Origin of the sequence: Janthinobacterium sp. TND4EL3, from assembly GCF_900156175.1 — a bacterium.
Lineage (GTDB): Bacteria > Pseudomonadota > Gammaproteobacteria > Burkholderiales > Burkholderiaceae_D > Janthinobacterium.
Genome location: NZ_FTMV01000018.1, coordinates 1 through 115,343 on the forward strand (window position 1 = coordinate 1; position 115,343 = coordinate 115,343).

Below are 115,343 nucleotides of genomic sequence, written 5' to 3' on the forward strand. Positions count from 1 at the left end.
GTAAAGGCTGAATAACTTAAATTTCATTCTCAATAGGTCCCAATCCATGACAGTCACCTCGACTGTCATTCGATAAAATCGTCCGCTCTTGGCCGATAGCGGACGACCTGCATGGCTTAGTGTACGAACTTGTTGCTTTGAGAGCAAGGGGAGGTTGAATAGGCGCTTGAAACCAGCTAGATGTGAAAACGGCCGCAGAAAGCGGCCGTATCGTTGAGGCTAGGCGGTGGAATAAAAATCCCATTGCCCCAAGTTTGCCCCAAGTTCCTATTCAGACAAGATATGAAATCCTAAGTCATTGAATACAAACGAAAAATTTGGTGGGAAGTGCAAGTTTCGAACTTGCGACCCCTGCAGTGTGAATGCAGTGCTCTACCCCTGAGCTAACCTCCCGAAGCGAGGCGAATTATCGCATAGGTGTTGCGGCATCTGCAAGGGCTGGCGGGAGGAAATTTGCCATGCCCTCGCTTTTTTCTCAGGCGGCGGCCGGTGCTGCCGTGACGGCGGTCCAGATGCACTGGCCTTTGGCGGCCTTGTCGAGGCCGGCGATGGTGGCCTCGTGGGCGGCCAGCTCGTCGGCCGTGGCGCTCTGGAAGATGACTTCGGCCAAGGGCACGATTTCCAGGGCGGCGCCGTCGGCGGCCACCTCCACTTCCACTTCCATGCTGAGGCTGTTTTGCCCGCGCGTCATGGCCAGGTAGACATCGGCCAGCAATTCGGAGTCGAGCAGCGCGCCGTGCAGCTTGCGGTGGGCGTTCGAGACGCCGTAGCGGTCGCACAGGGCGTCGAGCGAGTTGCGCTTGCCGGGGTGCATTTCCTTCGCCTGCACCAGGGTGTCGATCACGCCATGCACCTGTTCGTGCACGGGCGGCAGGTTCAGGCGCTTGAATTCCGCGTTGAGGAAGCCAATATCGAAGGGGGCGTTGTGGATGATCAGTTCGGCGCCGGCGATGTAGGCGCGGAACTCATCGGCGATTTCCGCGAATTTCGGCTTGTCGCTGAGGAATTCCGTCGTCAGGCCGTGGACGGCCAGCGCGCCCTCTTCCGAATCGCGCTCGGGATTGATGTAATGGTGGAAATTGTTGCCCGTCAACATGCGGTTGTTCAGTTCGACCGCCCCGATCTCCAGGATGCGGTCGCCCGTGCGCGGGTTCAGGCCGGTGGTTTCAGTATCGAGAACAATTTGACGCATGGCGAATTCATTCGTAAAAGCAAAAAGCGAAGGGCACAGTATAGCAAACCTGTGTGCTGCAATCGCACCCGGACATATTCGAACACCCAACAAAACCGTAGCGAGCGGCCGTGATTTGTGGCCGAGAAGCGCAACCGTACTCTAGTACGGTGAGCATCACAGGCCGCAAAGCGCGACGCGCAGTAGGTTTGGTTGGGCATTCTTAGGCGCGCACGGTTTCCACGCCCAGGTTAGCCAGCTGATCCGCCCGCTCATTGCCCGGATGACCATTGTGGCCGCGCACCCAGCGCCATTCCACTTCATGCACGGCCTGGGCCGCGTCGAGTGCCTGCCACAGGTCGACGTTTTTCACGGGCGCCTTGGCCGCCGTTTTCCAGCCGCGCGCCTTCCAGCCGTGGATCCATTCGCTGATGCCTTTCTGCACGTACTGGCTATCGGTATACATCACTACCTGGCACGGACGTTTGAGCGCCGTCAAGGCTTCGATCACGGCCTTCAATTCCATGCGGTTATTCGTCGTATTGAGTTCCCCGCCGTAAATTTCTTTCTTGGCGCCATCGGCTACCATCAGCGCGCCCCAGCCGCCCGTGCCGGGATTGCCCTTGCATGCGCCATCGGCGTAAATCTCTACCTTATCCATCTTGCTGTTCCCGCCTTTTGTTCGTGACCGGTGCGCCTGCGGGCGCCGTCGCCGGTTTCTTGGTCCACGCCGGACCGATCAAACGCATCCCTTTGACGCGCTTGATCGCCTGCACTATATACACTGCGCCCAGATATGGCCACCAGCGCGCACCGGCCTTGTCCATGAAGGCATTGCGGCGCAGCCATTTTTCTGTCCTGCAGGCAGGTGCGTAGCAGCCGAAATGGCTTTGACTGACACCCATGTTCAGTAATTTTAACCAGTCTTTCATGCGCGGCATAGAGATCAGCTCGCCCGCCTGCGGCAGGTAGTGGCGCCCCGTGACGCGCCCCAGCCCCTGGCGCATGCCCCACAGGCTGGCCGGATTGAAACCGCAGACGATCACGCGCCCCTCGGGAATCAGCACGCGCTCGACTTCGCGCAAGACCTGGTGCGGCTCGGCGGCAAACTCAAGCACGTGCGGCAAGACCACGAGGTCCAGGCTTTGCGACTCAAACGGCAGCTCATCGAAGGCCGACACGAGGGTCAGTCGGCTACCCTGCGGCGATTGCGGTGGCAGGCGCGCATCGAGCAGCCATTTGTTCGGCATGCGGCTGGCGGCCAGCGCGTCGAGCTGGGGCAAGCCGATCTGCACGGCGTTGTAACCGAAGATATCGACGGTCAGGCTGTCGAGGCATTGCTGCTCCCAGGCGCGCACGTAGAGGCCGGCAGGCGTCTGCAGCCAGCCGTCAAGCGCTATAATGGATTTTTCGGATGCCACACTGTCCATTCAGTTTTCTCTTTTATACATGACACATTCCCCTGAACACGCTTTATCGGTACTTGCCGTGCCTGCCTTTGCCGACAATTACCTGTGGCTGATCCATGACGGCCACCATGCCGCCGTGGTCGACCCCGGCGACGCGACGGCCATCCTCGATGCGCTCAAAGCCCATCAACTGACCTTGTCCGCCATTTTACTCACGCACCACCACGCCGACCACACGGGTGGCGTGCCTGAATTGTTGCAGCATTTCGCCGTGCCCGTATTCGGCCCGCGCAATGAGGCTATCACAGCCATCACGGAACCGCTTGGCGAAGGCGATGTCGCCTGCATGCCGGAACTGGGCTTGCAACTGACCGTCATCGACGTGCCCGGCCACACCAAGGGCCATATCGCCTATGCGCGCCAGCGCGACGAGCGCAGCGGCGCGCCATGGCTGTTTTCCGGCGACACCCTGTTTGCGGGCGGCTGCGGCCGCCTGTTCGAAGGCACGCCGGGCCAGATGGCCGACTCGCTGGGCAAGCTGGCCGCCCTGCCCGACGATACCGAGGTATTTTGCGCGCATGAGTACACCTTGTCCAATCTGCGCTTCGCCAGCGCCGTCGAGCCGGGCAATGTGACCCTGCAGGAACGCATCGCCGTCGACACGGAAAAGCGCCAGCAGGGCCTGTCCACCGTGCCGTCGACCATTGCCATGGAGAAAGCGACGAACCCCTTCCTGCGCTATCGCGAGCCGGCGATCTTGACCCGCCTGAAGGTCGAGGGCAAACTGGCCAGCGACGCCTCGCCCGTGGAAGCATTTGCGGCCTTGCGTATGTGGAAGAATAATTTTTAAGCTTATCCTTCCGCAATAAAAAATCCCGGCAGATGCTGATGGCATCGCCGGGATTTTTTTATCGATCTATTTGATCAGGATCAGATTTCTTCGTACAGCGGCAAGGTCAGGAATTCGGCGAACGATTCCGACGTCGACATTTCCTCGAAGATTTGGCCGGCGCGCACATAGGTCGGACCGTTGCCGCCTGGCGCATCGCGCTGCACCTTGGCCAGCTCTTCCGGAATCATGGCGCGCACCATCTCGGCCGTGACCTTGCGGCCGTCTTCCAGCACGCCCTTGCTGGAACGAATCCACTGCCACACTTGCGAGCGGCTGATCTCGGCCGTGGCCGCGTCTTCCATCAGGTTGTGGATGGGCACGCAACCATTGCCGGCCAGCCAGCTGCCCAGGTAGTGGATGCCCACGTTGATGTTGTAGCGCAGGCCCGCTTCCGTGATCGGTGCTTCCGGCTGGAAGTTCAGCAGATCCGACGCCTTCACATCGATGTCGGGACGCTGCTTGTCGATCTGGTTCGGCTTGTCGCCGAGGACTTTCGTGAACTCGCCCATGGCCAGTTCCACCAAGCCAGGATGGGCCACCCAGCCGCCGTCGTAGCCGTCGGTCGCGTCGCGCGCCTTGTCGTTGCGCACGCCGCCCATCGCGATGTCGTTCTTTTCCGGATCATTCTTGATCGGGATCAAGGCCGCCATGCCGCCGATGGCCGGTGCGCCCCGCTTGTGGCAGGTTTTCAGCAGCAGCAAGGCGTAGGCGCGCATGAATGGCGCCGTCATCGTGACCTTGGCGCGGTCGGCCAGGCAGAAGTCCTTGTCCAGCTTGAATTTCTTGATGCACGAGAAGATGTAATCCCAGCGGCCCGCGTTCAGGCCCGAGCTGTGTTCCTTCAGTTCGTACAGGATTTCATCCATTTCAAACGCGGCAAGGATGGTTTCGATCAGCACGGTTGCCTTGATCGTGCCTTGTGGCAAGCCCAGCTCGTTTTGCGTCATGACGAAGATGTCGTTCCACAGGCGCGCTTCCAGGTGCGATTCCATCTTGGGCAGGTAGAAATACGGGCCAGCGCCGCGCGCCAGCTGCTCCTTGGCGTTATGGAACATGAACAGGGCGAAATCGAAGATGCCGCCGGAAATGCGCTTGCCGTCGACCAGCACGTGCTTTTCATCAAGGTGCCAGCCGCGCGGACGCACGACGAGGGTGGCGATCTTGTCGTTCAGCTTGTACGACTTGCCATTTTGCTCCAGCGAAATCGTCTTGCGCACGGCGTCGTACATATTGATCTGGCCCGTGATCTGGTTATCCCAGTTCGGCGTGTTCGAATCCTCGAAGTCCGTCATGTAGCTGTCCGCGCCCGAGTTGAAGGCGTTGATGACCATCTTGCGCTCGACGGGACCGGTGATTTCCACGCGGCGGCATTCGAGGGCCTTCGGAATCGGCGCGATCTTCCAGTCGCCGTCGCGGATGTGCGCGGTTTCTGGCAGGAAATCAGGACGCTCGCCCGCGTCGAGGCGCTTGGCCCGCTCCACGCGCACGGCCAGCAATTGCTGGCGGCGCGGCTCGAATGCACGCGTCAGCTTGGCCACCAGCGCCAATGCTGCCGGTGTCAAAATCTGTTCGTAGCCGGGGGCGATATCACCCGTGATGTGCATGCCTTCGGGAAGTGCGATCGTGTTCTGCGTCATGAAGTTCTCCGGTTTTTAGTAAATATAAGCAAAAGTGATCTGGTGATCCAAGTATAAGCCGAACGATTGCGCTGACAAGCCGGACAGAGGCGCAAAAACACTCTGCCAGGCGGCGCGTTTGTTCTATAGTATTGCACTATAAGGCATGGAAACGAGATTAAAAATCACTTCATCTATGCGTTTTTATCACAAGTGATGACAGTGTGGGAGCACGGCATGGGACAGTTCAGGCAAATATCGACCTTCGTGGAAGTGGTGGCCAAGGGCAGCCTGTCGGCCGCCGCGCGCGCCGAAGGGATCGCCCCGGCCATGATAGGCCGGCGCCTCGACGCACTGGAGCAGCGCCTGGGCGTCAAACTGCTGCAGCGCACGACGCGCAAGCTGGCGCTAACGAATGAAGGCGCCGCCTTCCTCGAAGATTGCCAGCGCATCCTCGGTGAACTGGAAGAGGCGGAAGCGGCCGTGGCCGAGCGCAGCGTGAAGGCCAGCGGCCATTTACTCATTTCCGCGCCGGCCGGCTTCGGCCGCCAGCACGTGGCGCCATTGATCCCCTCCTTTGTTGCCGAGCACCGCGACGTGACCGTGTCGCTGAACCTGAACGACCGCCTCGTCGACCTGATCGGCGAAGGCATCGACGTGGCCATCCGCATCGCCAGCCTGTCCGATTCCTCGCTCGTGAGCACCAAGCTGGCCGACAACCAGCGCGTGCTCGTCGGCTCGCCCGCCTATCTGAAACGGGCGGGCACGCCGCGCATCCCGGCCGACCTGGCGAAACATAACTGCCTGGCCATCAGCAGCGAAGGCAGCCAGCGGGGCTGGACCTTCCGCGAAAACGGCAAGAACGTGATTTTAAAAGTGGCGGGCAATATGGTGTGCAACGACGGCGAAGTGCTGCACGACTGGGCCCTGGCCGGCAAGGGCCTGGCGTGGCGTTCCATGTGGGAAGTGGGCGCGGAGATCGAATCGGGCCAGCTGGTGACGGTGCTCGACCAGTTTGCCGCACCGGGCAACGATATTTATGCCGTGTTCGCGCAGCGCCGGCACTTGCCGCTGCGCATACGGGCGTTCGTGGATTTTTTGCGGCACAGCTATTCGCAAGCGGATTACTGGCGTGAACGAGCAATCTGAAGACGTCCAATCAGGAGTTTCCGCGACCTGCCCCGAGTCAAGGCACGCAGAACAAGGGGCATGCCAGCGACAAACCACACGCATGAGGCAGGCAAAACCCGTGCCTCAAGGAAATTCAGGCGAAAAAAAATCCCCGGAGACCGAGGATTTCTTTATTTCGTTTGATCCAGCGTATTAGATTGGCTGAATGTTCGAAGCTTGCTTGCCTTTAGGGCCAGCGGTCACTTCAAAAGAAACGCGTTGGTTCTCTTGCAGGGACTTGAAGCCGTTCGACTGGATAGCCGAGAAGTGAGCGAACAGATCTTCGCCGCCTTCGTCAGGGGTAATAAAGCCGAAACCCTTCGAATCATTGAACCATTTTACGATGCCAGTTGCCATTACAATTTCCTATTTCAGTTAAGTTGGGCTTGCGCCCGTTATATCGTTTGAAGCAAGAAAGAAATGACAGACAAACTGCACTACTACCTCGAATCCAACGATGCCCAATTATACCAACAAAACTGAGAAAAACCATTCTTTCGCAAAATAAACTTGCGAACACTACTTTAATAGCCAAATCCCCGTCTTGCGGCGCCCTGTACGAGCGGCATGGACACACTATATCCTAAACTTTGACGCCAATGCTTTGCGTTGCATCAAATGAATCATCGCAACCACATGGTTTGGATGCGGTCACTCAAGCGCTGAAGTGCGAGGCGGCCGCATCGCGCTCCGCCCAGCGCAACAGCGTTTCCACCTGCCCGCTCAGCGCCGGCCACTCGGCCAGCACCCGTCCGGGCGCGTTGAGCTGCACGCGCACCAGCTGTTCGATGCGCCGGCATTCCTGCCCCAGCGCGGCAAAACCGAAGGTCGCGGCCGAGCCGGCCACCGCGTGCAGGGCGCGGTGCAGCTGCGTCAGCGCTTCCAGGCGCGGCCCTTCGCTGTCGCAGCGCGCTTGCGCCTGGGCGATCGCCTGCATCAGGGCCGGCACGCCGGCCGCATATTTGTCGTTCAGGGCGCGCAAACGGGCGCGGAAATCCGGGTCGATCAAGGTTGCCATCGCGATATTCGCCGTCTACGCGCTTACTTGGTGCCGAAGATGCGGTCGCCGGCATCGCCCAGGCCCGGCACGATGTAGGCATGGTCATCCAGGTGCGAATCGAGCGAGGCGCAGAACATCTTGACGTTCGGGTGCGCATTCTGGAACACGGTCACGCCTTCCGGTGCAGCCACCAGCGCCAGGAAAATGATCTGCTCGTCCGTCACGCCGCGTTTTTTCAGCACGTCGACGGCGTAGACGGCCGAATTACCGGTCGCCACCATCGGATCGCACAGGATGAAGGTGCGCTCGTTCAGGTCGGGCAGGCGCACCAGGTATTCCACGGGCATGTGGGTGGCCGGGTCGCGGTACACGCCGATGTGGCCAACCCTGGCCGATGGCACCAGGTTCAGCAAGCCATCGCTCATGCCGATGCCGGCGCGCAGGATGGGCACGATGGCCAGTTTCTTGCCCGCAATGACGGGCGCATCGATGGTCACCAGCGGGGTCTTGATCTGGCGCGTCGTCAGCGGCAGGTCGCGCGTGATTTCATAGCCCATCAGCAAGGTAATTTCCTTGAGCAATTCACGGAAGGTACGCGTCGACGTGTCGTGCTCGCGCATGTGGCTCAGTTTGTGCTGGATCAAAGGGTGATCAGTAATGAACAAATTCGGGAAGCGTGGATCTTGTTTCATATTGTTTTTCTTTCTCTACTGTCAGGCGCGGCGGCAGGCCTGGCCGCACGCGCCTTGCGTCGATAAAATGATGGATTGCAGCATTATCCCAGCCCGCAGCCCCCCTGTGGCCGGATTTTTGAAATAATTGCGGACGGCACCCGTCAATACTCGCGCAGCGCGCGCGCCAGGATGGCCGCGCAATCAGTGCCAGCCGGCAAGCGTCCATACGCGCCGCCCGGCGCCTGCACCAGCCGCGACTGCAGGAACGCCTGCGCAACGAACGGCGGCGCATGGCGCAGCAGCAAGCCGGCCTGCACGGCCAGCACGATGCGCTCGGAGAGCTGCCTGGCGCCAAACTCGTCCGTTTGCGGCCCGTCCAGGTCGGCCAGCAGGCGCGCGCGATAGCCGGCAAAGGCGGCATCCGCATCCCCGGCCAGCGCCAGCTCGGCCGCCAAGGCGTCGCGCGCGGCAGGCGACTTGCCGAAGGCGCGCAGGACATCGAGGCACATGACGTTGCCCGACCCCTCCCAGATCGAGTTGACGGGCAGTTCGCGGTACAGGCGCGCCAGCGGCGCGTCTTCCACGTAGCCGGTGCCGCCCAGCACTTCCATGGCCTCGGCGCCGAAGCCGGGACCGCGCTTGCAGATCCAGTATTTGCCGGCAGGCGTGAGCACGCGCGCCAGCATCGCTTGCTGCGCATCGTCCTTTGCATCGAAACAGCGGGCCAGGCGCAGGGCAAACGCCGTGGCGGCTTCCGATTCGAGCGCCAGGTCGGCCAGCACGTTCTGCATCAGGGGCTGCCCGACGAGCGGCTTGCCGAACACGGCCCGCTGGCGCGCATGGTGCAGCGCCTGCGTCAGGGCGGCGCGCATGATGCCGGCGCTGCCCAGCACGCAATCGAGGCGCGTGTGGCTGGCCATTTCCAGGATGGTGGGGATGCCCCTTCCCGGCTGCCCGACGAGCCAGCCATAGGCGTTGGCAAACTCCACTTCCGACGATGCATTCGAGCGGTTGCCCAGCTTGTCTTTCAGCCGCTGCACGCGGATGGCGTTGCGGCTGCCGTCGGGCAGGTAGCGCGGCAGGAAGAAGCACGACAATCCGCCCTCGTCAGCCTGCGCCAGGATCAGATGCGCGTCGCATTGCGGCGCGGAAAAAAACCATTTGTGGCCGACGATGCGCCAGGCGCCGCCGGCCTCGTCGCCGAACAGCGCTTGCGCCTCGGCCGGCGGCACGGGCGTGGCCCGCGTGGTATTGCTGCGCACGTCGGAACCGCCCTGCTTTTCCGTCATGCCCATGCCGACCAGGGCGCCCCGCTTCTGCTCCACGGGCAAGGAGCGGGGATCGTATTCGCGCGACAGGATCTTCGGCAGCCAACGCGCGGCGATTTGCGGCAGATCAAGGGCCTGGCGCAAGGCCGGCACCGAGGCATACGTCATCGTCACCGGACACTGCGCGCCGTTTTCCACCTGCCCCACTAATAGATAGGCGGCCGCGCGCGCCACCTGGGCGCCGGGGCCGGGCGCCGCCCACGGCGAGGCGTGCGCGCCGGCGCCCACGAGGATGGCCATCAGTTCATGCCAGGCCGGGTGAAACAGCACCTCGTCGATGCGCCGGCCGGTGCGGTCGAACTGCTGCAGTTCCGGGCCGTGCCGGTTCGCCTCGCGCGCCAATGCATACGTCCCGGCGCGGCCCAGCTTTTCGCCCAGCGCATCGAGTTCCTGCAGCGCCGCGCCGCCGCCTTCGCGCAGCAGCGCCTCGATCAGGGCCGGATCGCAGGCGAACAGATTGACGTTCTCGAATGGCGTCGCCTGGTTGAAAACTTCATGCGTGTCAAAGGCATTCATGGGTATCTCCATCGCGATTTGTTATCATGGCGCCTGGCCGCGGCGGGCACTGCCCTCATCGCCTGCCAGCCAGACTAGCGCAAACGCGCCAGCGGGGCAAGCGCGCCACAGCCGGGTATTTGCGGACAGATTGAAAGCATGCTGATTTTTTTCATGGAAGACAGGAATATTTGCAAAACCTGAAGCAATGTTGCTCTATTTCATGTATTGGCGTGCTTTTCAATGATACATTTCGTGTGGATCGCGTTCCCGTAGTCACTCTTGCCCGATACCCGGCCGCACTGCAATATGCATGATTTCCGTTGGCGCCACGCAATACGCGGGCGCCGGCACTGATAAAGGTTAAAGCCAGCACGATGTTTTCCAGTACCCCATCCGCCGCCCACCGCGAGGCCCGCCACGAGTTGGACAACCTCATGGAAGAGGCTGGCGACGTCGTGTTCCGGCTCGATGCGGACGGCCTGATCCTGTTCGCCAGCAAGCGCGCGGCCACCCTGTTCGGCGCGCCACTGGGCCTGTCCGGCCATTTGCTGCTGCCGCTGGCGACCGAAGCGTCGCGCGCAGCGCTGCAGGCGGCGCTGGAAGACGCCCTGGAAGAACCGGGCCGGCTGGAAGTGCGGCTGCAGACGCCGGACCAGGAAATCTGGTTTGAGCTGCGCCTGTCTTCTTATATGAACGCGGCCGGCGTGGCCGAATTGCTGGTGGTCGGGCGCGACACGTCGGCCCAGCACAATACGGAAGAACGGCTGCGCCACATGGCCACGCACGATGCGCTGACCGGGCTGCCGAACCGCCTGCTGCTGTCAGACCGCATCCGCATGGTGATCGCCCATGCCGCCCGCTCGGGCCAGGGCTTTTCCGTCGCCACCATCGGCCTCGATGGTTTCAAAAAGGTCAACGATGGCCTGGGCCACCCCGTCGGCGACGCCGTGCTGCGCCTGGCGGCGGCGCGCTTGCGCAAGACCCTGCGCGACAGCGACACCCTGGCCCGCGTGGGCGGCGATGAATTCGTCGCCGTGCTGCCCGGCAGCGCCACGGACGCGCAGATCAAATTGGTGACCGGGCGCCTGCTGGCCACCCTGCAGGCACCGTTCGAAGTCGATGGCCACACGATCTACGTGGGAGCGTCCGTCGGCGTATCGATCTATCCGCTGCATGCGGAAGACGAAGTGCGGCTGGTGGCGCTGGCCGATGCGGCCATGTCGCGCGCCAAGGAAACGGGCAAGGCCCGCTGCCTCGTCTACAGCCCGCGCCTGAACGGCCCGTCGGAACACGACATTTCGCTGGAAGCGGCCATGTTCCACGCCGTGCGCGAAGGCGAATTCCTGCTCTTTTACCAGCCCATCGTCGACGCGCACACGCGGCAGATCCAGGGCTTCGAAACCCTGATGCGCTGGAAGCACCCTACCCTGGGCCTGGTGCCGCCCGTGCGCTTCATCCCGATCGCCGAGGCCAATGGCCTGATCAACCTGCTGGGCGCCTGGGCGTTGAAGGCGGCCTGCGTGCAGCTCAAGCAGTTCCAGGAAGTGGCCAAACGGCCGCTGTACATTTCCGTCAACATCAGCCCGCGCCAGTTCCGCAACGATAAATTCCTCGACGTGCTCGACGACGCCATCGCCTTTTCGGGTCTGTCGGGCGAACACCTGGTGCTGGAAATTACGGAGGGCACGCTGATGATCGATCCCGTGCATGCGGAAACCATCCTGTGCAAGATGACGGAGCGCCGCGCGCGCATCGCCATCGACGATTTCGGCACCGGCTATTCCTCGCTGGCCTACCTGAAGCGCTTCCCCATTTCCGTGCTGAAGATCGACCGCACCTTCATCAAGGACTTGCCCGAATCGGGCAAGGATGCGGCCATCTGCAACACCATTCTCGACCTGGCCAAGCATTTGAATTTGTCCGTGGTGGCCGAAGGCGTGGAAACGGAGGAGCAGATGCACTTCATGGAATCGCGCGGCTGCCAGTACGTGCAAGGCTACCTGACGGGCAAGCCGATGCCGGCCCACGCCGCGCTGTCGGCCTTGAGCGAAAAAACCTATGCGGCGCTGGTACCCACGCCGCCTGCCAATGAATTGCGCGGAGGTGTGCAATGAATCCAGGCCATTTCACGGCGCCGACGCAACTCGGCAAGAACACCCTGGAACTGCTATGGGCGCGCACGCGCCAGCAGGGCGACATGCCCGGCTTCGCCAAAGCCATCAGCGCCATCCTGGGCGCCATGCGCGGCGAGGACGACCACGAGTTCGACATCACGCAAACGGTGCTGTCGGACCCCGTCCTCACGAACAAGGTGCTGCGGCTGGCCAACAGCGGCATGTATTCGGCATTCGGCCAGCGGGTCAACACGGTGTCGAAAGCCGTGCTGGTGCTCGGCATCGACGCCATCGGCCACCTGGCGCTGGGCCTGAAACTGATCGAGGAGCTGTCGCAGGCCTCGCCCGACTCCGTCAGCGCCCACGTGGAAATGGAAAAAGCCGTGCTGGCCGGGATGGTGGCGCAGCAGGTGGCCACCAGCGCCGGCAGCCTGCAGGCCGAGCAGGCCGTCGTCTGCTCCATGCTGCACACGCTGGGACGCATGATGGTGACGTTCTACATGACGGACTTCTGGGCGCGCATGCAGGCGCACGCCGGTCCCGGCAACGAGGCGGCCGCCGCGAGCGAAATCCTCGGCCTGTCCCTGCCGGAAGTGGGCTACGCCACGGCCGCCCACTGGGGCTTGCCGCAGCACCTGATCAACGGCATGCGTCCGATGGACCCGTCGCCCGACAACTCTCCCGTCAGCGGCGCCGACTGGATGGCGGGCCTGTCGACGATGGCGGCGCGCTGCGCCGACTCGCTGTGGCACGACGATGCGGCCGGTGCGGCGCAGGTGCACGCGCTGATCGACGGCTATGCGGGCACCCTGGGTGTTGCCGCCACCGACCTGGTGGTGGCCGTGGACAAGGCCAAGGCGATGGCGGCGGCCGATCTGTCGATTGCACCGCTGTCGAAACCGGCGGAACGGCGCGCGCGCCAGCTGGCGTCGACGCGCATGCGCGCCGAGGGCAACCGCATCCTGATCGGCGGCCTGGCCGACCTGCGCGGCGCCATCGGCAGCGCCAGCCCCGGGCAAATGGTGTCGATGGCGCTCGAAACGCTGCACCAGGGCTTTGATTTTTCGCGCTCGGTGGCGTTCGTGCGCAACCACAGAGACCATTTGTATTCGGCGCGCATCAGCCTGGGCGACGGCACGGCCGACCTGCAGGACCTGATGGTGTTTGGCGACGCCTATGAGCCGAACGTCTTCCACGCGGCCCTCAATAGCGACCGCGTGATCTTCATCGACAACGCGCGCGACCCGAAATTTGCCGCCAAGCTGCCGCAATGGTGGAAAGCGACGCTGTCGGAAGCGCGCAGCTTCGTCGTGCTGCCCCTGTCGGCCAACGGCCACCCCACGGGCTTCTTATACGGCGACTGGGACGACAGCTTCCCGCCGATTCAACTGAACCAGACGGAATTCAACCTGATCAACGATATCCGGGCGTTATTGGTGCAGTCGGTGGAGATGCGCCATCAACTCGAATTGGTGGCGAATAAAGTGGCATGAGAACACCCGACCAAACCGACAGCGCGTCGGTTTGGTCGGGTGTCGCAAGTGTCGTTGTTAAACGAGAAAACGACCATCCAGGTCGCAGGTCCGATCAGGGCCGCAGGCCCGTAATCCGACAACATTGAGCTTACTTCAGCTTCGGCGTATTTACCGACACATCGCCGCACTGCGCGCGGTGCATCAGCGCGTGGTCGATCAGCACCAGCGCCAGCATGGCTTCGGCGATCGGCGTGGCGCGGATGCCCACGCAGGGGTCGTGGCGGCCGAAGGTTTCCACCATCACGGCATTGCCCTCCTTGTCGATCGAGCGGCGCGGCGTGCGGATCGACGACGTCGGCTTGATGGCGATCGAGACGCTGATATCCTGCCCCGTCGAGATGCCGCCCAGTACGCCGCCCGCGTTATTGCCGATAAAACCTGCCGGCGTCAGTTCGTCGCCGTGCTCGGAACCCTTTTGCGCCACCGAATCGAAGCCGGCGCCGATTTCCACGCCCTTGACGGCATTGATGCCCATCATGGCGTAGGCGATGTCGGCGTCGAGCTTGTCGTAGATGGGCTGGCCCAGGCCGACGGGCACGTTTTGCGCGATCACATCGATGCGCGCGCCGATGGAATCACCGTCGCGGCGCAACTGGTCCATCGCTTCTTCCATGCGCGCGATCAGGTCCGCGTCAGCGCTGGCGGCAAAGAAGGGGTTCGCATGCACGTGGTCCCAGGACTGGAACGGCACGGCAATGTCGCCCAGCTGGCTCATGCAGCCCTTGAACGTGGTGCCGTACTGCTGCAGCAGCCATTTCTTGGCAATCGCCGCCGCGCCCACGACGGGCGCCGTCAAACGCGCCGACGAGCGCCCGCCGCCGCGCGGGTCGCGCACGCCGTATTTGTGCCAGTAGGTGTAGTCGGCGTGGCCGGGGCGGAAGCTTTCCGCGATATTGCCGTAATCCTTGCTGCGCTGGTCTTCATTGCGGATCAGCAACGCGATGGGCGTGCCCGTCGTCACGCCCTGGTACACGCCGGAGAGGATTTCCACCGTATCGGATTCCTGGCGCTGCGTGACGTGGCGCGAGGTACCCGGCTTGCGGCGGTCCAGCTCGGGCTGGATATCGGCTTCCGACAGGGTCAGCCCCGGCGGACAGCCGTCGATCACGCAGCCGATGGCCGGGCCATGCGATTCGCCGAAAGTGGTAACAGTAAACAGCTTGCCAAAAGAATTACCGGACATAGTAGGAAGTGTGATGGACTGGAAAACACAATTCTACCAGCCTGCAGGGCATGCCATGCCGCGAAGGCCCATATTGCCCCACCCGTCCCGCCATTTGCAGAGCGCGTGTACTTTTTCATACAAAAAAGTACCAGATATGCGTGGCAATCATGCAATACAAGAAATATTGCCCTACGGAATAGGCTTAAAAAAACATTTTGCTTATTAAATCGCTATATACTTGGATGATGGGCGAGCCTCGGCGACACTTGAGTGCTGCTTTTTCGATGCGCCCTGAGTGCATCAGAAATGGCCAGGGCCAGGCGCGCCGCCGAAGACAGTACGCAAGTACGGCGAGGCGGTGCAACAACGCCATGGACATTTCTGATGTGCTCACATCCCGTACTGAGTCATCCTGGAGAAGCTATACATGCCCGCACCGATCATCCCCCTTGACACCGACAAGGACGATCACGACGACCTGGTATTCCTCGATGAACAACCAGCGGCGCCCACGACGGCCGCACCGCGCAGCGTCTGGCGGGTGATGATCATCGATGACGATGAAGACGTCCACTCCACCACCACTTTCGCCCTGGGCAACCTGGAAATGCAGCACCGCCCGCTGGAATTCGTGCATGCGTATTCGGCCGGCCAGGCGCGCGAACTGCTCAAGCATGAAAGCGACATCGCCGTCATCCTGCTCGACGTGGTGATGGAGCAGGACGACGCGGGCCTGCACCTCGTGCGCTACATCCGCGAAACCCTGAAGATGACGGATGTGCGCATCATCCTGCGCACGGGCCAGCCCGGCTATGCGCCGGAAATCGACGCCATCCGCGATTTCGACATCAACGACTATAAAACCAAGTCGGAATTGACGCGCATCAAGCTGTTTACCACGGTGACGGCAGCCATCCGCTCCTACGAACAGATACGCTCGATCAGCAGCAGCCGGCGCGGCCTGGACCAGATCGTCCACGCCAGCACGCAGCTGATGGCGCTGCACGGCGTGCAGAACTTCTCGGCCGGCGTGCTGGCGCAGATCGCCGACCTGCTGGGCATCCGCGCCGACGGCGTGCTGTGCGTGCAGGACTTGCAGGACAGCGGCGGCAAGGAGCTGCTCGTCTCGGCCTGCACGGGCAGCTTTTCCGGCCTGCCGCACAGCGCCCTGTGCGGCCTGCAGCAACCCCGCGTGATGGCCGCCATCGAACATACGCTGGCGCAGCGGCGCAATGTGTATGCGCACGACTACGCCACGCTGTACTTCGCGGGCAAGGCCGGCCGCGACGCGGCCGCCTACCTGATCCTGCCGCGCCCCCTGTCCGCCATCGATGAAAGCCTGCTGGAAGTGTTCTGCAGCAATGTCGCCGTGGGCCTGGACAACGTCGAACTGGTGTCGCACCTGCACAACGCGGCCTTCTACGACCAGTTGTCGAAGCTGCCGAACCGCACGCGCCTCGTGGAAATCCTCGACGCCACCCTGGCCGGCCCCGCGCGCGATGACGCCACCCTGTCGCTCGTCGACCTTGACCACTTTGCCGAGACCAACGACGCGCTGGGCCACCAGTTCGGCGACATGCTGCTCGTTGCCGTCGCGGGCCGCTTGCAGACCCAGCTCGGGCCGCAACTGACCGTGGCGCGCCTGGGCGGCGACATCTTCTGCGTGCTGGGCGATTCCTCGCAAGTGAACCCGGCGAACATCCTGGCCCTGTTCCAGACCCCGTTCAGCATCGACGGCCAGGACGTGCAGCTGTCGGCCACCCTGGGCCTGGTGCGCCTGGGCGAACACACGGGCACGGGCGCCGACGCGCTGAAAGACGCCGACATCGCCCTGAAACGGGCGAAAAGCCAGCAGCGGGCCGGCCACTTCTATTTCTCGCGCAGCATGGGCATCGAAATCCGCGAGCGCGTGCGCATGATGCACGCGCTGCGCACGGCCTTCAGCCAGGGCCAGCTGTTCGTCGTCTATCAGCCGCAGATCGACCTGACCACGCGCCGCCCCGTGGGCGCCGAGGCGCTGCTGCGCTGGCAGACGCCGGACGGCAAGTTCATCTCGCCCGACCGTTTCATCCCGATTGCCGAATATTCGGGCATCATCATCGACCTGGGGGAATGGGTGCTGCGCACGGCCTGCCGCGAACTGGTGCTGCTGCGCGAACAGGGCCACCGCAACTTCGTCATGTCCGTCAACGTGTCGCAAGTGCAGTTCCGCCACCCGCTGTTTTTGGAAATGCTGCGCGCGGCGCTGGAAGAGACGCAGGCGCCGCCCGAGTTCATCGAGCTGGAAATCACGGAATCGATGGCCATGGAAGAGCCCGATTTATTGATCAAGATGTTGTGGCAGATCAAGCAAACGGGCGTGAGCATCGCCATCGACGACTTCGGCACGGGCTTCTCGTCGCTGTCCTACCTGCAGCGCCTGCAGGTCGACCGCCTGAAGATCGACCGCGCCTTCGTTACCGAGATCACCGGTTCCGCGCGCGGCAGCAGCATCGCCGAAATGGTCATCCAGCTGGGCCGCAATCTGGGCCTGGCCGTGATCGCCGAAGGCGTGGAAGACGAACGCCAGGCGCAGATCTTGCAATCGCTGGGCTGCCCGATGGCGCAGGGATTCTTGTTCGCCCGCCCCATGACGGCAGCGGCGCTGGGCAGCTGGCTGAACAACGAGGCGCTGCAGGGGGCGGCTTGAGCAGCATCAACGGCCCTGCCGCCATGTAAAACGCCGGCATGTGCCGGCGTTGTTTTTACTGCATTGTTATATTTTAATCCGTCGTTTCGGCCGGCCAGTCGCGGATGTAGGCCTTGAGCATCTGGTTTTCGAAGCTTTGCGCTTCGAGCACGGCGCGCGCCACGTCGTAGAAAGAAATGACGCCCAGCAAGGTCTTGGCGTTCATGACGGGCAGGTAGCGCGCATGCTTTTCCAGCATGATGCGGCGCACTTCATTGACTTCCGTGTCGGGCGTGACGGTGATCGGGTGGTCGTCCATGTGCTTGCGCACGGTGCCGCCGCCGATCTGGCCCGCGTTTTCATGCAAGGCGTTGAGCACCTCGCGGAAGGTCAGCATGCCGACCAGGTCGCCAAATTCCATGACCACCAGCGAACCGATGTCCTTTTCAGCCATGGTATTGGCCGCGTCAAGCAGGGGCTGGTCAGGCGTGACCGTGTAGAGGATGTTGCCCTTGACTTGGAGAATTTCAGATACTTTCATATTGGCCGTCCTGTCCGCGTGATTGGTATTTTAGTTATTCTAAGCCCTTACTGCGACTGTAGCCTATGCCTGCGGAAAAATCCAGCCTTGCGCGCAATCAAATCATGGGCGATTGTCGGGCAAGAAAAACGTAGCGAGCGCATGCGCGCGCGGCCAGGAAGCGCAGCGGCAGGCGAGTACCGTGAGCATCACCGCCCGTGCCCCGCGACACGCAGCAGTTTTTCTCATGCCCTGCGGCGGAACCAGCCAGCAATCGACAATCGTTCGCGCGCCGTCGGCAGCACCTCGTGCAGCATCTCGCCCGACAGGAACATGGCCATGCGCCCCGCCTGCGGCAAGATGTCCACCATATCGCCATCCTGCGGGTGCAGGCGCAGCGCGCCGCCGTGTGCGGGCAGCCAGTCGTCGTTCAGGTAGAGCACGACGGACACCGTGCGCTTGTCGTCATCGCGGAAACGGTCCAGATGGGCCCGGTAAAAGGCGCCTGGGGCATACAGGGCAAAATGGCTTTCGTACTCTTCCAACCCCAGGAACAGCTCGCGGTTGAGCACGAGGCGCAGCGCTTCCATGTGGCGCAGATAGCTGTCGCAGGCGCCGGAGCGGCCCGTTTCCAGCCATTCGATATGGTCGCCTCGGATGTCGGGCTGCAGCAGCGGCGCATGGCCGCTGCCCACGCCGGCGCCCTTCATCTTGCCGCTGAGCATGGCTTGCCTGCATTCGGCGGCCAGTTGGCGGCTCAGTTCGGGGGAAATGAAATGCTCCTGCATGACCCAGCCTGCGTGGCAGAGGCCGTCGGCTATGGATGGTCCGGGTACGGCAAGGGCGCCGTCGAACGATAATGCGGGCATACGAGTTTTCCTGGTGGACGTGCAATGAGAGTGCGCCTGAAGCCCAGGATTTCGCTGACGTGCCGCTGCCCGCCCCGCGGCGCACGCGCGAAGGCCGGTGCAGCGCGAAGATCGCTGACCCGATATCCTACCACCGCCGTGCCGAACCGGTCACTTTTTTTTGACTTCAGGTTACCCTGCGCGCGCCGCCAAGGCGCCATGCGCCCTGCACGGGCGCCCTTTTGTTCCTTCCTGAAAAAGGTTACGATCTTGCCACTATAAAACTTGGCGGAGACACCATGAGCGGCCCGAAATACCCCGGTTTCGACACCTTATCCCTGCATGCGGGCGCCGCGCCCGACCCGGCCACGGGCGCGCGCGCCACGCCCATCCATTTCACGTCCTCGTTCGCCTTCAAGAGTTCGGACCATGCGGCCTCGCTGTTCAACATGGAGCGGGCCGGCCACGTGTATTCGCGCATCTCGAATCCCACCAACGCCGTGCTGGAAGAGCGCATCGCCGCGCTCGAAGGCGGCGTGGCCGGCATCGCCACGGCCAGCGGCCAGGCCGCCATGCACCTGGGCCTGTCGACCATCGCCGGCGCCGGTTCGCACATCGTCGCCTCGCGCGCCCTGTACGGCGGCTCGCACAACCTGCTCGCCTACACGCTGAAACGCTTCGGCATCGAGACGACCTTCGTCGACCCGCGCGACCCGGACGCCTGGCGCAGCGCCATCCGCCCGAATACGAAAGTGCTGTTTGCCGAAACCCTGGGCAATCCCGGCCTCGACGTGCTGAACATCCCGCAGATTGCCGCCCTCGCGCACGAGCACCACTTGCCGCTGATGCTAGACTCGACCTTTACCACGCCGTATCTGCTGCGCCCCTTCGAGCATGGCGCCGACCTGGTGTTCCACTCGGCCACCAAGTTTTTATGCGGGCATGGCACGGCCATCGGCGGCTTGCTCGTCGACGGCGGCACCTTCGACTGGCAGGCTGCCTACGACAGGACGGGCCGTTTCGCCGAGCTGTGCGAGCCGTATGAAGGCTTCCACGGCATGGTCTTCGCCGAGGAATCGACGGTGGCGCCGTTCGCCCTGCGCGCGCGGCGCGAAGGCTTGCGCGATTTCGGCGCCGTCATGAGCCCGCACAACGCCTTCGCCGTGCTGCAGGGCGTCGAGACGCTGGGCCTGCGCATGGGGCGCCACGTGGCCAACGCGCGCAAGGTGGTCGACTTTCTGCTGGCCCATCCGGCCGTCGAATCCGTGTCCTACCCCGAACTGCCGTCGCATCCCGACTACGAGCTGGCGAAGACCCTGCTGCCCAAGGGCGCGGGCGCCGTCTTCACCTTCAACCTGCGCGGCGACCGCGCGGCCGGCCAGCGCTTCGCCGACAACCTCAAGATCTTCTCGCACCTGGCCAACGTGGGCGACGCCAAGTCGCTCGTCATCCACCCCGCCTCCACCACGCATTTCCGCGTGCCCAACGAACAGCTGGAACAGGCCGGCATCACGCAGGGCACCATGCGCCTGTCCGTGGGCCTGGAAGACGCGGACGATCTGATCGAAGACCTGGCCCGTGGCCTGAAACTGTCGCAGAAAGGCGCCTGACATGCTGCTCACCATCGAGAACACCACGGCCTACTGCTACACGGGCAGCAAGACTTTCAACCCACATCAGCCCACGGCCGTCTTTATTCACGGCGCGCAGAACGACCATAGCGTATGGGCGCTGCAGACGCGCTATTTCGCCCACCATGGCTGGAACGTGCTGGCCGTCGACTTGCCGGGCCACGGCCGCAGCGGCGGCGCGGCGAAAACCAGCGTCGAGGAACTGGCGCGCTGGATACTCGCCGTGCTGGACGCCGCCGGCGCGCACAAGGCCATGCTCGTCGGCCACAGCATGGGCTCCTTGATCGCGCTGGAAGCGGCATACCTGGCGCCCGGGCGTGTCAGCCACCTGGCCATGCTCGGCTCCACCTACCCGATGAAAGTCTCGCCCGCCCTGCTGGAAACGTCGCTCAACGATGAACAGGCGGCCATCGACATGGTCAATATCTGGTCGCACTCGTCGATCGCGCAAAAGCCGTCATTTCCCGGCCCCGGCTTTTACGCCATGGGCGGCGCGCGGCGCCTGAAGCAGCGCATCGCCGCCCTCAACCCCGATCACGTGTTTCACACGGATTTTTATGCCTGCAATGCCTACGCGAACGGCGAAATCGCCGCCGCTTCGGTACACTGCCCCACTTTATTCATTTTCGGCGCGCGCGACATGATGACGCCCCCAAAATCGACCCGCTTGCTGACGGCGGCCATCGCGCATGGCACGGTGGTACAGGTCGACAGCGGGCACGAATTGATGGCCGAGCAGCCGGACGCCGTTCTCGACGCGTTGTTTGCGTTTGCGCAAACAGCGGCGGCATGAGCGCTTTTTGAGGATAGATGCAAGATGTTGTTGAATACCCTGCTCGATGAATTGACCGGCCGCGGCAGCGGCACGGAAGCGGAGCGGCACGAACGCTACAACTGGCTGGAACAGCTGCGCTGCAATAACCCGCAGGCGGCCGAAAACGGCCCCATGGCCGGCATCCCCGGCCACCATTGGTACCGGCTGCCGCAGGCGCTGCAGGTGGCGGGCCAGGAGTCCGACCTGCTGGTGGGCACCCTGAACGCCCAGTACCTGGTCTTCGCGGGCCGCCACGCGGCCGCGTTTGCGGCAGAACTGGGCCTGCAGTACGACGCCAACAACCGTATCGACCGCCCCGGCGGCATCGACGAGCTGCTCGACGCCTATGAAGAACAGGACGACGGCAGCTGGGCCACCCTGCCGGATGCAGCACCGGCGCCGCCGCTGGCCGGCTGGGACGACGTGTACTTCCGCGTGCGCGACCTGAGCGACGGCAAGGCCATCCAGAGCGTGACCACCATCGCCTATGAAAGCAGCCGCTTTCCCGGCTACACCCTGCTGGGCACGACCCTGGTGGGCGCCGGCGCCATCGCCCACGACGACGAGACGGCGGCATATTTACAGCAGATCTTCGCCGACTGGGCCATCCAGCGCGATAGCGCCGCCGGCTGCGCGCCCTCGTCCGCGCCCTGGCCCCACGCGCCGCGCCAGGCGCCGCCCGCCACATTTGATTTTGCCCGCAACCTCGCTTACCTCGACGCCCTGCTGGCCGCCTATGCGCGTGCGCAGGCGCAGGCGGAAATCGATGGCGGCGATGACGCCTACTGGGCGTGCGCGGCCGCCAGCGCGGCCTACCAGGCCTTCTCGCTGCGCTACACGGCCGGCTTGCCCTTGCCGCAGGTGGAGACGGCGCTGGAAGCGGCCATCGCCGCCTGCGAAACGGCGCGCGCGGCCCTGGCCGCGGCCTACGATGACGATGCCCTGCCCGCCTTTGATTTCGAACAATTGACCGATTACGCGCGCACCCTGCAGCTGCTGGGGGCATGCCTGCTGTTCGGCCGCCACGACCTGGCTGCCCGCCTGGCCGCCCTGCAGACGGCCTTCGATGGCGAGGATGGCGTGTATGAGGCCCTGCTGGCAACCGTCGATGCGCAGCGTCCCGCCGTCGACGAATGGTATTTCGCCGAACCGTATACCGCCCTGTTCGACTGCCTGGACGCGGACGATCCCGCGCAGCAAGCCGGGCACCTGCGGCATTACCTGGCCGGCTGGCATGGCGCGCTGGTGCGCGAAGACTGGTTCAACGGTCATTTGCGCGCGCAAGGCCTGGGCGGCTACTACGGCCTGTGGGCTTTCGAGGCAGCCGCCGTGGCCCGGCACCTGGGACTGGAACGCAGCGCGCTGGCCCACTGGCTCATGCCGCCCGCGCCCTGAACCTCCCGACATGCACTTGAATAGAAATCAATGATCAACACTTCCGCGCTGTTCAGCACCGCCTTTTTGCCCGGCCAGGCCGGCTTCGACACCGACGCGATCACCGGCCTAACCGAATGGCGGCGCGATATTCCCGTGCTGTTCAAGCTGCTCATCGGCGCCGGTGCGCAAGCCGCCGCCTGGCCCATCTACGGTGCTGGCGAGGGCTGCCCCTGCGTGCTGGCCGCGCCGATGCCGCAGGCGCAAGCGAGCTGGCAGGCCCTATCCACGCTGATGGACAGGCCGCGCGACGCGGCCGCCATCGTCGCGCGCAGCGCCATCAGCGCCCTGCTGGCGGGCGGCCAGCCGTGGCTGATCCTCGATTGCGTGCAGCTGATCGCGCACGATATCGGCACGCCGGAGTACGCCGCCGCGCTCGAAGTCCTGCGCGCCGAAGCGCATGCCCTGCACGCCGCCCTGCTGCGCGGCGACCGGGACGCGCTGGCGCCGCTGCTGTCCGCCGGCGCCGCCTCGCCCGCCACCGGCCACTGGTCGGCCACGGCCGATGCGCAACTGGCCGACGTCGAAGAGCTCGACGTGGACGAACTGCCTTTCCTGCAAGGCCTGGAAGTGGCGGGATGGGAGGAAGACGCGCTGTGCTATGCAGTGAGCGCCGCCAGCGAACCGGACGTCACCGGCCTGGTCACGCCCTATGGCCGCTGGATCGTGCCGCTGTCACAGCGCTATGTCGAGCTGGGCGTTTACTACGCGGAAGATGGCTGGATCACCTTTGCCACGGCGGACGCCCCCGATGCGCACGGCGTGCTGGACCTGAACGGTACGGTGGTGCTGCCGCCCGCCCCCGGCGCCCTGTATGTGATCAGCCCGCACCTAGTGCAGCAGATCGATCCGGACGGCGCCAGCCGCCTGCTGCGCCTGCCCGACGGCGCGCTGCTGATGGACGGGGCGGACAACATCTGCCAGCGCGACGACGGCCTGATCGACATCGAACGCCAGACGGCCGATGACGACGAGCGCAATGTGCATGGCGTGATCGACAGGACGGGCAAGGTCGTGGTGCCGCCGATCTACAGCTGCGTGCAGGAGTTCGGCACGAAGAAGAGAATGGCCATCGTCAGCCAGCGCGTGGCCGGACGCTTCCTGTTTGGCCTGGTCAATAGCCAGGGCGAGCTGCTGGCGCCCTGCCAGTATGAAGCCATCGATGGCGCCACCACCTCGTCGCCGCCCAAATTGCGCAAGAACCTGATCTTCGCCATCGATGCGCAGGGCCTGGCCTGTATGCTGACACTGGATGGAAAACCGGCCTTCACGCCGCTGTACCCGCCTGCCCACCATCTGCGCGGCGTGACCGTGCAAAGCGACTTTTTATATGTGGTCAAGGAGGGCATGGCCTGGAGCATGGATTTCACGGGCCAGCTGCTGGAACAGTTCGACACCGCGGAGAACTTCAAGGCGGCCGTCACGGCGCAATTGAGCGAGTCCATGGGACTGGGAAAAAAGAAGCCCGAGAAAAAGCCCTCTACGCGCCGCAGCTATACGCCGGCGCAAATCCTGGCCAAGGCCGACCGCGCGCAGTTGCGCGGCATGGCCGCCCTGCTCTTGCAAGGCGAAGCGGCACTGGCCGCGCGCTGCGTGGACATCACCCTGGAAGAACTGGCGGAAGACGACCCGGAAGAGGAGTACGACGGCGATACGCCCGAGGCGGCGTGTTTCTTCCTGCTCTGGTCGACGGCTGCCGATGCGCTGGGCCACGGCGCCACCTTGGACTGGAAAGCCGTCGATGAAGTGCCGCGCATAGGCCAGCATATCGGCCTGCCCGCGCTGCAGGACTTCCGCTGGGCGCAGCGCGAGGATGGCGACGCCATGGCCGAAGGCCTGGCCGCCATCGCCGCCCACCTGGCGCCGCATCAGCTGCGCCTCGTCAACCTGCATGGCGGCGAAGACACGTATTATCTGGGCCTGGTGCGGGCGCCGGATGCGGCCGCGTTCAGCACCGTGGCGCTGCAGGCGGCGCTCAGGCCCGTGGTGTACTAGGCGCGACGCGCCTACTTGCGTTTTACCCGCGTGTCGAGCAGCCTTTTTGACATGGTGTCCACCGCGCCCTGGCGCGAGCAGCGCCGCAGCATCGCCGCGCTGGAGACGGCCTGTCCACCGTACTCGTCGCGCAGCTGGCTGGCGATGCGTTCAAATGAGAATTCCGTACCGGCGCCGAGCGCGACCTGCGTCGGCCCGACTGCCAGGCATTCCGCATCCTTTACCACAGCGGCATCGTAGCTGTCGCTGTCGGCCGGCCCCGTTGCCGTCACGTCCTGCACGGCATGGATGCCGCACTCGCGGTAGAAGGAAAACACGGTGTAAGCCGGGTCGCGGCCAGGAATGGAGCGTTCATTGGCGAAAATGGCGGGAACATCGTTGATGCGCACGGCCAGAAAGGAAAAGCTGTCCTGGTCGTTGACAAGAACGATGCCCACCCTGCCCCCCTTGGGCAGGTCACAGCTCAGTCTGTATTTTTCCAGCGTATAGGCATCCAGCAAGGCATGCAAGCCGCCCTTGAGCCTGGCTTGCATGGCCGTCGGCAAGCGTGTCTGCAAATGCTCGCCATAGCTTTGCGCCAACAGCGGCGCGGGGCCGGCCGCCAGGCACAGGACGAGGAAACAACACAGTGCTCGGGTGATCATCATGCCCTCCGGGTTCATCCTGCGCATTTGCCTGGATCGAACGGCCCCAGCACGATGGGCGCGATTTCGATGGAGCGGACGGCATCAAGCCGCCGGATCTTCACCTCCGGCCCCGCAGGCAGGGAAACAAAGGTGCCGGGGGCATCGTCGAGCTTGATGTTGCGAAAGCCGGCGCATGCGCGCGACAGGTCCAGGATGATACGAGGGAACTCCAGCTGATCACCATGGCGCCCCACGATGACCTTGAATTCATAGCTGCCATCGGCTTCGATGGTCAGCATTTGCGGCACGCTCTTGATGGCCATGAAATTGGCGATGTTCCGCACCTGGCTCGCCTGCACGTTGCCACGCACGGTCCACACTTCCACGTCGCGGCTCTTGAGCTGGCCCTGGATGGCGGCCCACAGCATGAAAAACACCAGCACGTAGGCGGCAAAGGCACCGCTGAATTTCCATTGCCAACCGGCAAATGCACCGCCGCCGCCACCTGTGCTATCGAGAAATCTGAACAGGATCACGGCCGGTATCATCGGCAGGAATATGAGTATGCAACTCTGCAGCAGCAAATCATTCATCGCATGGCCCATCCATCGGCAGGAAGACGGCATCCGTCTTTCCACATGATGGCAGCACGCGCCGCCCGGGCCTTAATCCGGATCAAACATGCAAGCGCCAGCTTTGCCGGCAGCGGCTTACTGGCACCTGACCTCGCCGAAATGCTGCGCCAGACTCATGCCCAGGCCCTGCTCCACGGCGTTTTCCACCTGCGCCGCCAGCGCGGCCGCTTCTTCCGCCGCCTTGATGTCGCGCTCGTTGGTGGAACCGGCCGGATAGCCGGAATTCACGCGCATGCCGCCGAAGACGAACAGCCGGTAGACATCGGCCAGCGTGATGCGGTTGACGTTGCCCAGCAAGACCCAGTGATCGGAGCTGTCGGCCACGCGCTTGCCCCACTGCACGCGCACGGCACCATCCACGTTCACCCGCCCCACCCAGCCCTGCTGCACCATCTTGTCGAGCAGGGTTTCCATCTCTTCGAAGCCCAGGCGCGTGCTGCGCCGGATCTCGGCCGCGCCCACCAGGGCCGAATCGGCGCAGTGACACGCCCGGTGCAGCACTTTCAGGATGGCGACGGCGTCGACGAATTCGCTGCCGGGCGCCGCCTCGTACCACCAGCGCTCGTATTTCACGACGGGCAAGGCGGCCACCAGCAAGGCGCCCACGAGGGTGATCATCCAGCTCAGGTATATCCATACGAGGAACAGCGGCAAGGCGGCCAGCGCGCCGTAGATGCGCGAATACGTGGGGAATTCCTGGATGAATTCGCCGAAGCCGCGCTTGGCCACCTCGAAGGCCAGCGCCGCCAGCAAGCCGCCCCAGGCCGCGTCGCGCCATTCGACGTCGCGGTTCGGCACGGCGATGTACAGCAAGGTGAACGCCAGCATGGTCAGGCCGATCGACACCAGCGTATAAAACACCGTGCCCAGGAAAGGCACGGCGCCCACCACGCCGCTGGTGGCCATGAAAAGGCGCGAGGTCACCGTCAGCGAGACGCCCACCAGCAGCGGGCCCAGGGTGACGATGGCCCAGTAGACCAGCAGGCGCTTGCTCCAGCGGCGCTCCTGGCGCACGCGCCAGATGCGGTTGAAGACGCGCTCGATCAAGCCCATCATGCCTACCGAAGTGACGATCAGCGCGCCCGCGCCGATGGCCGACAATCGCGTGGCCTTCGAAGCGAACGTCGTCAGGTAGCCGAGAATGGTGTTCGAGATGCCCTTGGGCATCACGCTTTGCACGAAATAATCTTCCAGCGCGTGGCGGAAGGTATTAAACAGGGGGAAGGTGGTGAAAATCGCCAGCGCCAGCGTCAGCAGCGGCACCAGCGCGAACACGGTGGCGAACGTCAGGCTGCCGGCCACCTGCGGCAGGCTTTCCTCGCGCACGCGGCGGCGCGCGAACTGCAGCAGGTCGCGCGTTTCCGACCAAGTCAGGCCGCGCACGGTATCGAGGCCGAGGCCCAGGGCACGCCACAGGTATTGAAAGAAGGGGAATATATATTTTGAAAACATGTGGAAAATCAGAACGGCGCCATGACAGCAGTCGTATCAGGCTGTAAAGCGCCCTATAATACCAATGATGAAGCCAACCAATCTGATTATTCTCGTATTGTTTTATTCACGCCATGGCGCCACGCGCCAGTTGGCCGAGCTGATTGCCCAGGGAGTGGAAAGCGTGCCCGGTTGCGACGCCCGCCTGCGCACCGTGCCCGCCGTCTCCACGGTGGCCGAGGCCACGGCGCCGGACGTGCCGCTGGACGGCGCGCCCTACGTGGAACTGGACGACCTGCAGGAATGCGCGGGCCTGGCCCTGGGTTCGCCCACGCGCTTCGGCAACATGGCCGCCGCCATGAAGTACTTCTGGGACGGCACGGCCAGCGACTGGCTGGCCGGCAGCCTGTCCGGCAAGCCCGCCTGCGTGTTCACGTCCACGGGCAGCCTGCACGGCGGCCAGGAATCGACCCTGCTGTCGATGATGATCCCCCTGTTCCACCACGGCATGCTGGTCATGGGCCTGCCCTACACGCATCCGGAACTGATGACGACGTCCACGGGCGGCTCGCCCTACGGCGCCACGCACTGGTCGGGCATCGCGGGCGACAAGGCCGTCAGCGACGATGAAAAGCGCCTGGCCGTGGCCCTGGGCAGGCGCCTTGCGGAAAACGCCGTGAAACTGGCAGGCGCATGATGCACGGCGTTCTGCACAAGTATTTTCACTGGGGCGCCATCGCCAGCCTCGCCACCCTGATCGTCTGGTGCCTGGCGTGGGAAACCGTCGTCGCGCCCCTGCATCCGGGCGGCTCCTGGGTGGCCCTGAAAGCGGCGCCCCTGCTCATCCCCCTGTATGGCGTCATCAAGCGCGACGTGTACACGCTGCAGTGGTCGTCGATGGTGATCCTGCTGTATTTTACGGAAGGCGTGGTGCGCGGCTACAGCGACACCAACCCCACCTCGGCCCTGATGGCCTGGGGCGAGGCGGCCATCGTCTGCCTCTATTTCGCCTGCGCCGTGCTGTATCTGCGCCCGTATAAAAAGGCGGCCAGGCGCATGGCCAAAGAGCTTCTGGAAAAAGTGAATAAAGTGAGCATCAAGAAATGAGTGTACAGCCCATGCACGACCAAGCCGACTTCCTCGCCGCCTGCCGCGACCTGCTGGGCGACAGCTACGTCCTGACCGAACATGCCGATACGGCGCCCTTCCTCACCGACTGGCGCGACCGGTTTACGGGCAAGGCCCTGGCCGTGCTGCGCCCCGCCACCGTGGAGCAGGTGGCAGGCGTGCTGCGCGCCTGCGCGCAATGGCGGGTGCCCGTCGTGCCGCAGGGCGGCAACACGGGCCTGGTACTGGGCAGCATCCCCGATGCCGCCGGCACGGCCGTCGTGCTGTCGCTGGCGCGCCTGAACAGCATCCGCACGCTCGACCCCGTCAACCGCACCATCACGGTCGATGCGGGCTGCATCCTGCAGACCATCCAGGAAGCGGCGGCCGCCGCCGGCTGCCTGTTCCCCCTGTCGCTGGCGGCCGAAGGCAGCTGCACCATCGGGGGAAATTTGGCGACGAATGCGGGCGGCACGGCCGTCTTGCGCTATGGCAACACGCGCGAGCTGTGCCTGGGCCTGGAAGTAGTCACGCCGCAGGGCGAGATCTGGAGCGGCTTGCGCGGTTTGCGCAAGGACAATACCGGCTACGACTTGCGCGACCTGTACATCGGCGCTGAAGGCACCCTGGGCGTGATCACGGGCGCGGTCATGAAACTGTATCCGCAGCCGAAGGCCTGCATCACGGCGCTGGCCGCCATGGATACGCCCGCCCACGCCCTGCGCCTGCTCTCGCTGATGCAGGACCATTGCGGCGCCAGCCTGACGGGTTTTGAGCTGATGTCGCAGTATTGTTTGCAACTGGTGGCGGAGCAGTTCCCGCAGTTGCCGCGGCCTTTCGCCGACGCGCATGGGCAGTATGTGCTGCTCGAACTGTCCAGCAGCCAGTCCGAGGCGCATGCCGTGGAATTGCTCGAAGCGAGCATCGGCGCGGCCCTGGAAGACGAGTTGATCGAAGACGCCGTCGTCGCCAGTTCCGGGGCGCAGTCCGAAGGCCTGTGGCAGCTGCGCGAACATATTCCGCTGGCGCAGGCGCAGGCGGGCAAGAACATCAAGCACGATATCTCGCTGCCGATTTCCCGCATCGCCGACTTCATCGCCGTCACGGATGCCGCGCTGGAAAGCGCCTTCCCCGGCTGCCAGCTCGTGTGCTTCGGCCACCTGGGCGACGGCAACCTGCACTACAACGTGGCGCCCCCGAGCGGCATGACGGACAGCGACTTCCTGTCCAACCAGGACGCCATCAACCGCATCGTGCACGACCAGGTGCATGGCTTTGGCGGTTCCATCTCGGCCGAACACGGCATCGGCGCCCTGAAAAAGGACGACCTGGCGCGCTACAAGTCGCCGCTGGAACTGCAGCTGATGCGCGCCGTGAAGCAGGCGCTGGACCCGCAGAACATCATGAATCCGGGGAAGATATTGTGAAGCCGCCGTATCTGCTGCTCATGGCCTTGCTGGCTGCTTCCGCCAGTGCGCAGGATGTCTACAAATGCGTGCAGGACGGCCACACCAGCTACAGCGCCAAGCCCTGCACGGGCGGGCAGCTGCAGATACTTGACGTGCCCTCGCCCCCGCCTGCCGTCGACAAGGGCGCGGCCACGCGCCAGGAGCGGGTGGCCAGCCAGCTGGAATCGGCGCGCAGGAAGCGCGAACAGCTGGAAGACCAGGCGCGCGAGCGGGCCGCCAGACAGAAGGAAATGCATGACAAGCACTGCGCCCAGCTGCGCCTCGACCAGCAGTGGGCGACGCAGGACGCCGCCGGCGCGGGCGACAGGAACCGCAATGCGGCGCAACTGAAAGCGCGGCGCGCCGGCGAACGCCTGGCCGTCGAATGCGGCAATTGAGTGCGCCGGCAGCAAATCCTGCGGGTACGCGGCTGCTGTCGCGCTGGCTGCTGCTGGGCGAATGGCGCGCGCATCCCGTGCGCGCCGTCGTCGCCATCCTCGCCATCGCCATCGGCGTGTCGCTGGGCTTTGCCATCCATTTGATCAACGCGGCCGCCTTCAACGAATTTTCCACGGCCGTGAAAAGCCTGTCCGGCCAGGCCGACGTGCAGGTGGCCGGGCGCGAAGCGCTGTTCGACGAAGCCGTCTACCCGTGGCTGGCGCAACGCGACGGCGTGGCCGTGGCCTCGCCCGTGCTGGAACTGCAGGCAGGGGTGAGCGGCATGAGCGGCAAGGACGGCGCGCCGTTGCACATCCTGGCGCTCGACGTCTTCCGCGCCGGCTTCATCTCGCCCGACCTGATCGGCGCGCCGGCCGAGGGCCAGCCCTTCGATACGCTGTCCGACGACGCCATCTTCCTGTCGCCGGCCGCCTTGCGCTGGCTCAATCTGGCGCAGGGCGACAATCTTTCGCTGCAAGCGGGTACGGGCAGCGTGTCGCTGCGCGTGGCCGGTTCGCTGCAGCGCGCGCGCGCCGGCCAGCGCATCGCCGTGATGGATATCGGCGCGGCGCAGTGGCGCTTCAACAAGCTGGGCAAGCTGTCGCGCATCGACCTGAAACTGCGCCAGGGCGTCAACCGCGACGCCTTCCAGGCCGCGTTGGCGCGGGAACTGGAAGCGCAGTACCCGGGGCGCTTCCAGGTGGGCCAGCCCAATGACGACAAGCAGAATAGCCGCAACAATAACCTCAGCCGCGCCTACCGCGTCAACCTGACGGTGCTGGCCCTCGTCGCCCTGTTTACCGGGGCATTCCTCGTATTTTCCACGCAGGCGCTGTCCGTCATCCGTCGCCGCAGCCAGTTCGCGCTGCTGCGCGTGCTGGGCATGGAGCGGGGCACCTTGCTGCGCCAGGTGCTGCTAGAAGGTGCCAGCCTGGGCGTCGTCGGCGCTGGCCTGGGCATCGCGGCAGGCTATGCCATGGCCGCCGTGGCCCTGCGCTTCTTCGGCGGCGACCTGGGCGCTGGTTATTTCGCGGGCGTGCAGCCGCAGGTGCAGTTCACGCCCGTCGCCGCCTTCGTCTACTTTGCCCTGGGCCTGGGCGTCGCCTTGCTGGGCTGCGCCGCGCCCGCGCTGGAAGCGGCGCGCGCCGCCCCCGCCATCGCCCTGAAATCGGGCAGCGAGGAAGTCGTCACGACGCGCCTGGCGAAAACCTGGCCCGCTCTGGCTTGCCTGCTGCTGGCCGGCGCATTGACCCTGCTGCCGCCCGTGTTCGAGCTGCCCCTGTTCGGCTACCTGTCCATCGCCCTGCTGCTGATCGGCGCCATCGCCCTGATGCCGCAGCTGGCGGCCGTCGTCTTCCGCGCCCTGCAAGCGGCCTGGCTGCGCACGCAAACGAGCCAGCACGCGCCCGTGCGCAGCCTGACCCTGGCGCGCCTGGCGAACGCCTCGGGCCAGGCCGGCATCGCCCTCGGCGGCGTGCTGTCGAGCTTTAGCCTGATGGTGGCCATGGCCATCATGGTGTCGAGTTTCCGCGTCTCCGTCGACGACTGGCTGCTGCAGATTTTGCCGGCCGACGTGTACGCGCGCACCTCGGCCAGCGGCACGGCGGCCCTGAACCCGCGCGAGCAGGACGCCATCCGCGCCCTGCCCGGCCTGGCCAGGGTGGATTTCCAGCGCGTGCGCAGCCTGTCGCTGGCCGCAGAACGCCCGAACGTGATCCTGCTGGCGCGCCCCATCAATCTGCGGGACCCTGGCAAGAGCATGGTGCTGGTGGGCGACACCCTGCCCGTGCCGGCTGGCCAGAGGCCCGTGTGGCTGTCCGAGGCGGCGGCCGACCTGTACAACGTCAAGCCTGGCCAGCAGATTGGCCTGCCGCTGGCGGGCGGCCTGCGCCAGTTCTTCATCGCCGGCATCTGGCGCGATTATGCGCGCTCCTCCGGCGCCATCCAGATGCCGCTGGACGACTACCGCGCGCTGACCGGCGACCATGATGTGAGCGACGCGGCGCTGTGGCTGGCCAAGGACGCCACGGGCGAGCAGCTGCAGCAGCGCCTGAAAAGCCTGCCCTTCGGCGCCAGCCTGGAAGTGTCGAACCCGTCGGCCATCCGCGCCCTGAGCCTGCAGATCTTCGACCGCAGCTTCGCCGTCACCTATCTGCTCGAAGCCATCGCCATCATGATCGGCCTGTTCGGCGTGGCCGCCACGTTCTCGGCGCAGACCCTGGCGCGCGCCCGCGAATTCGGCATGCTGCGCCACGTCGGCGTGACAAAAGGGCAAATATTATCCATCCTGGCGCTCGAGGGCGGCGCACTGACGGCGCTGGGCATCGCCACCGGCTTTGTCCTGGGCCTGTTGATCAGCTTTGTGCTGGTCTTCATCGTCAACCCGCAATCGTTCCACTGGACCATGCAGCTGCACCTGCCGTGGCCCCTGATCGCCACCGTGGCCGGCGCCCTGCTGACGGCGGCCGCCCTTACCGCCCTCATCGCGGGGCGCCAGGCGCTGTCCGCTGGCCCCATCCGCGCCGTCAGGGAGGACTGGTAATGCGCCGTTTGACTTGTTTATTATTGTTTTGCAGCGCCGCCGCCATCGGCGCGCCGCCCGCCTTCTCTCCCGTCACGCCGCTGCCGGCCGGCCAGACCCTGCGCCTGCCGCACGATTTCGGCGCCCATCCCGCGTATAAAACGGAATGGTGGTACGCCACCGGATGGGTAAAAACCGCCGGCGGCGAGCAGCTGGGCTACCAGGTGACCTTCTTTCGCAGCGCCACGGCCGCCGATGCGATGAATCCCAGCGCGTTTGCGCCCAAGCAGCTGATCATCGGCCACGCGGCCCTGTCCGACCCGACAGTGGGCAAGCTGCTGCACGACGAGAAAAGCGCGCGCGAAGGTTTCGGCCTGGCCTACGCCAAGGTGGGCGACACGGACGTCAAGCTCGACGACTGGCGCATGCAGCGCCAGACCGACGGCAGCTACAAGGTCAGCCTGGCCGCGCGCGACTTTAACCTGCAGCTGACCCTGGCGCCCACGCAGCCCGTGCTGCTGCAAGGCGTTGGCGGCTACTCGCGCAAGGGCGCCCGCCCCGCGCAATCGAGTTATTACTACAGCGAGCCGCAGCTGCTTACCACGGGCACGATCGCCCGCGCGGGCGGCAAGCCGCAAGCCGTGACGGGCACCACCTGGCTCGATCACGAGTGGTCGAGCCAGGTGCTCGATGCGGACGCCAGCGGCTGGAACTGGATAGGCGCCAACCTGGACGACGGCGGCGCCCTGATGGCCTTCCAGATCCGCAGCAAGACAGGTGCTAAACTATGGGCGCACGCGACATGGCGCGATGCGTCCGGCAAGATGACGCAGTTTGCGCCCGGCGAGGTCGATTTCACGCCCACGCAGCTGTGGCGCTCACCGCGCACGCAGGCCGAATACCCGGTCGCCACCGAAATCCGCACGGGCGCGACGCGTTGGCAGGTCAAGCCCTTGCAGGCAGACCAGGAGCTCGATTCGCGCCGCTCGACGGGGGCAGTGTACTGGGAAGGCGCCGTGACGGTGGAGCGCGACGGCCGGCCGGCAGGCCGCGCCTACCTGGAAATGACAGGCTACGTGCAGCCGATGAAGTTATAAGCAATACAAAATACAGTAAATCCTAAGCGAAAAACAATGACAACCAGCACAGAAACAGGCAATACCAGCACCGCAACCGCCGCAAGCACCGCAACCGCGCCCGACACCGGCACCAGCCGCGAACTGAAAAAAGGCAGCCTGGCTGCCTTCAAGGGCTTGCTGCCCTTCCTGACGCCGTACCGCAAGCAGTTCTTCCTGGCCGGTATCGCACTGGTGGTGGCCGCCGCCTCGACCCTGGCCATTCCCGCCGCCTTCAAGCAGATGATCGACCTCGGTTTCGGCGGCGCCGCCGGCTCGAAAAGCATCCAGCACGTCGACCTGGTCTTCCTCGCCCTGTTCGGCGTGGCATCCATCCTGGCCTTGGCCACGGCGGCGCGCTTTTATACCGTGTCGTGGCTGGGCGAGCGCGTCACGGCCGACATCCGCAGCGCCGTGTACCGCCACGTCGTCACGCAAAGCCCCCAATTCTTTGAAACGACGCAGACGGGCGAAGTGCTGTCGCGCATCACCACCGACACGACCCTGATCCAGGCCGTGGTCGGCACCAGCATCTCGATGGCGCTGCGCAATGTGCTGCTGTTCCTCGGAGGCCTGGTGATGCTGTTCGTCACCAGCGCCAAGCTGGCGGGCATCATCATCGGCCTGTTGATCCTTGTCGTCGTGCCCATCATCGTGTTTGGCCGCAAGGTGCGCAAGCTGTCGCGCGATTCGCAGGACCGCATCGCCGACGCCTCGGCCATGGCCGGCGAAATCCTCAACGCCATGCCCACCGTGCAGGCGTTTACGCACGAGAAAATCGAATCGAAACGCTTTGGCGACTCCGTCGAAGGCGCCTTCATGACGGCCATGCGCCGCATCCGCGCCCGCGCCCTGCTGACCATGATCGCGATTTTGCTGGTCTTCGGCACCATCGTGTTTGTCCTGTGGCTGGGCGCGCGCGCCGTGCTGGAAGGCGCGATGACGGGCGGCGACCTGGGCCAGTTCATCCTGTACGCCTCCATCGTGGCCGGCGCCATCGGCGCCCTGTCCGAAGTCATGGGCGAAGCGCAGCGCGCCGCCGGCGCCACCGAGCGCCTGCTGGAACTGATGGCCGTCAAATCGGAAATCGAATCGCCTGCCACGCCGCTGCCGCTGCCCGCGCGCGCCGCGAACGGCGCTTCACTGTCGCTGGACAATGTCATGTTCTCGTATCCGTCGCGCCCCGATACGCACGCGCTGGACCACGTCAGCCTCGACATCCGCGCCGGCGAAACGGTGGCCGTCGTCGGACCGTCCGGCGCCGGCAAGACCACGCTGTTCCAGCTGTTCCTGCGTTTTTACGACCCGCAAAGCGGCAGCATCCGCCTCGACGGGGTCGACATCAAGCAGCTCGACCTGCACACGCTGCGCGACGCCATCGGCATCGTGCCGCAGGATACGGTGATCTTCTCGGCCGACGCCATGGAAAACATCCGCTACGGCCGCGCCGGCGCCAGCGACGAGGAAGTCATCGCCGCGGCGAAGATGGCGGCCGCCCACGAATTCATCGAGCGCCTGCCGAACGGCTACAAATCCTTCCTCGGCGAACGGGGCGTGCGCCTGTCCGGCGGCCAGCGCCAGCGCATCGCCATCGCCCGCGCCCTGCTGAAAAACCCGCCGCTGCTGCTGCTCGACGAAGCGACGAGCGCGCTGGACGCTGAATCGGAACGCCTGGTGCAAAAGGCGCTGGAAGCGGCCATGGTGGGCCGCACCACCGTCATCATCGCTCACCGCCTGGCCACCGTGCAGCGGGCCGACCGCATCGTCGTCATGGAAGACGGCAAGATCGTCGAGACGGGCACGCATGCGTCGCTGGTCGCCCTTGGCGGCATCTATGCCAATCTTGCCGCACTGCAATTCCATCACGTACAGCTCAATCCAGCGGAATAATCATGAACGCACTTTTCCACGCCAACCTGGGCATCACCGATTTCTGGACCTTTTTACTGGGGACCATCTTCATCGTCATCCTGCCCGGCCCCAATTCCATGTACGTGCTGTCGGTCGCCGCCCAGCGCGGCGTGCGGCCCGCCTACCAGGGCGCCTTCGGCATCTTCGCCGGCGACCTGATACTGATGGTGCTGTCGGCCTGCGGCGTGGCCTCGCTGCTGAAAGCCAGCCCGGCCCTGTTCTATGTCGTGAAATACATCGGCGCGGCCTACCTGGGCTGGATCGGCCTGCAGATGCTGATAGGCTGCTGGCGCAAGCTGCGCGCGCCCGCTCCCGCCGAAGGCGAGGCGGCAGCCGTGGCTGCCCCCGCCAAGGAAAGCGACCCGTTCCGCAAGGCGCTGATCATCAGCCTGATGAATCCGAAAGCGATTTTGTTCTTCATCTCGTTTTTCATCCAGTTCGTCGATCCGGCCTTCCCGAACCCCGTGCTGTCCTTCATCGGCCTGGGCCTGATCTGCCAGGTGATCAGCTTTACCTACCTGACGGCCATCATCTTTGTCGGCGTCCGCCTGGCCGAGACCTTCCGCCGCCGTCGCCGCCTGTCGGCCGGCATGGGCGGCGGCGTGGGCGCCATGTTCATCGGCTTTGGCGCGAAACTGGCCACGGCCACACTGTAAGGAAAGCCCGTGAACGAGCTTGAACTGCGCCAGCGCTGCCATACCGTCCTGCCCGGCCACCGCCAGCCGACGCCGGCGGCCACCTTCGCCGCCATGGCCGCCTGGTGCGAGGCCAATGACGTTGCGCACGATACCTATGGCGAAGGCGCGCTGATCGAACGGTTCGAGGACAAGATCGCCAGCCTGCTCGGTTTCGAGGCGGCCGTGTTCTGCATCACGGGCACCATGACACAGGTCACGGCCCTGCGCCTGGCCTGCCAGGACCGGGGCTCGCACCTGGTGGCGCTGCATCCGACCTCGCACATCCTGCGCCACGAGCGGGGCAACCATGAATTGCTCGACCACTTCAAGGGCTTGATGCTCGGCGACCCGCACCGCCCGTGGACCGTGGGCGACTTGCGCGCCGTGCCCGACAAGCTCGGCGCCGCGCAGGTCGAACTGCCGATGCGCGAAATCGGCGGCCAGTGCCCGTCATGGGAGGAATTGAGCGAGATCAAACGGCATTGCCGCGAGCGCAATATCCATTTGCACATGGATGGCGCACGCCTGTGGGAAGCGCAGGCCGGTCTTGGCCAGTCGCTGCCCGCCATCTGCGACGGTTTTGACTCCGTCTACGTCTCCCTGTACAAGGGCATCGGCGGCCTCGGCGGCGCCATGCTGGCCGGCAGCCGCCCGTTCATCGAGCGGGCGCGCGAATGGTTCCGCCGCCAGGGCGGCAACATCGTGCACCGCACGCCCTACGTGGTGGCCGCCGCCATGCAGTTTGACGCGCGCCTGGCCGCCATGCCGCAGTATTTTGCGCGCACGCAGTGGCTGTACGCGCAGCTGCGCGACTTTCCGGCCATCGCCGTCAATCCCGCCGCCCCGCAGGCCAATATGCTGCACCTGCACCTGCCCGTGTCGCGCGAAAGGGCCATCGCCATCCGCAACCAGCTGGCCGAAGACCACGGCATCTGGCTGTTCGGCCGCGCCAGCCACGCGGCCCTGCCCGGGCACAGCGTGGTGGAATGGTATGTGGGAGACAACCTGCTGCACCTGTCGGACGACAGCGTGCGGCAGGCCTTGAGCCTGCTGGACCAGGCCATGCGCGCCAGGACATGAGCAACGCAGCTCGGCGTAGGTCGGGTTAGCGCACGGCGCGTAACCCGACAACACCATGTTTGCGACACCCCAAAAAAAAGCGCCCGAAGGCGCTTTTTTCATTTCATGGCGGCCGGGTTGGCCGCCACTACCTGCTTAGAACTTGTAGTTATAAGCGAGACCGATCAACTGCATGCGGGTCTTGAACAGGCCCTTGGTGGTTTCACCGTTGCCGGTGCAGCCCGTGGACAAAGGCGGCACTGGACCGCATTTGTTCGTGTAGTTCACCTCAGCATCCTTGAAGTCGATATAGCTGTAAGCCAGGTCGATCGACGAGTTCGCGTTCAGCTTCCAATTGGCGCCGAACGAGTACTGCATGCGGTCGCTGTCCGGCAAGGCCGGATGGCGCAATTCCGCGCTGCGCACGGGCGCCTGGTCGTGGGCGATACCGGCGCGCAGCAACAGGCTTTCGCTGTACTTGTAGTTGGCGCCCAGCGAGACGCGGTAGGTATCCTTCCAGTTCTGGCGGATGCGTTCCGGGCCTTCGGCCGTCGGCGGGAACTGGATGTCCAGGTTCTGCAGGCGCGAAGTACGGGTCCAGGTGACGTCGCCCATCAAGGCCCATTTATCGTCCATCTGGTGGAAAGCATTGATCGATACGGTTTCCGGCGTGCGCAGTTCGACCAGCGCCTTGGAGTTGACCTTGCCCGATGCGGCGCTGATGAAGCCATTCACGGCCGCATTGTTCGACACTTGCGAGAAGTCCCAGATCGTGTCGCCTTTCAGCTTGTGCGAAATCGACGAGCGGTAGGAGATACCGAAGCGCGTGCCTTCATTCATCTGGTACAGGTAGCCCAGATTGAAGCCGAAGCCCCAGTCGTCGCCATCCATCGAGGCGTGGCCATCCTTGGCTGTAAACAGGGCGGTTTTGGCGGCATTAAAGGCGTCCATGCCTTGGGTCTTGAGGATATTCGTAAGGAAAGCGGTCGATGCGGCTGGCGCATGTTCCTGCAGGAAAGAGACCGAACCTGGCACGTCCACGGCCTGGCCCAGTTCCGCCTTCATGTATTCGGCCGTGATACCGAAACCGAACGAGTGATGCTGGTCCAGCTTGAACGCCACCGAAGGATTCAGGGCGATGGCTTCAAGCTTGATGTTGGTGATCGCATAGCGGCCGCTCCAGCTGTTGCCATAGTCGAGCTTGGCGCCGTAGGGCACGAACAGGCCCATGCCGACGGTCCATTGCTCATTGATCTTCTTGCTGGCGTACACGGCTGGCGCGAAGACCGCATCCGGCGCGTAGTCCTTGGTCGTGCCACCCGTCGGGTTGTTCCTGAAATTGACGGAGCGATTGTCCTGGAACGTCGAATGCGGTACCACCAGGGTGCCGCCGCCGACGAACTGCGTGCCTTCCAGGCGCGACACGCCGGCCGGGTTGTAGAAAATGGTGGAAGCGTCGGCCGCTTCCGCGCCGCTGGCGTCCGCCGTGCCCTGGGCCGACACGCTTTGCGAGCCGAAACGGTAGCCCGAAGCCTGGGCGGTGGAAGCGATGCCGGCGCATGCGACGGCGATGAGAAGGGGCAGATATTTATGTTTCAAGATAGTCTCTCTTTATTATATGAATAGTCTTCGTCACATTGTCCCGGGCAGCTCAACCTCACCCGTCTTGCACTGTTCTTGCCGCCGTGAACTCCAATTCACTGACGGCATGAGCGAAGCATATAATATTTTTTAGAAAAAAGCGAACGTTCGCTCTTTTTATGAAACAGTGTTGTTTTCCTCACTCGGCACGAGGCTATACGGTGGCAATACGGGCGCTGGCAGCGGGATCAAAAAGCGCTTGCGCATCAGCGCCAGCATCTGTTCGGCCGGCACGGGGCGCGAGATGAAATAGCCCTGCACTTCATTGCACTGCAGGGCGCGCAGGATGTCGAGCTGCTCGCGCGTTTCCACCCCTTCGGCCACCACGCTCATGCCCAGCGCATGCGCCATCGACAAGATGGCGCGCACGAAGACCTCGCCCTGCTCCGAACGGCCCAGCTCCATGGTGAAGGCGCGGTCGATCTTCAGGCCGTCCATGGCGAACTTCTGCAGCTGCGACAGCGAGGAGTAGCCGGTGCCGAAATCGTCGACCAGCAGGCGCACGCCCAGCGCGCGGATGGCCGACAGCTGCTCCACGGCGCGGTTCTGCTCATCCATCATGGCCGATTCCGTGATTTCCACCTCGATCATGCGCGCGTCGATGCGGTGGCGCGCCAGCGCCGACGCCAGCACCTGGTGCACGTCGCCGCGGCCGAACTGGCGCGCCGAGACGTTGATGGACACGGGCACGAGCTCCTGGCCGGCCGCCTGCCAGTGCGCCATCTGCAGGCACACTTTTTCGATGACGACTTCGCCCAGCTGGGAAATGAGGCCGCTGCTCTCGGCCACGGGGATGAATTCCAGCGGCGGCACCATGCCGTGCTGCGGATGGCGCCAGCGCACCAGCGCTTCCATGCTGCACAGCTGCCCGCTCAGGGCATCGACCCGGGGCTGGTAGACGACGAGGAACTGGTCCTGCTCCAGCGCCGCCACCAGGCTTTGCTCGAGCTCGCGGCGGCTGCGTATGGTTTCGAACAATTCGGGCTGGAAGAAGCGGTGGTGCCCCTTGCCCGCCACCTTGACGGCATACATGGCGATATCGGCATTCTTCAGCAGCACGTCCGTCTCGGCGCCGTCGCGCGGATACAGGCTGATGCCGATCGAGGCGCCCATCTTGTGGCGTTCGCTGCCCAGGTAGAACGGCTCGTCGAAGGCGATGGCGATGCGCTGCGCCACCTGCTCGGCGCGGCTGTCGTCCTCCACCGGGTCGAGCACGACGACGAATTCATCGCCGCCCAGGCGCACCACGTGGTCGCCCGGGCGCAGCACGGCCTTCAGGCGCAAGGAGGCGGCGCGCAGCACCTTGTCGCCCTCGGCGTGGCCCTGCGTGTCGTTGATATCCTTGAAGCCGTCCAGGTCGATGAACAGCAACGCCAGCATGTGCTGCGCGATGGCCGCGCGCGCCAGCGCCCCGGGCAGGAAGTGCTGCAGCCAGTAGCGGTTGGGCAAGCCCGTCAAGCCATCTTCATTGGCCAGGCGGCGCAGGTCGCGCTCGTGCTCCTTGGCCGTGCTGATGTCTTGCAATGTCACGGCCAGGCGGTCGCCGCTGCGCACGAGGCGGCGGCGTATCCAGCGCAGCTTGAACGGATTGCCGTCCGGCAGCTCGATCTCTTCCTCGGAAAAGCCCGACTGCATGGCGGCCCGGTAGTTATGGATGAGATCGCGGAAATACGGTTCGTGGGCGCGCGACTGCAGGCGCATGCCCAGCAACTGCTCGCGGCGCACGCCGAAATAGCCGGCGCCCGGCTCGTTACAATCGACGATCTCGAAGTCGGCGATGACGCCATCACCGCCGCGCAGGGCCGCAATGATGTAAAAACCGTCGCTCGTGCCCTCGGTGGCCATGCGGTAGGCGTTGCGCACGCCTTCGGACTGGTGGTGGCGCCAGGCCAGGCGCAGCGACAGCACGGTGGCGACGACAGTAAAGGCCAGCAGCAGCAAGGTCACTGCCAGGGCGATGCCCGTATAGATGGTGCGCGTTTCCTCGTAGGGATGCAGCATTTCGCTGTCGGCCAGGCCCACGACGGCCGTAAACGGGTAGGCTTTCAGCGCCTGCCAGCCCACGTAGCGGTTTTGCTTGTCGGAAAAAGCGAAGCGGCCGCCCGACTCCACGGCGCCGCTGTCCGTTTCCAGGAAGCTCGTGTCGAGGAAGGGCGCGCCGCCATGCGCGCCAGGCACGGGCAGCACGCGCGAGCCCAGGCGCATGCTGAAGAGCTCGCCCTCCTCGCCCACCATGGCGGACATGCCGAGCTTGCCAAAATTGACGCTGTCGTAGAATTCGGAAAAATAGCTGGAATGAATGGAAATGAGCAGTACGCCGTCAAAATTGCCATCCTCGTCTTCCAGCCGCCGCGTGAAGTGCACGAGGGAGTCGGCGGAGCCGGGGGCGGCAGGAGCCGTACTGGCCCGTCCCAGGGCGATGCGCAGGGCGCTGGAATTGCTGCGCCAGTGGCGCAGCAGGAAATCGCTGCGCTCGTTCGTGCGCAGCCGCGTCAGGGGCGCCGTCGATGTCACGGCCTGCCCCTTGCGGTCCAGGATGGCGACGATGGCAAATTGCGGCAAGGCATACATGCCCTGCGTCTTCAACTGATCCAGGCGCAGATGGTCGTGCGAGTTTTCCCATTCATACTTGAGCTGCAAGGTCAGCTGGTCCATCTGTTCCAGGGTGCGCAGCAAGTATTGGCTGTAGGCTTTCGACTGCGAGGCTACGCTGTCGAGCGCCTGCTGCTGCGCCACCTTCTTTTCCGCCTCCAGCTGCAGCAGGGTGGCCGTCCACAGCACGGCGCACAGGGCCAGGCACAGCATGGGCCAGGCGAGGATCAGGCGCAAGTTAGCCTTGAGAAAATCGGCCCTGCTCATTTCCACCACGGCAGCGTTATTATTGTTTACAAATTGTCGCAAGAACATGGTGCCGCGTCTGCCGTTTCTGTGTATTTCTTGAAGGACACATAAATTACCACAGAGTCATGTTTGAAGGTGAAACGGCGGCGTAATTATGTGGGCGGCCCGCAGCCTGCCTGTCGCGCCTGCGTTACAATCACCATCCTTACCGTTGGAGAAATACATGCAGCAATATCAAGATTTGATCAAGACCGTCCTCGAAACTGGCAGCTGGCAAGACAACCGCACGGGCATCCGCACCCTGAGCGTACCGGGCGCCATGATGCGTTTCGACTTGGCCAATGGCAATTTCCCTGCCGTGACGACCAAGAAACTGGCTTTCAAATCCGTGATCGGCGAATTGTGCGCCTTCCTGCGCGCCTCGCGCAACGCGGCCGAATTCCGCGCGCTGGGCTGCAAGGTATGGGACCAGAACGCCAATGAAAACGCGCAATGGCTGGCCAATCCCTACCGTGAAGGCGAGGATGACCTCGGTCCCGTGTATGGCGTGCAATGGCGTCAATGGCCCGCATATAAGCTGCTCGATGCCGACCGGCCCGCGCAAATTGCCGACGCGCAAGCCAACGGTTTTACCCTGGTCGCCCCCATCGTCGAAGACGGCGTGCAAAAAGTGCTGTTGTACAAGGCCGTCGACCAGTTGCGCGAGTGCCTCGACACCATCATGAACAATCCCGGCAGCCGCCGCATCCTGTTCCACGGCTGGAATCCGGCCGTGCTGGACGCCGTCGCCCTGCCCGCCTGCCACTTGCTGTACCAGTTCATCCCGAACGCCAGCACGCGCGAAATCTCGCTGTGTCTATATGTGCGCAGCAACGATATCGGCCTGGGCACGCCGTTCAACATCGCCGAAGGCGCCGCCCTGCTGCACCTGGTGGCGCGCCTGACGGGCTACACGCCACGCTGGTTCACGTATTTCATCGGCGACGCACACATCTATGAAAATCACCTCGACATGGTGGAAGAACAATTGAAGCGCACGCCCTTCCCCGCGCCGCGTTTCGTCATTTCAGACCGCGTGCCCGACTACGCGAAGACGGGCAAGTACGAGCCGGAATGGCTGGAAAAGATCGAACCGTCGGATTTCTCGCTGGAAGGCTATGAACACCATGCGCCCATCAAGGCCGCGATGGCCGTCTGATGGCGGTGTCGCCGCTGGCCGCGCTGCACCGCAAGCTGTTTGACGAGACGGACGGGGTCAAGTTTTCCAAGCTGAAAGACCGCCTGCTGAAAAAACATGCCGGCGATGACAGGCTGGCCGTGCTCGACATCCTGATCGCCTACGCCAGGGAAGGCCAGCTGCTGCACTGGCGCGCCTTCCTGATGAGCGATATCGTGCATCTGGTGGAAGGCAGCCAGCATGCGGCCTTTTTTGCATGGGCGTTGGGACAGCCGGAACTGGCCTACCGGGCCGTCGACGGCTTGCTGAAAAGTACAGGCGTGGAGGCGTATGCGCCGCTGGTGGCGCTGGCAGCGTCGGGCGCCACGCGCCTGGACGTGCGCGCCAGGGCGATCAAGAGCCTGGCCGTGTTCAGCCGCCAGCCGTTTGACCAGGGCTTGCCGTCCGATCCCGGCCACTGGAAGGCGGAACAGCTGCGACTAAGCGCCGTGCTGGCCTGGCAAGCGGATGGCTACCCTGACGGTGCAGGCTACAAGGCGCCTGCCACGCATGAGACGCTGACGCATCCGCTGTCGCGCCTGGAAATGGCCGCCGCCTTCCTGGAGCGCAACCTGGCGCTGCGGCGCCAGCGCGAACAGGACCTGGCGCAACCGTCGAACTGGCTGACGGTCGCCAGCGCGGAAGACATGGCCGGAATCGACGCGCAATGGGTCTTGCCGGAAATCTACCGCCGCTTCCTGGAATGGTATTCGCCGCTGCGCGTGCATGTCGGCGGCAAGCGCTTCCCCCGGGGCCTGCACCTGTACGGGGCGGCCGAGCTGGTCAAGGCCCAGCATGGCTACTCCGTCCATGCCGTGAGCCTGCACACTATCGCGGCCTGGCCGCCGAAGCAGGTGGTCATTGCCGATGCGGGCGGCGACCCGTACTGCGTACACCTGGAAGAAAGAAGCATCGATGGCGATTTGCCCGTGTACCGCGCCGAACATGGCACGGGCGGATGGCGCTTCGAGCTCCATACGGACGATTTCATCGGCTTCCTGCACGAGATCGCGCTGGCGGCCTAGCCTGCTTCTCCTGCCGGTCCTCCCGGGCCGGGACCGCCCGGGCCGCCTGGACCCCGCCCGCCCGGCGGACCGAAGCGCGGTTCGCGCTCGCCCTCTTTCGCCGCCGACGCGGCGCCGCCCAGGCGGTACGACAGCCCCACATAAATCATGCGTCCATCGAAGCGCCGCGTGCTCGTCTCGCGCAGGGACGCGCTGTTGATGACGGTTTCCATCTTGTTGCTGCTGAACACATCGGTCACATTCATGACCAGGCTCAATTGCGGCGTCACCGTGTGGCGTAGACTGACGTTCAGGGTATTGTTCGGCGAACGGTAGCCCTGTCCCGACAGCGTCTTGCCTTGCATTTGCAGGGCCAGTTGCAGCTGGTTGGCCGGATCGATCTGGTAATTGAGGCGCGCGCGGCCGCTCAGGGCATTCGCCGTGCGCGTGCTGCGGTTGCCCAGGTCGTCGGAACTGGTCTGCTGGCTGCGCGCCAGGTTGCCGCTCGTGTTCAGGGTCAGCGACGGCGTGAGCTTGCCGCTGACGCTGAACTCCAGGCCGCTCGAATGGCTGCCCTCGCCGTTTTCACGCGTCGTCAGCAGTACGTTGTCGCTGATGAAATAGCGGTAATCGACGATGGCATCCGTGTCGCGCCGGTGGTAGGCGCGCAAGCTGCTTTCCAGGCCAAACAATTTCGTTTCATAGCCTACCTCGAACGAATCCGTCTGCGTGGGTTTCAGCTTCGGGTTGCCGGCCGACACATTGAACTCATCGCGGTACACGACGTACGGGTTCAGGTCGCCCGCGTTCGGGCGGCGCAGGCGGTGCGCATAGCTGAAGCGCAGATTGCTCTCGTCGCTGACCTTGTAGGTGGCGAACAGGCTGGGAATGTAGTTGACGTAATTATTGCCGGCCTCGACGCCGCTGGTGATCTGGCGCACGGTCAAGTCCGTGTATTCGGCGCGCACGCCGGCCAGCGCGCCCCAGCGCTCGCTCAGGCGCATCTGGTAGGAGCCGTACAGCGCGACGGTGCGCTCATCCATCTCGAAACGGTTGCTGCGCATGCGGTTGACGGTCTCCAGCAGGCTGCCCGGATGGATGTCCGTGTACAGGGTGTCGAAACTGCTCTTGTTGTCGGCCACCTTGTAGCCGAGCTTGGCCGTGCCGCCCGCCAGCGGACGCTCGTAGTCACCGCTGAAGTCGACGATGCGGTTGCCCGTCTCGCTGTGCTGGCGCGCGCGGCTGTCGTAGGCGTTCAAGGGCGCGACCGCGTAGGTATTGGCGTAATCGCTGTCGCTCTCGTTGGTCGACGACGACACGCGCAGGTCGATCTTGAGGGTTTCGCCCGGCAATTCTCCCTTGTGGTCGTAGCGCGCGCCCCAGCCGTAGTTGCGGCTGTCGCCATTGCGCACGGTGCTGCGCACATAGTCGGCGATGGTGCTGCCCGTGCTGTCGCCGTTGATATAGCGGTCCAGCGAGCGCTGGTCGTTGCTGCGGCCATTGTACGAAACGCTGGCGGCCAGGGTGTCGTTGGCGTTCACGTTGTAATTGACGGTGCCGTGCAAACCCAGCGAGTCGTTCAAGCCGTTGCTGGTGGAATGCTGGCTGCTGGGGGCGAAAGCGCCCGTGCCGCGCTCCAGGCGCTCGCGGCTGACCTCGGCCACGGAATTGCGGCCGTCGTGGCGCACATTGATGCCGCCCTGGTAGCCCCACGGCCCTTCGTTGTAGCTGCCGGAGACGGAGCTGTTGTAGCGCCCGGCAATGCCCGCATTCGCATTCACGGTAGCAAAGCCGCCCGGCTTGCGGTTGCGCCGCATCACCAGGTTCAGGATAGGCCCGCCACCGGCCTCGTTGCCGAACTGGGCGCCTGGATTGTTGATCACTTCCACGGATTCGATATCGTCGGCGGCCATGGCGTTCAGGGTGGCGCCGCGCGCATCGCCCTGCAGCATGGCCGACGGCTTGCCATCTATCAATATCTGCACATTGCTGCTGCCGCGCAGGGAGACGGACCCATCGGGATCGACGGCCACGGACGGCACATTGTTCAAGGCGTCGGCCGCCGTGCCGTTGCTGCTGCCCACGTCGGACTTGACGTCGTAGACTTGCCGGTCGATGCGGCCCGTGGGACGCTCGGCCGTCACATTGACGGAAGGCGGCGCATCAACGGCGGGCGCCTTGGCCGGTACTGGTGCTGGCGCGGGCTTGACGACGGTATCGCCGCTGACGGTTTGCGCCTGGACAGCGGCGCCGGCGGCCAGCAGGGTGCTGCCCGCCAGGCAATGGAAAAGGATTTTATGCATTTGGCTAAAAGTAATCGAGACGCTACGGATGAGGCACTACGCCGCAGCGTGAGAGCACATTGCAAGCATGCCATGACCCCGATACGCAAAGCAAATGCGAACCATTGTTATTTACTTCAATTTACAAATCTCTTCCGCTTGTGGCATTCCAGCCTCATGCCATGCCGTTTGCGCCACCTGCGGTATCTCCGATGCCCGGAAGCGGCGCAAGCACCGTCTTGCCATCATCGGCGCCGCATCGGGCACGCGAGCGTCGCCCTGGCGCAGATGGGCGGCAAGTCGGTGCGCTGCGTGGACAGGGTGCGGTTCACCCTCGCCTGGCAGTTCAAAGCGGCCACATGCACCTTGAAACGGCCATCGTCCCGACAGAATGCGGCTTGGCGCCGATTGCACCTCGGTGCAGGCGGTCAAATCGCCTTGCCGTCGCCGCGCCGGCCGCGCAACGAGACATTCCACGGCATGGCGACGTGGCGCCTGGTTTTCATCGATCTTAAAAACGATACGCGGCGCTAGCCAACAAGGTCGGAGTATGGTTCGACGCCTCTGTCTGCGACGCCCCGCCGCGCGTGCGCCAGGCCAGCGTAATACCTCCGGTCCATGCGGCGTCTGCGTACCGCACGCCGACACCGCTGCCGGCCAGCGTGCGCCGGTTGCTCGTACTCGCCCAGGCATCCTTGTTGATGTCAATTCGTCCCATATCGTAGAATGCGAACGGTGTCACCGCACCGCTGGTATAGCGTACCTCGCCCTGTGCCAGCCAGCCACTGTCACCGTAGGCCTCACCGTTCGGATACGCCCGCACACCGTTCACGCCCCCAATACCCAGTTTTTCTGACGGATCGAGGTTGCTCCCCGCGCGCTGCGCCGAGAGGCGGCCATAGAGGTCAATCTTGCCATTGAGGGACTGAACGCGCGCCAGATCGATGTTCAGCTTGGAAAACCCGCCGGCCGTGCGGGCGCTTGCACTGTCCATGGCCTCGCTTGCCTTGTCCAGTCCGAGGCGGCCATGCACCCACGAGACAACGCCGTAGGTGATGCCGGCGTAAATGAATTGATCGCGCACGTCAAACGAGACATTGACCGGCACGACTGTACTGCGCTTGTCACTTGACGACGCCGTCGACCCTTGATGGTCCTGCAGCGACTTGTGGTCAACGCTTGCCGAGACGATCAGATTGCGCGACTGAGAGCGGATGATCGGATAACTCATCCCGATGCTCGCCACGTCCGCCGTGCCGTGGGCACCGAGGGCCGCGAAGCTGCCTGCAAGTTCGTAGTACGAGTGCGTGTAACTGAGGCGTGCACGTAGGCCGCTGTAACCGACGGGTACCGCATACGCCACCGATCCAAACCACATTTTGGCGTCCGTATATAGCGCCTGCAGGGAGAATTGATCACCGAGCATGAATGGACTATCGGCGTCCAGGTTGGCGTGGAGACGCGTGCGGCCAGTCGCCCGCGTACCAAAATTGTCTATCCCCGCTTCCCCCTTGTAACGATGATCCCTTTGCACGTCGACGATCAGGTCGCCGGTGCCGACTTCCTTTCCAGGGCGTATCAGCGGCACCGTGATGGCGCCCGGCTGATCGTTCAATAGCAAGGTCGTGCGTTCCAGCATATGCGCCTCGATCAAGGCCCCCTTCTCCAGGGCCGACAGGAAGCCTTGCGCCCCTGGCGTCAATGCGGCATCACCCGTCGCCTGCACCAGACCATAACGACCTTCGAGGATCTCGATGCGAAGTTCGCCAGCAGAAAGATCCTGTTGCGGCAGGTAAGCACGCGCGAAGGGATAGCCGGCTTGCTGATAAACGGAGGTAATGTGGCCAGCCAGCGCGGACAGGCCAGCGAAGTCATAAGTCTTGCCAGTGACAGGGCCAAGGCCGGCAAGCAGTTCCTTGCTCGGGATCCGTGTGTTGCCGCTTATCGTCACGCGCTGTAGCGTAATTTGCATGCCACCGGGAACCTGTTCCGCCGGTTGAGGGGGAGGCAGCACGCGCAGCGTGTGTGCCGCACGACTGGTCGGTTGCGGCAGCGCACGCGCATTTTCCTGCAGCAGCGTGCCCGCGTCAGGCAATTGCTGGGCAAGCGCGGGCATGCAGGTCGTGACGAACAGCGTCATTGGCAAAAGAGTGAGTGGATGTCTCATAGCATGCTCATGGTCCGGGTGGGTCAGAGATTATTCGGCGCCGGGGCGTTGTTGTTATCGCTGCTTGCGCTGGCAGGCATGCGGATCCCGCCAGATACGACCATCACATCGAGATACTTGGCATCACGGTTGGCGCCTGCGCCTTGGGTCGACGCCAGACGGCGCTGCGTGGTGCTGACCGGTGCCGGACTAGCTCCCGCCTCCTCGCTCATGGCAGTCTGCGCCGACGCCGGCTGCGGCGCGGTCGTCCCTTCAGCCACGGCGACATAGGCCAGCCCACCGACCGTGGGAGCGGCAAACGACGACGCGATACCAACCGCCTGCGGCGTGATCGTCGCCGTTGCGGCCGTAGCAGGTGAATTTGCCTGCGCCGGTGCCGTCAGTATCCTGCCTGTGCTCGAACTTGACGCGGGGATAAGGTAATTGCCTGCATCTGCACCGGTCAAAGTGAGACCTGTGACGCTGACCGGAATGGCAATGCCGGGCGCTGACTGTGCGAATTTCGCCGAGGCCGAAGTAGCATCGAGCTTAAGGATATCGTTGGCGACGAGCCCTGCAAGCGTTCCTGGCGTCGTAATCGTTGCCGCCGTCGTGCCATCGGCCGTCTTATCGGCAACGGCGAGACCGTTGACGGTAACAAGCTTCGGCGTAATGCCCGCCGTCACGCTGGCCGGTGCGTTCACGCTGTAGTTCGCCGCCAGGCCCGTGCCGTCGCCCAGCTGGCCGCCGGTCACGGCCACCGTCTTGCCGTTGCCGGCATTCTTGTCGGCAAAGGTGCCCGTCAGCGCGCCCAGTGCCAGGGTTTCATTGCCGACCAGGCCGGACAGCGTGCCGCCGGTCAGCGTCGCCGCCGTGCCGCCGTCATAGACTTTATTAACAGCCGCCACGCCCGTGATGCTCAGCGCCTTCGGCGTAATCGCCGCCGTCACGCTGGCCGGTGCGTTCACGCTGTAGTTGGCCGCCAGGCCCGTGCCGTCGCCCAGCTGGCCGCCGCTGACGGCCACCGTCTTGCCGTTGCCGGCATTTTTGTCGGCGAAGGTGCCCGTCAATGCGCCCAGGGCCAGCGTTTCATTGCCGACAAGGCCGGACAGCGTGCCGCCGGTCAGCGTCGCCGCCGTGCCGCCGTCATAGACTTTATTAACAGCCGCCACGCCCGTGATGCTCAGCGCCTTCGGCGTAATCGCCGCCGTCACGCTGGCCGGTGCGTTCACGCTGTAGTTGGCCGCCAGGCCACTACCATCACCCAGCTGGCCGCCGGTCACGGCCACCGTCTTGCCGTTGCCGGCATTTTTGTCGGCGAAGGTGCCCGTCAATGCGCCCAGGGCCAGCGTTTCATTGCCGACGAGGCCGGACAGCGTGCCGCCGGTCAGCGTCGCCGCCGTGCCGCCGTCATAGACTTTATTAACAGCCGCCACGCCCGTGATGCTCAGCGCTTTCGGCGTAATCGCCGCCGTCACGCTGGCCGGTGCGTTCACGCTGTAGTTTGCCGCCAGGCCCGTGCCGTCACCCAGCTGGCCGCCGGTCACGGCCACCGTCTTGCCGTTGCCGGCATTCTTGTCGGCAAAGGTGCCCGTCAGCACGCCCAGTGCCAGGGTTTCGTTGCCGACGAGGCCGGACAGCGTGCCGCCAGTCAGCGTGGCCGCCGTGCCGCCGTCATAGATTTTATTAACAGCCGCCACGCCCGAGATGCTCAGCGCCTTCGGCGTAATGGCCGCCGTCACGCTGGCCGGTGCGTTCACGCTGTAGTTGGCCGCCAGGCCACTACCGTCGCCCAGCTGGCCGCCGCTGACGGCCACGGTCTTGCCGTTGCCGGCATTCTTGTCGGCAAAAGTGCCCGTCAGGGCGCCCAGGGCCAGGGTTTCATTGCCGACAAGGCCGGACAGCGTGCCGCCAGTCAGCGTCGCCGCCGTGCCGCCGTCATAGACCTTGTCCGATGCCGCCACGCCCGTGATGCTCAGCGCCTTCGGCGTAATCGCCGCCGTCACGCTGGCCGGTGCGTTCACGCTGTAGTTTGCCGCCAGGCCCGTGCCGTCACCTAGCTGGCCGCCGGTCACGGCCACCGTCTTGCCGTTGCCGGCATTTTTGTCACTGAATGCGCCCGTCAATGCGCCCAGGGCCAGGGTTTCATTGCCGACGAGGCCGGACAGCGTGCCGCCGGTCAGCGTCGCCGCCGTGCCGCCGTCATAGACTTTATTACCAGCCGCCACGCCCGTGATGCTCAGCGCCTTCGGCGTAATCGCCGCCGTCACGCTGGCCGGTGCGTTCACGCTGTAGTTTGCAGCCAGGCCACTACCATCACCCAGCTGGCCGCCGGTCACGGCCACGGTCTTGCCGTTGCCGGCATTCTTGTCGCTGAATGCGCCCGTCAATGCGCCCAATGCCAGCGTTTCATTGCCGACAAGGCCGGACAGCGTGCCGCCGGTCAGCGTCGCCGCCGTGCCGCCGTCATAGACCTTGTCCGATGCCACCACGCCCGTGATGCTCAGCGCTTTCGGCGTAATGGCCGCCGTCACGCTGGCCGGTGCGTTCACGCTGTAGTTCGCCGCCAGGCCCGTGCCGTCACCCAGCTGGCCGCCGGTCACGGCCACCGTCTTGCCGTTGCCGGCATTCTTGTCGGCGAATGCGCCCGTCAATGCGCCCAATGCAAGCGTTTCATTGCCGACGAGGCCGGACAGCGTGCCGCCGGTCAGCGTCGCCGCCGTGCCGCCGTCATAGACTTTATTAACAGCCGCCACGCCCGTGATGCTCAGCGCCTTGGGTGTGATGTCGGCCGTGACGCCTGCAGGCTGGGAGTAGGTGTAATTCGAGGCCAGGCCCGTGCCGTCCGTTAGCGATATCGTCGACAAGCTCACCGCCTTGCCCGTGCCAACGTCCTTGCTTGCAAACGCACCAGCAATACCGCCCAGGTTCAGCGTCTCGCTACCGACCATGCCTGATAAAGTCCCCCCCGACAGCGTGGCCGCCGTGCTGCCGTCGTAAACCTTGTTGCTTGCGCTGATGCCGCTGATGGTGAGCGCCTTGGGCGTAATGAACACGGCATTGCTTGCACTGGCCGCGCCGAGGCTGGGCAACTGATAATTGCTGGCCAGGCCACTCACGCCGTTGAGCAGCGACGCTGTCGTGATCCAGCGCGCTGAAGCGGCGTTAGCGCTGTTGGCGGTCGCGCCGCTCACGCCGAGGTCTTCGCCGGCGACCAGATTGCCGAGGATGAGGTTTGAGAAAGCAGCCGATCCATCGTATGTCCTGGTGCCGCCGAATGTGACCGTGCGGGCAGTGATTTGCGCCGTAGCGCTGGCTGAGTTACCTGCCAGGCTGTAGTTGCCCATGTCCGCGCCGCCGAGCGTAATGCCCGAGATGTTGACGGAGTACGTGCCGACATCCTTGGCGGAAAAAGTACCCGTGCCGCTGGCCGTGACGGCGTCACCGGCGATCACGCCGCCTAATGACACGGCAGCCGTCGTATTGCCGTCATAAACCTTGTCGGCGGCGCTAGGCGCCAGCTGTTTTTGCGTGATGGCAAAGCTGCCCGTGTTGAAATACCCAACCGCATAAGTCACGCCACCCGTCGTGTAGCTAGTGGGGTTGGTCGATGCGGCCACGAGCTTGGTGTAGGTGCCGACGTTCTTGCTACCGGTGGTAAAGGCGGGTGCGGGAAGCAGATTCGACACCGAAAAGTTGGCAATGTCGGTGGTGGCCGAATACGTCAGGCCGGTGGTCGTTGTATTGCCATCGTAGACCTTGCTACCGGAACCGGCTTGGGTAATGAACAGCGCGCGCGTGGCCATGTCGACGGCTTGATACGTTGCATAAAGATAGCTATTGTTGGAGCCCGGAACCACCATCGTCCCGCAATTGGGCAGCTGTACCGAGCAACTGGACAGCTGAGGCGCCTGCGTGTAGGCCGACAGTTGCGGTGCGCCATTGACATAGACCAGCCAGCCAGCGACCGACGGGCCCTGGAACACGACTTGCGCACGGCTTCCATATGAGACCAGGCCAATGGCCCCGGCGTTGAGGTCGGCAGACGTATAGTTGCCGGGCGTGGCGTTGACCGCGTTCAGCAGCATCGTGCCGCCAGTGGTGGACGAGGCCAGCGTGGTCACGGTGTTCGAGCCACCCTGGAATGCCAGGCCAAACGTCTTGATGCCGCCGGTGCTTTCGCCGTTAATGAGCAGATTGCCACTGCCAGACTTGATCGTCGCATTCGACTGGATATACACACCGGCCGTCGCGCCGCCGTAGCTGCCATTGTTTGAGCCGACGAGCGAGCGACCATTGATCGTGACATCCCCGCCGGCCGAATCGATGGCTTTGCCGGCGCCGATGGTAATGGCGGGGGTGCTGGAACTGGTGTTAAGCGCATACGCGATGGCGCCGTTCGCGCTGCCGTTGGCACCGCCAATGAGGATATTGCCGCCATTCGAGGACAGGTTGCCGTTAACGTTGACGCCGCCCGTCGTGGCGCCCGAAGCATTGCCTGCCGACAACATCAGGTTCAATTTCCCCGACGTCGACGCGATGTCGGCACCCACGACGATGTTGCGGTCGGCACGCAAGGTCAGGCTGGCATCGCCGCCTGTGGTCTTGGCGATCGGGCTCGAGACCGTGATGTCGCCGCTGCCGCTGCCCGTCACGCCCGTGCCGTTCGACGACTGCGTCGTTATGGTGACGTTCGTGCCCTGGTTCAGCGCGCCGGTAATGGTGCTCGCCGCAGCCAGATTGATCGTGTAATCGTAGGGATCGACAAGCCAGTCGCCCCCCTTGCCTGCCGCAGCGCCGGCATTGACGACGAGGTCTGGCGCCGTCTGCACGTGGGCGGCCGAGGTCTCGACATCGCCGCCGTTCCCGCCATGCGGCGCGCTGGCGTCGAGCAGGCCACCGGCATGCAAGGTGCCGGACTGCATGTCGCCCAGCAGCAAAATCTCGCCCCGCTTGCCCGTCGCGAGCGTGCGCGCCTGGACAATGCCCGTGTTATTGATCACGGAGCCAGTGAGTTCATCGGCAGACTTGGCCGTCATCAGCACCTTGCCGCCGTCTGCACGGATAGCGCCGCCGTTTTCAACCAGCGCATCGACTGCGCCCTTCTGCACCTGCAACTTGACGGTGCCGCCAAAATCGACCAGCACTTCGCTGCCGGCGCCGAGCAGGACGTTCCCGCGTTCGGCTCCGATCTGTCCGCTATTTTGCACGCGGGCCGCCACCAGCACGATGTTGCCGCCAGCGGTGGCATTGATGGTGCCCTGGTTCGCGACCGTGCCAGCGCTCTTGCCAGCGAGCTGGTAGCGGCCTGCCATAAAATCATCGTTGCCCATCGACAATGTGGACGCCAGCAGGCCGCCTACGTTAACTTGTGCCGTAGGACTGAACAGCACGCCGTTGGGATTGACCAAAAACACATGGCCATTCGCATTCAGCGCACCCTGGATAATCGATGGGTCGGCGCCCAGTACGCGGTTCAGCGCGACCGATGAGGCGGAAGGCTGTACGAAGTTGACTGCATGACCTTGTCCAATGGAAAAGGATGACCAGTCAAGCACGGCCTTCTGACTGGACTGGTTGACCGTCATCGTCTTTCCTGCATAGGCCACCGATGCCTGGCCTGTCACAAGCTGGCCGTGCGTGGGCAAGAGATCGGCGGCGCCGGCGATACCACTCGCAGCGCCTGCCAGTAGTGCAATTGCCGTCTGACGCCGCCGCGTGCGCGATGTAGTCGATTTTGTCCGCCCGGAAGCAAATTCCGAGACCGCCTGCCAAAAACCGGTCGTGGCATTCCAAACAACGCGATAGATATGGTTCATACAACCCTCTATTCAATGTGCTTTGTCAGCGTGCCGCCAAGCGAGGCGACACGGAAAATAGTAGGAGTTTGTCGCGGCCTTGCGCAGTTCTCTCGACGTATGTGGGCGGGAGATCCAGGCAATAGCAGACAAAACACGTACAGGCACAACTGCGGGTCTGGGCGGATGTGGAAGGCTGTCGTCTATGACAGCTTCTTTCGGATGATGCGATATGCTCAAGCATCGCATAAATTGCTGCTTTAGAGCAATCTTTTGCGATTTATATCAACTCGGATGCGGTATCTGCGCAACAGTTAAGTGGCGTCCCTGCTCTTGTCCCTGTGCGATGCGGCCTAAGCCCGCGTCACTGCCGGCGCTCGATTGCCTGCTACGACTGCCGGGCGGCTCGCCAGCCGGTGATACAGGGCGTCTGCGCGCATGTCAGCGCACCGAGTCAGGGTCAATCGGCAGCCATCATCCGAGCGAACCACTGCAGATTATTGCAACATCTTGGCTAGCGCAGCAGGCCGCTGCCCCGCGCCAGTTTCAGCCAGCCCGGATATTCCGTCATCAATAAATCATACAGTTCTGCGTCGCTGTGCTCGTCGGGCGAGCTGACGGAAAAGTAATTGGCATTATCGACCAGGCGCCCCTGCAATTCGTCGAGCTTTTCCAGGAACGGGAAGTCGGAATCGGCAAAGGCGGCGAGGAACTTGCTTTTCGACTTGCGCCCCTTGCCGATGCCCATGAATTGCCAGAAGATGGGTTCATTGCTGGCCCAGCGCAGCTGCTTTTCCGTCGTCGCCTGGTCGCTGGTGCCGCCATCGGTGACGAACATCACGTACACGGGCAGCTCGGCCGCGACGCGCCGGGTGCGCTCGCCGCCGGCCGCGTCCGGGAAGTAGAAGGCGCGGATGGCCTGCATGGCGGCGCCATAGCGCGTGTCGCCTTCCAGCGGATGGCGCTGTATGGCCTGGCCTACGTAGGTATTGCAGTTGCTCAAGGCCATCGGTGCCGGATGGTGGACGTTCTTGCCAAAGAGAAAGACGTCGATTTCGCCATCGTCGTCGAACTTGCAGCCCAGGGCCAGGATGCGCTCGGCAAAGCGCTGCACCAGCCCCTCTTTGTACAGCCGCCCCATGGAGCCGGAAATATCGAGGCACAGACAGACCTTGGCCCGATGCTCGGACAGGCCCACTTTTTGCAGCGACACGCCGGCCTGCTTGACCAGGCTGACCAGTTGCGGTGCCTCGCGTTCGACGCGCTTTTCCAGGTTGATCTTCGCCTGCATGACGGCCGAAGCCGGCGCAGGGGCGGCCTGATCGACTTCGCCACCGAAGTGGCGCACCAGCGCATCGAGTCCCCCATTGAAACCCTGGCCCACGGCCATGCAGCGCCAGCCGCCATCCTTGCGGTAAATTTCTGCCAGCATGACGGCTTTTTCTTGCGCAAAATCAAGGCCCGCGAACGCAAAGCGGGCCAGCTCGCGCCCGCCCGCCAGCACGCGCACGTGGCCTGCTTGCAGCTGCGACATCACGCCGCCGCCATCGATGGACGCCGTCACGACGAGACGGTCGATTCCGGCAGGCAGGCGCGCCAGCTGCATGGCAAACTCGGCCGTGTCGCCAGCGCTGCCGGCGCGCGCTTCCACGCCGCCGCACGGCGTGCGCGGCTGGTTGAAAAAGGTCATGTAGCGCTCGTCAGACAATTTGCCCGCCGCATCGAGGCCGAAGCAGGCCACGTCGAGCGCCAGGCCCTGCGCAGCGACGCCGATCTGCAGCACGCCGTCGGGAACGAGATTGGCCAGCGGCAGGCGCTGACCCTTGGACAAGGTTTCCATCAGTATCTCCTAGACAATATAGCGGCGCGGGTTATCGGCATTGCAATCTTCTTCGTCTTCCTTGTCCTCGCCCTTGAAGACGACGGGACCGTTGAAGGCCAGCTGCAGGTTCTCGCCCTGCCAGCTCAGCCACGGCGTCGCTTCGCTGCCCGGCTCGGACGTCTTGCCGGACGGTTCCAGGATGATGCTGTCGGGCGTGACGCGCGCCATGCCGATCACATAGGTGTAGACGGTATCGTCCCCGGCCGCCTTGGACAGGCGGAAATCGAAGTCGCACTCGACGATCTGCTGGCCATACTGCATGACCATCTTCGGCCGCATGGAGGCCACCGACACGGCGCCATTGGCCACCGCCGAATACACGCTGAAGACGAGACCCACCGTGCCGCCGTAATGCTGCGCCAGCGCGGGATTGACTTCCACCGTTTCCGTGGCCGGCTCCTTGCCCGATGCGCCCGCCACATCGCCCAGGTGGCGCACGAAAGGCAAGCTGTCGAAGTTGCCGGCCGCGTCCGGTGCCTGGATGAAGCGCATCTGGCCGTTCGGCAAGAGGATACCGACGCGCAAGTCGAGATCGTCGTTATCGTCATCGCCATCGCCGTTATCGACCCAGGTGGCCTTGACGGTCAGTTTGCTCGGCGCGCCCGCGCCCTTTTCCAGCGATACCTTGTGCGTCTGCCCCGCCTTGGTCAGCGAGATTTTCGACAGGGAAATTTTTGGCGCCGGCGCCGGTGCCGCGTCCGCCGGCGCCACTTCGCCGCCGAAATGCGCGACCAGCGCATCGAGGCCGCCATTGAAGCCCTGGCCCACGGCCATGAAGCGCCAGCCCCCGTCCTTGCGGTAGAACTCGCCCAGCATGACGGCTTTTTCTTGCGAAAAATCAGACCCGGCAAAGGCGAAGCGGGCCAGTTCGCGCCCGCCGTCGAGCAGGCGCAGGTAGCCGCTGCCCAGCTGCGCCATGGTGGCCGCGCCATCAATGGCGGCCGTGACGACGAGGCGGTCGATGGAAGCAGGCAAACGGTCCAGCTGATAGCCGAAGCCTGCCGCATCGCCGGACGGCGCCGATGTTTCCACGCCGCCGCACGGCGTGCGCGGCTGGTTAAAGAACGTCATGTAGCGGTCGTCGGACAATTTGCCAGCGGCATCGAGGCCGAAACAGGCAAAATCGAGCGCCACGCCGGCACTGGCGAGGCCCAGTTGCACGACATTGCCCGTGACGAGGCCGGACAGCGCCAGGCGCTGCCCCTTGATCAGGTTTTCCATGGGATCAGGTAGATAAAAAGGGAGAGACAAAGGAGAAGCAAAACCGGGCAGCGTGACCGCCCGGCAAAGATACGCCCTTTCAGGCGTCAACGCGCTTTTTACGCATTAATACCAAAGGAACGGGCGAGTGGACCCAGGCCGCCCTTGAAACCCTGGCCGATGGCCTTGAATTTCCATTCGCTGCCGGCGCGGTAGATTTCGCCGAAGATCATGGCCGCTTCCGTCGAGCCGTCTTCCGACAGGTCGTAGCGGGCGATTTCCGCGCCGTTGTCGCCGTTCAGGCAGCGGATATAGGCCTTGCCCACCATGCCGAAGTTCTGCTTGCGGTTTTCCGCATCGTGAATCGTGACGGCCACGGCGATCTTGTCGATGTCGGCAGGCACGTTGGCCAGGTCGACGGCGATTTTTTCGTCGTCGCCATCGCCGCCACCGGTCGTGTTGTCGCCCGCGTGGACGATGGAGCCGTCAGCCGACTTCAGGTTGTTGTAAAAAATAAAATCAGCGTCGGAACGGGCCTTGCCGTCCGTTTTCAGCAGGAAGGCGCTGCCGTCCAGGTCGAAAGCGGCGCCATCGGTGGCGCGCGGGTCCCAGCCCAGGCCAATCACGATTTTCTTCAAGCCGGGAGCTTCCTTGCTCAGGTTGACATTGCCGCCTTTTTGCAGACTGATCGCCATGGTATTTCCTTTATTTAGTAGTGTGCATTCGGTATAAAACGTACTCCGCCGGCGCGCTGGCCAAACGAGCCATGAGCCTACCATAATGTCGCAGTCTTGCCAGCCTCGCACTATTGAAAAAAGTGCCATGGCGTGCAGGCCTGCCTGCCGCTTTGCGCAAAATGACCGATAATGCCGCTCCGCCCCTCTACCACGACCGACGTGAACAGCCAGACACCGCTCCAGGAAACCCGCACGCGCCTCGATTGCATCCCCGGTACCCTGTGCGATGCACGCATGTGGTCGCGTTTGGCGCCATTATTAAGTGACAACATTGACCTGCAACACATTCCCCTGCACGAGGCCCGCACGCGCGGCCAGATGCAGCAACTGATCGCCAGCCACAGCGCCCCGCAGGCGCATCTGGTCGGCTTTTCGCTGGGCGCCTACCTGGCGCTCGAACACGCGCTGGCGCACCCGCAACGCGTGCAGTCCTTGACTCTGATCGCCAATTCCGCCAAGGGCCTGCTGCCGGAGGAAATTGCCGCGCGCCAGCGCATCGTGACCATGCTGGAGCGCAACGCCTACGCGGGCATCACGCGCCAGCGCCTGCGCGAGCTGCTGCACCCTTCCCACCTGGACGATATCGCCATCACGGGCCTGATCCGGCAAATGGGCCTGGACCTGGGCAAGGACGTGCTGCTGGCGCAATTCATCACCACCATAGACCGCCCCGACCTGATGGCGCGCCTGCCGGAACTGCCTTTTCCCGTGCTGATCGTGGGTGCCGAAGACGACAAGCTCGTCCATCCCGACGATTTGCGCGCCATGGCGGCCCGCCTGCCGCGAGCCACCCTGACATTGCTAAAAGACAACACCGGCCACATGATCCCGCTGGAAGCGCCGGGTGCGCTGGCCGACGCCATGCGTGCGCATCTGGAGGCAGCGGGCAATTTCAACGATAATGGCGGGCATCGGGCCATGCCCCCACCCTTTTCACCGAACCAATGAGCCATTTGACCATCATCGTCGCCACCGACCAGCAAGGCGGCATCGGCATCAACAATACGCTGCCGTGGAAACTGCCGGAAGACCTGGCCCACTTCAAGCGCCTGACGACGGGCCACCCCATCCTCATGGGCCGCAAGACCTTCGACTCCATCGGCCGGCCGCTGCCGAACCGGCGCAACATCGTCATCACGCGCAATGCCGACTGGCGCCATGAGGGCGTGGAAGCGGTGTCGTCGCTGGAAACGGCCATCGCCCTGCTGGACGGCGCCGAAGGCTATGTGATCGGCGGCGCGGAAATCTACCAGCAGGCATTGCCTCTGGCGCAGCGTCTGATCATCACGGAAATCGGCCAGACCTTTGACTGCGACGCGTTTTTCCCTGCAGTGGATCATGCCGTTTGGCAAGAAACAGCACGTGAAGCCCATGTTTCGGAGAAATCCGGCCTGCCTTACGCCTTTGTCACGCTGGAACGCAAAGCCTGATAAGGTAATGCAGATAGCCAGAATGTTGCTGTAATACCCCTGTCACACCCATGCGTCACGCTAGCGCAAGCTTGTGACGCTTTGGTACGATATTTTTTTCCCGCAGACGCCGCATTTCTGCGAGAATCCCGTTCTTATTTTTTTTCTGCGGCTGCCGGGTTGTACCACCGCCTGACCGTCGCGCCCTAGTCCGCCCCTTCACATCTGTCAGGGGCGGCTTGCTTTTTTGGAGACATGCATGAAATTTCGTTTCCCTATCGTCATCATTGACGAGGATTTCCGTTCTGAAAATACGTCCGGCCTGGGCATTCGCGCCCTTGCCGCCGCAATGGAAAAAGAAGGCATGGAAGTGCTGGGCGTGACCAGCTACGGCGACCTGTCGCAATTTGCCCAGCAGCAATCGCGCGCGTCGGCCTTCGTCCTGTCGATCGACGATGAGGAATTCGGCTCCGGTTCCGTCGAGGACACCGACATCGCCCTGAAGTCGCTGCGCGCCTTCGTCGAGGAAATCCGCTACAAGAACGCCGACATCCCTATTTATATGTATGGCGAAACGCGCACCTCGCGCCATATCCCCAACGATATCCTGCGCGAACTGCACGGTTTCATCCACATGTTCGAAGATACGCCGGAATTCGTCGCGCGCCACATCATCCGCGAAGCGAAATCCTACCTGGACGGCCTGTCGCCGCCCTTCTTCCGCGCCCTGGTGCATTACGCCAACGACGGCTCCTATTCGTGGCACTGCCCCGGCCACTCGGGCGGCGTGGCCTTCCTGAAGTCGCCGATCGGCCAGATGTTCCACCAGTTCTTCGGTGAAAACATGCTGCGCGCCGACGTCTGCAACGCCGTCGAGGAACTGGGCCAGCTGCTCGACCATACGGGTCCGGTCGCCGCGTCCGAGCGCAATGCGGCGCGCATCTTCAATGCCGATCATTGCTATTTTGTCACCAACGGCACCTCGACCTCGAACAAGATGGTGTGGCACTCGACCGTGGCGCCCGGCGACATCGTCGTCGTCGACCGCAATTGCCACAAGTCGATCTTGCATTCGATCATCATGTGCGGCGCGATTCCCGTGTTCCTGATGCCGACGCGCAATCACCTGGGCATCATCGGCCCCATCCCGCTGCATGAATTCACGCCGGAAAGCATTGCCCGCAAGATCGAGGCCAACCCTTTCGCGCGCGCCGCGAAGAACAAGAAGCCGCGCATCCTGACCATCACGCAATCGACCTACGACGGCGTGATCTACAACGTGGAAACCCTGCGCGAAATGCTCGACGGCAAGATCGACACCCTGCACTTCGACGAAGCGTGGCTGCCGCACGCCACCTTCCACGATTTCTACAAGGACATGCATGCCATCGGCAAGGACCGTCCGCGCGCCAAGGAATCGATGATCTTCTCGACCCAGTCCACGCACAAATTGCTGGCCGGCCTGTCGCAGGCCTCGCAAATCCTCGTGCGCGAATCGGAAAAGGTCAAGCTGGACCGCGACGCCTTCAACGAGGCTTACCTGATGCACACCTCGACGTCGCCCCAGTATTCCATCATCGCCTCGTGCGACGTGGCCGCGGCCATGATGGAAGCGCCGGGCGGCACGGCCCTGGTGGAAGAATCGATCATGGAAGCGCTCGATTTCCGCCGCGCCATGAAGAAGATCGACCAGGAATGGGGCCAGGACTGGTGGTTCCAGGTGTGGGGTCCGGAAAACTTCAACGACGAAGGCATGGGCCAGCAGGCCGACTGGATGATACGCGCCGAGGATGACTGGCACGGCTTCGGCGACCTCGCTCCCGGCTTCAACATGCTCGACCCGATCAAGGCGACCATCGTCAACCCGGGCCTGTCGCTGGACGGCCAGTTCGGCGAGACGGGCATCCCCGCGTCCATCGTCACCAAATACCTGGCCGAGCACGGCGTCATCATTGAAAAATGCGGCTTGTACTCCTTCTTCATCATGTTTACCATCGGCATCACCAAGGGCCGCTGGAATACCCTGTTGACGGCATTGCAACAGTTCAAGGACGATTACGACAAGAACCAGCCGATGTGGCGCATCCTGCCGGAATTCGCGGCAGCCAACCCGCTCTACGAGAAAATGGGCTTGCGCGACCTGTGCCAGCAGATCCACGACTTCTACAAGGCCTACGACGTGGCCCGCCTGACGACGGAAATGTATCTCTCGGACATGATCCCGGCCATGAAGCCGTCGGACGCCTTCGCCAAGATGGCCCACCGCGAAATCGAGCGCGTGGCCATCGACGACCTGGAAGGCCGCATCACGTCCATCCTGCTGACGCCGTATCCACCGGGCATCCCGCTCCTGATCCCGGGCGAGCGCTTCAACAAGACCATCGTCGACTACCTGCGCTTCGCGCGCGACTTCAACGAGCGCTTCCCGGGCTTCGAGACGGATGTCCATGGCCTTGTGAAACGCGAAGTCGATGGCAAGCGCGGTTACTTCGTCGACTGCGTTTGTCAGTAACGATTCATCCCATCTACTGCGCGTCGCGACTTGCGGCCTGCGATGCTCACCGTACTAGAGTACGGTTGCGCTTCTCGGCCACAATTCGCTCCCGCTCGCTACGATTGGATGAACCGTCGTGACGTTCGTTGAACTTCATTAAAATGGCGCCGCCTGATGCGAATCAGGCGGCGTTTTTCATTGTGGGCCTCCCGCGCACGCTTGCGCCAGATCAAACGGCTGGGGTATCGGACTTCTAAGATAGGCGACTGGTGCCCTCGTGATGGCTGGCATATGACGCTCAAGGTGTGGCTGGAAGTGGTGCAGCAGGCGGCGGCTGGCAGTGGCGCCTTGCTGGTGGCGGCCTTGAAGCAGGCTCAGGTAACTATAGCCCGGCGGCACGATGGCGATGAGGACGGTGCAGGCATCGTGCTGTTTGCCGAGGCCGATAGCGCGCTGCTGCAAGCGCTGCCGGCCCTGTGCCGCCATGCCCGCGTGCTGGCCATCGCCGCCTGCGGCCGGCCCCCCAGCTGCGCGCAGCAGCGCGCCCTGATGGCGGCCGGGGCGCTCGACGTGCTGCCTTGGCCGGACGGCGCCGTCGATGCGGGGCAGGTGCTGGCGCGGCTGCAGCGCTGGCAAGCCGTGGCGCAACTGCTGGCGTCCGCCGCCGTGCGCCGGCACCTGGTCGGAGACAGTGCGCCCTGGCGCGGCCTGCTGCATCGCGTGGTGGAAATGGCCGCCTTCAGCCAGGCTCCGGTGCTGATCACGGGCGAGACGGGCACGGGCAAGGATTTACTGGCGCAACTGGTCCACCGCCTCAGTAACTGCAGCGGCGACTTCACCATCCTCGACTGCACCACCGTGTCGCCGGAACTGGCCGGCAGCGAACTGTTCGGCCATGAACGGGGCGCGTTCACGGGCGCGGCGGCCGCGCGCGACGGCGCTTTCGCCCTGGCCGACGGCGGCGTGCTCTTCCTCGACGAAGTGGGCGAATTGCCGCTGCCGCTGCAGGCGCAGCTGCTGCGCGCCATCCAGGAGCGCAAATACAAGCGCGTGGGCGGCAATACCTGGCAGCCGACGCAATTTCGCCTCGTCTGCGCCACCAACCGCGAGCTGGAAGACGAAGTGGCGCGCGGCGCCTTCCGCGCCGACCTGTATTACCGCATCGCCGGCTGGCGTTGCCAGACGCCGCCCCTGCGCGACCGCCAGGACGACATCCTGCCCCTGGCCGGGCATTTCTTCGCCGAACTGGCACAGCGCCCCGCGCCGCCGCTGGACGCCGCCGTGCGCGAATACCTGCTGCTGCGCGACTATCCGGGCAATGTGCGCGAGCTGCGCCAGACCGTCACGCGCATCTGGCACCGCCATTGCGGCCCCGGCCCCATCACCATCGGCGCCCTGCCGCCCGAAGAACGGCTGCTGGCGCCGCAGTGGCCCGACCGGCATTTCGAGGCGGCCGTGCGGCGTGCCCTGCATCTGGGCCTGAACCTGTCGCACATCACGCGCTGCGCCACGGACACGGCCATCCGCCTGGTGCTGGCGGAAGAACACGGCAACAACCAGCGCGCCGCCGCCCGCCTGGGCGTGACGGACCGCGCCCTGCAGATACGCCGCAAGGCGGCCATCTGCGCGGCGCAAGCGGCTGCGGCCGCCGCGCCGGCCTCGCCGGCTGCGCCTTGATAAACATCAAGCCAGCCCCGCCAGGCGCAGAAAATTCCCGCCCATAATGAGCGCCGCGTCGGCCGGCGGCAATCCCAGCAAGCGTATCTTGTGCAATTCCAGCCCCGGATGCAGCCAGGGGCCATCCGAGCCGAACAAGACCTTGTGCGGTCCCGCGCGGTGCACGGCCTGTTCCAGCAAGTCGTAGCGGCGCACGCCGGAACTGTCCGTGTAGATGTTCGCGTGGCGCACAAGGTGGTCGATCAGCGCCAGTTGCGCCGCCCAGTCGTCGCCGAAACTGCCCAGATGGGGCAGGATGAAGTTGACGTCGGGATACTGTTGCGCCAGCAGTTCGGCCACGGCCACCTCGCCCGCCGGGTCGTACAGCACGGGCAAGCCGAAGAAGCGGGCCGCGTCGCACACTTCGCCGCTGATGCGCGCGTCCAAGCGGTGCGCCTTGATGCCGACAAAGCCGTAGCGCTCGACGGCCGTGCGCAGCAAGTCCAGGATGCGGCCCCGGTCGCGCCGCGCATGCACGAAGGCAAAGCCGTAAAAACGCTGCGGATCGGCAGCGACCAGGCGCGCCACGCCGTGATTGGCGATCGCATAATCGGAGTGAAAGGTGGCGAACAGCACGCTGCGGGCGATGCCGGCCGCCTGGGCCCGGCGCAGATAGGCGTGCAGCGGCGCATCGCTGTCCCACGGCCCGCTCAGGCCGTCGCCTGGCCCCGCATGGCAGTGACTATCGATGACCAGCGCCATGCCCGCCTCCCTGCGCTCAGTTCCAGTCGCCCATGACGACGATGCGGTTGCCGCGCCGGCGCCAGCGCCCGCTCTCCTCGTCCTGCTGCGGCGCAGGCGAGCGGAAATGCGGCAACTGCTGGTGCATGGCCTGCGTCAGCGCGCTTTCCACGGCGCGCGGGCTGCCGTCGCCCTCGGCCGCCAGGCGCGCCGCCTGCCCCGCGATGCGCACGAAGCGGCGCGCCATGGCCAGTTCGCGGTCGCCCGGCGCCGCGCTTGCCATTTCCTGTTCCAGCGCGCTGCTGGCGGCGCGCCCCAGGGCCGAACCGAGCGCCGTGCCCACGCCCGGTATCGGTATCATCGAACCGAGGGCGCCGCCGACGAAGGGCAAGGCCGTCTTCGCCACGGCCTTCAAGGCGCCGCCCAGGGGCTGGGCCGCCTTGGCGATAGTCGAGCCCACCTTCTTGACGCCCTTCCACACGCTCTTGAAGACATTGCCGAGAAATTGCTCGAGTTCCTCCTCGCTGGACACTTCCAGCAATTCCATGGCCAGCTGCAATTCTTCCTCTTCGCCGAAGACGGCCGGCGCCGTGCCCTTGCCGGGCCAGTCCTGGCCGAACTCCAGCACCTCAAACGCGGCGCCGGCCCGCTGCCGGCACTGCGCGCATGCGCATTCGAGTTGGTGCATGATGCTCTCCTTCGCAGTAGTCTAGGTCCACATTTCACCGAGCACGGCCAGTTCCAGTTCGCGCCGCTGGTTGGTCAGCACACCGCGCTGGTGGGCAAACATGTCGTCGTGGATGCGCTGCTCGATGCGGCGCCGCTGGGCCGCCGACGACAGGGGCGCCACATACACCTGGTGCCCGCTCAGGTCCACCCCCATCATCTGGCCGCACAGCCGGTGCTGCAGCAGGCGCCGGTGCAGCTCGTCCGTCTGGCCGCTGTAGGCGCGGCGCCGCCCGCCCGCATCGAACTCGATCACATACAGGCCCGGCCCCCGGCCATTCGGGTCGCGCAAGGCATTGGCCAGCGTGCCCAGCGCCAGGTAATTGAGGGCGGCCGCTTCCGGCACGCGTCCCATGGTGCCGGCCAGGGTGGGCGGGATCTCGCCCTGCTGCTGGTCCTCGTCCGGCCCCTGGTCCGCAGCCTGGTCCTGTCCCTGATCCAGACCCTGCCCGTCGCCGAACGCCGGTTCCGGCACGGCATAGGCGGACGGATACAGGGCCGGGTAGATGGGCGCATAGCCGCCCCAGCCCCGGTAGCGCGGCGGCAGGTAGGGCAAGGGATGGGGCACGTAGCGCGGCGGCCGGCGTGCCGGATGCGCCTGGTAGCGGGGCGGCATGGGGCGGCGCGGCCCGCGCAAGGGCGGCCGCGCGCGCAGGGCGCCGCCATGGCGCGGCCCGCCCGGACGCCAGCGCTCGCCTTCCCATTCGCCCTCTTCTCCCTGCCACTCCTGCGACCACTGCTGCTCCGGGGCAGCCTCTCCCGCCACCTGCCCCGCGAAGGGCAACAGTTCAAATGTGTCGTTCATATCGCCTCCTGATGTGATGTTCGAGCAAGCCCATCGCCTGCTCCAGTTCCCCGGGCGTCTGGTCGGCCCGCAGCAAAAATGTCAATGTCCCTGCCTGTCCATCCGCCTGCGCCAGCGCCAGCACGCCCGCTTGCCGCAAGGCGTCCTGCAAGTGGCCGCAGCCTGGCAGGCGCTGCACGGGGAAGCTGCCGCCCCGGCTGGCGATGCCGGCCGCCTCCATGCCGGCGCGCCACTGCGCCACCCGGGCCGCCAGTCTGGCGCGCAGGGCGTCACCCTGCCGCGCATTGAGGACCAGGGCCCGCTGCGCCGCCGCCAGCACGGCCGCCGACGGCGGGCTGGCGTGCACGCGCGTCTGGCTGTGCGCCATGAAGCGCCGCAACAAGCCGTGGCTGCCCGCCAGCACGGCCAGCGGCACGCCAAAGCCCTTGGCCAGCGAAGCGCCGATGATCAGCGCCTCGCCTTGCAAGCCATGCAGGCGCGCCGAACCGCCCCCCTGCGCCCCCGACACACCGAGCACTTGCGTGTCGTCGAGCAGCACATGGCCGCCGCCCTGCTGCGCGATGGCAGCATAGGCGGCCAACGGCGGCGCCCTGTCGCTGCCGGGCACATAGCCATCGGCCAGGATCAGCGGGCGCCGGCCCGTCCTGTGCCTCCAGCCCGCCGCCAGGCGCCGCAGCAACGCCACCTCGCCGGATGGAAACACTTGCAGCGGCAAGCCCAGGGCCTGCGCCCGCTCGGCGCCCCAGCGCGCGATGGCGTAGCTGGCGCCGTCGGCGAGGATCACCAGCCGCTCGCCAGCAAGCATGCCGAACAGGTCCCAGAACAGGTGCAGGGTCGACGGCAACAGACAGGCCGCTTCGCAGCCTTGCAGCGCCGCCAGATCCGCTGCCAGCGCTTGCGCACCGGGCGGCTCGCGCAGCGCCGCCGGCTTGCCCAGGCTCAAGCTGTCCCACGGCGCCAGTCGGTCCGCCGGATGGCGCATGCCCAGGTAGAGGGCACTGGTAAAGTCGAGCATGCACGCGCCCCGCCCCCGTCCTAGACGCTGCGCAGCTGCTGGCTCAGGCGCTGGCGCAGCAGCACCGACGGCATGGTCGCTTCGACCACCGGGTCGCTGCTGTCGACGGACAAATCCACGCCGGTGGCGGCGCGGTACCCGTGGATGTAGCCCTGCACCTGCGGGCGCCAGAAACGCGCCCAGTTGAACGCCTGGGTGGGTTCATAGATATCGCTCCAGTTGCCATAGCGCACGGACAGCAGCAATTGCTCGCCGAAGATGGCCAGGTTGCGGAAATGCATCACGCTCGTGTCCGTCCAGCCTTGCAGTTTCTTCATGGCGTCGACGCGGTCCATCCACGGTTCCGGATACGCCACCATCACGCGCGTGGGCAAAAATTCGCGGAACTCGGGACGCGCCAGCATCCATTGCTGCATCAGCATCTCGATGCGCGCCGTCGACGGCAAGTCGCCGAACTGGTTGTGCGCGCCCTGCGACAGGATCAAATGGATTTCCTTGAGGGCGTTCAGCACGGGAAAGGCATCCGCCTTGACCGTGGTGTCGTCATCCTGCTTGTAGAAGGAGGTCAGCAGGCGCAGCAGGTGATGAAAGGCTTCCAGGAATTTCGAGCGGCTGTCGGCCGGCCGGAAATGCTGGACCGCCTTGCCGTCGAGCCGCACACCGTAATGGTGGTCGTACTCGTAGTTGCGGCGCACCACGGTGAGCCGGTGCTGTTCATCTTGCGTGTATCCCCACAGCAAGTTGTTCAGGGGGCGCAGCATGTCGATTTCCGTGTTCGACAGGGGATCGAGGCCGGCGCCGGGCGCGCGCAGGTTCTGGAAGCGCTGCGTGATGGCGTTCATGGTCTGCACCAGCATGCCTTCTTCATGCCAGTACGACCAGATCAGTTCCAGCAGGCAAGGATTGGCCAGCTTTTCCTGGATGATGCCAAAGCACAGGTCGACCTCGCCCTCCTGGCCCCGTGGGATGCTGATGGGAATGTCGGGCAGCTTGCGGCGGATCACTGCCAAATACGGCAAGGTCTGGAAGCCATCGATGTTTTCCAGGTAATCGTTGCGCAGCACCGTTTCCAGGTCGCGCCCCTGGGGTATGTCGCGCCGGTCCAGGTAGGCGTTGTCTTCGGCCGGATTGAAAGCCAGCGGCTGGTTCAGCACGCCGCAATTGACCATCACGAACGCTTCCGTCGCCACCTTCAGCACGCGGTAGGAATCGGCGTCCGAGAACGGCAGCGCGCGGCGCTGCTTGAGCTGCTGGAACATGTCGGCCTTCCTGGCGAAGCGCTCCTGCTCGAAGCCGCGCACATTGGCCAGGTCGCCGCAAAACAGGCTGTCCATGAAATGCAGATAATTCGTAAACGACATGGCCTCGGTGCTGTTGCGTATCAAGGTCCACAGCGGCAAGTCTTCCGTCGGCTCCGTTTCCGTGCGCGTCAGCGACACGCCCACATTGCCCGAGATCGGCTGCGGCTGGCGCTCTTCCGTCTCGTACTCGGCGTCCACGGCCAGCATGGCGTTCGGGCTGAGACCCTCGGGCACGGGCAAGGCGCCGCGCAGTTCGGGACGCTGCGACAGCATCATCTGCGCCGCGAAGCGGTGCATGCCGGCGCGCCGCACGGGCGTGGAAAACGCGTTCGGCGTGCCGCGCAGGGGCACCCAGGGCGAGGCGGCCAGTACCTGCACCTGGTCGCGCCCGTCGGCGCTTTGATCGCCGTCAAACGAGACGGTCGCCACGGCGCGGTCGCCCACCCTGCCGAACTGACAATCGCTGGGATGGCAGTCGGGCGTCTCAAACGCCAGCCCCACCTGCGGATTGAGCTGGGGCTTGAAGCACAGCACGGCGCTGCAGCCGGCCTGCACCGTCACGCACTGCGGCGCCGTGGCGGGGAAATTGCCGTACACCCCCACGTAGCTGCCCGGCGTCAGGTCGGCAAACACGGTGCAGCCATGGCCATCCGTCCAGCGCACGCCCACCAGCATGGCGGGATCGGCTAGCCACGTGGCGGGGTTGAAATTATGACAATCCGCATCAAGCCCCCGGTACAGGCTGACGGCGGCATTGACGACCCTGGTCCCGCTATCGTGCTCGTGGACGGTGACGGCGATGCTGCCGCCATGCTGTTTCGGACCCGCCTGGCCCGCCCCTCTGCGTTTACTACTCATCTTGCTGCTCATGTCGTTCTCCTCAATGGATAATCAAACGGGATGCCAGGGGCGGCAGCGACCTGCCAGGCTGGCGGCCATGCCGCGCGACATCGGCGCACAGCTCGGACGTGTCCAGGGTGCTGCGCAGGGCCCAGTGGGTCAGCAGCCGCCCCAGCAGCTCGCTTTCATCTTCCGGGCTCAAGGTGCCGCTGGCCCGCGCCTGGCCCAGCACGGCGAACACCAGGGTCGGCGTGGCCGCGTACATCTGCTCCGGCGCCAGGCTCCAGCTGCGGAACAGCCGCGCCAGCATGGCCGGTTGGCGCGTGTGCACGGCCATCGCCTCGGCCAGCGAGCCGCCGCGCAAGGCCGGCGGCCGGTGCTGCACCAGCAGGCCCACGAGCGCAGCCATGCTGGCCTGCAGCTGTTCCAGCAGCCGCTGCCTGGCCGGCGGCAAGCCCGTCAGCGGGTAGTAGGACAGCCACAGCTGCTCCAGACGGTTCCATTGCGGATGCGGATACAGGGCCCGCCCCATGGCGCAGCTCAGGCGCACGCGCAGCCAGGGCACCGGGTGGGGATCGTCGATATTGAGACGGAAGACAAACACGCGCGGCAGGCTGACCACGCCGATCAGGCCCAGGGTGGCGGCCACGCCCACGCGCGCCAGCGACCAGAAATCGGCCACGATCTCGGAAATCCACCGCTCCCACAGCTGCCACACGTGAACCAGGCCGCTGCCGCCGTGCTGCATGGCTTGCAGCACGGGGCGCAGGGACGCCACGAGGTCCAGCAGCGCCGCGCCCTGGTGGCCCACCTCATGCACCAGCGACGAGGCGATGCTGCTGCCTATCATGCGTTCGCGCGGCAGGCGGATGATGGCGACGGGATTGTCGCCGCCGCCCGGCAGGCGCGTGCGCGCGCGGCGGATGGCCGCGCCCGGCCCCCGGTCCAGGTAGCAGATCACGGGCGGCGCCTGGTAGACGTCGCCGGGCAGCGCCAGCGCATCGGCGGCAACAATGTCGAGGCCGGCCAGCCAGACGCCCGTCTTGTGCTCGCTGCGCTGCGTGATGACTTCGTTGAACAGGTCGAACTGCGTCAGCGCGGCGTTGAATTTCAGGCGCAGGAAGGTGAAGCGGCGCTGCGCCTCGGCGGCGGTGGCCATGCTGGCGCCATCGGCGGCTTCGCGCCGCAGCCAGTGCTGGAACTGGGCCACCATGCGCCGCAATTCGCGCCGGCCCTGCACCAGCTGGCTTTCGATGGCCGACTGGGCGCTGGGCATCAGGGCGGCCGCCAGCACCGTCGGCTCGATCAGCGCGAACGGTTCCAGCCGCGCCAGCCGCGTCAGCAGCGAGCGCGCCTCCTGCGCCAGCATCCAGGCAGCGTATGCGCCGATGGCCATGATGTCAGACGCCGTACAGGACGATCTTGTGGCCCTGGCGGGCCCAGCGGCCGCTGGAGGGGCGCATGCCGGACACCGGGCGCGCACCGGAAGGCGCCATGCCGCCCGCGCCGCTGCCGTTCTGCGTGGCCATCTGGCCGCCCGCACGGCCCAGCAAGCCGGGCGCGAACTGGCGCGCCGCCGCGCCGGCCGCCGCCTGGGCGATGGCGCGCGGGTCGCCATTGCCGCGCGCTTGCGCGGCGCGGCTGACCGTGTCGGCGGCCAGGCGCACGAACTGCCTGGCGCCTTCGAATTCGCGGTCTTCGTTCGACGACGACTCCCCTTCCAGCCCCAGCGCGCTGCCGGCCGCGGAAGCGAGGCCGCTGCCGATCTTGGCTCCCAGCGGACCGCCGAAATAGCCGCCGATGGCGCCGCCGGCCAGGGGAATCGCCTTCTTCGCCACGCCCTTGAGCACGCCACCGATGGCTTGTCCCACGGGCGACTTGATGATGCCGCCCGCCACGGAGGCGGCCTTGCGCAGGAAATTGCCGAGAAACTGCTCCAGCTCGGCTTCGTTGCTGACCGACAGCAGTTCATTGGCCAGTTCCATCTCCTCGGCCTCGGAAAACATGGCGTTCGAGCCGCCCTCGCCGCTCCACTCGCCCTGGCCGAACTCGAACTGTTCCGCTTCAAAACCCGACATTTCCTGTCCGTATTCCAGGGTCGTACGATCTATGTCATGCATGATGAGCTCCTGTAAGTTAACACCTCGGTTGACACTACCGTGCCGGCCACCCTGGCCGCCCGGCTAACAATCGAGCACGACGATGTGCCCGCCCTCGCGGCGCCAGCGGCCACCGTCCTGCCTGCCTCCCGGCGGGTGCGTCGCATGCCTGAGCAAGCCGGGCGCCAAGGTGCGCGCCGTCTGCAGCAGGGCCGCTTCCGCCCGCGCCGCGGCCGACCCGCGCGCGGCGCCGTCCTGCGCCAGCTGCGTGTTGACGGCATCGATCAGATGCACGACATGGCGCGCCAGTTCGAATTCCTTGTCTTCCGGGCTCAGTCCCTCCAGTTCCATGCCGAAGATGCGCGCGGCGCGCTGCTTGAGCGCCTGCGCCGAGCCGCCATGCAGGGGCAGCATCGGCGCCAGCGCCTGAGCCAGCAGCCGGCGCAGCGGCCTTTCCAGCGGCGTGCCGCGCAACTGGCGTCCCGCCACGGTGGCGTCCAGTTGGCGGGCCAGGAAGGCGTCGAAGCCCTGCGGCCCCTGCACTTCCAGCAGCTGCGCCGCCAGGACCAGCTCATCCTCGTGCTGCAGGGGCAAGCTGCCGGCGGCAGCGGGCAATTCCATTTCGGGACGATAGGCAAGCAGACGGCTGGTCATGGCAGGCTCCGGCAAAGACGGCACTGTGGCCCATGCCCCCCTGACGCAAGGGCTATGCCAGCCATTTTCACGGGCACGGCGGCCAGGCGGCGCGAACGGCGTTTCGCCGATGGCGTAAAAGCCGGCGTTTCCGGCGAAGCGGGTTTCGTTGTCAAGATGAGCTTTTCGGCAAGCTTAATTTGCGGGAATCATTACGTCGCCTATCCGCCACAATGGCCACGTCCGCCAGAAAATATTTTCCATTTTCAAAGAAATAAGTTCGATCTACCTCGCCGAAACAAGCGCCAACACGCCGCCAAAACACGCCAAATGAAAACGTGGTCAGCACGTAAATAGTTAATTGGAAACAGGTTTTTGAGAGGCAAGCTCTACAATTAGCGGGCTAAATTTTGATTGCACGAGAGAAACTAATGAACCACCCAACTTTGCGCCGCTTGTTGGCCACGACACTACTGAGCCTGCTTGCCGCCTGCGGCGGAGGCGGCAGCGGCAGCCAGACCGGCGCCGTGCAGCAACCGGACGTGTCGGTGCCGCCACCGCCCCTGACCACCCCACCCGCCGCGCAGGCTGTCACCTTCACGCCCCAGCAAGCATCGCGCTTCCTGGGCCGGGCCACGTTCGGCCCCAATATGGCGGCCATCGATGCGCTGGCCGCCAGCGACAGCGATGCCTGGTTCAAGGCCCAGTTTTCCAAGCCGCAAACCTTGCACCGCGCGTATATCGACAAACTGCTGGCGGCCGAAGCGGCCGGAGGTGAAAAGCTGACGTCGCGGGGCTTTGACGAATCGTTCTGGCAGCAAAGCATGCGCGGCGAGGACCAGTTGCGTCAACGCATCGCCTTTGCCCTTTCGGAAATCTTTGTCATTTCCATGCAAAACGACGCCATCCAGCCACGCGTGCGTGGCGTGGCCGCCTATTACGACATGCTGGGACAGCACGCTTTCGGCAACTTCCGCAATCTGCTCAATGACGTGGCCCTGCATCCGATGATGGGCTTGTACCTGTCGCACATGCGCAACCAGAAAGAAACGGCGACACGTGCACCGGACGAAAATTTCGCGCGCGAAGTGATGCAGCTGTTTACCATCGGCCTGTACCAGCTCAATGCGGATGGCAGCCTGAAGCTGGCTGCAGGCCAGCCCATCGCTACCTATACGCGCGACGATGTGGTCGGGCTAGCCCGCGTGTTTACCGGCTGGAGCTGGGCGGGTCCCGATTTGAGCAACAACCGCTTCATCGGCAACGTCGCCGATCCCGACCGCGACTGGAAACCGATGCAGAACTACCCTGCGTTTCATTCCAGCGGAGAGAAGCGTTTTCTGGGACAAAGCATATCTGGCGCCACCAGCGGCGAGGCGGACTTGAAACTGGCGCTCGATACCCTGTTCAACCATCCGAACGCGGGGCCATTCTTTGCCCGCCAACTGATCCAGCGCCTGGTCAGCAGCAATCCCAGCCCCGCTTATGTGGGCCGGGTCGCCGCCGCCTTTGCCAACAATGGCAATGGCGTGCGCGGGGATATGCAAGCCATCATCCGCGCCGTGCTGCTCGACCAGGAAGCGCTGGCCCCCGCCGGGACGAGTTTGCGCACTGGCAAGCTGCGCGAACCACTGCTGCGCCTGGCTGGCTGGATACGCGCCTTCGACGCCAAGGCGCCCAACGCGCGCTACCGTATCTACTATCTCGATGACCCATTGACCGGGCTGGGCCAGGGTCCCTTGAATCCCGCGTCCGTGTTCAACTTCTTCCGCCCTTCTTACATGCCGCCCAACTCCGCGCTGGACAGCGCGGGCCTGGTGGCGCCGGAGCTGCAGATCACCTCTGAGCCCTCAGTCACCGGCTACCTGAATTACATGCAGGACGTGCTCGACAGGGGCGTGGGCGAATCCCGCGAAATCAAGCCCGACTACACGCGCGAACTGGCGCTGGCCGCCGACACGGGCGCCCTGCTCGACCGCATCGATCTGCTGCTGATGCACGGCAGCATGCCCGCCAGGCTGCGCGGACAAATCCTGACCGCCGTCAATGGCATCAGCATCCCCGCGGCCACGGGCAGCAATGCTGCCCAGGTGGCGGCAGCGCAGGCCAACCGCGTCAAGCTGGCCATCTTCCTGACCATGGCCTCGCCGGCCTATCTGGTGCAAAAATAAGAGCGATCACATGCAAAACTTTCCCTTTTCCCGCCGCCGCTTCCTCGGCTCCATGCTGAGCCTGGCCGGCACCACGGCCGCGCCGTTCGCCATGAACCTGGCCGCCATGGGCAACGCCGCCGCGCAATCGGCCGGCGACTACAAGGCCATGGTGTGCCTGTTCATGGCAGGCGGCAACGACGCCTTCAACACGGTGCTGGCCACCGATCCCACGTCATGGAATGAATACACGCGCCTGCGCAACACGGGCGCCGCCGATTCCATCCATCTGCCCGGCGTGGGCGAGACGGGCGGCGTCTTGCCCATCGTGCCCGCCACTGCGCAAACGGGCCGCGCCTTCGCCCTGCATCCCCAGCTGGCGCCCCTGAAAGACCTGTTCGACAATGGCCGCGCCGCCGTCGTGGCCAATGTGGGCACCCTGATACAGCCGACCACCCTGGCGCAGTACAAGGCCGGCAGCGTGGCCTTGCCACCCAAGCTGTTTTCGCACAACGACCAGCAATCGACGTGGCAATCGGGTTCGCCGGAAGGAGCCAGCACGGGCTGGGGCGGGCGCATCAGCGACGTGGCCGGCGCGGGCAATACGAATGCCATGTTCACGGCCATTTCCGCCGCGGGCAACACCATCTTCCTCAGCGGACGCCAGGTCCGCCAGTTCCAGGTGGGCCAGTCGGGCGCCGTGCCGATCCGAAGCCTGAGCGGCAGCCTGTATGGCAGCACGGGCGGCGCGGGCGCATTGCAGGCCATCATCAACGATGCAGGCAGCGACCTGATCGAACAGGAACATGTTGCCGTCGTGCAGCGCGCCATCACCAGCCAGGGCATCCTCAGCGGCGCCATGCTGGCCGCCGGCGCGGGCGGCGTGCCCAATCCGCCGCCCTACGTCAATCCGAACACGGGCGCCTCCGGCGTCAACCCGCTGGCCGTGCAACTGCAAACGGTGGCGCGCATCATCGGCGGGCGCGGCGCGCTGGGCGCGAAACGGCAAGTGTTTTATGTGACCCTGGGCAGCTTCGACACGCATGACAGGCAAAAAGTACTGCATGGCGACCTGATGGCCCGCCTGGCCCATGCGCTCGCGTATTTCGACAGTACCCTTGCCTCTTTGCAAGGGGCCGACCTGCGGCGCCAGGTGACGACGTTTACGGCCTCGGACTTCGGCCGTACCTTCAGCAGCAACGGCGACGGCACGGATCACGGCTGGGGCGCGCACCACTTCGTCGTGGGCGGCGCCGTGAAGGGCCGCGACATCTACGGCGCCTTCCCCACGACGGGACTGGGCCATGAGCTGGACGTGGGTTCCGGCGCCCTGCTGCCGACCACCTCCGTCGACCAGTACGGCGCCACCCTGGCGAAATGGTTCGGCGTGGCCGACAGCCAGCTGGCCGAGGTGTTCCCGAATATCGGCAACTTCAGCCGGCGCGACCTGGGTTTCATGACAGCAACTTAACCGTTCACGGCGATCGTCAGGGTGGCGAGGTAGCCGTCCGTGGCATTGCCCGTCACCGCGGCCATCTGCAGGCTGGTGCCGTCGCCGAAGACATTGTCGGTGGCATAGCTGATCTGCGCCAGCTTGCGCACGCTGGCCGTGTAGCCGCTGGCCGCATACGCCTCGTTCAACGTTGCCATCGGAAACGTGAATTGCGAGGTCTTGAGGCGGTTCGCGGCACTGGCCGCCTCGGCCAGGCTGGGATAGACCTCCAAATGCACGTGCGGCATGCGCCCCGCGTAGCAGCCGGGAAAGATGGTCGTGAAGCGCAGCTTGCCGGTACCGTCCGTTTCCTGCACGCCGCGCAGGTAACTCTGCGCCGTCACGCCGCTCGAGTACAGCGAATACAGGCCGTCGCGGTCGCAATGCCATAGATACACGGCGTAGCCGGCCAGACTGGCGCAGCCGCCGCTGGCATTGATCAATTGCAACTCGATGGTCAAGGGCACGCCCGCCGCCACGCCCGTGGCGCCGTTGAAACTGGCGCGGATATCGCTGCGCACGACACCCGACTGGTTCAGCACGTTGATGATGCTGCCGCCATGCGTATTCGTGCCGTCGGCCGGATACGGTCCGCCCGTTTCGTCCGGTATCACCGCGCAGGCGCCCGTGGCGGGCGAGGCCGTGCCGGCGGACATGCCGCCGCCTGCCGTGCCGCCGGGGTCCGTGCCGCCGCAGCCGGCCAGGGGCAAGCCGGCGGCGCCCGCCAGCAGCCAGCGCAAGACCTGGCGCCGTTCCGCCGCCTGTTGCCGCATCATTTCGAGGTCGGATGCCAGACCGAAGTCATGTAAGTCCATACATATTCCATCAAATGAGGCAAGCCCGCCAGGGCCCGGCTCAGGCCAGCGCACAGGCACAGGGCCTGCATGGCCCGCTCCGCGAGCGCTTTCCTGACGGCAATGGCAAGCCTGCGTTCCATGCTTCAAGCCCTTGTATTGACCAGGTTGCCGCTGGCGGACAGGCCGCCGCCCGCGTTCGCCGCGCCGAGACTGCCCGACAGCGCCTGCAGGAAGCTGCTCAGCTTGGCATTGCTGTCGCCGCTGGTGCCGGCGCTGCCGCCCAGCGCGCCGAGCAGGCTGGCAAAGCTCGATTGCAAGTCCGTCACGCCGCTGTCCGCGCTGTCGCTGCTGCCGCTGCCGGAGGCGGACAGCTTTTGCAGCAAGCTTTGCAGATCCGACTCGATGTTGCCGGGGCCGCCGCCGCGCATGCCGCCGGGCGGCGCCCCCGCAGGCGCTGCGCCGCCTGGCTCCTGCCCGCCAGCCTTGCCGCCCCCTTGCGCATGCAGACTGCCCATCAGCTGGTGCAGGAAGGCCCCCAGGGCCTGGCCCGCGTCGCTGCTGCTGGCGCTTTCAGACGCGGCCGCATCGCTGCCGCCATCGCTGGCGTCCACCGACACGCCGATCGACGACAGGGCGCTGGAAATGGCGTCAAGAAAAGCGCCGTCGTCCGCTTGGTGCGGCCGCGTGCCGCCCACCTTGCTGCTGGCCTCGGCACTGCCGCTGCCGCAGACGCGATTGAAAGCGCTCAGCTGGCTGACGGCGCTGCTGGAACTCAAGGCATTGATGCTCATGGCTTTTTCCTCTGATATATCTCAAGTCGGGGTGGTGATTCAACGTGGCGCGCGCGGCTGGCCTGCATGCTCGGCGCGGCGCTGCTCCACCTGCTGGCGCTGCTCCGGCGTCAACAGGGCCAGCAATTGCTGCTCCAGGCGCGCCTGCAGCAGGCTGATCTGCGCCATGGCTTGCCCTGCCGTGTTCGCCAAAGCACCGGCCCTGGCGTCGTCGTAGGTGCTGGAGGCGGCCAGCTGGCGCAGCTGCTCATGGGCCTTGAAGGCGATCTTTTGCTGTTCCCGCAGCAGGGGCGCCTGGGCATGGGTGGCGGCAAAGACCTTGTCCTGCTGCGCTTCGCTCAACGCGATGCCGTGCAGGAAGGGCGGCAAGCCCTGCGCGCCGCCGGGGCCAGGGCCAAGGGCGGGCGGCGGGCCATCGTTGCCGCGCGCCGGCCCGGCGCCGTGTGCGGGCACCGGCTGGGCCAGGGCCACCAGCGGCATGCTGCAGGCCGACAGCAACAGCAGGGATACGGCAATAGTCAGGTATTTCATGGGGCGTTCCTTTCGTGGCAGTCAGGCCCGATTGTCGGCGCCTGCCATGTAAAGCAACGTTAGGGCCGCGTAAAAGCGTGTAAAGGATGGTCAGCAGATGTGTTGCCGGCACGATGTAAAAGCGGGTAAAAACGGCCTGAACAACCCCGTTTGACTGCTATCATCGGGCGATATTCACCGAAAAAAGCGCAGGCATGAGCAAGGTATTGTTAATCGACGACGATGTGGAACTGGTGGGCATGTTCCAGGAGTACCTGACGCAGGAAGGTTTTGACGCGAAAGCCGTGCATGACGGCGAACGCGGCGCGGCCGAGGCGCTGACGGGCCTGTACGCCATCGCCGTCCTCGACGTCATGATGCCGCGCATGAATGGCCTGGAAACCCTGCGCCGCATCCGCGCCGGCAGCAACCTGCCCATCCTGATGCTGACGGCGCGCGGCGACGACACGGATCGCATTGTCGGCCTGGAGCTGGGCGCCGACGATTACGTGACCAAGCCGTGCACGCCGCGCGAGCTGACGGCGCGCATCCGCGCCATCCTGCGCCGCGCGCAGGCGGCGCCGCACGATGCCTCGGGCCTGGCGCCGCTGGCCGTGGGCCAGCTGACGATGTGGCCGGAACAGCGGCGCGCCGCCTGGGCCGGCGCGCACCTGGAGCTGACGAGCACGGAATTCAACCTGCTGGAAGTGCTGGTGCGCCATGCCGGCAAGCCCGTGAGCAAGAATCAATTGTCGGAACTGGGCCTGGGGCGGCCCATGGCCCGCTTCGACCGCAATATCGACGTGCACCTGAGCAGCCTGCGGCGCAAGCTGGGTAGCCTGGCCGATGGCCGTTCCTGCCTGCAGACCGTGTACCGTCTCGGCTACCAGCTGATCAAGGAGTAAGCGTGGGCCGGCTGTTCTGGAAATTTTTTCTGTGCATCATGCTGGCGCAAGTGACAGCCACCATCGGCATCGGCGGCACGTTCTGGCTGAAAAACCGGGCGGCCCAGCAGGAGCGGGCCCTCGACATCGACACCAGTCCGCCCGCGCAAATGATCATCGAAGCGGCCAGCGCCACCCTGGAAGCGGGCGGCAGCCAGGCCTTGCGGCAATTCCTGGGCAAGCTGGAGCGCATGCGCGTGTTTGCCGTCGATGCGCAAGGTCACGAGTTGATGGGCCGCAAGGTCCACCCCGCCATGCTGGACAAGGCGCGTGCCATGCTGGTGGAGCAAAGCCAGCCCCATCCCGTCGTGCGCACGGTCGCCGGCAGCGACGGCCAGCGCTATCTGCTGTTCCTGCCCTCCTCCGAGCGCTTCCGCAATGCCGAGGCGGGCGCCGCGCGCGACACCCTCAACGCCGTCACCCTCAGCGGCCCGCGCGCCATGGGACCCGGAGCACGGCCGAAGGAAACGGGCGTAGCGCCGCCTCGCGGCGAATTCGGCCGCGGCATGCCGCCCGGCCCGCGCATGGACAGTCCCTACCGCACCTTCATTCCCCTGGGCGCCGCCATCGCCGCCAGCCTGCTGTTCGCCTTTTTGCTGGCCTGGTACTTTGCGCGCCCCATCCGCGACCTGCGCCAGGCCTTCGAGGCGGCCTCGCACGGCGACCTGGCGCCCCGCTTTCACGCCAGCGGCAAGCGCGGCGATGAATTGACGGACCTGGGCCGCGATTTCGACCGCATGACGGGGCGCTTGCGCCATCTCATGGATAGCCAGACCCGTTTGCTGCATGATGTGTCGCACGAACTGCGCTCGCCGCTGGCGCGCCTGCAGGCCGCCATCGGCCTGGCCCACCAGCAGCCCGAGAAGATGGACGCCTCGCTGGAACGCATCGAACGCGAAAGCGAACGCATGGACAAGCTGATCGGCGAGCTGCTGACCCTGTCCCGGCTGGAAGCGGGGGCCGCCTCGCCCCTCAGCGAAGACGTCGGCATCGCGGACCTGCTGCACGACATCATGGAAGACGCCCGCTACGAAGCGAAGGCGCGCCAGCAGGATATCGCCATGGCCGGCGATGCGGCCATCGCCGACGCCGCCGTCACGGGCCGGCCGGAACTGCTGGCGCGCGCCGTGGAAAACGTCGTGCGCAATGCGCTCAAGCACAGCCCAGACGGCGGCACGGTGGAAGTGGACTTGTCGCGCTTGCACGACGGCAAGCAGGAATGGGTGCGCATCGCCGTGCTGGACCGGGGGCCAGGCGTGGCCACGGCCGACCTGGCCCGCATTTTCGAACCGTTCTTCCGCGCCAGCCATACGCAGCACAGCACGGATGGCCACGGCCTGGGCCTGGCCATCGCCCGCCACGTGATCGGCGCCCATGGCGGCAGCATCGCCGCGAGCCGGCGCGAAGGCGGAGGACTGTGCGTGACCATGCTGCTGCCCGTGAAAACGCCAGGCTGACCTTCCGGCGAGCCTGGCGCGCTAAGTAACCCCCAATAAATTATTGTGTTTTCTGACTTCCAAAAGCGGCGCTGTGCGGTGTTGCCCGCAGCTAGCAGTGCTCGCACTGCGCCGCTGCAGGCGCCTTGCACAGCATCCTGTTCTGTTCGTCATAAATTCACAATATTTCCCCGAGGATTACTTAGTGCCCAAGTCCCTGTCAGGCCTGGGTATCGATGATGCTGCCCAAGGTGGACGAGCCGGGCCTGGCCGGACCCGTCGCCGTATCGGCGCTGCCGGCCGTCTGAGAATCTTGCTGCGCCGCCTGCTGCGCCGCTGCCGCCTGTAACTGGGCAATCTGCGCCTGCAAGGCCTGGATTTGCTGCGCCAGCTGCTGCTGCAGCTTTTGCGATGCCTCCGTCTGCTCGCCCTTCTGCGACTCCGTCAACTGCTTTTGCGCCGCCGTGATCTGCTTTTGCAGCGCCGCGATCTGCGCATTGCTGCCTGAACTGCTGCCGCTGGCCGCGCTGACCGCGCTGCCGGAACCGATTGCCGCTACCATATTGCCTCCCTGATCATTCAATACCTTATTATCGGCGCGCGAGGTACACAATGCAGGGCGGCAAGTGTAAAGGCGGGTAAAGACGCCGCGCGCGCCATCCGCTTGCACGCCAGCAAGAAAAACTGGCACACTGGCGCTTCCTGCCTGGACCACGATGCACGATGAAAACACCCCTGCTGCCCGCCCTGCCCGACCTCGTCCTGCGCCAGCGCTGCGGCGTCATCGAGTTTCCCGTCCACCACATGCGTGGCGGCACTTCCACGGGCCTGGTGCTGCATGCGGCGGCCGTGCCGCCCGACCCGACCCTGCGTGTGGAATTGCTGCGCCACCTGATGGGCGTGCCCCAGTCCGGCCGGCTGCCCGGCAACCGGCAGATCACGGGCCTGGGACGGGGCGCGCCCACCAGCAACAAGGTCTGCCTCGCCGAGGTGGAACAGCATGCGGGCCAGCCGCGCCTCGTCAGCACCCTGGCGCAGCTGGCGGGAGAGCATGGCGATATCGACTGGAGCGTGAACTGCGGCAATATGTCGTCCGCCCTGCAATTGTGGGGACTCGACAGCGGCGTGATCGAGGCGCTGGCCATCGGCGCGCACGCCATCGATATCCGCAACACGAACACGGGCGTCATCACCACCTCGCGCATGGCGCGCGAACCGGACGGCAGCTTTGCGGCCGCCGCCATCCCCGGCGTGCCGGGCAGCTTTCCCCGCGTGGACCTGTTCCTGCAGCAGCCCGCAGGCGCCAAGACAGGCAAATTATTGCCAACAGGAAATGTACAAGATGTGGTGCATGGCTATGCGGTCTCTTGCGTGGACGTGGCCGTGCCCATGGTCATCGCGCCAGCGAGCCAGTTCGGCAAGACGGCGCACGAGTCCATCGCGGAACTGGAAGCGGACACGGCTTTCATGCAGGCGATCCGCCAGGTGTGGAGCGCGGCGGGACTGCTGATGGGCTTGCGCAAGCGCAATGGCGGGTTGATGACCCTGGAAGAGCTGGAACGCAGCGAAACCCTCCCCAAGTTCTGCATCGTGGGGCCTGCAGCGGGAGAGGGAAATATTGCTGTGCGTTACTTTACGCCGCAGGCGGGCCACGCTTCGCTGGCCGTCTCGGGCGGCTGCTGCCTGGCGGCAGCTTGTTTGATACCGGGCACGGTGGCGCATGGGCTGGCGCGCAGCGTGCCGCCTGTCGGGCAACAATATGGGGAAATTGAACTGGGCATAGCAAACCCGGCCGGCATCCTGGCCACCACCATCGTGGCGCGCCAGGCGGGAGACGCCATCGCCATCGACAGCGCGGCCTACCGGCGCAGCGCGCAAATCTTGCTGCGCGGCCATGTTCCCCTGTACCAGCCGTCAACCGCGCTGAAGGCGTGGCTGCTGAAACAATTTTAGGGCAGGACTGGCACCCTGCCCTTGCAGATCATCAGGTTTTTGGCAGGGTCACGCCCACCTGGCCTTGGTATTTGCCGCCGCGGTCCTTGTACGACGTTTCGCACACTTCATCGGACTCGAAGAACAGCACTTGCGCCACGCCTTCGTTGGCGTAGATTTTCGCCGGCAACGGTGTCGTATTCGAAAACTCCAGGGTCACATAGCCTTCCCATTCCGGTTCGAACGGGGTGACGTTGACGATGATGCCGCAGCGGGCATAGGTGCTCTTGCCCAGGCAAATCGTCAAGACGTTGCGGGGAATGCGGAAATACTCAACCGTGCGGGCCAGCGCGAACGAGTTCGGCGGGATGATGCAATAGCCCTTGCCCGACACATCGACGAAGTTATTCGCGTCAAAATCCTTGGGGTCGACGATGGTGGTGTTGATGTTGGTAAACAGCTTGAACTCGTCGGCGCAGCGGATGTCATAGCCATAGCTGGAGGTGCCGTAGGAAACGATGCGGTTGCCGTCGCGTTCCTTGACCTGGCCCGGTTCGAACGGCTCGATCATGCCCGTTGTTTCCGCCATGCGGCGTATCCATTTATCGCTTTTAATCGTCATCGCAGGGGTATCTTTCTAGAATATCGAATGGCGGGGGCGGCGCGCCAGGTGCAGGCGCGGCCCGAATGGCAGGATTTTACGCGAAAAACCGCCACTTTTGGCCCTTGCCCGCTGAAAATCCTTGCCAGTCGGCTAGTGTTTAGCCAACAGCGCGGTGATCATCTCGCGCACCACTTGTGCCGTCAGTTCCGGGTTTTCCATGGGAAACAGATGCCCGCCCGGCACCTGGCGGAAAAACTTGCCGACCAGCTTGCGCGTGGCCGTCAAGCCCGCCTGGCGGCATTCCACCGACTCCGTACCGCCGATAAAACCGATGGGCACGGGAAAGCCATCCTTGACGAGGCTGCCGATGTGGTGCGGCAGGCTGCGGTAGACATCCGTTTCCACTTCGCGCGTAAAACGCAGCTGCACCCCTTCCGGATGGGGCGCCAGGCCGCTGTCGATGTAGTCGCGCAAGACCTGCGGCGCCCAGATGGCGAACATGTCCTTGGCCGCGAAGTGTTCATAGGCCGCCTGCGCGTCGGGCCACAGCTTGCGCCGCCGGGCGGAAAAACGGGCGGGAGAGTAACGCTCGCCCAGCGCCGTGTTGCGCGCCAGGCGCACCAGCAAGGCGCGCCAGCCCGCCACCACGGGCGAATCGAGCAGGACGACGCAGCGCACCAGGTCGGGCCGCTGCTTGGCCACCATCACGCTGAGCATGCCGCCCAGCGAATGGCCGACAAGGATCACGGGCGCGCTGTAGCGGCGCTCCAGGTCATCGATATACTCGCGCACCAGCTCGGGCCAGCCCGTGCTGACGGGGTAATCGGGATCGTGCGCATGCATGTCGAGCGCCTGCACATGGTAGTGCTGGCCCAGCAAGCCGAACAGCTTGCGGTAGGTGCCGGCAGGATAACTGTTGGCGTGGGCGAAGTGCAGCTGCGGGAGGGTCATCGTGGGGCCGTGCCGGTGAATGCGATAAACAATTGTAATGGCACACCGGCAAGACGTATCAGAGGAAGGCCTCTAATTGTCCCTGCGAGCGCGCCATGCCGGGCACGAACGAAGCCAGTACCTCGCCCAGCTCGGCGTTGGAATCGACCACGCAAAAAGCGCCATCGAACGCATGGTCGCGGTTCATGTGGTTGCGCACGATGATGCATTCCAGTCCCGCCGCATTCGCGGCGCGCAAGCCGCGCGGCGAGTCTTCCACGGCCACGCAATCGGCGGCGGCCAGGCCCAGGCGCTGCAAGCCCAGCTGGTAGCCATCCGGCGCCGGTTTGCTCTCGCCATACATTTCGCGCGTCAGCACGAAGTCGAAGTGGCCGAGCAAGCCCGTGGCTGCATGGCTGATGTCAAAGTGTTGCGCATACGCACTGGTGACCACGCCCATGGCCACATGCGGGCGCAGCGCCGCCAGCACCTGCCTGACGCCGGGGATGGCCAGCTGGCGCGCCTGGCGCAGGCGTTGCGCAAACAGCACGGTGCGCTCGGCCCGCAGGCGCTCGACCAGTTCGATGCTGTGCCCCTGCCCCAGCAACAGATGCCAGGCGCCGTAGTTATTGTCCAGGAACCAGTCAAAAAATTGCTTAGGAGTCAATTCTATGCCGTAGGGCAAGAGCAAGTCGCGGTTCGCTTCATAAAACAGCTGTTCGGTATCGACCAGCACGCCATCGTTGTCCCACAGTACGCCCCGGATGGTTTTCATGGCTAGCTTAGGCCCGAGTCATTACTTGAAGAAGATGTCGTAGGACAACTTCACGATCAGCAGCACCAGCAGCACGAGGAAGAGGATGCGCACGAAGGCGGCGCCGCGGCGCACGGCGATCCAGGTGCCCGTCAGGGCGCCCAGGATGTTGCACACGGCCATGGGCGCCGCCACGGCATACACGACGTGGCCGGCGGGAATGAAGAAGGCCAGCGCGGCCACGTTCGTGGCGATATTCACCAGTTTCGAGCAGGCCGAGGCGAGGATGAAATCGAAGCCGAAGACGCGGATGAACAGGAAAATCAGAAAGCTGCCCGTGCCCGGCCCGAACAGGCCGTCATAGAAGCCGATGGCGCCGCCGATGACGATGGCCAGAATGCGTTCGCGCGGGCCGATGGGGCGCGCTTCGCGCGTCGTGCCGAAATCCTTCTTGATGAAGGTGTAAATCGCCATGATGATGATCAACACCAGCACCATGGGGCGCACTACCTGCTGCGGCACGTAGGACACGGCGGCCGCGCCGATGAAGGACATGACGAAGGCGCTGGCCACGGCGGGCAGCACCAGCAGCCAGGGGATATGCACCTTGCCGACAAACGAGCGGGCGGCAAACGTGGTGCCGCAGGCGGACGCCAGCTTGTTCGTGCCCAGCAAGGAGGTCGAGGCCATGTTCGGCATCAGGTTGAACAGGGCCGGCAGCTGTATCAGCCCGCCCCCGCCCACTGCGGCATCGATGAGGCCGGCAAAGAAGGCAAATAAACACAGCAGCGAGATGGTCAGCATGATAGGCAATATGGAATGGACGACAGCGGCAGTATAGGCGTCGGACACTTTTTCGGATGCAACTTCATATTGCGGAAAACGCAATCAGGCGTAACGCTTGACGGAATGCGCCCCATGCGGTCTACTGGCCTCTTTTGCCGGGAGTCACGCGATGTCGATGAAACTGATGTGGGAAATCCGCGCCTTTTGCACCGTGGTGGAAAAGCGCAGCTTCATCCACGCGGCGCGCATGCTGGGACGCTCGCCGTCGGCCGTCACGCGCGCCATCCAGTTCCTCGAAGAAGCCATCGGCGCCGAGCTGATCCTGCGCACGCAAAAACAGTTCACCCTGACGACGGCCGGCGAAACCTATTACGCGTCGGCCCGGCATTTGCTGGAAACGCAGGCCGAGGCGGAAGAGCAGTTGGCCGAGCTGAGCAATTCGCCGCAAGGCTGGGTGCGCATCTCGGCGCCGGAAATCCTGTCGCTGGGCTTCCTGCCGAAAGTGGTGGCGCAATTTTCGCGCGACTACCCGAACGTATCGGTGGACATCCACTTCTCGGACAAATCCATCGACCCCATCCAGGAAAAGCTCGACTTTGCCATCCGCGGCGCCTTTCCCCAGTCCAGCGAGCTGATCGGCTATCCCCTGTGGAACTACCGCCGCTACATGTACGCCTCGCCCGAGTATATAGAACGCATGGGTGCGCCGGACGAACCGGAAGAGCTGGCCGGCCACGACATCATCATGCACTCGGCCCCCCGCATCCTGCGCGACTGGCATTTCGTCTCCGGCGAACGCAACGTGCGCTACCAGGTGCAGCCCCGCTTCCGCTTCACTTCCGGCATCGCGACCTTCCAGGCGGCCCTGGAAGGGGCCGGCATCGTGCGCCTGGCCAGCTGGCTGGCGGAGCCGGCCGTGGCGGCAGGCACCTTGCGCCGGGTCTGCACGTCGTACCGGCTGACGTCGTCAAAAGAGCTGGACCCCAGCATCCATGCCGTCTACGGCACGTCGAGGATGGCCAAGGGGGCAAGGCTGTTTCTGGAATACGTGCGGCAGCGGGGGCTGGAGATACCGGACGAGCGGGCCGATGCGGCGCACACCGGCTTAAACAGATAGCCATCGAGGCGCGGCCGTCGCAGCCGGATGCCAGCTTAACTGCGTGGCGACAGCCTGCGGAGCAGCCATGGAACGGCGAAAACAAGAAAGAGGAAAAAACCGAAGAAATAAAGGCCGAAAGCCCTCATGACAAAAAATCCGGCATCCCCGTCATCCATGAACTTATTTATTATTTTTTGCATTATGAAACTGTAAATGGCGTACATCACTCCCCATTTAACAAGGAATTTAAACGTGGCCAGGCGACGACGCTGATACATTTCCACAGAATGGCTGGCATTGAGTTGATAGCCAAGATAGCAGGCAAGCAAAAACAGGCCGATATTGAGGCTATACAAATTGAATAACATCTTGAGTTCATCGCTTTCTGGCCCGCTGCCGTTGACATGGTACGACACGCTATAGCCATACACTAAGCTCAAGCAGAAAACCGTCAGGAACAGGAACCGGAAAGGCTTGGACATGAGACAAAATCCGCCAATTACCACAAAAAAGCCAAGCGCAAAAAACATACAAACCCCTCAGTTGATTCTATTTCCCTGCATTGCATCCACATGAGTTTCACCGAATGCAACCGCCATCGCTAGCCCGCTTGGCGGCATTGTCCCGATACGTATCCACGAGCCATAAAGCTTTGCATACACCGGCACGAAGTATAAATAAATTAACCAAAAGAAATATCACACAATGTCACCGGTGCTTTAAAAAAGCAATTTCAGCGTCAAGCGGGCAAGCACTGGCGCAATGAGTCATGCACGAAGCGCTGTACAGGCCGGCGGCATGCACGCCATCACTAGCGACCATGCCAATACCGCGGCCGGCTGGCCCGATACTGCGTTATCTCAATACGCTCCCCAAACGCCATCACCACCGCCCCTTCCACATCCGTACGCAGCCGCGCAATGCCCATGTCGCCATAGCGCGCATACACTTGCGGCTTCGGATGCTTGTAGCGGTTGCGGTGCCCTACCTGGAAGATCGCCAGGCCGGGATGCACGGCGGTCAGGAATGCCGGTGTGGAAGAAGTGCCGCTGCCGTGGTGCGGCGCCAGCAGCACGTCGGCCGCCAGCTCGCCCTCGGCCGAGCGCGCGAGCAGCTGCGCTTCCTGCGCCGCTTCGATGTCGCCGGCCAGCAAGATGGCATGCTTGCCGGCCGTGATCTTCACGGTGCAGCTGCGGGCGTTCGGCGTCAAGCTGATGTCCGTATGGCTGGCGGGCAGCGGGTGCAGCATGGCGAAATGCACGCCTTCCCAGGTCCAGCGTTGACCGGCCACGCAATGCAGATACGGACGCCCGGCTTGCCGCCGGGCCTGGACGGCCGGGTGGCCATCGAACAGCGACGAGGCCAGCCAGCCCACTTGCACGTTCTCCAGCAGCGAAATGGCGCCGCCCGCGTGATCGAGGTCGCTGTGCGAGATGATCACGCCGTCGAGCTTGCCGATGCCGCGCGCCCGCAGATACGGCACGATGACCCGGCTGGCGCCGTCGGCATCGAGGCTGTAGGCCGGTCCCGTGTCGTACAGCAGGCGGTGATCGTGGGTTTCCACCAGCACGGCCATGCCTTGTCCCACATCAAAGGCCGTGATCCACATCTGGCCCGGCGGCGGGCTGGACGGCAAGGCCGTCAGCAGGGGCAGCCAGCCCAGCACGCCCGCCCAGCGCTGCGGCCATCCGCGTGGTGCCAGCAGCCATGCCGTGCCGAACAATGCCCAGCAAAAACTCCACATCGGGGGCGCGGGCGCCGTCCACACGGCGAAGCGGCGCGCGCCGAGCCAGTCCAGCACCTGCGCCAGCATCTGCACGATGGTGTGTGCCAGCAGCAACAGCCAGTCGCACAGGGGCGCCGGCAGCAGGCTGCCGACTAGCGACAAAGGAGTTACCACAAGGCTGATGACGGGTATGGCCAGCGCATTGGCGACGGGCGACACGAGCGAGACTTGCGAAAACAACAGCATCGTCAACGGTACCAGCCCCACCGTCACCACATACTGCGTATGCGCACCGAGCGCCATGGCCGCGCGCAAGCGCCGCCAGCGGCTGGCGTTCTCCGGCAACGCTGCCGCCGTGCGGCCCGCCGTCGCGTACAAAATGGTGGCGACGGCGCCGAACGACAGCCAGAAACCGGGCCACAGCACGGCCCACGGATCAAGCAGCACGACCGCGCCCAGCGCCAGGCACAGGATATGGTCCATGCTGGTGATGCGTCCCAGCCACAAGGCCAGCGCCACCACCAGCAGCATGTACAAGGTGCGCTGCGCGGGCACGCCGAAGCCGGCCAGCAGCACGTACAGGAACGCCGCCAGCGCGCCGGCCAGCGCCGCCACCTTTTGCGCCGGCAGCAGCAAGGGCAGTTGCCGGTCCGTAAAGAACGAGCGCCGCCACAGCGCGCCCGCGCCCAGGGCGAACAGCCCCGCAATCATGGTGATGTGCAGGCCGGAAATCGAAATCAAATGGCTCACGCCCGTGCGGTTGAACACTTGCCAGTCCGACTGGGGGATGGCGCGCTGGTCGCCCACCACCAGCGCCACGATCACGCCCGCATACTGTTTACCTTCCAGGCTGCGCAGTATGCGCGCACGCAGGGCCGCGCGGCTCGCTTCCACCACATTGCCGAAAGCGGGCACGAAGGCGGCCAGGCGCACGTTGGGCGTATCGGCGCGCGGCTGCGGCCGCACATAGCCCGTGGCGCGCACGCCCTGCTCCAGCAGCCACGCCTCGTAATCGAAGCCCATGGGATTCGCGTTGCCGTGCGGACGCTGCAGGCGCACCGTCAGCCGCCAGCGCTCGCCTGGCTGCACGTCGCCCACCTCGTTCGTCACTTCGTCACGAAACCCCGCGTACCAGGACAGGGCGATCAGGGGAGGCACCTTTGCCCCAAACGCTTTTTCCACGGCAAAATTGAAGCGCACGCCCTGCTCGAAGCGGTACGGCAGGCTGGCGATGGTGCCCGTGACGGTGATGTCCCGCCCCTCGTCGGCTGGCGCCAGCTGCGGCGCAAGCGCGGCCTGGGCCAGCCAGGCGGCCCAATAAAAGCCCAGTCCCACGCCGGCGGCAGGCGCAAGCACGCAGCGCCAGCGCGCGTGACGGCGCAACAGCCACGCCACCAGCAGCGCAGCGCCCGCGACCACCCACAGCAGCGCGCCCGCATGCGGCGGCAGGCTGGCCTGCGTCTGCAGCCAGGCGGCGCCGGCGGCAAAGCCGAGTATCAGGGTACGCATGGGAGCGTGATGATCGCCTAGTGCGAAGATAGGTATTACACTATAGAGCCTGGGCGCAAGGCCGGGCTGCTTTCCTGCCCTCCATCTGATCCCGCGCAACAGGCTATCCAGCAGGCTACTTGAATGTCAGCGCTCGTCGCGGCATGCAACACCACCACGCATCGCTCTGGCTTGCCCGCGAACGCCGGCCATACACACGCGTCGTGCGAAAACGGGGGCGACATTAAAGGTCGGTGGCTGGAATATCCTTCAACTACGCTGCCAGCGTCCAGTTAACCTGCATCAACACTTTAGTTTCCCAACTGGCACCGGGTGGCATCCAGTCTTATCAGGCGAGAATCTCCGCGCCTACAAGCTTGCCACCCTCATCAAAATCAAAATAAATATCAGGCCCCACATATTCCAGCAAATCGCGCAGACGAATTTGTTTTCTTGAAATACCCGCCACTCCGTCCCTAGGATGATCCGGAAGAATTAAATAAGCAACATCGTCATCATCCGCACTTACTTCCAGCGTCATCTTTCTTGTCATATACTAAAAACCTCCGGCGTTTCCATTATATTTACTACGTCCTCGCACTTACTGAGTTACGGATCAATGGTGGCTGTTCTGCGGCGCCGGCAGGCGCCTGTTGGCGTGGAGCCGTCTTCAGCGCACCGCTATATTGCATGCCAGGAGCATCGTCTGGGCGTCTGGAAAATCCATTTTTCAGATAGAAGTCCGCTTTTCCCTTCGCGCAAAAAAGCTGGATGTCTTCTACTCCCAACAAATGGCACCGATCGACAAGCAGCTTCAATAGCTGTTCGCCTAGATTGCGACGCTGGTATTCAGGGTGCACAATCATTTCTGTAATGAATGCATGCAACTTGCCATCTGAAATTGCACGCGCAAATGCTACCAGCCTATCTTCATCATAGGCCGACACCGAAGCCCACGAAGCACCTAGCGCGTCGGCATAAAAGCCGACATCTCGTTCAATCGGCCCCCAATTCGTTGTGTCGTAGAGGTTCTTGAACGATTCGGCAGCAGGGGATTCCAAAGAGAAGGTGATGTTCATATAGCAAAGTCCCATGAGCCAATAGAAAACCCATTTTGAACGTTCGCTACGCCTAGTGGAAGTTTTCCGTGTCTTTGATTTGACCGCCACGCGGTAAGCAGGGCAGGATTTCCCTTGAAGGCCCGAAGCAGAATCCCAAGCATACCATGGCATATTTGCCCAGCGTGTCGAGACACCTGATTGGACGACGCAGCAATTGTGGGCGCCCGTAACGGTGCGCAAGCAGCCAGATATTCTCTCTTCGCTTCGGGCATGCGCACGGCGGCGACATCGTCGACGCAGCACGCGGCGGTCTATCACACCACCTGCAGCACCAGCAATTTCTTGGGCTTGCCTGCCGTTAGCGCAACGTCGGCTAGCGTGCCAGGCAAGTCATGCAAAATATCCAGGGCGATGGCAAAATCCTCCACGGCCTGCATCTGCATGTACCTGGAGTCGCGCCACACGATCACGATATCCTGTTCCTGCAATCCGTCCAATCCGGACCACAGGGAATCGGCCAGCGCGTCCCAGCCGTGATGTCCATGCAATGGGGGATCAAGCGGAAACGTGGCGCGCATGCCATCAAAGAACTGGTCCTTGGACGCAATGTGCGAGGGGAAACAGAAGACGCGCTTGCCATCCGTGTGCGCAGCGAGCATGACTTTCTCCGCAGTAAGCTCATCTACAGCGAAAAAACCCTTGATGCTCCACATGTCGACTCTCCTGTCACGACGCTCGCCAGGCGAAAGCACGGCGCTGCTGTTGCAAGCGCTGCCATGCTAGCATGCCCGTCTGCGCCCCGGGCGCCCTCTGTTGGAGTTCGCATGAACACGCTTTCCACCGCCGAAATGGACCTGCAGGACTGGCATCGACGTGCGCTGGTCGCCCATGCGGGCGAACTGTGGGCCGCTCTGCCTGGCACCTGCGATATCGACCGCGCGCACGTGCAAGTGCCTGGGGCGGCCGCCACCGCCCGCCCCCCATCGACGGTATAATCGGCCTCGCTTATTTCAACACCCAGGCACGACATGACTTCCTCCGCACTTCCTCCCGACACTTCCACCGACCTTTCCGACAGCACCGAAGACAATAACGACGCTACCCTGGTCGCGGAACTGGGGGAACTGGCCGAGCATATCCGCCTGGTCAAGATGGAAGGCCGCGTCTTCGTGCGCTTTTCCGGCGTCGTCAAGGCCGGGCACCTGGTGGTGCCGTATGCGCTGGTGCCAAGCCAGGGCGTGCTGGCGCGGCCGGCCAAGTGGCGCAAGATGGACCGCGAGACCAAGCTGGCGCTGGTGCGCGAACGGGCCAGCGCGGCCGTCTTCGAGGAGCTGCGCCAGCACGTGGTCGATTTCGTCGCCGATATCGCGGGCCTGAGCGAGGACGTGGACACGGACCCGATGGTCTTCCTGCACACGCTGGGCGACATGCAGACGTCGGAGCCGGCCGGCATGGTCTTCGACCGCATCCGCCAGCGCTTCAACCACGCCATCGAGCGCCAGCAGGAAGAACAGCACGCGGCGCGCACGCGCCAGAGCATCAACCTGGCCGAGTATCCGGCCTCGTTCGAGATGGCGCGCCGCCTGCCGCGCCGCTTCATCGCCCTGCTGGGACCGACGAACTCCGGTAAGACGCACCGCGCCATGGAAGCGCTGGTCAAGGCAAAGAGCGGCATCTATCTCGCGCCATTGCGCCTGCTGGCCCTGGAAAACTATGAACGCCTGCAGGAAGCCGCGCCGCACGGCAAACCGCTGGCCGTGAGCCTGATCACGGGCGAGGAGCGCCGGGTCGTCGACGGCGCCACGCACGTGGCCAGCACGGTGGAAATGCTGGACACGAAAACCGTCGTCGAGGTGGCCGTCATCGATGAAATCCAGATGCTGGCCGACCCGGACCGGGGCGCCGCGTGGACGGCGGCCGTCTGCGGCGCACCCGCCCACACCGTCTACCTGGTGGGGGCGCCGGAAGCGCGGCGCGCCATCGAGGCGCTGGCCGAACGCCTGGACTGCCCGCTGGAGGTGCATGTATTGAAGCGCATGGCACCCCTGTCGATGGAGCCGACGGCCGTGCGCAAGGTGCGCAACCTGCGCCGCGGCGACGCCGTCATCGCCTTTTCGCGCCGCGAAGTACTGATGTGGCGCGACATGATCACGGAAACGGGATTATCGGTGGCCACCGTCTACGGCAACCTGTCGCCCGAAGTGCGGCGCGCGCAGGCGCAGCGCTTCCGCGACGGCACGGCCGACATCGTCGTCGGCACGGATGCGCTGGCGATGGGCCTGAACATGCCGATCGCGCGCATCGTCATGACTACCTGCGTCAAATACAATGGCCGCGAAGAGGAAGAGATTTCTGCGGCGCTGGCGCGCCAGATCGCCGGACGAGCGGGCCGCTACGGCGTGCATGAAGAGGGCCTGGTGGCCGGCTACGACAACGAGACGCATGAAGTGATGCGCGCGCTGCTCAAGGAAAAACTGCACCCGCTCAACACCAGCGGCTTTGCCGTGGCGCCCTCGCTGGAACACCTGCACCGCATTTCGTCGGTGACGGGCGAGCTGTCGCTCAGTAAACTGCTGCGACGCTTCATCCACAATATCGACGTGCCGGACGGCTTCTTCTTCCCGCGCATCACGGAAGACCAGAAGGAACGCGCAGTCTGGCTCGACACCCTGCCCCTGTCCGTGGCCGACAAATTTACCCTGTCGCTGGTGCCGATCTCGAGCAAGGTGCCGTCCCTGCAGACGGCGTGGGAACACTGGGCGAAGAATCTGTCGCAGGGAAAAACCAGCACCTTGCGCCAGCACGCGTACGGCGGCGGCACGCAGAACCTGCAGCAGGTCGAAGACACCTGCCGCTACTATTCCGCGTATGCGTGGCTCAGCTACCGCCTGCCCGAATTCTTCCCCGATATCGCGGTGGCGCAAAACCTGTCGCGCGACGCCTCGGAACGGGTCGATTCCATCCTGCGCGCGCACAATGCGGCCTCGCGCGGGCGGTCGAAGAAGTTCAAATAGGCGTCAGCGCAATTCCCAGAACCACACTTCGGCGCAAGTCCAGTAGCATTCGCTGCCGCACACCTGCACGCCGATGGATGGCAGCAGGATGTCGATATGCCCGCCCGCACCGCCCAGGTAGCCGGGAATGCGGAAAAAGGCCACCAGGCCCTGGCGCTGGCCGATGCCGGCGATGGCCGCATCCCGGTTGAATTTTTCGGGCGCGCCAAACATCGAGGGGCTGGCCAGCATGTGCGCCAGCTTGGCCTGTCCCGGCTCGATCAGCGCGCCCTTGAACGGTCCCTTGCGGATGGCCATGCGGCCTTTGAGCTGGACGCCGGCCTTGATCAGGGCCAGGCTGACGCGGATGGCGCAGGTATTGGCGAAACTGTCCTTGCCGATCAAGTCTTCCCAGCCAATTTCACCGAACAGGGCGGCCTGGTCGACGGCGGCCACGCTCGAATAATTCTCTCGCAGCTTGATGAATGCAGGTTTCACGTCAGCCTCCCGTGGGTGATGGAGTGGAACAGGGAAAACGCCGCGCCAGGATGGCGACGACCAGGGCCGATGCGTCGCCCTGGCGGACGCGGGCCGGCAGCTTTTTCAGTTCAACGATGACTTGCGCATCGATTTCCACCGTTTTCAGGCGGCCCGTGTCGCACCACTGCCGGCCCTGCGCCCCATCGGCCACGCCGGCCAGATAGCCTTTCGCATAACGCTGACCGAGCAGGAAAGCGGGATCTGGCGCCTCCCCCGCCGCCGGTAGCTTCTGGTAATACGCGATCAGCTGCTCGGCGCTCAGGCGTGGGGCCGGCGCGTAGATGCCGCCCTGCGCACGCGCGCTCGGCAGGCACAGGCACAGCGCAACGACGAGCAAGGGTAAATGCATGGCCAGCCCTGGTCAGCGGGGAACGTCTGGCCGATTATAGGAGGATGGCGCGACCTCGCCCTGAGCGAGGTCAAGCGATATGCATTACGGCTTGGCCGCCGCGTAGTGCAGCTTGAGCACCAGTCCATTATGGTCATCAGCCATGTAGATATCGCCATCCTGCCCCTGCTTCACGTCGACGGGCGCGCCCCTGCCCTGCTTGCCCTTGCGCTCCCAGTTGCTGATCAATTCAACGGACTTGCCCAGCGGGGCGCCGGCCTTGTCGGGCAGCAGCGCCACCAGGCGGTGGCCGTTGCTGCGGTAGCCGTGATAGCCGATGATCAGGCTGTTCCTGTACAGCTCCGGGAAGCGGCTGGCCGTGTAAAACGTCATGCCCAGAGGCGCTGCGTGGCCGGGCAGCAGGCGCTGCGGCGCCACGTACTTGCCGGCGCACGCCGTCTTCGGGTATTCGGGGCTGGCCACATTGTCGTCGTAGCAGTAGGGCCAGCCGTAGTGCCCGTCGGCCTTGATCAGGTTCAGCTCTTCATGCGGCAGGTTTTCGTCGCTTTTCAGCTGCGGCATGGCCGCCTGGATGGCGTCGCGCGCATTTTCCGCCTGCCACAGTTCGCCCGTGGCCGGATGGAAGGCCAGCGCCATCGAATTGCGCAAGCCGCGCGCATGCGTGCGCCAGCCCGTCACGGTGCCGGCCGGCCAGGCCATCTTGTATTCGCGGATGGCGCCCAGCGCTTCCGGACCTTCCGCCGAAGCACAGGCCTTGGCCGGATCGGGCGCCTTGCCATCGTTCTCGCAATGGTCGGTGCTCGAACCCACGTTCACATACAGGTCGCCCGTAGGGCCGAAGCGCATGTTCGTCAGCAGGTGCAAGCCCAGGCCCGGCAGGCGCGGCGTCCTGGCCGTGCCGCCGATGATGTCGGTGGTGGCGCGGGCCGGGTCGCGCAGGTCGAAGCGGAAGATGCGTCCCACCTCGCCCACGTAGACCATGCCGTCCGGTCCCTGCACGATGCCGTTCGGGCGGTCGAGCTTGTCGAGCAGCAGCTTGCGCTCGTAACCGGCACCGGCCGCCTTGCGCTGCAACAGCCACAATTTACCCTGCTTCGGCGCCCATCCCGTCATGTCCGTGACGAGAATGTCGCCATTCGTCAGCGGCAGCACGCCACGGGGGAATTTCAGGCCGTCGGCCAGCACGGCCACGCAAAAACCGGCCGGCGTGGTGACGTCGAGGCGCGGCATGCCGTCGCACTGGGCATTGACGGCCGCCATGGCGGGAGTGGCGGCGCTGGCCAGGCAGGCGGCCAGGGCGCAGATGATCATCTTCTCGTTCATTATGGTGTTTCCAACAGGGGTAATCGGGGCAGCACGGCGCGCGCATTGGCGCTGGTGGCAGCTGCCACTTGCGCGATATCAAGGCCGCGCAGTTCGGCCAGCACGGCGCCGATGCGCGGCAGTTCTTCGGGGCTGTTGCGGCCCGGGTGTATCCAGCTGGGAGAAATATCGGGCGCGTCCGTCTCCAGCACGATGGCGTCCAAAGGCAGGTCCGTCGCCATGCGGCGTATCTGCAAGGCGCGCGTAAACGTCATCGCGCCGCCGAAACCGAGCTTGAAACCGAGGGCTATATAACCCTGCGCCTGCTGGAAGCTGCCGTTGAACGCATGGGCGATGCCGCCGTTCGGGCGGATCTGGCGCGCGTGCTTGAGGACGATGTCCTGCGAGCGGCGCACGTGGGCCAGCACGGGAAGGCCGAAGTCGCGGGCGATTTTCAGCTGCTCGCGCAGGAAATGCTCCTGCTTGACGCGCATGGCCGGTTCGCACAGCATGGGAAGGAAGAAATCGAGGCCGATCTCGCCGATGGCGACAAAGCGCGGGTCGTTCATCGCCAGCGCCACGGCATCGCGCAGGGCGATCAAATCGTCCTCGGTGGCCTGCGGCACGTAGATCGGGTGGATGCCGAGCGCATAGCTCGCGTTGGCCGACGTTGCCGCCAGATCGCGCACGATGGCGAAATTGGCCCGTTCGACGGCGGGGACGACGATCATCGCCACGCCCTGCGCGGCCGCGCGCGCCGCCACCTGCGGCGATTCGCTGCCGAATTCATGCGCGTCGAGGTGGCAATGCGTGTCGATCCACAGCATGGCGAAGCTCCTTAATATTGGTACGGCTGCAGCCCTTCGTCCGTCAGGCGCAGCACGCGGTCGCAGCGCCTGGCCAGTTCGATATCGTGCGTGACGATGACGAAGGCCGTGCCCAGGGTGCGCGACAGTTCCAGCATCAGGTCGAAGATCTGTTCGGCCGTGGCGTGATCGAGGTTGCCCGTCGGTTCATCGGCCAGCACGCAGGCCGGCTGCGTGACGAGGGCGCGGGCCAGGGCCACGCGCTGGCGCTCGCCGCCCGACAATTCGCCGGGCGTGTGCGTGACGCGCTTGGCCAGGTTCACGCGCGTCAAAATCTGCTGCGCCAGTTCGGTGGCCGGGGCGCGTTTCATGCGGCGTATCATCAGCGGCATGGCGACGTTGTCCAGCGCGGAAAACTCGGGCAGCAGGTGGTGGAACTGGTAGACGAAGCCCAGCGAAGCATTGCGCAAGTCGCCGCGCGCCTTTTCGCTGAGGGTGGCGAAATCCTTGCCCAGCAGGGTCACCTTGCCGCTGGTGGGCGTATCGAGCCCGCCCAGCAGGTGCAGCAGGGTCGATTTGCCCGAACCGGAGGCGCCGACGATGGCGACGCGCTCGCCGCGGTGCACGTCAATATCGATGCCGGCCAGCACCTGCACCTTGTAGCTGCCCTGCGTAAAAGTCTTGCCCAGGCCACGGCAGCTAAGGACGGCGGAATCGGCGGAAGCGCCGTTGGAGGCAGGTTTGTTCAGATCGGTCATGGTCGTATTCAGTGGTTTATTCATAGCGCAGGGCTTCCGCAGGTTTGACGCGGGCAGCCCACCAGCTCGGGTACAGGGTCGCCAAGAAGGCGAGGATCACGGCCAGCACGCCGATCTTGCTGACGTCGGGCCAGCGCAGGTCGGACGGCACGGTGCTGATGAAATAGATGTCCTTGGAGAGGAACTGCACGCCCAGCAGGTGCTCGATGAAGGGCACGATGACGTCGATGTTCATCGCCACCAGCACGCCGCCGCCCACGCCCAGGATCGTCCCCAGGATGCCCACCAGCGCGCCCTGGATCATGAAGATCTTCATGATGGAACGGGGCGAGGCGCCCAGGGTGCGCAGGATCGCGATATCGGCCTGCTTGTCCGTCACCGTCATCACCAGCGTCGAGACGAGGTTGAAGGCGGCCACGGCGATGATCAGGGTCAGGATGATGAACATCATGCGTTTTTCCGTCTGCACGGCGGCAAACCAGTTGGCGTTCAGCTTGGACCAGTCGCGCAGCCACAGGTCGCCCGGCATGGATTTCTTCAGTTCGGCCGCCACTTGCGGCGCCTGGTTCATGTCGGCCAGGCGCAAACGCAGGCCGGACGGGCCATCGAGGCGCAGCAGGCGCTGGCCGTCTTCGATATTGATGAAGGCCAAACCGGCGTCGAATTCATTGTGGCCCGCCTGGAAGATGCCGCTGACGGTAAAGCTGCGCATGCGCGGCAGCACGCCGGCCGGCGTGACCTGGCCCTGCGCCAGCATCAAGGTGACTTTTTCGCCGAGGTTGACCCGCAAGGCGCGCGCCAGCTCGATGCCCAGCACGATATTGAAGGTGCCCGGCTGCAGCGCCTTGAAGCTGCCCATGCGCGTCTGGCCTGCCACGTCGGACACGTTCGGCTCTTCCTCGGGCAGCACGCCGCGCACGATGGCGGGGCGCAGGGCATCGTCGCGCAGCAGCATGCCTTGCGTTTCCACAAACGGCGCGGCGCCCTTCACGGCCGGATTTTTAAAAGCCTGCGCCGCTTCCGCGCGCCAGTCGGGCATGCTGCCGCTATTGTCGAACACTTCCACGTGGGCCAGCACGGACAGCATGCGGTCCGTCACTTCCTTCTGGAAGCCGTTCATCACGGACAGCACGACGATCAGCGCCGCCACGCCCAGGCCGATGCCGGCCATGGAAATGAGCGAGATGAAGGAGATAAAACTGTTGCGGCCACTGCGCTTGCCGGCCCGCGTGTAGCGCAGGCCGACCAGCCATTCGAAGGGCAAATTCTTGAAAATACTCATTATTCAGGCGGTCTTTATCGTTTCTTGGAGTGTTATTCGTAGCGCAGGGCCTCGGCCGGTTTGACGCGCGCGGCGCGCCAGCTCGGGTAGATGGTGGCCACCAGCGCCAGGCCAAAGGCGATCAGGCCGATCTGCGCCACGTCGAGCCAATGCACGTCCGACGGCACGGCGCTGATCTGGTAGATTTCCTTGGAGATGAAGTGCAGGCCGAAGATGCTTTCGATGAAGGGCACGATGACGCCCACGTTCAGCGCCAGCACGACGCCGCCGATCACGCCCAAAGCACTGCCCAGCAAGCCCACCAGCGCGCCCTGGATCATGAAGATCTTCATGATGGAGAACGGCGAGGCGCCCAGCGTGCGCAGGATGGCGATATCGGCCTGCTTGTCGGTGACCGACATCACCAGGGTCGAGACGAGGTTGAACGCGGCCACGGCGATGATCATGCTGAGGATGATGAACATCATGTTCTTCTGGCTTTGCACCAGCGCATACCAGCTGGCGCTGGCGCGCGACCAGTCGCGCATCCACAGCTGGCCCGGCATCGTTGCCTTCAGTTCGCGCGCCACCTGGGGCGCCTTGTTCATGTCGTGCAGGCGCAGGCGCAGGCCGGACGGGCCGTCGAGCTGCAGCAGCTGCTGCGCGTCCTGCATGTTGACGAAGGCCAGGCTGCCATCGAGTTCATTATGACCTGCCTCAAAGATGCCCGATACCTTGAGCGCGCGCATGCGCGGCATGACGATGCCATTGGCCGGGTCGCCCGCCCTCGGCTCGCGTTCCAGCATCAGGGTCACGTTCTGCCCCACTTTCACGTCGAGCGCCTTGGCCAGGTCGATACCGAGCACGATGTTGTAGGAACCGGGGGTCAGCGCATCGAAACTGCCCTGCTTCATCTGGCCTGCCACGCTGGAGACGGTGGCTTCCTGCTGCGGCAGCACGCCGCGCACGACGGACGGGCGCATGGTTTCGTCATTGAGCAGCATGCCCTGGGTTTCCACGAAAGGCGACACGGCTTTCACTTGCGGGTTGGCGTAGGCGGCGCGCTCCTGCGCCTGCCAGTTCGGCATGGAGCCGCTCGTGTCGAACACCTCGACGTGGGCCAGCACCGACATCAGCCGGTCGGTCACTTCCTTCTGGAAGCCGTTCATGACGGAGAGGACGACGATCAGGGCGGCCACGCCCAGGCCGATGCCGGCCACGGAAATGAGGGAGATGAAGGAAATGAAGCTGTTGCGGCCACTGCGTTTCCCGGCGCGCGTATAGCGCACGCCGACCTGCCACTCAAAAGGAAATTGTTTGATGATGCTCATGCGCTCCCGCGACAACGATGATATGCGAGCGCGCAGTGTGCCACACAATGGGCATTTCATGCATCAAGTCTGCGTGAAACAGCGCACAGCTAGCCTATTTTGCCTCCTGCGCCAGGCCGAAAACGCGCAACAGCTGCCCCGCAAGCGCATATTGCCGCATCTGCGCCAGGGTCAGACGGTGCAGCTGGTCGATGCGCCGCTGCTGCAGCGTGAAATAGCTGTCGCGCGTCTGGATGACCTGCTGCAGGTTGCGCCGGCCCGCCTCGTACTGGATGGTCCCGCCGCGCACGACGAAGGCCATCTTCTTTTCCTGCTCGTCGAGCAGGTCCAGCGTGCGCCGCGCATTGGCGATGCGCGGCAGCATGCTGGCCAGGTCGGCGCGCGTGCCCTGCTCGGCGCGCGCCACGTCCGCCTCGGCCGCCTGGGCGCGGCTGATGCTTTCGTCGCGCTGCGCCAGGCTGCCGCCGCCGAGCGGGATTTCCCAGGAGACCCCCACCGACCAGCCCCGCTGCTGGATGGTCGACGGCGGCGGCGTGGTCTTGTTATTGAGCAGATGGCTGACGTTCAGGTCGATTTTGGGGGCCAGGGTGGCCGCCACGCCGCGCACGCGCAACCGGGCCGCGGCAGCCCGCTCGCGCGCGGCGCGCAACTGCGCCTGCTGCGTATCGGCATTCTCCAGCGCCTGCGCCGGCAGCGGCGCAAAGGCGAAATCGGCAAACTGCGCCACCGGCTCGAAAGCCAGCGCCTCGAGCTTGATGCGCGCCGCCTGCTGGTCCGTCAGCAAGCCGTCGTGCACCAGTTCCGCGTCCAGCTGCGAACTTTGCGCCAGTTCGCGGTCCACTTCCGACGATTTGCCCAGTTCCGCCTGGCGCGCCACCTGCCGCACCAGCTGCGTCACGTCGCGCAGGCGTTCCTGCGACTGCTGCAGGCCGCGTTCCAGGCGCTGCATGTCGAAATACGCTTCGGCCAGCTTTTCCGCGCTTTCCGCGCGCGCCCGCTCCACGTCGAAGGCGGCGCCCGCCATCTCGCGCTCGGCCGCATCGAGTTCGGCGCGGTCGGCGCCGCCGTTGTACACGTTCCAGCGCACGCTCGCTTCCACCTGGTGCGTGCGGCGCTCGACCTCCTGCGTCCCATCGAGATCGTTGCTGCGCCCCCGCGTCGCCTGCAGACCCGCAGTCGGGAACAGGCGTGAACGGGCCTGCTTGTAGCGCGCTTCTGTGGCGGCCAGCGCCGCCTGCGCCGCGATCACCTGCGGATCGCGCGGCACGGCGCGCGCCAGCAAGGCTGGCAGGCCGCGCGCGGACTGGACGGATAAGGTGCCGGGGAGCTGCGCCTGCGCCGCCATGCCGGCGCACGCCAGTGTGATAAATATCAAGAAAGCACGCATCACCGCTCCTGCAGGGAAGACTGCAAGCCGCGCAGCACGGGCTTGAACACATATTGCAGCACCGAGCGGCGGCCCGTCAGGATGCCCACGTCGACGGGCATGCCTGGCGTCACCGGCAATACCTTGCCGTGCGCCGTCAGTTGGCTGCGGTCGGTGCTCAGCTGCACCTCAAAGTACGGTTCGTTGCGTTCGTCGGGAATCGCGTCCGCCCCCACGCGCACCACTTGCGCCTGCATGCGGCCGTAGGTGGTGGCGTCGTACGCCAGCACATTCGCCGACGCGCTCTGTCCCACATGGATAAAACCGATGTCCGACGGTTTCACGCGCACGGAGATCAGCATTTCCGAGTCGGCAGGCACGATTTCCAGGATAGGTTTACCCGGCTGCGCCACGCCGCCGACGGTTGCCACCAGCACGCGGTTGACGACGCCGTCGACGGGCGCCGTTACGTCGCGCCGGCTTACCTGGTCCTGCTGGCCTTTCACGGTGCTGGCCAGGGCGCCGGCCTTGGTTTCATATTCGCTGCGCTGCGCGCCCCACTGGCCGCGCATGCGCGCTTCCACTTCGCCCGCCTGCGCCTGCGCCTCGGCCAGCGTGGCCGTCAGGCGCGGCACGGAGCTGCGCAGGCTGTCGAGTTCCGTGCGCTGCTGCTGCACGCGCTGCTGCGCATTCAGGTAGTCGCCGCGCGAACCGGCGCCCTCTTTGAAGAGCCTCTCCTCGATGGACAGGCTTTCCAGGGCGATTTTCAGGCCTGTATCCAGCTGGGCGATGCGGCTGTGCGCCTCGGCCAGCTCGCCGCGGCGGCGCGTCACGCCTTCGCGCGCGGCCGCCGTGGCCGAGGCGAATTCGCGCTGGCCGTCGCGCCACAGCTGCGTTTCCTTGGCGATCAGCTCGGGCGCTTCTTTCTGCCATTCCGGCGCAAACTGGGGCGTGCCGCCGGACAGCAGCGCATCGAGGCGCGCCCTGCCCGCCAGCGCGGCCAGGCGATTCTGCACGCTGGCGCCCAGGTTGGCTTCGTACTGGGCCGTGTCCAGGCGCAGCAGCAAGTCGCCGCGGCGCACGCGCTGGCCCGGTTTCACCAGCATTTCACGCACGATGCCCCCTTCCAGGCTTTGCACTTCCTGCAGGTGCGATGGCGGCGTGATGGCGCCGCGGCCATTCACGGACACGTCGAGCTGGGCGAACATGGCCCAGGCCAGCACCAGCACCAGCAGCACGGACGTCAAGGCCAGCATGCGGATGACGATGCGCTGCGGTTCGCGTTCCGGGTCCGGGTGGGCCGCCGGCAGCGGGCGGGCATTCACGGCGCTCATGCCGCCACTCCCTGTTCCGCCACGGGCTTGGCCGTCTGGCTGTTCAAGACGCGCATGACGTCATCGCGCGGGCCGTCGGCCACGATGCGCCCCTTGTCGAAGACGATCAGGCGGTCCACCAGCGCCAGCATGGCCATGCGGTGCGTCACCAGCACGATGGTCGTCTCTTTTAAGGTACGCAGCCGGCCGATCAGCCGCTGCTCGGTGGCCGGGTCGAACATGCTGCTCGGCTCATCGAGCAGCAGCATCGGCGGTTTCGCCAGCAAGGCGCGGGCCATGGCCACGGCTTGCCGCTGGCCGCCGGACAGGCGCTCGCCCCGCTCGCCCACTTCCGTCGCCACACCCTTGGGCAGCTGGGTGATGATGTCGTCGAGGCAGGCCAGGCGGATGGCGTCGAGCAGGCTCTCGTCGTCGGGCTGGCTGCGTCCCAGTTCGATGTTTTCGCGCAGGGTGCCATGGAACAGGGTGACGTCCTGCGGCACGTAGCCGATCTGGCGGCGCAGGCTCAAGGGGTCCAGCTGGGTGCTGGCCAGGTCGTCGAACAGCACGCTGCCGCTTTGCGGGCCGTACTGGTTCAGCAGCAAGCGCAGCAAGGTGCTCTTGCCGGAACCGAGCTTGCCGATCACGCCGACCCGTTCGCCGGGGCGGATGTGCAGGTTGAGCTTATCGAGCAGCGGCGGCGAATTCGGGTAGGCAAAGCCCACGTCGCGAAATTCGATGCGCCCGGACAGGGGCGGCGCCTGCAGGCTGGCCGCGTCGTCGTCGGTGGGCGCTTCCATGATTTTATTAAGTGCGTGGTACGACAGCTTGGTCTGTTCCCAGCGCATGATCAGGCCCGCGATCTGGCTCACGGGCGCCAGGGCGCGGCCCGTCAGCATGCTCACGGCGATGATCTGGCCCAGGGTCAGCAGATGCTCGCCCATCAGCAAGGCGCCCGTGGCCACCACGGCCACGCCGGACAGGGCCAGCACGGCCGTGTTGATGTAGTTGACCCGGCTGACGATTTCGCGCGTCTCGACGCTGTTGGCGGCGATGGCCACCGTCAGGCTTTCCCATTTGCGCCGGCTCCAGGCTTCGGCGCCCAGCGCCTTGATGGTGTCGAGGCCATTCATGGTTTCAAACAGGTGCGCCGTGCGCTGCGCGCTTTCCTGCATCGAGGCGGCCACGTGGCGCGCCAGGGCCGCGCGCGAGGCGAAGGCGACCAGCAGCAGGATCGGGATGACTGCCAGGGGCACGAGCACGAGCCAGCCGCCGACCAGGGCGATCACCAGCAGGAACAGCAGCAGGAACGGCAAGTCGCCGAGGGTGGTCAGGGTCGTGGAAGCGAAGAATTCGCGCACGGATTCGAAATCGCGCACGGTATTGGCCAAAGTTCCCCCCGAGGCGGGCCGGCTGGCCGCGCGCAGGCGCAAGCACTGGGCGAAGATGTTCGACGACAGCGCCACGTCCATGCGGCGCGACGCCGTTTCCACCAGTTCGCCGCGCAGCAGGCGCAGGGCCAGCTCGAAGCCCGTCAGCGTCACGACGGCAATCGTCAGCACCCACAGGCTGGACGTGGCATTGTTCGGGATCACGCGGTCATACACGGCCATCGCATAGAACGGCACCAGCGCGCCGATGATATTGAGCACCAGGGTGCCCAGCAGGGCCCAGCGGAAGATCCAGCGGTTACGGTTGAAGACATCCCAGAACCAGCGGCCCGCCGCCGGCATGCTGTAGAGTAAGCTGCGCTGGTCGAAAAACATGACGGGCCGCACGGCTACCCAGCGTCCATCGGGCACTTCCCGCGCCAGCGCGGCGGCGTCGAGCCAGGCACTGCCGGCGATGCCGGGCACATGGCATTCATATTTACCGTCGGCAATGGCCAGTACCACCAGCGCCTGCCCTTCCCCGTTGAGCAGCAAGGCCGGCATTTCCGTGGGGCGGCGCGGCTTGTCTATCGGCAACGCGGTGCCGGCCAGGGTGGCGTGCGCCAGCGCCTGTTCGAGAAAGTCGGCCGCGGCCGGGTCTGCCTGGGCCGCCACGCTGGCGCGCAGGCGCTCGGCCTGCACGGTCACGCCGAAAAAGCGTGCCAGGAAGACGATGGCGTCGGCGATGGCATCGGTGGAGATGCCGGCGGAAGCGGTCGAGGTGTCAAGGGGTGGGGTCATGATGGATTCACAATAAAACGCTGCGGCGCGCCGGTCGGGCACGCCGCAGCGGGAACGCTATCGCTTGCGCGATGAGCGATGGTTAATTCAGCGCGGAAGCGCCCTTGCGGCGGCGCGCCATGAAGCCCAGCAAGCCCAGGCCCGCGACCAGCATGGCCCACGTCTGCGCTTCCGGCACCGGCGATACGCTGAGCAAGGTTTGCGAAGCTGGATTGACGCTCGTCAAGCTCGTGTAGTTGTACAGGTTCCGGATCGCGCCATTGCCCGTGGCCACGCCCAGCATGGTGTTGGCCTGGCTGACGACGGCATTGCTGAGGTTTTTGAAGCGCAGGTCGCCCGTCAGCAGGTTCGTATTGTCGTTATTCAATTCCCACAGGGCCAGCTGGAAGGCGGCGGCGCTGTTGGCGCTGGTCGACACAGCCGCGATGGACGAAGCGTAATACCCTTCATACAGGCGCTTGACGGCGTCGCTGGCGGCAAAGGCGCCGCTGCTGTAGCTGTTCGACGTGTTGCTCAGTGCGACATGAGGATCGAGGCAAAACGCCAGGAAGGTGTTGCTGTCGTACTTGACTTCCCACAAGGTCGGCGAGATGGCGCTGCCCGAACCGAAGGCGCCACCGGCAGCCGTAAACAGGCTGACGCTGTGCGAATCGACGACTTGCAGATTGGAGGCGGCCAGGGCGCTGCCGCTGGCGAGGGCGAACGTGGCCGCGGCGATGGCGCCGCGAACGATCAGGTGCATGGATTGTTTCATCGTGGTTTCCCTATTTCTATTATCAAGTGTGGAAAAAAGCGTGGAAAGCGCCGGCGACCCGTGACGGGTGCGCCGGTGCGGCATTGCCGGGCAGGCTCATGGCCCGGCAAGGGACATCAGGCAGCCATTTCCTGGGGCTGGGTCGTTGCGTGGGCCATGGCGCGGCGCAGGAGGTCGGCCATGTCGCACTGGGCCTGGGCTTCCGCGGCAGGGGCTGCTGCTGCGGCGGCGGCCGGCGCGGCGGCGACGGTGGTCACCATGCCATCCTGGCCCAGCACCACATCGAGCGTGCTGTCGTCGCGCAGCAGGTCGGCCATGCTGGGCAGATGCACGCCGGCGGCGGCCGCATCCTTGGCGTCGACGTTGAAATACACGTCCGTCATGTCGACCGTCTTGCCGTCGGCCAGGGTGGCGCTGCTGCGCTCCAGGTGCAGATTGCTGTTCGCATCGAGGAAAGGCAGCTCCGTGTAGCTCACGGCCAGGCTGGCCACGCCGGCGTCGTGCAGGGACATCAGCTCACCATCGTCCGTGACGCCATTGCTGTTGGCGTCGCGCCAGATGCGCAGCTCGGCGAACTTGTCATCGTGCGCATCGACCACGCCGTCGTGGTTCGAGTCATAGCTGGACAGCTTGGCGAAGCCCGTGCCCTTCTCGTTGCCACCGAACAACTCGGAGATATTGTCGATCTTGCCATTGCCATTGCTGTCGATGGCCAGCAAGCCGTCGTGGGCCGAGACCCAGCCCGTCTGGATGGCGCTGCCCGTGCCCAGCAGGTCGAAGCTGCCGTGGAAGTCGGCGCGGGCGATCGTGTGCACGCCGTCGCCGTTGAGGTCGATGACGATGGGCGTGATGGCCGCATCCCAGCTCATGTCGTTCTGGCCCGACGCCAGTTTCAATATGTCCGTGTAGACCACGTTGGCCGTCGTGCCATTGCTGTTGACGTCCGAATCGATGTTGTCGTTCGTGCCAATGTTCTTCGCGCCCCAGCGCCACGTATCCATGGCGTAGCCGTCGTGATACACGCCCGACTTGTCGAACTTGAGCGAATAGCTGCCCGGGTCGAGGTTGCTGAACAGATAGTTGCCGTTGGCATTCGTGTAGGTCGTGGCCAGCAGCACGCCGCTGCCCGAGTACAGCTGCACCTTGATGTTGGCGATGCCCGCCTCGTTGTAGTCCTGCACGCCGTCATGGTCGGCGTCGCGCCACACCTTGTCGCCCAGGCTGGCCTTGCGGTAGATGCCCGCATCCCAGCTCATGTCGTTCTGGCCGGCGGCCAGGTTGATCAGGGACGAGCGCCCCGTGCTGACATCGACGTCGGAATCGGCCGTATCGCTGCCCAGGTTGGCCTTGGTGTAATAAAAACCCGATGGACGGATGACTTCGACCTTGTAGCTGCCGGCCGCCAGTTCGCTGAACAGGTAGTTGCCGCTGGCATTCGTCGTCGTCGAGGCGATGACCACGTTGCTGGCGTTGAGCAGGTTGACCTTCACGCCCGCCACGCCCAGCTCGCCCGCATCCTGCACGCCGTTGTAGTTGTTGTCTTCCCACACGCGGTCGCCGATGGAGGCCGTGTTGAGCTTGACCAGGCCCGCATCCCAGTCCAGCTGCACGTCGCCCGATTTCAGCACGGCCATGGCGGTAGTCAGACCGGTGGCCGGATTGACGTCCGAATCCGTGGCGTAACCGCCGATATCGGCCTTGGTGAAGCCATAGCCGGCCGGCGGCACGAAGCCCAGGTAGTAGCTGCCAGGCACCAGGTTGCTGAACAGATAATTGCCGTTCGCATCCGTGGTGGCGCTGGCCACGACGGCGCCATTAGCGTTGTACAGGTTGACTTTCACGCCGCCCATGCCCGTTTCGCCCGCATCCTGCGTGCCGTTGCCATTCGCATCGAACCACACGCGGTCGCCGATGGACGCCGTCTTGTACAGGCCGGCATCGAGGTCCTTGTAGTTCTGGCCGGCAACCACCGTTACCTGGCCGCTGTTGCCCAGCGTATTGATATCGCTGTCGAGCGCGTCGTTCCCGCCTGCATCCTTGACGGTGCTCAAATAACCGGCTGGCGCGACGACGGCGATGGAATACGTGCCCGGATCGACATTGAAATTGTAATAGCCGGTGGCGTCCGTGACGGTCGAGCCGATCACGCTGCCAGCCACGTTCTTCAGCTGCACGGTGACACCGCCGATGCCGGACTCCCCCGCATCCTGGATGCCGTTAGCGTTGCTGTCATGCCACACGCGGTCGCCCAAGGTGGCCGGCAAGGCCACGATGCCGGCATCCACGCTGTGGTTGCTGTCGCCCGAGGCCAGCAGCACTTGCGCCGTGCGGCCATCGGCATTCGCGTCCGAGTCGCGCTGGTCGTCGCCGCCCTGGTCCTGGCCCGTGAAGGCGTAGCCGGCTGGCAAGGTGGTTTTATCGAATTGCACGCTGTAGGCGCCCGGTTTCAGATTCGTGAACAGGTAGTTGCCGTTCGCATCCGTCACCAAAGGGCTGCCGACGGCGTTGCCCGACGCGTCGAGCAAGGTCACTTTCACGCCGGCAGCGCCCGCTTCGCCCGCATCCTGCACGCCATTCTTGTTGGTATCAAACCAGACCCGGTCGCCCAGTTCGGCCGTGCGGTACAGGCCAGCGTCCAGGGTCAGGTTGGTCTCGCCCGGCGCCAGGGTCACGGGGGCCATCTTGCCGGCCGCATCGATGTTGCTGTCCTTGCCCGCGTCGCCGCCCTGGTTCGCTGCCGTCGGCACATAGCCGGCGGGCGCCACCACGGTCACGGAATACGTGCCCGGGTTGACGTCGAAGTGGTAGCCGCCGCTGGCGTCCGTCGTGGTGGAGGCGACCACATTGCCGGCCGTATCCTTCAATTGCACGACCACATTGGCGATGCCCGCCTCGCCCGCGTCCTGCACGCCGTTGGCATTCCTGTCTTCCCATACGAAGTCGCCCAGCTGGGCCATCGGCACCTTGAAGGTCAGGTAATGGGGCGCCAGGCTCAGGTCTTGCGCATTGCAGCCGGCCGTGCCGCCGTCATCGCGCACCTTGAAACCGAGGTCGAAGTCGCCGGCCACCGTCTGGCTCGGCACGAAGACCAGGTGGCCCGCGCGGATGTCGTCGATCGACACTTCCGTGCCGACCGTCACGGCCACGCCGTTGAGCAAGACCTGGCCCGCCGTGGTGGTATTCGTGATGACGATGGACTTGAAGCCGTCGTGTTCAACGTCGTCGTGGAAGCCGAAATCGCCTTCGCTGAGCACCACGCTGTTGCCATTGAGCAATGTAAACGTCTTGTCGGCCGCGTCGGGCGCGTCATTGACGGGGTCGATGATGACTTGCAGGCTCAGCTGGACGATATCGCCATTGCCCTTGTCGATCGTCACCTCGATGGTCGAGAAGCTGCCGTTGTAGTTGGCGGCCCAGTCGCCGGGACGCACGTACACGGTGTCCGTGTCGAGCATGCCGAACAGCGGCGTGTTGACGGTGGACTCCGTATCATCGGGCAAGAGCACGGTGAAATTCTTGATGTTCAGTTCGCCTTGCACCGAGTAGCCGGCCTGGATCAGCAGGTCGCGGATATCGAAATTCTTGCTGGTGTCTTCGCAGACATGGACCGTGGTCGACAGATTGTAGGTAGTCATGCGGCCTCCTGACGGCAGGCCACGGCGGCGGCAGGAGCGGAAATACGGGGGGCCAGGGCGCGATCAGCCTGGCCGCGCAAAGCGGCGAATGTATACATAGTGGGCTTCCAAGAAGAGACTTGTTTAAAAAATGAAGCCGGCAGATCTTGTATACAAATTCGAGGGACACAGGAGCCAGACGACGCAACCACGCAGCAGGGGGTGATTGTCTTTCTGATATTTTAGTTAGCTCAATTATATCCACTATCTTTTCAAAAGAGAATCATTTTCCAAAGATAAAGATAAAATTTCAATAATTAACATGTTTTATTGATACTTTTACCATGCAAAACGGCTGCCTTGCACTGAGCAATCTGTGGCGGCAATCATGGCGAAAACGCCTGCACCCTTCTCGCGCGCCGCCGCTATCGCCTACAATCTCGGGATGAATCAACTTACCCTCGTCCTGCCCTTCGCCTTGCCCAATGCCGAACTGGCTGCCGACCTGCTCAAGGTCTTGCAGGCGCCCGCGCTGGCGGCGCTGCTGTCGCGCACCTCAACTTGCAATTTAGAAACTTTTGACAATGCCAGCCGCCTGCTGCCGCATGAAGCGTGGCTGGCGCACGCCTTGGGCCTGTCGCCCGCGCCCAACGGCGCTGCGGCGCAGGCAGGCTTTGCCGCCCAGGCCATGCACGGCTACGGCCTCGTGCCGGACCCGGGCGGGCGCTATTTCCTGCTGCATCCGGCCCACCTGGCCATTGCCCGCAGCCATATCAGCCTGGAAGAGTTGCGCCAGCTCAAGCTGAGCGAAGCGGAAAGCCGCGCCCTGTTCGACATCGCGGCCCCGTATTTCGACGAGATCGGCCAGCCGCTGTCATATGGCGACGCGGGTACCTGGTTCATGCGCGCCGATGGCTGGAGCGACTTGCAGTGCGCCTCGCCGGACGCCGCCACCACGCAAGACCTGTCCGTGTGGATGCCGGAAGGCGAGCACGCGCGCGCCGCGCGCCGCCTGCAAAACGAAGTGCAGATGCTGTGGCATGAACACCCCGTCAATGCGGCGCGCGAGGAACGGGGCTTGAAAGCCATCAATGCCTTCTGGCTCTGGGGCGACAGCCTGGCCACGGCGCAGCGCCCCGCCTGCGCCGCCCGCCTGCATACGGCAGACGCACCGGGCTGGCTGGCCGCGCTGGCGGAACCGGCGCGGCGCGATGCCAGTCCAAACAGTGTGCTGGCGGACCAATCGGACGCGATCATCGTGCCGGGCAGCCTGATCGAAGCGGCGCAGGCCCAGGAATGGGGCATGTGGCTGCAGCAGTTGCAAGCGCTGGAAGCGGACTGGTTCGCGCCCCTGCTGGCGGCACTGAAAGACGGCCGCCTGGACCGGCTGCGCCTGGTGCTCAGTCACCGCGACGCCTGGCTCGATGTCACCACCAGCAAGCATGCGCAGCGCAAATTCTGGCGCGCAATGACCCTGAACAAGTTGAAAGCATCATGACCCGTACCCGCATCGCCACCCGCCCCTGCCCCTACCGCGAATCCGAATTGCTGCGCCAGGGCGGCATCCACCCCGTGCTGGCCCGCCTGTACGCATCGCGCGGCCTGTCCGACGCGAAAGAACTGTCGAGCGAACTGGCGGCCCTGATGCCGCCGTCCGGCCTGCTGCACATCGGCGCGGCCGGCGTCTTCCTGGCCGACGCCATTGCCGCCAAGAAACGCATGGTCATCGTGGCCGACTACGATTGCGACGGCGCCACGGCCTGCGCCGTGGCCATACGCGGCTTGCGCGCCATGGGCGCCGACGTCGACTTCATCGTGCCCAACCGCTTCGAGTACGGCTACGGCCTGACGCCGGAAATCGTCGAACTGACGGCGCGCGAAAAGTCGCCCGACATCATCATCACCGTCGACAACGGCATCGCCAGCATCGACGGCGTGGCCGAGGCGAACCGGCGCGGCATCCAGGTGGTCGTCACCGACCACCATTTGCCGGCCGACACCCTGCCCGACGCGGCCGTCATCGTCAACCCGAACCAGCCCGCCTGCGGTTTTCCCAGCAAGCACCTGGCGGGCGTGGGCGTCGTGTTCTACGTGCTGCTGGCCCTGCGGGCCGAGCTGCGCCGGCGCGGTGTCTTTGATGCGCAAACGCAACCCAAGCTCGACAACCTGCTCGACCTGGTAGCGCTGGGCACGGTGGCCGACGTGGTGCGCCTCGATACGAACAACCGCATCCTCGTCGCGCAAGGCCTCAAACGCATGCGCAAGGGCAATATGCACGCGGGCGTGGCGGCCCTGTTCCGCGTGGCGGGCCGCGAAGCGCGCAGCGCCACGCCGTTCGACCTGGGCTTTGCCCTGGGGCCGCGCCTGAATGCGGCCGGCCGCCTGCAGGACATGTCGCTGGGCATCGAATGCCTGATCACGGACGACGAAGGCCGCGCCTGGGCGCTGGCGCAGCAATTGAACGACATCAACCTGAAGCGGCGCGAAATCGAGGCGGAAATGCAGGATACGGCCCTGCTGCACCTCGATGACTTCGAGCCGGCCAACAGCAGCACCATCAGCGTGTTTGACGCATCCTGGCACCAGGGCGTGATCGGCATCGTCGCTTCGCGCCTGAAGGAAAAATTCTACCGCCCGACGATTACCTTTGCGCCGGGCGCGGACGGCTGGATCAAGGGCTCGGGCCGCTCGATTCCCGGTTTTCACTTGCGCGACGCCCTCGACCTCGTGTCGAAACGGGCGCCCAGCCTGATCGACAAGTTCGGCGGCCACGCCATGGCGGCGGGCCTGACCATCCGCGCCGACGCCTTCGACGCGTTTTCCCAGGCCTTCGAAGCCGTGGGCCAGGCCTGGCTCAGCGCCCAGCAGCTGGAACGGGTGGTGGAAACGGACGGCCCGCTGGAAGACGCGTATTACACGACGGCCTTCATCGAGCTGATGGATGGGCAAGTGTGGGGCCAGGGCTTCGCCCCGCCCGTCTTCTGCGACGAATTCCGCGTCGTCAGCCAGCGCATATTAAAAGAGCGCCATTTGAAACTGCTGCTGGAAAAGAACGGCGTGCGCTTCGATGCCATCTGGTTCGGCCACACGGACGCCCTGGGCGAGCGCACGCGGGTCGCCTTCCGGCTCGATGCGAATGAGTACAATGGCGCGACCAAGGTGCAGCTCATGGTGGAGCACGCCGAGCCTGCCTGATGGTACCGGCCCAAACCTACTGCGCGTCGCGCTTTGCGGCCGGCGATGCTCACCGTGCCCTGGCACGGTTGCGCTTCTCGGCCGCAAATCACTGCCGCTCGCTACGGTTTGGTCAGGTACCGTGAGCTTAATGACCTTGCTGCAGTATCTCAAACTCCTGTGGAACAAAGTCATATCAAATCATGGCAATGCTCCCCCACCTGGAAGTTATCCAGCACCATGCTGACCGGCCTGCACCACCTCACCCTGTCCGTACACGACCTAGATCGCAGCGTCGTCTTTTACCGCGATACGCTGGGCCTGCGCCTGCATGCGCGCTGGGACAGGGGCGCCTACCTGTCGGCCGGGGACCTGTGGCTGTGCCTATCGCTCGATGCGGGCGCGGCGATCAGCGCGGGCGGCTACACGCACTATGCCTTTTCCATTTCCCAGGACAACTATTCTGCCTTTGCGGCACGCCTGCGCACGGCTGGCGTGGCGGAATGGCAGCAAAACAGCAGCGCCGGCGATTCGCTGTACTTCCTCGACCCGGACGGCCACCAACTGGAAGCCCATGCGGGCAGCCTGGCGCAGCGGCTGGCAGCCTGCCGCGCGGCGCCATACCAGGGCATGGTGTTCGAGGACCGATAAGAAATCCAACAAATTCGTCAAATCCGGTATTTTCATTAAACAGAAAAAATATCATTTGCCGTTACGGGGATAAAACACCGTTACACACTGGTAAATCCCTGACAAGCTTGCTGATAAGGCTAGATCAAGCTGACAAGATTGCCTTGGATACTGGCAAAATATGCGACAAATAAATGTACAAACGGAAATATTAATTGAAAATAGTTAACACTTATTTGTCGTATTCGCTAAAATTGGCAAGGCATCAGGATATCTGTCGCGATGCATGATCAATTTTGAGGGCAAACCCGTCGAAAGATGGGGACGCAAAGCCACCGGCCTACCGCGCGCAAGCGCCATGGCAGCGGGGCTGCCAATGCAGGGCCGGGACCGCCAGCGCGGCGCCTAGCCGGAATGCATTGTCGAGATGTGGCCCTCGCCCAACTCGGAGAGCTTCGCCATGAAAAAGTCCATCCCCCTTCGTCCACGGCACGGCCGCCTGCTGCTGGGCGCTACCGCGGCCCTCGTGCTGGGTGCATGCGGCCCCGGCCAGGAGACCACCCAGCCGCCCGCCCTGTTGGCCACGGCGACTACCCAATTCCAGGTCGAGGTGCCCGCCATCCCCGCCTCGGTGGGCGCGCTGGTGGCGCAACCGATGTTTCACACCGCCCCGGCCCTGCTCGATACGCCTGACGGGCGCGACAGCGCCAACAGCAGCGGCTCGGCCCACTGGCGCCCGCATTTGCAGCAGCTCCCCGGCGCCATGGCGGAAATGAGCACGCGGCGCCTGACGGCGCAAAAAATCGCCGCTGCGCAGCAGGCGGCGCAGGACATCGCGCCGCTGCTCAGTGGCGACGCGGCGGACGTCGCCACGCCCATGGCCGGCAGCAGCGTCGTGGCCACCTACTCGCCCGCGCAAATCCGCGCCGCCTACGACCTGCCCGCCCTGCCGGCGGCAGGCACGGCGCTGACGCCAGCCCAGGCGGCCCAGCTGGGCGCAGGGCAGACGATCTACATCGTCGACGCCATGCACAACCCGAACGCCGCCGCCGAACTGGCCATCTTCAACCAGAAATTCGGCTTGCCCGGCTGCACCACCAAGGCCATCGCCACGAATGCCACCCTGCCCCTGCCGCCCGCCCCGGCCGGCGGCTGCGAATTTTCCGTTGTCTACAACACGCCATCGAGCACCATGACGGCCACCGCACCGGCCTATAACTCGGGCTGGGCCATGGAAATCGCCCTCGACGTGCAGTGGGCGCATGCCACGGCGCCGCTGGCGCGCATCGTGCTGATCGAGGCGCCCGACGCCTCCATCAACAGCCTGCTGGGCGCCGTGCGCCTGGCCAACCTGATGGGTCCAGGCGTCGTGTCGATGAGCTTTGGCGCCGCCGAAGGCAGCTGGACGGCCTCCGTCGACAGCGCCTTCACGGGCAAGAACATGAGCTACCTGGCCGCCACGGGCGACTCGGGCAGCGGCGTGTCGTGGCCATCCGTGTCGCCCAACGTGCTGGCCGTGGGCGGCACCACGCTCAGCTACAGCGGCAGCGGTGCGCGCAGCGAAGCGGCCTGGTCCGGCACTGGCGGCGGCATCAGCGCCTATACGGCCCTGCCCACCTACCAGACGGCCAGCGTGCCAGGCCTGACCAATCTGCTGCGGCGCAACGTGGCCGACGTGGCCTTCAATGCCGACCCCGCCACAGGCCAGTACACGGCCGTGATGACACCAGGCAGCAGTACCGCCAGCTGGCTCAGCATCGGCGGCACCAGCCTGTCCACGCCGCAATGGGCCGGCCTGATCGCCATCGCCAACGCCAGCCGCGCGCTGCAGGCCAAGACGGCGCTCGGCTTGCCGCACAGCATCTTGTACGGCCAGATCGCCACCGTGCCCGGCACCTTTGCCAGCAGCTTTGCCGACATCACGCGCGGCAGCAACGGCACCTGCAGCGTGTGCACGGCCAGGGTCGGCTATGACCCGCTGGGCGGCCTGGGCACGCCGAACGTGAAAAGCCTGGTGGCCAGCCTGTCCGGCACGCAGATCGCCCCCGCCGCCCCCGTGGTGGCGCCGGCCGGCATCAACGGCGCGGCAGGCAAGCCGCTGTCATTCACCGTCTCGGCCAGCGCCGCCAATCCCCTCAGCTACACCATGCTGGGCGCGCCGGCCGGCATGAGCATTGCTTCCACGGGCGTGGCCAGCTGGGCCGCCCCCGTGGCGGGCACGTATGCCGTGACCATGGTGGCCAAGGATACGGTCACTGGCCTGACCGGCCAGGGCGTGTACACAGTCACCATCGCCCCCGTCGCGCCGCCCGTCGTCGCCGCCGGCGCCATCACGGGCAAGGTGGGCACGGCGCTGGCGTTCAATGTCAGCGTCACGGCCGCCAATCCCGTCAGCTATGCGCTCAGCGGCGCGCCCGCCGGCATGACCATCAGCAGCACCGGCCTCGTGAGCTGGGCCGCCCCCGTGGCCGGCAGCTACGCCGTCACCGTCACGGCCACGGACAGCAAGACCGGCCTGAGCGGCAAGGGCCTGTACACGGTGGCCATCGCCGCCCCGCTGCCGCC

General features: G+C 64.7%; 92 protein-coding genes, 1 tRNA gene and 1 riboswitch (1 of these 94 running past the window's edge). Of the genes, 37 read left to right on the plus strand and 56 right to left on the minus strand.

Annotated features, from left to right (window positions below):
* Positions 1–318: 318 nt before the first annotated feature.
* The 4 genes from BXA07_RS23560 to BXA07_RS23575 form a co-directional block, all read right to left on the minus strand.
* A tRNA-Val gene (locus tag BXA07_RS23560) sits at positions 319–393 on the minus strand.
* A gap of 82 nt (positions 394–475) precedes the next feature.
* A complete protein-coding gene (dnaQ, locus tag BXA07_RS23565) occupies positions 476–1,192 on the minus strand; it encodes a DNA polymerase III subunit epsilon (protein WP_076571459.1) in 717 nt (238 codons plus the stop codon).
* 202 nt (positions 1,193–1,394) lie between these two features.
* Entirely contained in the window at positions 1,395–1,832 is a 438-nt protein-coding gene (gene rnhA, locus BXA07_RS23570) for a ribonuclease HI (RefSeq protein ID WP_076571460.1), read from the minus strand.
* Positions 1,825–2,601, minus strand: coding sequence for a class I SAM-dependent methyltransferase (locus tag BXA07_RS23575; RefSeq protein ID WP_076571462.1), 777 nt, complete (start codon positions 2,599–2,601; stop codon positions 1,825–1,827). Before BXA07_RS23575 ends, rnhA begins: the two co-directional genes overlap by 8 nt.
* Before the next feature lie 19 nt (positions 2,602–2,620).
* On the opposite strand from BXA07_RS23575, the gene gloB reads away from it, so the two are divergent.
* Positions 2,621–3,430, plus strand: coding sequence for a hydroxyacylglutathione hydrolase (gene gloB / locus BXA07_RS23580; protein WP_076571464.1), 810 nt, complete (start codon positions 2,621–2,623; stop codon positions 3,428–3,430).
* Between the two features lie 80 nt (positions 3,431–3,510).
* Here the strand turns inward: gloB and aceB are convergent, their stop codons facing one another.
* On the minus strand, positions 3,511–5,109 hold the full coding sequence (aceB, locus tag BXA07_RS23585) for a malate synthase A (RefSeq protein ID WP_076571466.1): 1,599 nt from the start codon (positions 5,107–5,109) through the stop codon (positions 3,511–3,513).
* A 216-nt stretch (positions 5,110–5,325) separates the two neighbouring features.
* Between aceB and BXA07_RS23590 the strand changes: the two genes are divergently transcribed.
* The gene (locus BXA07_RS23590) at positions 5,326–6,237 is read left to right on the plus strand and encodes a LysR family transcriptional regulator (protein WP_076571601.1); all 912 of its coding nucleotides are present in this window, start codon (positions 5,326–5,328) and stop codon (positions 6,235–6,237) included.
* Between the two features lie 174 nt (positions 6,238–6,411).
* Here the strand turns inward: BXA07_RS23590 and BXA07_RS23595 are convergent, their stop codons facing one another.
* The 4 genes from BXA07_RS23595 to BXA07_RS23610 form a co-directional block, all read right to left on the minus strand.
* The gene (locus BXA07_RS23595) at positions 6,412–6,615 is read right to left on the minus strand and encodes a cold-shock protein (RefSeq protein ID WP_010398811.1); all 204 of its coding nucleotides are present in this window, start codon (positions 6,613–6,615) and stop codon (positions 6,412–6,414) included.
* Between the two features lie 298 nt (positions 6,616–6,913).
* Positions 6,914–7,276, minus strand: a complete 363-nt coding sequence (locus BXA07_RS23600; RefSeq protein WP_076571468.1) for an Hpt domain-containing protein — start codon at positions 7,274–7,276, stop codon at positions 6,914–6,916.
* A gap of 23 nt (positions 7,277–7,299) precedes the next feature.
* On the minus strand, positions 7,300–7,950 hold the full coding sequence (gene upp, locus BXA07_RS23605; protein WP_076571470.1) for a uracil phosphoribosyltransferase: 651 nt from the start codon (positions 7,948–7,950) through the stop codon (positions 7,300–7,302).
* Between the two features lie 143 nt (positions 7,951–8,093).
* Positions 8,094–9,776 carry an isovaleryl-CoA dehydrogenase gene (locus tag BXA07_RS23610; protein ID WP_083708495.1) on the minus strand — a complete coding sequence of 561 codons (1,683 nt, stop codon included), beginning with the start codon at positions 9,774–9,776 and terminating at the stop codon, positions 8,094–8,096.
* A gap of 356 nt (positions 9,777–10,132) precedes the next feature.
* On the opposite strand from BXA07_RS23610, the gene BXA07_RS23615 reads away from it, so the two are divergent.
* Positions 10,133–11,872, plus strand: coding sequence for a putative bifunctional diguanylate cyclase/phosphodiesterase (locus BXA07_RS23615; protein WP_076571603.1), 1,740 nt, complete (start codon positions 10,133–10,135; stop codon positions 11,870–11,872).
* Positions 11,869–13,365 (plus strand): HDOD domain-containing protein, encoded by a 1,497-nt coding sequence (locus BXA07_RS23620; protein ID WP_076571474.1) that lies wholly within the window; start codon positions 11,869–11,871, stop codon positions 13,363–13,365. Before BXA07_RS23615 ends, BXA07_RS23620 begins: the two co-directional genes overlap by 4 nt.
* Positions 13,366–13,495: 130 nt before the next feature.
* Here the strand turns inward: BXA07_RS23620 and aroC are convergent, their stop codons facing one another.
* Positions 13,496–14,590 (minus strand): chorismate synthase, encoded by a 1,095-nt coding sequence (aroC, locus tag BXA07_RS23625; RefSeq protein ID WP_076571475.1) that lies wholly within the window; start codon positions 14,588–14,590, stop codon positions 13,496–13,498.
* Positions 14,591–14,999: 409 nt separating this feature from the next.
* Here aroC and BXA07_RS23630 point away from each other — a divergent pair, with 409 nt between their 5' ends.
* Positions 15,000–17,261 (plus strand): putative bifunctional diguanylate cyclase/phosphodiesterase, encoded by a 2,262-nt coding sequence (locus BXA07_RS23630; protein ID WP_076571477.1) that lies wholly within the window; start codon positions 15,000–15,002, stop codon positions 17,259–17,261.
* Between the two features lie 73 nt (positions 17,262–17,334).
* On the opposite strand, the gene BXA07_RS23635 is transcribed toward BXA07_RS23630, so the two are convergent.
* Together BXA07_RS23635 and BXA07_RS23640 are read right to left on the minus strand one after the other, a co-directional pair.
* Entirely contained in the window at positions 17,335–17,781 is a 447-nt protein-coding gene (locus BXA07_RS23635) for a CBS domain-containing protein (RefSeq protein WP_010398828.1), read from the minus strand.
* Positions 17,782–18,005: 224 nt separating this feature from the next.
* Positions 18,006–18,629 carry a 2OG-Fe(II) oxygenase gene (locus BXA07_RS23640; RefSeq protein WP_076571479.1) on the minus strand — a complete coding sequence of 208 codons (624 nt, stop codon included), beginning with the start codon at positions 18,627–18,629 and terminating at the stop codon, positions 18,006–18,008.
* A 278-nt stretch (positions 18,630–18,907) separates the two neighbouring features.
* On the opposite strand from BXA07_RS23640, the gene BXA07_RS23645 reads away from it, so the two are divergent.
* Genes BXA07_RS23645 through BXA07_RS23660 form a run of 4 tightly spaced genes read left to right on the plus strand, consistent with a single transcriptional unit; the run spans position 18,908 to position 24,482 of the window.
* On the plus strand, positions 18,908–20,218 hold the full coding sequence (locus BXA07_RS23645) for an O-acetylhomoserine aminocarboxypropyltransferase (RefSeq protein ID WP_076571481.1): 1,311 nt from the start codon (positions 18,908–18,910) through the stop codon (positions 20,216–20,218).
* Position 20,219: 1 nt separating this feature from the next.
* On the plus strand, positions 20,220–21,032 hold the full coding sequence (locus BXA07_RS23650) for an alpha/beta fold hydrolase (protein ID WP_076571483.1): 813 nt from the start codon (positions 20,220–20,222) through the stop codon (positions 21,030–21,032).
* Positions 21,033–21,056: 24 nt separating this feature from the next.
* The gene (locus BXA07_RS23655) at positions 21,057–22,448 is read left to right on the plus strand and encodes a PoNe immunity protein domain-containing protein (RefSeq protein ID WP_076571485.1); all 1,392 of its coding nucleotides are present in this window, start codon (positions 21,057–21,059) and stop codon (positions 22,446–22,448) included.
* A 30-nt stretch (positions 22,449–22,478) separates the two neighbouring features.
* Complete coding sequence (locus BXA07_RS23660) at positions 22,479–24,482, plus strand: DUF6630 family protein (RefSeq protein WP_076571487.1); 2,004 nt, start codon at positions 22,479–22,481, stop codon at positions 24,480–24,482.
* A gap of 11 nt (positions 24,483–24,493) precedes the next feature.
* Here the strand turns inward: BXA07_RS23660 and BXA07_RS23665 are convergent, their stop codons facing one another.
* The 3 genes from BXA07_RS23665 to BXA07_RS23675 all read right to left on the minus strand — a co-directional run bounded on the left by BXA07_RS23665 (position 24,494) and on the right by BXA07_RS23675 (position 27,195).
* Positions 24,494–25,129 carry a hypothetical protein gene (locus tag BXA07_RS23665; protein ID WP_139335726.1) on the minus strand — a complete coding sequence of 212 codons (636 nt, stop codon included), beginning with the start codon at positions 25,127–25,129 and terminating at the stop codon, positions 24,494–24,496.
* Positions 25,130–25,140: 11 nt separating this feature from the next.
* A complete protein-coding gene (locus BXA07_RS23670) occupies positions 25,141–25,701 on the minus strand; it encodes a hypothetical protein (RefSeq protein ID WP_212592360.1) in 561 nt (186 codons plus the stop codon).
* 117 nt (positions 25,702–25,818) lie between these two features.
* A complete protein-coding gene (locus tag BXA07_RS23675) occupies positions 25,819–27,195 on the minus strand; it encodes a YihY family inner membrane protein (RefSeq protein WP_076571492.1) in 1,377 nt (458 codons plus the stop codon).
* A gap of 67 nt (positions 27,196–27,262) precedes the next feature.
* On the opposite strand from BXA07_RS23675, the gene wrbA reads away from it, so the two are divergent.
* Genes wrbA through BXA07_RS23720 form a run of 9 tightly spaced genes read left to right on the plus strand, consistent with a single transcriptional unit; the run spans position 27,263 to position 37,471 of the window.
* A complete protein-coding gene (gene wrbA / locus BXA07_RS23680) occupies positions 27,263–27,871 on the plus strand; it encodes an NAD(P)H:quinone oxidoreductase (protein ID WP_076571605.1) in 609 nt (202 codons plus the stop codon).
* Positions 27,871–28,281: a DUF2069 domain-containing protein gene (locus BXA07_RS23685; protein ID WP_076571607.1), complete on the plus strand. Its 411-nt coding sequence runs from the start codon at positions 27,871–27,873 to the stop codon at positions 28,279–28,281. The genes wrbA and BXA07_RS23685 overlap by 1 nt, the downstream gene beginning before the upstream one ends.
* An 11-nt stretch (positions 28,282–28,292) precedes the next feature.
* Positions 28,293–29,708 (plus strand): FAD-binding oxidoreductase, encoded by a 1,416-nt coding sequence (locus BXA07_RS23690; protein ID WP_076571494.1) that lies wholly within the window; start codon positions 28,293–28,295, stop codon positions 29,706–29,708.
* Positions 29,705–30,127, plus strand: a complete 423-nt coding sequence (locus tag BXA07_RS23695; protein WP_083708497.1) for a DUF4124 domain-containing protein — start codon at positions 29,705–29,707, stop codon at positions 30,125–30,127. The genes BXA07_RS23690 and BXA07_RS23695 overlap by 4 nt, the downstream gene beginning before the upstream one ends.
* Positions 30,115–32,709, plus strand: a complete 2,595-nt coding sequence (locus BXA07_RS23700; RefSeq protein WP_076571495.1) for an FtsX-like permease family protein — start codon at positions 30,115–30,117, stop codon at positions 32,707–32,709. The genes BXA07_RS23695 and BXA07_RS23700 overlap by 13 nt, the downstream gene beginning before the upstream one ends.
* The gene (locus BXA07_RS23705) at positions 32,709–33,785 is read left to right on the plus strand and encodes a lipocalin-like domain-containing protein (RefSeq protein WP_076571497.1); all 1,077 of its coding nucleotides are present in this window, start codon (positions 32,709–32,711) and stop codon (positions 33,783–33,785) included. The genes BXA07_RS23700 and BXA07_RS23705 overlap by 1 nt, the downstream gene beginning before the upstream one ends.
* Before the next feature lie 36 nt (positions 33,786–33,821).
* Positions 33,822–35,693: an ABC transporter transmembrane domain-containing protein gene (locus BXA07_RS23710; protein ID WP_076571498.1), complete on the plus strand. Its 1,872-nt coding sequence runs from the start codon at positions 33,822–33,824 to the stop codon at positions 35,691–35,693.
* Between the two features lie 2 nt (positions 35,694–35,695).
* Positions 35,696–36,370, plus strand: coding sequence for a leucine efflux protein LeuE (gene leuE / locus BXA07_RS23715; protein WP_076571500.1), 675 nt, complete (start codon positions 35,696–35,698; stop codon positions 36,368–36,370).
* A gap of 9 nt (positions 36,371–36,379) precedes the next feature.
* Entirely contained in the window at positions 36,380–37,471 is a 1,092-nt protein-coding gene (locus BXA07_RS23720) for a threonine aldolase family protein (RefSeq protein ID WP_076571501.1), read from the plus strand.
* 135 nt (positions 37,472–37,606) lie between these two features.
* On the opposite strand, the gene BXA07_RS23725 is transcribed toward BXA07_RS23720, so the two are convergent.
* On the minus strand, positions 37,607–39,049 hold the full coding sequence (locus BXA07_RS23725) for an OmpP1/FadL family transporter (RefSeq protein WP_076571503.1): 1,443 nt from the start codon (positions 39,047–39,049) through the stop codon (positions 37,607–37,609).
* Between the two features lie 159 nt (positions 39,050–39,208).
* Positions 39,209–41,998, minus strand: coding sequence for a bifunctional diguanylate cyclase/phosphodiesterase (locus tag BXA07_RS23730; protein ID WP_244556385.1), 2,790 nt, complete (start codon positions 41,996–41,998; stop codon positions 39,209–39,211).
* Positions 41,999–42,155: 157 nt separating this feature from the next.
* Here BXA07_RS23730 and BXA07_RS23735 point away from each other — a divergent pair, with 157 nt between their 5' ends.
* Together BXA07_RS23735 and BXA07_RS23740 are read left to right on the plus strand one after the other, a co-directional pair.
* The gene (locus BXA07_RS23735) at positions 42,156–43,130 is read left to right on the plus strand and encodes a thymidylate synthase (protein ID WP_076571504.1); all 975 of its coding nucleotides are present in this window, start codon (positions 42,156–42,158) and stop codon (positions 43,128–43,130) included.
* Positions 43,130–44,173 carry an SMI1/KNR4 family protein gene (locus tag BXA07_RS23740; protein WP_076571506.1) on the plus strand — a complete coding sequence of 348 codons (1,044 nt, stop codon included), beginning with the start codon at positions 43,130–43,132 and terminating at the stop codon, positions 44,171–44,173. Before BXA07_RS23735 ends, BXA07_RS23740 begins: the two co-directional genes overlap by 1 nt.
* Here BXA07_RS23740 and BXA07_RS23745 read toward each other — a convergent pair.
* From BXA07_RS23745 to BXA07_RS23770, 6 genes are all read right to left on the minus strand, one after another.
* On the minus strand, positions 44,170–46,455 hold the full coding sequence (locus BXA07_RS23745) for an outer membrane beta-barrel family protein (protein WP_076571508.1): 2,286 nt from the start codon (positions 46,453–46,455) through the stop codon (positions 44,170–44,172). The two genes, BXA07_RS23740 and BXA07_RS23745, sit on opposite strands and share 4 nt — an antisense overlap.
* 490 nt (positions 46,456–46,945) lie before the next feature.
* Positions 46,946–48,601 carry a ShlB/FhaC/HecB family hemolysin secretion/activation protein gene (locus BXA07_RS23750; RefSeq protein ID WP_139335729.1) on the minus strand — a complete coding sequence of 552 codons (1,656 nt, stop codon included), beginning with the start codon at positions 48,599–48,601 and terminating at the stop codon, positions 46,946–46,948.
* Positions 48,602–48,624: 23 nt separating this feature from the next.
* Complete coding sequence (locus tag BXA07_RS23755) at positions 48,625–54,399, minus strand: YDG domain-containing protein (RefSeq protein WP_076571512.1); 5,775 nt, start codon at positions 54,397–54,399, stop codon at positions 48,625–48,627.
* 493 nt (positions 54,400–54,892) lie between these two features.
* Positions 54,893–56,218 (minus strand): VWA domain-containing protein, encoded by a 1,326-nt coding sequence (locus tag BXA07_RS23760; RefSeq protein ID WP_076571513.1) that lies wholly within the window; start codon positions 56,216–56,218, stop codon positions 54,893–54,895.
* 9 nt (positions 56,219–56,227) lie between these two features.
* Positions 56,228–57,481 carry a TerD family protein gene (locus BXA07_RS23765; RefSeq protein ID WP_076571515.1) on the minus strand — a complete coding sequence of 418 codons (1,254 nt, stop codon included), beginning with the start codon at positions 57,479–57,481 and terminating at the stop codon, positions 56,228–56,230.
* A 98-nt stretch (positions 57,482–57,579) separates the two neighbouring features.
* Positions 57,580–58,155 carry a TerD family protein gene (locus BXA07_RS23770; protein ID WP_076571516.1) on the minus strand — a complete coding sequence of 192 codons (576 nt, stop codon included), beginning with the start codon at positions 58,153–58,155 and terminating at the stop codon, positions 57,580–57,582.
* Positions 58,156–58,326: 171 nt separating this feature from the next.
* Between BXA07_RS23770 and BXA07_RS23775 the strand changes: the two genes are divergently transcribed.
* From BXA07_RS23775 to BXA07_RS23790, 4 genes are all read left to right on the plus strand, one after another.
* Positions 58,327–59,145, plus strand: a complete 819-nt coding sequence (locus BXA07_RS23775; protein WP_076571518.1) for an alpha/beta fold hydrolase — start codon at positions 58,327–58,329, stop codon at positions 59,143–59,145.
* The gene (locus tag BXA07_RS23780) at positions 59,142–59,627 is read left to right on the plus strand and encodes a dihydrofolate reductase (protein WP_076571519.1); all 486 of its coding nucleotides are present in this window, start codon (positions 59,142–59,144) and stop codon (positions 59,625–59,627) included. Before BXA07_RS23775 ends, BXA07_RS23780 begins: the two co-directional genes overlap by 4 nt.
* A gap of 238 nt (positions 59,628–59,865) precedes the next feature.
* Positions 59,866–62,118 carry an arginine/lysine/ornithine decarboxylase gene (locus tag BXA07_RS23785; protein WP_076571521.1) on the plus strand — a complete coding sequence of 751 codons (2,253 nt, stop codon included), beginning with the start codon at positions 59,866–59,868 and terminating at the stop codon, positions 62,116–62,118.
* A gap of 273 nt (positions 62,119–62,391) precedes the next feature.
* On the plus strand, positions 62,392–63,777 hold the full coding sequence (locus BXA07_RS23790) for a sigma-54-dependent transcriptional regulator (RefSeq protein WP_076571522.1): 1,386 nt from the start codon (positions 62,392–62,394) through the stop codon (positions 63,775–63,777).
* 6 nt (positions 63,778–63,783) lie between these two features.
* Here the strand turns inward: BXA07_RS23790 and BXA07_RS23795 are convergent, their stop codons facing one another.
* The 8 genes from BXA07_RS23795 to BXA07_RS23835 form a co-directional block, all read right to left on the minus strand.
* The gene (locus BXA07_RS23795; RefSeq protein ID WP_244556387.1) at positions 63,784–64,518 is read right to left on the minus strand and encodes an amidohydrolase family protein; all 735 of its coding nucleotides are present in this window, start codon (positions 64,516–64,518) and stop codon (positions 63,784–63,786) included.
* A gap of 16 nt (positions 64,519–64,534) precedes the next feature.
* On the minus strand, positions 64,535–65,185 hold the full coding sequence (locus BXA07_RS23800; protein ID WP_076571526.1) for a hypothetical protein: 651 nt from the start codon (positions 65,183–65,185) through the stop codon (positions 64,535–64,537).
* Between the two features lie 21 nt (positions 65,186–65,206).
* On the minus strand, positions 65,207–66,028 hold the full coding sequence (locus tag BXA07_RS23805) for a hypothetical protein (protein ID WP_076571528.1): 822 nt from the start codon (positions 66,026–66,028) through the stop codon (positions 65,207–65,209).
* Positions 66,012–67,043 carry an aminotransferase class I/II-fold pyridoxal phosphate-dependent enzyme gene (locus BXA07_RS23810; protein ID WP_076571529.1) on the minus strand — a complete coding sequence of 344 codons (1,032 nt, stop codon included), beginning with the start codon at positions 67,041–67,043 and terminating at the stop codon, positions 66,012–66,014. Before BXA07_RS23810 ends, BXA07_RS23805 begins: the two co-directional genes overlap by 17 nt.
* Positions 67,044–67,063: 20 nt before the next feature.
* The gene (locus BXA07_RS23815; RefSeq protein WP_139335731.1) at positions 67,064–69,214 is read right to left on the minus strand and encodes an 8-amino-7-oxononanoate synthase; all 2,151 of its coding nucleotides are present in this window, start codon (positions 69,212–69,214) and stop codon (positions 67,064–67,066) included.
* A gap of 10 nt (positions 69,215–69,224) precedes the next feature.
* Complete coding sequence (locus BXA07_RS23825) at positions 69,225–70,580, minus strand: hypothetical protein (RefSeq protein ID WP_076571535.1); 1,356 nt, start codon at positions 70,578–70,580, stop codon at positions 69,225–69,227.
* 4 nt (positions 70,581–70,584) lie between these two features.
* Positions 70,585–71,304: a hypothetical protein gene (locus BXA07_RS23830; protein ID WP_076571536.1), complete on the minus strand. Its 720-nt coding sequence runs from the start codon at positions 71,302–71,304 to the stop codon at positions 70,585–70,587.
* Positions 71,305–71,367: 63 nt separating this feature from the next.
* Positions 71,368–71,937, minus strand: a complete 570-nt coding sequence (locus BXA07_RS23835; RefSeq protein ID WP_076571538.1) for a hypothetical protein — start codon at positions 71,935–71,937, stop codon at positions 71,368–71,370.
* 54 nt (positions 71,938–71,991) lie between these two features.
* Here BXA07_RS23835 and BXA07_RS30395 point away from each other — a divergent pair, with 54 nt between their 5' ends.
* The 3 genes from BXA07_RS30395 (at position 71,992) to BXA07_RS23845 (ending at position 75,537) form a co-directional block, all read left to right on the plus strand.
* Positions 71,992–72,273 carry a hypothetical protein gene (locus tag BXA07_RS30395; RefSeq protein ID WP_139335732.1) on the plus strand — a complete coding sequence of 94 codons (282 nt, stop codon included), beginning with the start codon at positions 71,992–71,994 and terminating at the stop codon, positions 72,271–72,273.
* Between the two features lie 74 nt (positions 72,274–72,347).
* Positions 72,348–74,087: a DUF1800 domain-containing protein gene (locus tag BXA07_RS23840; RefSeq protein ID WP_076571539.1), complete on the plus strand. Its 1,740-nt coding sequence runs from the start codon at positions 72,348–72,350 to the stop codon at positions 74,085–74,087.
* A gap of 10 nt (positions 74,088–74,097) precedes the next feature.
* Positions 74,098–75,537, plus strand: a complete 1,440-nt coding sequence (locus tag BXA07_RS23845) for a DUF1501 domain-containing protein (protein WP_076571541.1) — start codon at positions 74,098–74,100, stop codon at positions 75,535–75,537.
* Here BXA07_RS23845 and BXA07_RS23850 read toward each other — a convergent pair.
* The 3 genes from BXA07_RS23850 to BXA07_RS23860 all read right to left on the minus strand — a co-directional run bounded on the left by BXA07_RS23850 (position 75,534) and on the right by BXA07_RS23860 (position 77,677).
* Entirely contained in the window at positions 75,534–76,373 is an 840-nt protein-coding gene (locus BXA07_RS23850; protein WP_076571542.1) for a dioxygenase family protein, read from the minus strand. The two genes, BXA07_RS23845 and BXA07_RS23850, sit on opposite strands and share 4 nt — an antisense overlap.
* A gap of 125 nt (positions 76,374–76,498) precedes the next feature.
* Positions 76,499–77,146 carry a hypothetical protein gene (locus BXA07_RS23855; RefSeq protein ID WP_076571544.1) on the minus strand — a complete coding sequence of 216 codons (648 nt, stop codon included), beginning with the start codon at positions 77,144–77,146 and terminating at the stop codon, positions 76,499–76,501.
* A 39-nt stretch (positions 77,147–77,185) separates the two neighbouring features.
* On the minus strand, positions 77,186–77,677 hold the full coding sequence (locus BXA07_RS23860) for a Spy/CpxP family protein refolding chaperone (RefSeq protein WP_076571545.1): 492 nt from the start codon (positions 77,675–77,677) through the stop codon (positions 77,186–77,188).
* 194 nt (positions 77,678–77,871) lie between these two features.
* Between BXA07_RS23860 and BXA07_RS23865 the strand changes: the two genes are divergently transcribed.
* Positions 77,872–78,561 carry a response regulator transcription factor gene (locus tag BXA07_RS23865; protein ID WP_076571547.1) on the plus strand — a complete coding sequence of 230 codons (690 nt, stop codon included), beginning with the start codon at positions 77,872–77,874 and terminating at the stop codon, positions 78,559–78,561.
* A 2-nt stretch (positions 78,562–78,563) separates the two neighbouring features.
* The gene (locus BXA07_RS23870; protein ID WP_076571548.1) at positions 78,564–80,057 is read left to right on the plus strand and encodes a sensor histidine kinase; all 1,494 of its coding nucleotides are present in this window, start codon (positions 78,564–78,566) and stop codon (positions 80,055–80,057) included.
* Between the two features lie 199 nt (positions 80,058–80,256).
* On the opposite strand, the gene BXA07_RS23875 is transcribed toward BXA07_RS23870, so the two are convergent.
* On the minus strand, positions 80,257–80,598 hold the full coding sequence (locus BXA07_RS23875; protein WP_076571550.1) for a FlxA-like family protein: 342 nt from the start codon (positions 80,596–80,598) through the stop codon (positions 80,257–80,259).
* A 161-nt stretch (positions 80,599–80,759) separates the two neighbouring features.
* On the opposite strand from BXA07_RS23875, the gene BXA07_RS23880 reads away from it, so the two are divergent.
* Positions 80,760–81,989 (plus strand): PrpF domain-containing protein, encoded by a 1,230-nt coding sequence (locus BXA07_RS23880; RefSeq protein ID WP_076571552.1) that lies wholly within the window; start codon positions 80,760–80,762, stop codon positions 81,987–81,989.
* 31 nt (positions 81,990–82,020) lie between these two features.
* Here the strand turns inward: BXA07_RS23880 and dcd are convergent, their stop codons facing one another.
* The 4 genes from dcd to BXA07_RS23900 all read right to left on the minus strand — a co-directional run bounded on the left by dcd (position 82,021) and on the right by BXA07_RS23900 (position 85,060).
* A complete protein-coding gene (gene dcd / locus BXA07_RS23885; protein WP_034755486.1) occupies positions 82,021–82,590 on the minus strand; it encodes a dCTP deaminase in 570 nt (189 codons plus the stop codon).
* Between the two features lie 132 nt (positions 82,591–82,722).
* Entirely contained in the window at positions 82,723–83,523 is an 801-nt protein-coding gene (locus BXA07_RS23890) for an alpha/beta fold hydrolase (protein WP_083708498.1), read from the minus strand.
* A 58-nt stretch (positions 83,524–83,581) separates the two neighbouring features.
* Complete coding sequence (locus BXA07_RS23895) at positions 83,582–84,277, minus strand: HAD family hydrolase (RefSeq protein WP_076571555.1); 696 nt, start codon at positions 84,275–84,277, stop codon at positions 83,582–83,584.
* Between the two features lie 21 nt (positions 84,278–84,298).
* Entirely contained in the window at positions 84,299–85,060 is a 762-nt protein-coding gene (locus tag BXA07_RS23900; protein ID WP_034756294.1) for a sulfite exporter TauE/SafE family protein, read from the minus strand.
* 151 nt (positions 85,061–85,211) lie between these two features.
* Between BXA07_RS23900 and BXA07_RS23905 the strand changes: the two genes are divergently transcribed.
* Positions 85,212–86,159 (plus strand): LysR family transcriptional regulator, encoded by a 948-nt coding sequence (locus BXA07_RS23905; RefSeq protein WP_076571556.1) that lies wholly within the window; start codon positions 85,212–85,214, stop codon positions 86,157–86,159.
* Positions 86,160–86,194: 35 nt separating this feature from the next.
* On the opposite strand, the gene BXA07_RS23910 is transcribed toward BXA07_RS23905, so the two are convergent.
* The 5 genes from BXA07_RS23910 to BXA07_RS23930 form a co-directional block, all read right to left on the minus strand.
* The gene (locus BXA07_RS23910; RefSeq protein WP_139335733.1) at positions 86,195–86,623 is read right to left on the minus strand and encodes a hypothetical protein; all 429 of its coding nucleotides are present in this window, start codon (positions 86,621–86,623) and stop codon (positions 86,195–86,197) included.
* A gap of 329 nt (positions 86,624–86,952) precedes the next feature.
* Positions 86,953–89,376, minus strand: coding sequence for a DNA internalization-related competence protein ComEC/Rec2 (locus BXA07_RS23915; protein ID WP_076571558.1), 2,424 nt, complete (start codon positions 89,374–89,376; stop codon positions 86,953–86,955).
* 328 nt (positions 89,377–89,704) lie between these two features.
* Positions 89,705–89,896, minus strand: coding sequence for a DUF2283 domain-containing protein (locus BXA07_RS23920; protein WP_212592361.1), 192 nt, complete (start codon positions 89,894–89,896; stop codon positions 89,705–89,707).
* Positions 89,897–89,942: 46 nt separating this feature from the next.
* Entirely contained in the window at positions 89,943–90,434 is a 492-nt protein-coding gene (locus tag BXA07_RS23925; RefSeq protein WP_076571562.1) for a GNAT family N-acetyltransferase, read from the minus strand.
* A gap of 296 nt (positions 90,435–90,730) precedes the next feature.
* Positions 90,731–91,129 (minus strand): barstar family protein, encoded by a 399-nt coding sequence (locus BXA07_RS23930; RefSeq protein WP_076571565.1) that lies wholly within the window; start codon positions 91,127–91,129, stop codon positions 90,731–90,733.
* Between the two features lie 111 nt (positions 91,130–91,240).
* Here BXA07_RS23930 and BXA07_RS30910 point away from each other — a divergent pair, with 111 nt between their 5' ends.
* Positions 91,241–91,411: a hypothetical protein gene (locus BXA07_RS30910; protein ID WP_170909731.1), complete on the plus strand. Its 171-nt coding sequence runs from the start codon at positions 91,241–91,243 to the stop codon at positions 91,409–91,411.
* Between the two features lie 33 nt (positions 91,412–91,444).
* Complete coding sequence (locus BXA07_RS23935; RefSeq protein ID WP_076571567.1) at positions 91,445–93,430, plus strand: helicase-related protein; 1,986 nt, start codon at positions 91,445–91,447, stop codon at positions 93,428–93,430.
* A gap of 3 nt (positions 93,431–93,433) precedes the next feature.
* Here the strand turns inward: BXA07_RS23935 and BXA07_RS23940 are convergent, their stop codons facing one another.
* The 12 genes from BXA07_RS23940 to BXA07_RS23995 form a co-directional block, all read right to left on the minus strand.
* Positions 93,434–93,907 (minus strand): T6SS effector amidase Tae4 family protein, encoded by a 474-nt coding sequence (locus tag BXA07_RS23940; RefSeq protein WP_076571569.1) that lies wholly within the window; start codon positions 93,905–93,907, stop codon positions 93,434–93,436.
* Position 93,908: 1 nt separating this feature from the next.
* Positions 93,909–94,298, minus strand: coding sequence for a Rap1a/Tai family immunity protein (locus BXA07_RS23945; RefSeq protein WP_139335734.1), 390 nt, complete (start codon positions 94,296–94,298; stop codon positions 93,909–93,911).
* Between the two features lie 84 nt (positions 94,299–94,382).
* Positions 94,383–95,621, minus strand: coding sequence for a PQQ-dependent sugar dehydrogenase (locus tag BXA07_RS23950; RefSeq protein WP_076571573.1), 1,239 nt, complete (start codon positions 95,619–95,621; stop codon positions 94,383–94,385).
* Positions 95,621–96,424, minus strand: a complete 804-nt coding sequence (locus BXA07_RS23955) for a TatD family hydrolase (RefSeq protein ID WP_076571615.1) — start codon at positions 96,422–96,424, stop codon at positions 95,621–95,623. The genes BXA07_RS23950 and BXA07_RS23955 overlap by 1 nt, the downstream gene beginning before the upstream one ends.
* Before the next feature lie 14 nt (positions 96,425–96,438).
* On the minus strand, positions 96,439–97,164 hold the full coding sequence (gene lolD, locus BXA07_RS23960; RefSeq protein ID WP_076571574.1) for a lipoprotein-releasing ABC transporter ATP-binding protein LolD: 726 nt from the start codon (positions 97,162–97,164) through the stop codon (positions 96,439–96,441).
* A gap of 16 nt (positions 97,165–97,180) precedes the next feature.
* On the minus strand, positions 97,181–98,446 hold the full coding sequence (locus tag BXA07_RS23965) for a lipoprotein-releasing ABC transporter permease subunit (protein ID WP_076571576.1): 1,266 nt from the start codon (positions 98,444–98,446) through the stop codon (positions 97,181–97,183).
* 32 nt (positions 98,447–98,478) lie between these two features.
* Positions 98,479–99,756: a lipoprotein-releasing ABC transporter permease subunit gene (locus BXA07_RS23970; RefSeq protein WP_076571578.1), complete on the minus strand. Its 1,278-nt coding sequence runs from the start codon at positions 99,754–99,756 to the stop codon at positions 98,479–98,481.
* A gap of 94 nt (positions 99,757–99,850) precedes the next feature.
* Positions 99,851–101,143 (minus strand): TolC family protein, encoded by a 1,293-nt coding sequence (locus BXA07_RS23975; protein WP_076571580.1) that lies wholly within the window; start codon positions 101,141–101,143, stop codon positions 99,851–99,853.
* Positions 101,143–102,456 carry an HlyD family type I secretion periplasmic adaptor subunit gene (locus BXA07_RS23980; RefSeq protein ID WP_076571582.1) on the minus strand — a complete coding sequence of 438 codons (1,314 nt, stop codon included), beginning with the start codon at positions 102,454–102,456 and terminating at the stop codon, positions 101,143–101,145. The genes BXA07_RS23975 and BXA07_RS23980 overlap by 1 nt, the downstream gene beginning before the upstream one ends.
* Positions 102,453–104,606, minus strand: coding sequence for a type I secretion system permease/ATPase (locus BXA07_RS23985; RefSeq protein ID WP_076571584.1), 2,154 nt, complete (start codon positions 104,604–104,606; stop codon positions 102,453–102,455). Before BXA07_RS23985 ends, BXA07_RS23980 begins: the two co-directional genes overlap by 4 nt.
* Before the next feature lie 82 nt (positions 104,607–104,688).
* Positions 104,689–105,360: a thioester domain-containing protein gene (locus tag BXA07_RS23990; RefSeq protein WP_076571586.1), complete on the minus strand. Its 672-nt coding sequence runs from the start codon at positions 105,358–105,360 to the stop codon at positions 104,689–104,691.
* A gap of 116 nt (positions 105,361–105,476) precedes the next feature.
* On the minus strand, positions 105,477–108,995 hold the full coding sequence (locus tag BXA07_RS23995) for an SdrD B-like domain-containing protein (RefSeq protein ID WP_076571588.1): 3,519 nt from the start codon (positions 108,993–108,995) through the stop codon (positions 105,477–105,479).
* 367 nt (positions 108,996–109,362) lie between these two features.
* On the opposite strand from BXA07_RS23995, the gene BXA07_RS24000 reads away from it, so the two are divergent.
* The 4 genes from BXA07_RS24000 to BXA07_RS24015 all read left to right on the plus strand — a co-directional run.
* Positions 109,363–110,472, plus strand: coding sequence for a hypothetical protein (locus tag BXA07_RS24000; protein ID WP_083708500.1), 1,110 nt, complete (start codon positions 109,363–109,365; stop codon positions 110,470–110,472).
* Positions 110,469–112,169, plus strand: coding sequence for a single-stranded-DNA-specific exonuclease RecJ (gene recJ / locus BXA07_RS24005; RefSeq protein ID WP_076571590.1), 1,701 nt, complete (start codon positions 110,469–110,471; stop codon positions 112,167–112,169). The genes BXA07_RS24000 and recJ overlap by 4 nt, the downstream gene beginning before the upstream one ends.
* A gap of 219 nt (positions 112,170–112,388) precedes the next feature.
* On the plus strand, positions 112,389–112,799 hold the full coding sequence (gene fos, locus BXA07_RS24010) for a fosfomycin resistance glutathione transferase (protein ID WP_076571592.1): 411 nt from the start codon (positions 112,389–112,391) through the stop codon (positions 112,797–112,799).
* 270 nt (positions 112,800–113,069) lie between these two features.
* Positions 113,070–113,156, plus strand: a riboswitch (cyclic di-GMP riboswitch).
* Positions 113,157–113,238: 82 nt separating this feature from the next.
* Positions 113,239–115,343, plus strand: partial view of a S53 family peptidase gene (locus BXA07_RS24015; protein WP_076571619.1) — the 5' portion only. The gene runs 514 nt beyond the window's last position; only the first 2,105 of its 2,619 coding nucleotides appear in the window; its start codon is at positions 113,239–113,241; the stop codon falls past the right edge of the window.

What these genes read in the sequence shown, in the direction of transcription:
- dnaQ (WP_076571459.1), bottom strand. Translation starts at nt 1,192, where the DNA reads ATGCGTCAAATTGTTCTCGATACTGAAACCACCGGCCTGAACCCGCGC.
- rnhA (WP_076571460.1), bottom strand. Translation starts at nt 1,832, where the DNA reads ATGGATAAGGTAGAGATTTACGCCGATGGCGCATGCAAGGGCAATCCC.
- BXA07_RS23575 (WP_076571462.1), bottom strand. Translation starts at nt 2,601, where the DNA reads ATGGACAGTGTGGCATCCGAAAAATCCATTATAGCGCTTGACGGCTGG.
- gloB (WP_076571464.1), top strand. Translation starts at nt 2,621, where the DNA reads ATGACACATTCCCCTGAACACGCTTTATCGGTACTTGCCGTGCCTGCC.
- aceB (WP_076571466.1), bottom strand. Translation starts at nt 5,109, where the DNA reads ATGACGCAGAACACGATCGCACTTCCCGAAGGCATGCACATCACGGGT.
- BXA07_RS23590 (WP_076571601.1), top strand. Translation starts at nt 5,326, where the DNA reads ATGGGACAGTTCAGGCAAATATCGACCTTCGTGGAAGTGGTGGCCAAG.
- BXA07_RS23595 (WP_010398811.1), bottom strand. Translation starts at nt 6,615, where the DNA reads ATGGCAACTGGCATCGTAAAATGGTTCAATGATTCGAAGGGTTTCGGC.
- BXA07_RS23600 (WP_076571468.1), bottom strand. Translation starts at nt 7,276, where the DNA reads ATGGCAACCTTGATCGACCCGGATTTCCGCGCCCGTTTGCGCGCCCTG.
- upp (WP_076571470.1), bottom strand. Translation starts at nt 7,950, where the DNA reads ATGAAACAAGATCCACGCTTCCCGAATTTGTTCATTACTGATCACCCT.
- BXA07_RS23610 (WP_083708495.1), bottom strand. Translation starts at nt 9,776, where the DNA reads ATGAATGCCTTTGACACGCATGAAGTTTTCAACCAGGCGACGCCATTC.
- BXA07_RS23615 (WP_076571603.1), top strand. Translation starts at nt 10,133, where the DNA reads ATGTTTTCCAGTACCCCATCCGCCGCCCACCGCGAGGCCCGCCACGAG.
- BXA07_RS23620 (WP_076571474.1), top strand. Translation starts at nt 11,869, where the DNA reads ATGAATCCAGGCCATTTCACGGCGCCGACGCAACTCGGCAAGAACACC.
- aroC (WP_076571475.1), bottom strand. Translation starts at nt 14,590, where the DNA reads ATGTCCGGTAATTCTTTTGGCAAGCTGTTTACTGTTACCACTTTCGGC.
- BXA07_RS23630 (WP_076571477.1), top strand. Translation starts at nt 15,000, where the DNA reads ATGCCCGCACCGATCATCCCCCTTGACACCGACAAGGACGATCACGAC.
- BXA07_RS23635 (WP_010398828.1), bottom strand. Translation starts at nt 17,781, where the DNA reads ATGAAAGTATCTGAAATTCTCCAAGTCAAGGGCAACATCCTCTACACG.
- BXA07_RS23640 (WP_076571479.1), bottom strand. Translation starts at nt 18,629, where the DNA reads ATGCCCGCATTATCGTTCGACGGCGCCCTTGCCGTACCCGGACCATCC.
- BXA07_RS23645 (WP_076571481.1), top strand. Translation starts at nt 18,908, where the DNA reads ATGAGCGGCCCGAAATACCCCGGTTTCGACACCTTATCCCTGCATGCG.
- BXA07_RS23650 (WP_076571483.1), top strand. Translation starts at nt 20,220, where the DNA reads ATGCTGCTCACCATCGAGAACACCACGGCCTACTGCTACACGGGCAGC.
- BXA07_RS23655 (WP_076571485.1), top strand. Translation starts at nt 21,057, where the DNA reads ATGTTGTTGAATACCCTGCTCGATGAATTGACCGGCCGCGGCAGCGGC.
- BXA07_RS23660 (WP_076571487.1), top strand. Translation starts at nt 22,479, where the DNA reads ATGATCAACACTTCCGCGCTGTTCAGCACCGCCTTTTTGCCCGGCCAG.
- BXA07_RS23665 (WP_139335726.1), bottom strand. Translation starts at nt 25,129, where the DNA reads ATGATGATCACCCGAGCACTGTGTTGTTTCCTCGTCCTGTGCCTGGCG.
- BXA07_RS23670 (WP_212592360.1), bottom strand. Translation starts at nt 25,701, where the DNA reads ATGAATGATTTGCTGCTGCAGAGTTGCATACTCATATTCCTGCCGATG.
- BXA07_RS23675 (WP_076571492.1), bottom strand. Translation starts at nt 27,195, where the DNA reads ATGTTTTCAAAATATATATTCCCCTTCTTTCAATACCTGTGGCGTGCC.
- wrbA (WP_076571605.1), top strand. Translation starts at nt 27,263, where the DNA reads ATGAAGCCAACCAATCTGATTATTCTCGTATTGTTTTATTCACGCCAT.
- BXA07_RS23685 (WP_076571607.1), top strand. Translation starts at nt 27,871, where the DNA reads ATGCACGGCGTTCTGCACAAGTATTTTCACTGGGGCGCCATCGCCAGC.
- BXA07_RS23690 (WP_076571494.1), top strand. Translation starts at nt 28,293, where the DNA reads ATGCACGACCAAGCCGACTTCCTCGCCGCCTGCCGCGACCTGCTGGGC.
- BXA07_RS23700 (WP_076571495.1), top strand. Translation starts at nt 30,115, where the DNA reads ATGCGGCAATTGAGTGCGCCGGCAGCAAATCCTGCGGGTACGCGGCTG.
- BXA07_RS23705 (WP_076571497.1), top strand. Translation starts at nt 32,709, where the DNA reads ATGCGCCGTTTGACTTGTTTATTATTGTTTTGCAGCGCCGCCGCCATC.
- BXA07_RS23710 (WP_076571498.1), top strand. Translation starts at nt 33,822, where the DNA reads ATGACAACCAGCACAGAAACAGGCAATACCAGCACCGCAACCGCCGCA.
- leuE (WP_076571500.1), top strand. Translation starts at nt 35,696, where the DNA reads ATGAACGCACTTTTCCACGCCAACCTGGGCATCACCGATTTCTGGACC.
- BXA07_RS23730 (WP_244556385.1), bottom strand. Translation starts at nt 41,998, where the DNA reads ATGTTCTTGCGACAATTTGTAAACAATAATAACGCTGCCGTGGTGGAA.
- BXA07_RS23735 (WP_076571504.1), top strand. Translation starts at nt 42,156, where the DNA reads ATGCAGCAATATCAAGATTTGATCAAGACCGTCCTCGAAACTGGCAGC.
- BXA07_RS23740 (WP_076571506.1), top strand. Translation starts at nt 43,130, where the DNA reads ATGGCGGTGTCGCCGCTGGCCGCGCTGCACCGCAAGCTGTTTGACGAG.
- BXA07_RS23745 (WP_076571508.1), bottom strand. Translation starts at nt 46,455, where the DNA reads ATGCATAAAATCCTTTTCCATTGCCTGGCGGGCAGCACCCTGCTGGCC.
- BXA07_RS23750 (WP_139335729.1), bottom strand. Translation starts at nt 48,601, where the DNA reads ATGAGACATCCACTCACTCTTTTGCCAATGACGCTGTTCGTCACGACC.
- BXA07_RS23755 (WP_076571512.1), bottom strand. Translation starts at nt 54,399, where the DNA reads ATGAACCATATCTATCGCGTTGTTTGGAATGCCACGACCGGTTTTTGG.
- BXA07_RS23760 (WP_076571513.1), bottom strand. Translation starts at nt 56,218, where the DNA reads ATGGAAACCTTGTCCAAGGGTCAGCGCCTGCCGCTGGCCAATCTCGTT.
- BXA07_RS23765 (WP_076571515.1), bottom strand. Translation starts at nt 57,481, where the DNA reads ATGGAAAACCTGATCAAGGGGCAGCGCCTGGCGCTGTCCGGCCTCGTC.
- BXA07_RS23770 (WP_076571516.1), bottom strand. Translation starts at nt 58,155, where the DNA reads ATGGCGATCAGTCTGCAAAAAGGCGGCAATGTCAACCTGAGCAAGGAA.
- BXA07_RS23775 (WP_076571518.1), top strand. Translation starts at nt 58,327, where the DNA reads ATGCCGCTCCGCCCCTCTACCACGACCGACGTGAACAGCCAGACACCG.
- BXA07_RS23780 (WP_076571519.1), top strand. Translation starts at nt 59,142, where the DNA reads ATGAGCCATTTGACCATCATCGTCGCCACCGACCAGCAAGGCGGCATC.
- BXA07_RS23785 (WP_076571521.1), top strand. Translation starts at nt 59,866, where the DNA reads ATGAAATTTCGTTTCCCTATCGTCATCATTGACGAGGATTTCCGTTCT.
- BXA07_RS23790 (WP_076571522.1), top strand. Translation starts at nt 62,392, where the DNA reads ATGACGCTCAAGGTGTGGCTGGAAGTGGTGCAGCAGGCGGCGGCTGGC.
- BXA07_RS23795 (WP_244556387.1), bottom strand. Translation starts at nt 64,518, where the DNA reads ATGGCGCTGGTCATCGATAGTCACTGCCATGCGGGGCCAGGCGACGGC.
- BXA07_RS23800 (WP_076571526.1), bottom strand. Translation starts at nt 65,185, where the DNA reads ATGCACCAACTCGAATGCGCATGCGCGCAGTGCCGGCAGCGGGCCGGC.
- BXA07_RS23805 (WP_076571528.1), bottom strand. Translation starts at nt 66,028, where the DNA reads ATGAACGACACATTTGAACTGTTGCCCTTCGCGGGGCAGGTGGCGGGA.
- BXA07_RS23810 (WP_076571529.1), bottom strand. Translation starts at nt 67,043, where the DNA reads ATGCTCGACTTTACCAGTGCCCTCTACCTGGGCATGCGCCATCCGGCG.
- BXA07_RS23815 (WP_139335731.1), bottom strand. Translation starts at nt 69,214, where the DNA reads ATGAGCAGCAAGATGAGTAGTAAACGCAGAGGGGCGGGCCAGGCGGGT.
- BXA07_RS23825 (WP_076571535.1), bottom strand. Translation starts at nt 70,580, where the DNA reads ATGGCCATCGGCGCATACGCTGCCTGGATGCTGGCGCAGGAGGCGCGC.
- BXA07_RS23830 (WP_076571536.1), bottom strand. Translation starts at nt 71,304, where the DNA reads ATGCATGACATAGATCGTACGACCCTGGAATACGGACAGGAAATGTCG.
- BXA07_RS23835 (WP_076571538.1), bottom strand. Translation starts at nt 71,937, where the DNA reads ATGACCAGCCGTCTGCTTGCCTATCGTCCCGAAATGGAATTGCCCGCT.
- BXA07_RS30395 (WP_139335732.1), top strand. Translation starts at nt 71,992, where the DNA reads ATGCCAGCCATTTTCACGGGCACGGCGGCCAGGCGGCGCGAACGGCGT.
- BXA07_RS23840 (WP_076571539.1), top strand. Translation starts at nt 72,348, where the DNA reads ATGAACCACCCAACTTTGCGCCGCTTGTTGGCCACGACACTACTGAGC.
- BXA07_RS23845 (WP_076571541.1), top strand. Translation starts at nt 74,098, where the DNA reads ATGCAAAACTTTCCCTTTTCCCGCCGCCGCTTCCTCGGCTCCATGCTG.
- BXA07_RS23850 (WP_076571542.1), bottom strand. Translation starts at nt 76,373, where the DNA reads ATGGACTTACATGACTTCGGTCTGGCATCCGACCTCGAAATGATGCGG.
- BXA07_RS23855 (WP_076571544.1), bottom strand. Translation starts at nt 77,146, where the DNA reads ATGAGCATCAATGCCTTGAGTTCCAGCAGCGCCGTCAGCCAGCTGAGC.
- BXA07_RS23860 (WP_076571545.1), bottom strand. Translation starts at nt 77,677, where the DNA reads ATGAAATACCTGACTATTGCCGTATCCCTGCTGTTGCTGTCGGCCTGC.
- BXA07_RS23865 (WP_076571547.1), top strand. Translation starts at nt 77,872, where the DNA reads ATGAGCAAGGTATTGTTAATCGACGACGATGTGGAACTGGTGGGCATG.
- BXA07_RS23875 (WP_076571550.1), bottom strand. Translation starts at nt 80,598, where the DNA reads ATGGTAGCGGCAATCGGTTCCGGCAGCGCGGTCAGCGCGGCCAGCGGC.
- BXA07_RS23880 (WP_076571552.1), top strand. Translation starts at nt 80,760, where the DNA reads ATGAAAACACCCCTGCTGCCCGCCCTGCCCGACCTCGTCCTGCGCCAG.
- dcd (WP_034755486.1), bottom strand. Translation starts at nt 82,590, where the DNA reads ATGACGATTAAAAGCGATAAATGGATACGCCGCATGGCGGAAACAACG.
- BXA07_RS23890 (WP_083708498.1), bottom strand. Translation starts at nt 83,523, where the DNA reads ATGACCCTCCCGCAGCTGCACTTCGCCCACGCCAACAGTTATCCTGCC.
- BXA07_RS23895 (WP_076571555.1), bottom strand. Translation starts at nt 84,277, where the DNA reads ATGAAAACCATCCGGGGCGTACTGTGGGACAACGATGGCGTGCTGGTC.
- BXA07_RS23900 (WP_034756294.1), bottom strand. Translation starts at nt 85,060, where the DNA reads ATGCTGACCATCTCGCTGCTGTGTTTATTTGCCTTCTTTGCCGGCCTC.
- BXA07_RS23905 (WP_076571556.1), top strand. Translation starts at nt 85,212, where the DNA reads ATGTCGATGAAACTGATGTGGGAAATCCGCGCCTTTTGCACCGTGGTG.
- BXA07_RS23910 (WP_139335733.1), bottom strand. Translation starts at nt 86,623, where the DNA reads ATGTCCAAGCCTTTCCGGTTCCTGTTCCTGACGGTTTTCTGCTTGAGC.
- BXA07_RS23915 (WP_076571558.1), bottom strand. Translation starts at nt 89,376, where the DNA reads ATGCGTACCCTGATACTCGGCTTTGCCGCCGGCGCCGCCTGGCTGCAG.
- BXA07_RS23920 (WP_212592361.1), bottom strand. Translation starts at nt 89,896, where the DNA reads ATGACGCTGGAAGTAAGTGCGGATGATGACGATGTTGCTTATTTAATT.
- BXA07_RS23925 (WP_076571562.1), bottom strand. Translation starts at nt 90,434, where the DNA reads ATGAACATCACCTTCTCTTTGGAATCCCCTGCTGCCGAATCGTTCAAG.
- BXA07_RS23930 (WP_076571565.1), bottom strand. Translation starts at nt 91,129, where the DNA reads ATGTGGAGCATCAAGGGTTTTTTCGCTGTAGATGAGCTTACTGCGGAG.
- BXA07_RS30910 (WP_170909731.1), top strand. Translation starts at nt 91,241, where the DNA reads ATGAACACGCTTTCCACCGCCGAAATGGACCTGCAGGACTGGCATCGA.
- BXA07_RS23935 (WP_076571567.1), top strand. Translation starts at nt 91,445, where the DNA reads ATGACTTCCTCCGCACTTCCTCCCGACACTTCCACCGACCTTTCCGAC.
- BXA07_RS23945 (WP_139335734.1), bottom strand. Translation starts at nt 94,298, where the DNA reads ATGCATTTACCCTTGCTCGTCGTTGCGCTGTGCCTGTGCCTGCCGAGC.
- BXA07_RS23950 (WP_076571573.1), bottom strand. Translation starts at nt 95,621, where the DNA reads ATGAACGAGAAGATGATCATCTGCGCCCTGGCCGCCTGCCTGGCCAGC.
- lolD (WP_076571574.1), bottom strand. Translation starts at nt 97,164, where the DNA reads ATGACCGATCTGAACAAACCTGCCTCCAACGGCGCTTCCGCCGATTCC.
- BXA07_RS23965 (WP_076571576.1), bottom strand. Translation starts at nt 98,446, where the DNA reads ATGAGTATTTTCAAGAATTTGCCCTTCGAATGGCTGGTCGGCCTGCGC.
- BXA07_RS23970 (WP_076571578.1), bottom strand. Translation starts at nt 99,756, where the DNA reads ATGAGCATCATCAAACAATTTCCTTTTGAGTGGCAGGTCGGCGTGCGC.
- BXA07_RS23975 (WP_076571580.1), bottom strand. Translation starts at nt 101,143, where the DNA reads ATGCGTGCTTTCTTGATATTTATCACACTGGCGTGCGCCGGCATGGCG.
- BXA07_RS23980 (WP_076571582.1), bottom strand. Translation starts at nt 102,456, where the DNA reads ATGAGCGCCGTGAATGCCCGCCCGCTGCCGGCGGCCCACCCGGACCCG.
- BXA07_RS23985 (WP_076571584.1), bottom strand. Translation starts at nt 104,606, where the DNA reads ATGACCCCACCCCTTGACACCTCGACCGCTTCCGCCGGCATCTCCACC.
- BXA07_RS23990 (WP_076571586.1), bottom strand. Translation starts at nt 105,360, where the DNA reads ATGAAACAATCCATGCACCTGATCGTTCGCGGCGCCATCGCCGCGGCC.
- BXA07_RS23995 (WP_076571588.1), bottom strand. Translation starts at nt 108,995, where the DNA reads ATGACTACCTACAATCTGTCGACCACGGTCCATGTCTGCGAAGACACC.
- BXA07_RS24000 (WP_083708500.1), top strand. Translation starts at nt 109,363, where the DNA reads ATGGCGAAAACGCCTGCACCCTTCTCGCGCGCCGCCGCTATCGCCTAC.
- recJ (WP_076571590.1), top strand. Translation starts at nt 110,469, where the DNA reads ATGACCCGTACCCGCATCGCCACCCGCCCCTGCCCCTACCGCGAATCC.
- fos (WP_076571592.1), top strand. Translation starts at nt 112,389, where the DNA reads ATGCTGACCGGCCTGCACCACCTCACCCTGTCCGTACACGACCTAGAT.